We start from the raw sequence: 113182 nt of genomic DNA, 5'->3' as shown, positions 1-113182 counted from the left end.
GCTGAATGTCCGTGAAAACGTCAAGCTGGGCGTGGCGGAGAAACAGGCGAAACTCGACCGCTATAACGAAGTGGCGATGAACTATTCCGACGAGACCGCCGAGGAAATGGCGCGCCTCCAGGACGAGATTGACGCGGAAAACCTCTGGGATCTGGAAAGCAAGATCGACATAGCGATGGAAGCCCTGCGCTGCCCGCCCGATGAGGCCGACGTCTCAAGCCTGTCCGGGGGTGAACGTCGCCGCGTGGCCCTGTGCAAACTCCTGCTCGAAGAGCCGGACATGCTGCTTCTTGACGAACCGACCAACCACCTTGATGCCGAGACCATCGCCTGGCTGCAAAAGCACCTGATCGAGTACAAAGGCACCATCCTGACGGTCACCCACGACCGTTACTTCCTTGACGACATCACCACCTGGATTCTTGAACTCGAGCGTGGCCGCGGCCTGCCGCATGAGGGCAACTACTCCTCCTGGCTGGAAGCCAAGGCCAAGCGCATGGCGCAGGAGGCCCGCGAGGACAAGGCCAAGCAAAAGGTCATGGAGAAGGAACTCGAATGGATCCGGCAGGGTGCGAAAGCCCGCCAGACCAAGTCGAAAGCCCGTATCCAGGCCTATGACAAGCTGGTCGATGAGGCATCGCTTAAAGACCGCGTCGGCAAGGCCCAGATCGTCATCCCGAACGGCCCGCGTCTTGGCGGCAAGGTGATCGAGGTCGAGGGCCTGAAAAAGGCGATGGGCGACAAGCTCCTGATCGAGGATCTGAGCTTCTCGCTGCCGCCGGGCGGTATCATCGGCGTGATCGGCCCGAACGGCGCCGGCAAATCGACGCTGTTCAAAATGCTGGTCGGCCAGGAACAGCCCGATGCCGGCACGGTGAAGCTGGGCGAGACGGTGCAACTGTCTTATGTCGACCAGTCGCGCGACGCGCTGGATTCCGACAAGAACGTCTGGGAGGAAATCTCGGGCGGGGCAGAGATCATCCATCTCGGCGATGCGCAGATTTCGTCGCGCAACTATGTGGGTGCCTTCAACTTCAAAGGCACCGATCAGCAGAAGAAAGTCGGCCTCCTGTCGGGGGGGGAGCGCAACCGCGTCCACCTCGCGAAACTGCTGAAATCGGGCGGCAACCTGCTGCTCCTCGACGAGCCGACCAACGATCTCGACGTCGAAACCCTGCAGGCGCTGGAAGCGGCAATCGAGGATTTCGCGGGTTGCGCGGTGATCATCAGCCACGACCGCTTCTTCCTTGACCGTCTCTGCACCCATATCCTGGCTTTCGAGGGCGACGCGCATGTCGAATTCTTCGAGGGCAATTTCGACGCCTATGAGGCCGACAAGATCCGTCGTCTGGGCGTCGATGCCGCTGCACCGAAACGGGTGAAATACAAGAAATTCACCCGCTGACCCAGGCACGCCCTGCCCAGAGCCGAATGAGCGGACCGAATGACCGCCCCCTGTCGCGGGGCGGCGCTCGGGGCGGGAGCAATGTCGCATCCTGCAAGCCCGGGATGCCGGGCCTGCAGACACCAGCCTGGTTGCGCCGACCGCTACGGGTCCGCCATGGGCTGGCACTGCCATGCTGCGGGCTGAGCCCCCCGTAGACAGTGCCCCGGAGCCTGAAAGCCAAACCGACACCGCCTCCAGGTCAGGGTTGGCCGCATCTGTGTGCGGGCCGATGGCCGACAAGGCAAAACCTCTCCAAACCGCAGGCGTCTTCGCCCAGGAGGCAATAGCTATCCCGACCGGCGAACCCGCGCTCTCGCCCCGCCCCGCCCCGCCCGACCGGAAGATCGGGGCACCTGTCGCTACGCAAGCGCCCCCTGGGCTGGCCATCATCCGCGGAACAGAGCTCCGTGCAATCTCCCCCCGCTCCGCCTGCCTGAGCTGTTCGGGTGACGGAGCCTGACTGGCGACAGTGAGGCATCAGGCGGCTTGTTTACCCCTGGCACCTTGTGGCCACAGTGACCCCACGCGCTCTGTCAGCGGTATCTGCTCAATCGCGGACAGATCAGCGGCGCCTTTGATCCCTGGGCTGGCACGGACATTTTCAGCCTCACCCCGACCGAGACCTGGATCATCAACGGCGACGACCGGGCCGACTTGCTCGCCGTCGCAATGCCGGGGCGGTGATCTCGCGCGGGATTCCATCCGCGCCAATACCGGCGCGGCGGTGCGCGATCGGTATTTCGGCATGTCTGCGGCTCGCGGCCGAAAACAATGTCCTGACCAGAGAGGGCGGCGATGACCGGCTCGCCCATTGGCTCAGGAATATGGTGGAGGCCTGCGAAAAACCGGAGGCCTGGCACCCAGACCCCAACCAGATCCGCCGCCAGGGCGCGACCGGTCACAACAGGCTGATCACCCCACATAGTCCCGCTGGCACGACCAGCCCGCCGCGTATCAGAGCCGGGGAGCAGAACATGATCCCCAAAGGCTTCCGTTGTGACCGAGGGACGACCGGCGGGCAGATCGCAACAGATGCCCCATCGCCTTGCAGTCAGCCTTTACCGGCCTGACCGGCTGAAAAGGCGAATGAGGCCGGAGCCTGATTTTGCGCCGGCATTCTCCCATATCGTTGCGCAATTGTCGCAATTTGTCTGGCTTTTGGGAGGACTGCCGCCACGACATGTTGACCATTTTCGTCAGGTGTTGAAACCGGAAAACAGCTCATAGTTGTCGCGCCTTGTCGCGCCAGCCGCTCAGCCCCCAGCAAGCCAGATCCCGAGCCAGCTGTGTCAACCTCCCTGTGCCGGCAGTCCCGCAGGCGCAGCGCCTAATTTGGGAACCTCCATTTAATGACACTGAAAAAAACCGCGACCAACCAGTCGCATATGATGCCAACGCTGGGCTTGTTGCCGGTGCTTGCCATTTCCGCAGCCGTTGCCGGTGAGGCCAATGCGCAGACCACGGCTGAAGGCGAAAACCTCGGCACGGTTGTTCTCCATGCCGGTGGCGAGCAGGGCGAGGCGGCCAACAGCTATACGGTGACCGAAGCCTCTTCTGACAAGTTCACCGGCCCGCTGGTCGACACGCCCAAGACCATCACCGTCGTCACCCAGCGGCAGATGGAAGAGCGCAATGCGACCTCGGTGCTCGAAGTGCTGCGCACCACGCCGGGCGTCACGCTCGGTTCGGGCGAAGGCGGCACGCCGATGGGCGACCGCTTCTTCATCCGGGGCTACCAGGCTGCGACCGATATGATGATCGACGGCGTGCGCAATCTGGGCCGCACCTCAAGCGAATCCTTCAATGTGGAATCGGTCGAGGTCGTCAAAGGCCCCGGCGGCGCCTATTCCGGCCGTGGTGCGACCGGTGGTTCGGTCAATCTCGTGACCAAGCAGGCGCATCTGGGCGAGAGCTTCAACCATGTCTCGGCCACCATCGGCAATGGCAAGCACAAGCGCCTGACCTATGACGGCAATTTCGATCTTGGCCAGGATATGGCGCTGCGTCTCAACCTGATGGCGCAGGATTCCGGCGTTCCGGGCCGCGACGTGATCGAGGATGACCGCAAGGGTATCGCGCTCTCGTTCACCAAAGGCTTCGGCGCCAGCAAACTCTCGCTGAGCCTTTCGCATGACGAGACGAGCGGCATCCCGGATCTGGGCGTGCCGATGGATACCGCCGCATGGCGCGGCAGCCCCCTGACAACCACCAATCCGGGCCGCCCGATCGAGGTGATGGATGCCAGCGCGTTCTTCGGCTCGGCCTATCGCGATTTCCGCGATGTGAAGAACCAGGCTGCCTCGCTGAAATTCGAACATGAATTCAGCGACAGTCTCAGCTGGAACACGACGCTGGCATGGATCGGTTCGGAACAGTATTACGCGGTGACCCGTCCGACCGTGAACGCGGCCGGCAATGTGGTGCGCGATCTGCGGTCGGGTGGCAAGAAGAACCGTGCGGCGGCCTTCCAGACCGGGCTGAACGGCTCGTTCGAGACCGGTTCGCTGAAGCATGATTTCGCAATCGGCTTCGAATATTCGAAAGAAAAGATCGCTTCGGCGACCTCAACCGGTGCACCTTCGGTGACGACGACCCCGATCATCAATCCGAATCCCTATGGTCCGGTGACCGGTTCCATCGTCTGGACGGGCTGGGGCGCACCTATCGAAACTACGACCAAAGCGCTTTATGTCTTTGATACCATCCAGTTCGACCCGCAATGGTCGCTGGATCTGGGGCTGCGCTACGACAAATATGAAGTCGCAGATGCCAGCCGGACACGCAAAGACAACATGCTGAACTACTCGGCGGCACTGGTCTATAAGCCTGCCGAGAACGGCACCGTCTATTTCGCCATCGGCACCTCGTCGAACCCCTCGGGCGAATGTGCGGGCATGGCGGGTGGCGCTGACGGCGCCGGCGCCTGCACGCTGACTGCCGCGAACGTCAATCTGGAGCCGGAAAAGAGCAAGAGCTTCGAGCTCGGCACCAAATGGGAGCTGTTCGAAAACCGTCTGCTGTTCTCTGCCTCGATCTTCCGGACCGAGAAGAAAAACGCCCGTGTGACCGATCCGATCTCGGGCGTCGGTGTGGCCCTTGCAGGTGAAAGCCTTGCCCAGGGGATCGAGATCGGCGTCGCCGGTCAGATCAATGACCAGTGGGGCGTCTCGTTCGGCTATGCCTATACCGATGCCGAAGTCGTCAAGGGTGGCGGTCGTCCCGCCACCCTTGATAACAAGGAGATGCAGTTCAATGCCAAGAACAGTTTCAGCCTGTGGTCGACCTATGCGGTCAATGACAAGCTGACCGTCGGCGGCGGCGCGACCTTTACCGATAAGCGCTGGCTGGATGCGGCGAACACGCTGATCCTGCCGTCGCAATGGCGCTTTGATGCGATGGTCTCTTACGAGGTGGCCGAAAACACCCTGCTGCAGGTCAATGTGAACAACCTGTTTGACGAGCGCCTCTATGACGCCTCGCATGTCGGGCTTTTCGCCAACCGCGCGCCGGGCCGGTCGGTCACCGCCAAGATCGACTACCGGTTCTGAGGCTCAGATTCTGAGGCTCGGACCATCTGACGCGAAGGGGCGGCGAAATGCCGCCCTTTTTTCATGCCGCATCCGGATATTTCCCGACGGAAATTCTTAACTTTTCCCGGTCGCCGGGTTATCCTCACCAGGTTCAGGACGGAGCCGCAAATGCTTGTCACCATTCCAGATCTTCTGACGCCGGAAGAAGTCGCCTATATCCGCCAGGTCCTGGAGGGCACGGACTGGGTCGATGGCCGCAGCACCGCCGGCGATCAGGCCGCCCAGGTGAAAAAAAACCTCCAGGTCCCCCCCGACAGCCAGGTCGGCCGCGAGCTGGCGCAGATCGTCGCGCGGGCGCTTGGCCGCAACCCGATCTATTCCTCGGCCGCACTGCCGCTGCATCTGCTGCCGCCAATGTTCAACCGCTATGATGAGGGGATGACCTTCGGCGCCCATGTCGATGGCTCGATCCGGGTGATCCCCGGCACCGGCCAGCGCATCCGCACCGATGTTTCGACCACGATCTTCCTGACCCCCCCCGAGGAGTATGACGGCGGCGAGCTGGTCGTTCACGACACCTATGGTGAGCATAAGGTGAAGCTGCCGGCGGGCCATGCTGTGGTCTATCCCGCCACCTCGCTGCATTCGGTGACACCGGTGACGCGCGGCTCCCGCTGGGCGTCGTTCTTCTGGGCGCAGTCAATGGTTCGCGACGACTGGCAGCGCCATATGCTCTATGATCTCGACCAGTCGATCATGCGTATCCGCACGCTCCTGCCCGATGATGATCCGGCAGTGACGGGGCTGACGGCGCATTACCACAATATGATCCGCCACTGGGCGGAGATCTGAGCGTTGTCAGAGGCTTATGAGATCCCCTCCGATGTGGTGGCGCTGTGCGATTACGAACGGGTGGCGCGGGATCGCCTGCCGCAAATGGTCTCGGCCTGGCTGGATGGCGGCGCGGCAGATGGCATCACCCATGCGGATAACCTTGCCGCCTGGTCCCGCATCCGTCTGCAAGGCAGGGTCCTGGCGGATATGCGTGGCGCCTCGACCGGGCTGAGTTTGTTCGGTCAGGCGCTGGCGCATCCGCTGATCCTCGCCCCCGTCGCCTATCACCATCTCGCCCATCCGCGCGGCGAGGCCGAGACCGCGCTTGGCGCGGCGGCGACCGGCACGGTGATGACGGTCTCGACGCTCGCCTCGACGCGGATCGAAGAGGTGGCCGGGGGCGCGCAAGGGGCGCTGTGGTTCCAGCTCTATATGCAGGCGCGGCGCGAAGACAGTGCGGCCCTGGCTGATCGTGCCGAGGCCGCAGGCTTCCGCGCCATCATGGTCACCGTCGATGCGCCGGTAAAGCTGCGCAATACCGAGGCGCGGATCGGCTTTCGCCTGCCCGAGGACGTCTCCGCCATCAACACCGCCGGCATGGCCGGGCCAGAGATCCGGGCAGAGCCGGGCCGCAGCCCTGCGTTTCTTGGCCTTCTCGACAGCCAGCCCCGCTGGGAAGACATCGCCTGGCTGCGCGCCCGCACGAGGCTGCCGCTGATCGTGAAGGGCATTTCCACCCCTGGCGACGCGCTTCTTGCGCTGGAGCACGGGGTGGACGGCCTTGTCGTCTCGAACCATGGCGGCCGCGCGCTTGACACGATGCCCGCCAGCGCAGACCTGCTGCCGCGCATCGCGGAGGCGCTTGCAGGCCGGTTGCCGATCCTTTGTGACGGCGGCATCCGCCGGGGCAGCGATGTTCTGAAAGCCCTTGCGCTTGGCGCGGATGCGGTGATGCTCGGTCGCCCGCAACTCCATGCGCTGGCCACCGGCGGCGCACGGGGCGTCGCGCATATGCTGACCATCCTGCGCGCCGAGCTGGAGGTCGCGATGGCCCTGACCGGCTGCAAAAACCTTGCGGCAATCGACGATACGATCATATGGAAAGAGTGATCGGGGTTCCTCCATTCATGCTCGCGGTGACAGGCCCCCTGATGCCGGTTGACTGTGAGACCACGCCGCAAAAGCCCCGCCCGCTGGTGTTTTGAAGACCAAAGGGATCCCCGGAGGAATAGCTCGGCCTTGCCCTTACTGCGCAGTTCTATGTGGTCAACCAGACCGAATGCCTCAGGCGTAACGTTGATGTGCAGCGCGATACCGCGCCATGTGATGCTGTGGGTTTCCATGCGCCTTGCCCTCCCTCGGGGGATGTGCCGCTGACGCGGCAGACCCTTCCCGTAGGGAGTTGGCCTGAACCGCTCGGGCTTTGCAGGCCGTGCAGGCAATAGGCGGCGCGTCGGGCGTGGGCGGCTGCGGCTGCGGCTGCGGCTGCGGCTGCGGTGAAAATCGCCCGTTTGTCGCCCATCAACGCGGTAAGCCAGCCTTGGATACAGGTGGAGTGGTCTGCGCTCGGCTCCGGCGTCAAAGCCAGATCGGCGCGCAGAAACGCCGCGCCAGGCTCGGCTGTCTTGGCGGCGGTGGTGATCTCTGCCCTTGCCGGAGGGCATCCTGCCGCCGCAGGGGTAACCGGTCCTATGAGGTCGCAGGCGTTGAGACGGATGACATGCTCAAGATGCGTGCCGGCCCGGGTATCGGCTCAAGATCATTCGCGGCCTGCCGAATGGGTCCCAACTGCGCGTTCACAGCTGTGAGCAAAGCGGCGGGATACGCTGGTGCAAGGTCTCGCTCAGGAACGCCGGTCTGTTCGCGGCTTCGTCTCATGGGCTTACCTTCGGAAGCTTTGATTGCTCCCGCCGTTCCGGAGGAAAAACCCCGAAATCGGTGCCTGGTCGGGGGTTGATCCAAATCCGGATCCCCCGGGACGCAAAACCCCGGGCAAATGCCAGGGGTCATGTGGCCGACTTCAGGAGACCAGCCCTTCCTGACGGAAGCCCGCCGACCTCACAGCCGCGAGGAAGGCCCGACGAGCGGCACCGATGCTGCCGAGACAGTCCATGGCTGCCTCGATGCGGTCGAGTGCTATCACTCGCGCAGGGTCATCCACTGGCCACTTCCGTCGCAGCCAGTAACGCGCCTGTTCGATTGTCGTGAATTTCTGAATGTCACCCTCCGAGGTGACGGCGATATGCAGGGGTTTGCCCCAGTCTGTTTCTATCATGCGCCCCATATGGTCACTGGTCCGCCTGTTTGCAAGCAAAGGTTGGCCTACCTAATTTGCTATTCCCTGCGATACCTGCTATCAGTGTATGGCATCCTCGCTTTTCGACCCTGATCCTTTCGGCGCAGTTTTCGATTATCGCTTGTGCCGGGCCGTCACCTTCTGTGGGCGGCATTTCCAGAAAAGGATCTCACGATGGCTAATGGCACCGTGAAATGGTTTAACGCAACCAAGGGCTTCGGCTTCATCGCGCCCGAAGGTGGCCGCAAGGACGTGTTCGTTCACGTCACGGCGCTTGAGCGCGCGGGCATCCGTGGTCTTGATGATGGCCAGGCTGTCACCTTCGATATCGAAGCAGGCCGCGATGGCCGCGAATCGGCTATCAACATCAAGCTGGCCTGATCACCTTCTGATCTGCGAAACATGCGCAGATCGAAACGGACGAACCACGGCCCATCCTGAAACGGCAAGCTGAACAGCCGAGATCACCGATCCTGCGCTCTCACAGGCGTTTACCGCTCGGGCCGGATCGCATCGCGATTAAAATGGTGGAAGGTCGGAAGACAGATTGGCGCCCGGGGGAGAGATCCTTCCGGGCGCTTCTGCATTTGGCAGAACTTTCCGACGGTACTGTGACGGGGTGGAACTGCGGCCCCTCGCCGCCCGGAGGCGACCCTGACGCATTTCTCGCAGAAGACCCGCTTTAACCTCGCAGAGCATCTGAGCCAACCACCGGAGACCACGACCGGGGCCTGCTGGTTACCGAAGCTCTGAACATAGCCCATGGCCTCGGCGCCCTATTACCCGGTGCTGGAGCCCTGCCTGATCGAAGGGCGCTTTGTGGTATCGCACTGGACGCCGGAGGGTCTGGTGTAGAGTGTGATCATGGCGGTATCCATGCAGGGTGGATGACAGCGTGGCGCGCTTGCCCGCATCCCCCCCAGGCGCAGGGCGAAAGCGGGAGGATCGGCTGCAAGAACTGAGCGCGCCTGACGGATTTCCGCCAGGCGCAGACGGCACAAGGAACCATCCAGATCAAAGCGCGTTTTCTCAATGACAACCATCAAGGAGCCCCGCCATGAAGACCGTAGTGATCCTTCTTACCCTGACCGCCCTGACTGCCTGCGAGACGGTCAAAGGCGCGGGGCGCGACATGCAGGGCGCAGGCCATGCGATCACCAAGGAAGCCGATAAGGTCCAGCAGGATCTTTGATCTGGACAAGCGGCCGGACGAAATGGGCCTCGCTTCGGCGGGGCCTTTCCCATTCCACTTGCCCGAACCCCGGCCAGAGCGCAGGTTGCCGGCAGGAGGATCGGGCGATGACACCCACATCCGCCGGGTACATTATGGGCAGGCTCAAGACCGTGGCTGCCCTGCCGCTGCCTGATCCCTTTGCGTCGTGGCTGGACGTGCCCCTCTGGGCCACTGGCGCGTGGGCAAGGCTGTCTCGCTGGCCGTGCCCTTCATGCTCAAGGATGCCGACAAACGCGAAAACCTGCTGCAAGCTGCACCGCAACTGGGTTTCTTCGCCGCCTGCCCGGAACGCTTCGCGGAGGCATATGTCCGGCTGCAGCATGGCGAAGGCTACCGCCGTGACGAGGCTGACGACGCAGAGGCCGCATAGCGCACGCACAGGTGCTGGATGGACCGGGAGGCGGGATATTTCGGTATCGCTGCCATTGGTCAGGCTGCGATGGTCCAGCCCCCTATCCGAGCAGAAAGTGATCAACCTCGGCGTGCCGTTGCGCCGTGCGAGCCTTGTGGCCAGCGAGGTCGAACTTTCTCCCGCGATGGGCGGCACCGGCAGGGGCAAGGACTGCAATGCCGAAAACGTCGTTCGTCCTCCCGTTTGATAGACCTGCGGGTGTCGATGCGGTGATCATCATCGACAACGAAGGGGTTGAATGCATCGGCACAGGAGCTGCGCACCGCATATGCCAGTTTGAAATGCCGCCATTCCAGATGATCCCCACACTCCAGCAGAGCTATTTCTAACGCTCCAATGATGATCTCGATGACCAGACCAAACTGGAACGCTGCAGCGTGGATCAGGCGCTCTGACAGCGCTATTTCCAATGTATCCGGTGCCAGACCCAATTCCGCGCGCCGTGCATAACTCTCGATAAGCCCCACCACATCCGGCGCATGGCTGACCGGCGAACCCTGCTATCGGCCGACGGATCCTCGTGTGTCGACAAAAGGGGCGAGAAGCTGTCTGACGGCACTGCGGCCTGACAGCCGCAGCAGTATTCGCAGAGCCGTCCTTCGTGCGGCACGCAATAATACGGGTCCGCATGCTATGTCTGGCCGCACCCCTGGAGGCGATCCGCTCGCCAATGGTCAGTGTGAGGAGAAAATCGAAGTTACGGTTGGCGTGACTGAAATCGGTGCGCGTATATCAGATCAGAGATGGCTGTCCGGGAGCATCCTGCATGTCTGCGCTTGGCAGCATCAGGCACAGAAGGCGGTATTCCATCATGCTTTCGCACGGGATGCCGCAGACGCTTACAGACTGACAATCTGTCGATCGTGATGCCATGCAGGATCAGGCCGTATGGACGAAATGAGCGTCTTAAAGCGTCTGAACTATGGGCGCGGAGTTCATCATAGACGACGTCCGAAATGAAATAAATTTCAACATAAGGGATAAGTCCCATTTCATTTTGACGGAGCAACGAATCTCCGCCAGTGTCTGGCAGCGCCACAAAAATCGCATACTGAAATTTCTTGCAGGACGGGGAGGAGCCGGCCTGCAAGGGGAAATGGGCTGCGGCAGACCGCAGGATGGGAGGAAATATGAAACAGAAGAATTGGGCCGGGCGCATCGCTCCGGCAGCGGTTGCGGCTTGCCTTCTGCAGGGAACCGCTGTCCAGGCACAGGATACCCTGCGCTGCGAACCTGGCGAAACCTATATTATGAATGTGATGGTCTCATCACATCCCTATTGGGTTCCAGTCTATCAGGGCTTCAAACAGGCGGCGGAAGCCTTCGGTTGCGAGACTGTCTTCTCCGGCACCCCTGATTATGACATCACGAAGCAGATCGCGTCGTTCGACCAGGATCTGGTGAAGCAACCAGCGGGCATCCTGTTGCACCCGATGCAATCCGATCCTTTCATTGAACCGATCAACCGCGCCATCGACAGCGGTATTCAGGTCGCCACCTTTGCCGCCGACAGCCCGATGTCGAAACGCACGGCCTATATCACCTCAGACAATCTGGCTGAGGCGAAGTTCGCCGCCGAAGAGATCGTGAAACAGGTGGGGGACAGCGCAGAATATGCGGTGCTGGAAAACCCGGGCCAGTCCAACCATGACCTGCGTGTCACTGCACTGATCAGCTATTTTGAGCAGCACTATCCGAATATGAAGCTGGTGGGACGTCAGGCCACCAACCAGGACACCACTGCGGCCTATCGGGCCACAGCGGCGATCCTGCAGGCCAATCCGAACCTGAAGGCGATCTGGATCCCCGAAGCGGGCTCGGCCGAAGGGGCGGTGACGGCAGTGCTGGAGGCGAAGGCAGATGTGCTGATCATGCAGGCGGACATCACCCCCGCTACGCTGGAGCATATCAAGGCCGGCAATATCCACATGGCGCTCAACCCCAATCAGGGGATGCAGGGGTTCATGGGATTCATGGCAGTGTTCCTGGCCAAGCATTCCGAAGTCTTCGACCCGTTCAACGACTACAAGGTCTCGGGATTCAACCCGGTGCAGATCCCCTATCTCGACAATGGCTTTTCGGTCATCACCAAGGAGAATGCCGACAGCTTTGATCTGAATGTCTATATGGAAGGGCGCGATCCCACCTGATCTGACACGGACCTGCCCCAGCCCCTCCAGGGGGGTGGGGCACCCCATCTCCCTGTATTTCCGGATCCCCCATGACACAGAACGAACCCATTCTTGAGGTCAGGAACGTGACCAGGGCCTTCGGTCCGGTTCGCGCGCTGCAGGGCGTCAACCTCTCCCTGCGCCGGGGCGAGATTCACGCGCTCGCCGGCGAGAACGGGGCCGGAAAATCAACATTGATGAACATAATCAATGGCATCCTGCAACCAGACAGCGGCGAAATCCTGTGGGAGGGGTGCCCTGTTCGCATCCCCTCGCCCCTCGCGGCACAAAGGCTGGGGATCGGGCTCGTGCATCAGGAGATTGCGCTTTGCCCCGATATCTCGGTGGCCGAAAACATCTTCATGATGGCCACGAATGCCAGCCAATCCATGTTTATGAATTATCGCGCGCTGGAGACGCGGGCGCGGCAGGTGCTGGGCCAGATGAGCGATATTGATCCCGCGACCCTTGCCGGGGATCTGCCGATCTCGGCACAGCAGCTGGTCGAGATTGCCAAGGCGCTGACGCTTGATTGCAAAGTGCTGATCCTGGACGAGCCGACCGCCGCCCTGACCAGTCGCGAGGCCGAGGTGCTGTTCGGCATCATGCGTGGTCTCGCGGCCCGTGGGATTGCCATCATCTATATCTCGCACCGGATGGCGGAGATTTTCGGAAATTGCGACCGGGTGACCGTGTTTCGCGATGGCCAGTACATCACCACTTTCGAGACGCGCGAAATCACGCCCGATGACGTGATCAATGCGATGGTCGGGCGGGTCATGGATCAGCTTTATCCACCCAAGGCCACCGCAGGAACCCTGGCAGGCGCGCCCGTGCTGGAGGTCAGCGGCCTCGGAGACGGGCGCCGGTTCCACGATATCAGCCTCACCTTGCGCCGGGGCGAGATTTTGGGGATCGGCGGGCTGATTGGCGCCGGGCGCAGCGAGATCGCGCGCGGCATCTGCCGTCTGCAACCGGTCGTCACCGGCGAGATACGGCTCAATGGTGAGCAGCTTACCCCGCGCGATTATCAGGACAGCATCGCCGCCGGGATCGTCTATCTGTCCGAGGACAGGAAGGGCGACGGCGTTTTTCTTGATATGTCCATCGCCGCGAATGTCTCGGCACTGGATATCCGCCGCGTTGCAGGGCCTGCCGGGCTGATCAGCGACGCACGTGAGATGCGCCAGGCCGCCGATCTGGGGCAAAGGCTCAATCTGAAATGCGGTCAGCTGGTGGACCCGGTCTCGTCGCTTTCGGGGGGCAATCAGCAGAAAGTGGCGATCGCCAAAATGCTGTCGGTCAATCCCCGGGTGATCATTCTGGATGAGCCCACACGCGGGGTGGATGTCGGCGCAAAGGCTGAAATCCACCGTATTCTGCGCGACCTGGCCAATGATGGCGTGGGGATCATCGTCATCTCGTCGGAAATGCCGGAACTGATCGGGCTTTGCGACCGGGCGGTGGTGATCCGCGAGGGCAGGCTCAGCGGCGAGGTCGAAGGCACCGCCATGACCGAAGAAAACATCATGCGGCTCGCCTCGGTTGGGGACGAACGCGGGCAGGTCGCTTGAGGAGGAGACAGGCTTGGAACAGACACTGGCAAATAATGCGAATGACGGCAAAGCCACACCTGGGCGTATCGCCCGGCTGTTCAGGATGCGCGAAGCGGGGCTGATCGCGATCATTCTCGTGCTTTGCGTGGTGATGACCTTTGCCTCTCCCTATTTTCTCACCTGGGTGAATATTCGCGCCATGGTGATGGCCTTCGCGGTTGAGGGCATCGTTGTGGTCGGCATGACCATCCTCCTGATCTCTGGCGGGATCGACCTTTCAGTGGGCTCTGTCACCGCGCTTGCCATGGTGATCGGGGGATGGCTGTTTCTGAACGGGGTCGATCCCTGGCTCGCATCATTGATCGCGATTGCGGCCTGCACCGGGGTCGGGGCGATCATGGGCTTTTTCGTCACCCGGGTGGGCCTGCATCATTTCATCGTGTCGCTGGCGGTGATGGTCATCGCGCGCGGGATCTGCCTGCTGGCGACAGGCGGGAGGCCGCTTGGCCTTTTTGCTCTGCCGGAAAGCTTCAAATTCATCGGTCAGGGATCTGTCGGCCCGATCCCGGTGGTGATCATCATCTTCCTCGTCGTTGTGGTCATCGCGGATTTCCTGCTCCGCCGCTCCACCCTGTTCCGCCGCGTCTTCTATACCGGCTCGAACGAGCGCGCTGCCGCCTATTCCGGCATCCGCACCGGCAAGGTGATCTTCCTGACCACGACGCTGTGCTCGGCGTTGGCCGGGGTGGCCGGGGTGATCTACATGGCGCGGTTCGGTTCCGCCCAGCCGACATTCGGTCTGGGGATGGAGCTGAACGTGATCGCCGCCGCCGTGATCGGCGGAGCCAGCCTGAAGGGCGGATCAGGCACCATCTTCGGGGCGATCCTCGGCTGTGTCCTGCTGTCGCTTGTGTCCAGCTCGCTCGCGTTGATGGATGTCTCGGTTTACTGGCAGGACATTATCCGTGGTTCTATCCTGCTGACTGCGGTGACGGTCGATCACTACCTGAACAAAAAGCGCAAGTAGAGGGGGGGAATATGGCAGATATTTCAATGGATTTCGCGCTCGCGCGTCAGATCCAGATCGTCCTTCTCCTGCATTTCATCGAAGGGTTGCGTCAGTCTGAAATCGCGGACCGGCTGAATCTCTCGACCTCGAAAGTGAACCGGCTGATTGCCCAGGGACGGCGGGCGGGGATGCTGCAGATCACCATCAGCAGCCCCTTTCAGCGGCTGGCTGAGCTTGAGACCCGGCTGGTCGGGGCGACCACCCTGCGCTCTGCCATTGTCACCCCTACCCTGTCTGAGAAATCCGACACTCAGTTGCAGCAGGTGGGAAGTGCTGCGGCAAATCTGCTGGTGGAATCACTGCGCGACGGCGATGTGATCGCCATCACCGGCGGCAAGGCGATCAGCGCGGTTGTCGACAACCTCTCGGTTGACCGGCCAATGAATGTGACGGTGGTGCCGCTGACTGGCGGTGTACAGGGAAAATACTATACGGATGTCAACCACCTGGTGACCCGGATGGCAGAGCGGCTGGGCGGCAGGGCGATGCTGATCCATGCGCCGCTGATGGCCGAGAACCGCGCACAGCGTGACATGCTGCGCGAAATGACTCCGATCCGCGATGTCTTTGAAATCGCACGCCATGCGAATGTGGTGATGGCCGGCATCGGATCAATCGAGCCGCGCGGATCAAGCTATTACGACCTCGCACCGCTGACCGAGGCGGATGGCAAGTTGCTGGTCAATCTGGGGATCGCCGCGGAGTTCATGGCTTTTCTGATCGGGCAGAATGGCCGGGTGGCCGATTTCCCGCTGAACGGACGGCTGGTGGCATTGCAACCCGACGAGCTGGCCGCATGCCGCAATGTGATCGGGGTGGCCTCCGGGCTCCATAAGGCAGACCCGATCCGTGCTGTTTTGCGCGGTGGTTTTCTGAATTCGCTGGTAACGGATGAACGCACAGTGGAAGCGGTAATCTCAGGACTGGAAGGTGCGCGACATGTCGCATGAAATGCTGCAACGAAATATCGGGCGATCAGAAATCCAGGCCTCGGCCATCGGTCTGGGCACCTGGGCCATCGGTGGCTGGATGTGGGGCGGAACCGACCGCGCACAGTCTATCGCCGCCATCCAGGCCTCGATAGATGAGGGTGTCAGCCTGATCGACACCGCCCCGGCCTATGGCCAGGGCCTGGCCGAGGAAATCGTCGGCGAGGCGATCCGGGGCCGCCGCGACAAGGTGGTGCTGGCCACCAAATGCGGGCTGGTCTGGCATGTGCAGAAGGGCAATCATTTCTTTGACTATGACGGAACGCCCGTACACCGCTATCTGGGACGTGACGCTGTTTTCTACGAGATCGACGAAAGCCTGCGCCGTCTGCAGACCGATTACATCGACCATTACATCACCCACTGGCAGGATCCGACGACCCCCATCGGCGAGACGATGGCAGCGCTGGAAGATCTGAAGCGGATGGGCAAGATCCGCTCGATCGGGGCCAGCAATACTTCGGTGGCCGATGTCAGGGCCTATGTCACGGCGGGTCAGCTGGATGCCGTCCAGGAGGAGTACAGCATGGTCCGGCGCGATATTGAGGCATCGCTGCTGCCTGAATGCCGCGAGGAAGGGGTCTCGGTGCTGAGCTATTCTTCGCTGGCGCTCGGGCTTCTGGGGGGGCGGATCGGGCCGGACCGGGTGTTCTCCGGCGATGATCAGAGAAAGGACAATCCGCGTTTCTCGCAGGAAAATCGCCGCAAAGTAGCGGCTCTCATGGCAGAGCTCGGCCCGGTTGCCGCAGCGCATGAGGCCAGTCTTGCCCAGGTGGTGATCGCCTGGACGCTGCAACAGCCTGGCATCACCTTCTCGCTTTGCGGCGCGCGCAATCCCGATCAGGCGCGCGAGAATGCGGCTGCCGGCCGGCTGCGCCTGACCGCTGACGAGATTGCCCTGATGAACCGCGCAGCCGCCCTGCACCTGACCGACCTCGACGGCTGAGCCAAACACCCCTTCCACCGAACCAACGCCGGGGCATGTCCCCGGTGAACGGAAACGTCATGTCCTCACTTCGCGCAGAACAGTTCGACAGCATCAAAGCCGACAGCCATTTCGATGTGATCGTCATCGGGGGCGGGATCAACGGCATCGGCGTTTATCGCGAGCTTGCACTCCAGGGCCTGCGGGTTCTGCTGGTGGAGCGTGATGATTTTTGCTCGGGCTGCAGTGCGGCGCCGTCGCGGATGATCCATGGCGGCCTGCGCTATCTGGAAAATGGCGAGTTCAGCCTGGTGAAGGAGTCGCTCCGGGAGCGGGACAATCTTTTACGCAATGCGCCGCATCTGGTGCGTCCATTGCCGACCACAGTGCCGATTGCCTCGCGTTTCAACGGCATTTTCAATGCTGCTTTCAGCTTTCTGGGCCTGAAACGGCAACCCAGGCCGCGCGGCATCGTTCCCATCCGCATTGGCCTGATGCTTTACGATCTGATCACCCGCAAGGGGCGGCTGCTGCCCGTTCACAGCTTTCATTCCCAACAAGAAACCCGGCAGCGCTGGCCCGCACTTTCGCCCCGGGCGCGCTGGACGGCGACTTATCACGACGCCTGGATTTCGCATCCCGAGCGGCTGGCGATTGAGCTGATCGCCGACACAAAGGCGGCAAGCCCGGCCTCTGTGGCGCTGAATTACGCAGAGCTTCGCCCCGAGGACCGCGCCTTCCACCTATGCGACCGCGAGCATGGCCGGACAGCGCTGGTCACAGCGGATCTGCTGGTGAATGCGACCGGTGCCTGGCTTGACGAAACCATCTCACAGCTTTCCGGGCAGGAAAGCAGCAAACGCCTCGTCTCGGGCACCAAGGGCTCGCATCTCATCCTCGACAATCCCGCGCTTTTTCAGGCGCTGGACGGGCATATGGTGTTTTTCGAGAATACCGATGGGCGCGTCTGCGTCACCTTTCCCTATCTGGGCTGTGTGCTGGCGGGATCCACCGATATCCGTGTCGATCACGCCGGTCGCACCCGCTGCGAGACAGAGGAAATGGATTATATTCTGCAATCGCTGCGCCTGACCTTTCCAGGGCTTGAGGTGACGCCCGAACAGGTCCTGTTCAGCTATAGTGGTATTCGCCCGCTGCCTGCAAGCGATCAGGATTTCACCGGTCGCATATCGCGCGGGCATTTCCAGCACCGGATTGACGGGCCGGTGCCGCAGATATGCATGGTCGGCGGAAAATGGACCACCTTCCGCGCCTTCGCCGAACAGGTCTGCGATGCGGCTCTTATCGAGCTTGGCCGTCAAAGGCTCTGCTCAACCCAAAATCTGGCTATCGGTGGCGGGCGCGATTTTCCCGGTGCAGGCCCGCTGGCACAGCAGTTGCGCGATGAGTTTGGCATTCCGGCTGAACGCGCCTCGCGCCTCGCCACAATCTATGGCAGCACGGCCCGCGCGTTTCTGCACTTTGCCGGTACGCGCAGCGACGACCTTCCGCTCACCCCAGGCTGCCCCCTGACCGGAGCAGAGATCGCCTGGATCGCCGCGCGGGAGCAAGTTGAGCATCTGACCGATCTGATCCTGCGCCGCAGTGATCTCGCGATCACCGGACGCCTCAATGCCGCGACCATTACCGCTGCCGCCGAAAGCATCGCCCGCGTTTTGTCCTGGGATGCCGCTCGCATCCAGGCCGAAACTGACGCGCTGACCAGTGAGCTTGCCCTTTGGCACGGCGTTTCCCCCGAAACCCTTGAAAACCGAAATGAAGAAGGAAATCACCATGCGGCTTAGCCCCAAGGCCCGGATGAACCGGATGTTTACCAACGGCAAATGCCTTGACGTGGCTCTGGACCACGGCGTTTGCAACGAGCCGGGTTTTCTGGTCGGGCTGGAGAATATGCCCCGCGTGGTCGACACGCTGATCGGTGCCCGGCCCGATGCGATCCAGATGGCTTATGGTCAGGCCGATCTGCTGCAATCCAGACCCGAGAAGGACAAGCCCGCGCTGGTGATGCGCATCGACATGGGCAATCCCTATAATGCCATCCGTCACCGGGTCATGTGGTCAATGCTGCAAAATGCCGATGAGCCGATCATCGGCGCGCTGGAAATGGATGCGGCCTGCGTGGTCGTGAACCTTTTCATGCTGCCGGATGAACCGGAGCTGTTCCGGCAATGTGTGGAAAATATCAGCCGCGTCCGCGCCGCCTGTTCGCGCTATGGCATGCCGCTGATGATCGAGCCGCTGGTCATGCTGCCCAATTCGGTGCGCGGTGGCTATCAGGTCGACGGTGACGCAGAAAAGATCATCACGCTGGTGCGGCTTGCCTCGGAAATGGGGGCGGATATCATCAAGGCTGATCCGACCGACGATCCCGAGGATTTCCACAAGGTTGTTGAGACCGCCCGTGTGCCGGTTCTGGTGCGCGGCGGCGGCAAGGAGGATCTGAGGATCGTTCTGGAAAAATCCGCCCGGCTGATCGCTCAGGGCGCGCATGGCATGGTCTACGGTCGCAACATCTATCAGCATGCCAATCCGAAAGCCGTGGTCTCGGCGCTGATGGCGATCATCCATCAGGGCGCCGATGGTCAGGCAGCATGGGACGTTTACAACAATGGCTGATGCGCCGGTTTATCTTCTTGGCCTTGATGCGGGCAATACCGTCATCAAGGCTGTGCTCTTCGATCTGACAGGGCGTCAGATTGCCATGAGCGCGATGGACGGCCAGTCCTCGCAGCCTGCCCCCGGTTTTGTCGAGCGCGATCTGGACGAGTTGTGGTCCAATGCCCGGCAGGTGATCCGCGACTGCCTGAAACAGTCCGGGACAGACCCGCGCCAGATTGCCGCCATCGGCTGCGCCGGGCATGGGAATGGCCTTTATCTGACGGATGCCGCCGGGGCGCCACTGCTGGGCATCCAGTCGCTCGACACCCGGGCGGCAGCGATGGCGGCCGAATTTGCGCCACAGGACGATGCCCTGCATGCCCTGTGCCTGCAAAAGCCCTGGCCGGCACAGACACCGATGCTGCTGGCCTGGGTAAAGCGGCACCGACCGGAGATTTATGCCCGCGCCGCGACACTTTGCATGAGCAAGGATTTCATCAATTTCCGCCTGACCGGCGAGAGGACGGGCGATATATCCGACATGTCCGGCGCGGGGCTCCTGCGGATGCCCGATTGTGTCTATGATCGCGGGCTGATGGCACTTTACGGGCTGGAGGACGCCTTCGCGAAGTTGCCACGTCTGGTGGATCCGGCAGAGATCGCGGGCCATGTCACCGGGACAGCGGCAGAGCAAACCGGCCTCGCGGCAGGAACACCGGTGATCGGTGGCTATTTCGACGTGATCGCCAGTGCGATGGGATCGGGCAGCGTGGCGCCTGGCTCAGCCTCGATCATCGCGGGCACCTGGGGGATCAATCAGGTCTTCTCCGAAGCCCCGGCCACTCACCCGGATGTATTCATGGTCTCCGGCTTTGGCCCGGAGCGTTTCGTGAACATCGAATCCAGTGCCACCTCCGCCGCCAATCTCGAATGGTATGTGCGCGGATTTGTCGAGCGCGGCGGCCATCACGAAGATCCTTTCGGCTTTTGCAATGACAGGGTCGCATCCGTGAACCCCGCCTGGGATGATCCATTCTTCCACCCCTATCTTTATGGTTCGGGCCAGGGCGCAGAATTTCGCGCGGGCTTTTATGGTGTGGCCGGCTGGCATGGTGAAGGCCATCTCCTGCGCGCCCTCTTTGAGGGGGTGATGTTCGAGCATCGTCGCCATATCGGCGTGCTGCGCGCAGCGGGTCTGCCGCTGGAAAACGCGACACTGTCAGGTGGGGGATCGCGCAGCCCGGTCTGGCCGCAGATGTTTGCCGATGGGCTGAATTTGCCGATAAGCGTTGCGACGGCGCGCGAAACCGGCGCCCTTGGGGCAGCAATTGGCGCGGCTGTGGGTGTCGGGCTCTTTGCCGATTACGAGGCCGGTCGTATGGCGATGACATCGGTGGCCCGAACCTATCTGCCAGACCCCAAACAGGTGGAATTCTACAATGAAAGATACGCCCGTTTTCTGGATCTGAGCGAACGGATGCATGGCTTCTGGCAGGCCACCCCACCAGCCCGGGGCCAGCTGTCGGGAGACGCACCATGAGCAATCCCGCAACTGTGCAGATCGACGGGGATTACGATTACATCATCGTTGGCGCAGGGACGGCGGGCTGCGTTCTGGCCAATCGGTTGAGTGTGAACCCACGAACCCGCGTCTTGCTGATCGAGGCGGGCGGCTCAGACAATTACCATTGGGTGCGCATCCCGGTGGGCTATCTTTACTGCATCGGCAATCCCCGCACCGACTGGATGATGAAAACCGAACCGGAACCAGGGCTGAATGGCCGGGCGCTGACCTATCCGCGCGGCAAGGTGCTGGGGGGATGCAGCTCGGTCAATGGCATGATCTACATGCGCGGACAGGCGGCTGATTACGATCACTGGCGCCAGCTCGGCAATATCGGCTGGGGATGGGACGACGTGCTGCCGCTGTTTCTGAAATCCGAGGGGCACTATGCCGGGGCCAGCGAGATGCATGGTGCTGGTGGTGAATGGCGGGTTGCCAGACAGCGCCTGCACTGGCCGATCCTGAAAGCCGTGCAGGCCGGTGCACAGGAGTTCGGCATAGAGCCCCGCGCCGATTTCAACGATGGCAACAACGAGGGGTCCGGCTTTTTCGAAGTCAATCAGAGCGGTGGCCTGCGCTGGAACACAGCACGGGGGTTCTTGCGCCCTGCCCTTGGGCGCGCAAACCTGCGGGTGATCCGCAATGCCTATGTCGAGCGGCTGGTCCTTGATGGCCGCCGTGTCACCGGGGTCCGGTTCTCCCGCGGCGGCCAGAGCTGGGAGGCGCAGGCCCGCAGCGAAGTCATTCTTTCGGCCGGGGCAATCAATTCGCCGCGACTGCTGGAATTATCCGGCATTGGTGATCCCGATGTGCTGCATCCCCTTGGCCTGCCGGTGCATCTGGAACGGCGCGGCGTCGGGGCCAATTTGCAGGATCACCTGCAGATCCGCACTGTTTACCGCGTCAGCAATGCACAGACCCTGAACACCCTCGCGAACAGCGTGACGGGCAAGATGCGGATCGGTTTGCAATACCTGCTGCAACGCAAAGGTCCGATGTCGATGGCACCCAGTCAGTTTGGCATGTTCACCCGCTCGGACCCGGCGCTCGACATGCCGGATCTTGAATATCATGTGCAGCCATTGTCGACCGACCGGCTGGGGGATCCGCTGCATCCCTTCCCGGCGATCACCGTATCGGTCTGCAACCTTCGTCCCGAAAGCACCGGGACCGTGCATCTTACCGATCCGGCCCGGGCGCCGGCAATCCGGCCAAACTATCTTTCGACCGAAGGCGACCGCCGGGTGGCGCTGAAATCGGTGCGGCAGGCGCGCAGAATCATGACCGCAGAAGCGCTGCGTCCTTTCACCCCGACCGAAATCCTCCCCGGCCCCGCGATCGGGAGCGACGCCGACCTGATGGCAGCAATCGGAGATATCGCCACGACCATCTTCCATCCGGTCGGAACCTGCCGCATGGGGACAGATCCTGAGGCAGTCGTAGATCCGCGCCTGCGGTTCAACGGACTCGCCGGACTGCGGATCGTGGATGCTTCTGTCATGCCGAAAATCGTCTCGGGCAATACTGCCTCACCGACAGTTATGATCGCAGAGAAAGCCGCCGGCATGATCCTCGCAGATGCGCACAGCGCGGAAGTAAGCTGATCTTGATCCAGAGGGGTATCGTCGCAGGAACCGCATAGATACCAGGCCCCAGACCCAGGTAGAACCCCACGCTGGAAAGCATCCCGCAGCGTGACCTTGCTGAAATTATGCGCCAAGGGATCGACCTTGCGGTGTTCCAGGGCACGGTCACGGGTGAACAGCCTGCGGGCTTGTTGTGACAACCCTTCGCCTTCCTCGCGCACTGATCACCGAGGCAAAAATTCAGGCGATCCGCGCCGGGCGGACATTCAACGCTCATCTCACTGAGGTGCTGAAAGAGGCAACGGGGGTCCAGTTTGGCGACCACGCCCCCGCTGCCGAGAAGGCTCAACGGATGAACCATTCGGAGTCCGGCGATGCTTGAGGCGCAGTTCACGGCAGGCTTGGCCCGTGCTCAACGTGCGCAGCGTAAGGGCGAAGCTCGGCTTCGGCGCGTTTCGCCAGTACGACCGCGCTGCGCTGCTGGCACTCTGCGCGGCGGAGAATGTCAAGCAACAGCCCGCCGTTTGGATCGCCGGCGGCCATCCCAGCTGGGAGCAGTTGCTGCGGACCATCTACCAGGTTCGATGCAATCTCTTCCACGGCGAAAAGTCGCCCCAGAGCTTCCGTGACCGTTATCTCGTGTTCGCCTCTGATCTTACGTCTGCTCTCGTGCCGATGGATGCGAAGTTGCCTAAACGCATGAGTACGACGTGCAGGGCCTGATCCAGCCTTGCGACCTTCTGGACGACCGCGCGACGACAGTTTCTGCGCAACTTGCGCAGAAACGTCATCATACTTCCTCTGGGTGATATCGACCCACTTCGCCATAAGCTCGGCGCGCTCGATCTCTCCAAGCTCGCGGCGGTGCAGGTTCTCGACGAGGGCGTCGGCCTGTGCTCGGCGGACATAGGCAATCAGGCTGTCATGCGCGGCATTGGCCCGGCACCTATGAGCGCCCCTATCGTCCATTTGGAGACGACACTATGTGTCCTTGGAGGTCCAACGGCACAAATTTGCTTTTTCATGCGGAGAGGCTAATGGCTCAGGAAACGGCCAACGACCAAACGCGCGTCGTCAAAACTCTTGGGAGGCGCCTCGATGATTGCCGCTGAGAGGCGGATGGCCGCTGCTAGGTTTGGGCCTATAACGTTGCTTGTTCCGCTTGAGCCGGCACTCCCTTGTGCCCCCGTCGCACCTGGCCTTCCATCGTTTTCATTCTCTTGTGATCCACCCAGCCCAGTACAGCCACCGCCACCTCGACCTTGCGATCCGCCTGCACCGCCTGCGCCCGGGCTTCCTGCTGCGGTAGCTAGCTGATCGCGGCTAACGAGCCCCACGCCAAAAAGTAGGTCTATTGCGCCTCCGCTGCCTGCGTTGCCCCCGGCTCCCCCATTTCCGCCATCACCACCTGTATGTGCCCCTCGATAGCTCCCGGCGCCACATCTGCCATCGCGGCCGTCCGCGCCGGCAGGTCCTTGGCTCCCGGGCGTACCGTCACCGCCGCCCAGTTCAAACCGGATTGTTGAGGACACCGTGCCGAAGGCAGACAAGACAACCCCACCGTTCACGCCGTCGCCGCCATCTTTCGGCCCTATAGAACGTGACGGGGGCGGTGTAGTGACGCGAACCTGTCCATTTCGGATTTCACGCGCAAAGATGGCTAAGGGACTATCGGCCCGCAAGACGCGCCCCCCTAGATCAATCTCATTCGCTATGATAACGGTCCCGGTCGGCAGCGTGATGTCGTCACCTAGAGTGAGCCGGTTTGCAGTCACGACAGCAGCACTCGGAGCCTTACTTAACAGTACGTCGCCGCAACGGTCCTGATCTTTGACGCGGCAGAAGACGACATCTTCTAGTTTTGGCTTTAAGAGCCCTGATATTGCGGGAATGACACCCGGGATGCCAAAAAATGTCATTAGGCCGGAGAGGAAAACCAGTCCGCCCAGCAGCGCGACAATACGCTTTTTCGTCATCATTCCCCCCGTAAGATACAAGGCTGGCTTCAACTCAAATGTCCAGAGGATTGTATTGTCGCCGTAAGTGGCGATCAAGCACAGCGCACCGAATTAGAATAGCGCAGCCCGCGCCTCAGGGGGTGATGGGTTCGATCAGGGCCCAGCCCTCGTCGGCTATGCCGAAAGACTGCACCGGATAGTGCCGTAGCCGCGCCCCGGCCCCGAGGCCCAGATCCTCGGACCCGCCCAGCCATGCGTCTCGCTCCTCGGCGTTGAGGACCACCGGCATCCGGTCATGCAGATCTGAGACGCAGCCATTGGCGGTGCGCGTCAGGCTGGCGAACCAGCGGCTCGCCAGCCCAGAAAAGAAGGGCGTCTCCTTGTTTCCCGCCGGCAGGATCAAGTTGGGCTGCCTGTCGCTCTTTGGGACGGTCCATTCCTATAGCCCGCCTGCCGGGATCAGGCACCGCCCGCGCCGCCATACGGCGCGGAAGGCGGGCTTGTCCCGCGCTTCCCCGATCCGGGCGTTGAAGGTGGCGGCGTTCCGGTCCTTGACCTCGGCACCATCAAACCATGACGGGATCAGCCACCAGCGGGCGGTGATCGCCGCAAGCGGCTGCCTCGCGAGAACCAGCACCGGGTCGGTCGGCCTGACAGTGAAGCGGCGCGGATCGGGTTGATTTTGAACCGGCTGGTATCCAGCCCCTCGCTCCGCAGATTGGGATCGACAAACCGCCCGCACATGGCCGTCTCTCCGCCACCGGTGTTTCAGGCGCATCATGGCGCGTCAGGCCCGTCGCGCCAGAAGCGCGGGGGAATCTCTGCGGCAATCGGGAGCCTGCTGAATGAAGCCCCCGCTAGGCAGCGCGGGATCAAGGGTAGCGCTACCCCGCGTCGTTGTTACCCGTGTCGTTACCCGGAAACAACGACGCCCCGCTTATGGCGAGGTGTTTGTCGTTTAAGTCTTTGTTTTAATTGGTGGAGCCAAGGAGGATCGAACTCCTGACCTCTTGAATGCCATTCAAGCGCTCTCCCAGCTGAGCTATGGCCCCACCCTGAGGTATCTCAGGCTATCACCTGCGATGCGGCGTTATTTAGTCTGGGCTGCGGGGAGGTGCAAGAGGAAAAAGGCGGCCGGATCCTGAATCGAAATAACCGGGCGTGGCGGCTCTGCACGATGTTATGTGGATCGCATAATGCATGTGTTTCAACTGGTTGATCGGCAGTCCAGTTTCGGCATCACAGGCTGGACCCTCTCGAGAACACAGAAGAACGGCTGGGCCATGTCGCCATGCTGTGCTGGCGGCGATCTTTATCAGGACGCCCATGACCACCGCAGCATCCGGACCCTTTCATGGATAAGTTGACCGCCCGCCGCGAAAGCAGATCAAGAAGCCGGTCGAGGGGAGCGTCACTTGTCCCGGAGACCAAAGCGCCGCGCCACACACAACCAGATCCGGATGCAGACGAAATCGACCGACGGTGGCGCTTTGGGCCTCCGCGTTCCCATTTGTGGCTCCCATGGCCCCAGACAGAAATCCGCTTCCCCTTTGGAATGCCCCGCAGCAAGCCGGGAAGCAAGGGGGTGGATTGCGGAGGAGCTGATGCATACCGGAACCCGCCCGGTCGTCGTTTGGCTGGCGGCGCCTGGCGACCCGGGTTGGGCGTCCACATATTTGAGTCTCACGAAAAGCCGGTGCCCCCGGTGTTGGTTGGCAGCTGCTATGCCGCCCCCCCTGGTCTGGCGGGCGCTGGCAGGATTTCTGCGCCGCGCGATGTAACCATCTTCCAAAGCCGTTGATGAATGAAATATGAACCTCGGCATGAGACATGGTTTTCCCTTCGCGACGCGCGGCATGATTGTGGGGCTGCTCGGCGGGTCATTCGATCCGGCGCATGAGGGGCATGTCCATATCACGCGCGAAGCGATGAAGCGGATGGGGCTGGATCAGGTCTGGTGGCTGGTCTCGCCGGGGAACCCGCTGAAAGCGCGCCAGCCAGCGCCGCTGGAGGTGCGTATGGCGCAGGCGCGCCGTGTGATGCGACATCCGAGGGTGCGGATCACTGATCTGGAGGCGCGGCTGGGCACGCGTTTCACCGCCGATACGATTGCGCGGTTGCAGACGATCTATCCCGGGGTCACCTTCGTCTGGCTGATGGGGGCGGATAACCTGGCCGGGTTCCATCGCTGGGACCGTTGGCGCGGCATCATGGAAGCGGTGCCCGTCGGCGTGCTGGCGCGACCCGGGGCGGGACTGCGGGCGCGGCTGTCTCCGGCGGCGCAGATCTATGGCGGCAACCGGATCGGGCGTGGCGAAAACCTGGCCAGGGCCAGGCCACCGGCCTGGGTCTTCGTAAACCTGCCGATGAATGACGCCTCTTCGAGCGAGATCCGCGCGAAGGGCGGCTGGCATGTGCGGGATGGGGGCGCTGCCCCCGGCTCCTGACGGAGCCTCCCCCGGGATATTTCAGGACAGATGAAAAAAGCCCGGAAGGGTCACGGCACCAGGATATAGCGCGGCTGGTGATCCACCGGAAAGCTGACCGAGCGGGCGATGAAACACACCTCTTTGATGCGGTGATGCAACTGATCGGCGAGCGCCAGATCGGCCCCTTCGCGAAGCGTGATCACCGGTTGCAGCACGGCGCGGATGAACCGCCCTGCCCCGCCTTTGGTGATCTCAGCCTCGCCCAGCGGCTCGTCCTCATAGCCGGTGACCGTAAGGCTGTTTTCCGAGGCATAATGCAGAAACCAGAGCATATGGCAGGCAGAGAGCGCCGAGAGGAGCAGGTCTTCGGGGTTCATCTTTGCCGGATCACCGCCAAGAAGCGGGTCGTTCGAGCAATGGATCGGGGCCTTGCCGGCCACCGCTACATCCCAGGTGCGGGCATAGGCTTTGTAATGCACCGTGCCCTCGCCGGTATTGCCGGTCCAGACCACGCGGGAGGTGTAGGTATGGGGCATGATGAGCCTTTCGTGTCAGAGAAGATCCGGGCTCGCCGGGCGCCGCCGGATCCGGGCGTCAGTCGGGAAATCCCTCGGCGCCCCGGCGCTTATCGTATGAGTTCCGTCGCTCCTGGTCCTGCTCCCGAAGCCGGCGACCTTCGGCGGCGACCTGGTCCTGGATGGCACGCAGCGCGCCGCCTTCATCCAGAAACTCGGAAAGAATTTCCAGCTCCTGTTCCTGGTCACGGTCGGTGGTCAGCGCCTGACGCAGGGCAAGAGCGCGCAAATCGGTCATCCTTAACAGAAAGGGGGGCTGCAGGGGAAACTCATCAGCTCGTAATCCGGCAGCCCCTGGCTTTGTGCGCTGGCACCATTCCCGGCCTTTTGCCCCCTGACGATCAGGGCGTCCATAAATTTCTCTCCGGTCATGCCGGACAGTTCTGACGGCATCCCCATATTTTGCTGTGCCCAATAGACATGCAGCGGGGCGCCCGGCGCTATCGGGATGCCGGGCCGGACGAAAAGAACATCCGATGCAGTCTCAGGCTCTACAGAAAACAGGGCCACGGGACGGCGGGATTTCTCGCGCGGGACGAGACGGTAATCCTTCAGCTCCCCCATAACCACCGCATCGGCATCGAGGATCAGCGGCAGGTTGCTCGGGAAATATCCGGTCGGTGGTGGCATGCAACTCCAGGCCGGGACCGGCATCAGCAAGAGCAGAGCGCCAAGCGCCACTGAACGCGTCTTCATCATCGCGTTCGCCCCTCCTCCCAAATGGTTTCCAGAGGATAGGGAGCCGTGCGGATCAGGACAATCCCGCCCCTCAGCGCCCCTTCCAGACCGGGTCGCGTTTCTCGGCAAAGGCTTTCGCACCTTCCAGCTGGTCTTCCGATGAGTAAAGCCTGTCCACCGTCGGCATCAGCCGTTTGGTGATGCGGTTCAGCGCGTCCTGGAAGCGCATATTCTCGGCCTCCCGCACCACTTCCTTGATCGCGGCATAGACCAGCGGCGGGCCGGATTCCAGCAGCCGCGCCAGATCCCAGGCTTTGGGCAAAAGCTCATCCGGCTCGCAGATCTCCTTGATCAGACCCCAGCGGAAGGCCTCTTCGGCGTCGAACCAGCGGCCCGTCAGCAAAAGGTCCATCGCGACATGGTAAGGGATGCGTTTCGGCAGCTTGATCGAGGCCGCATCCGCCACCGTGCCCGAGCGGATCTCGGGCAGCGCGAAGGTCGCCTTTGTCGAGCACAGGATCAGATCTGCCGAGAGCGCCAGCTCCAGCCCGCCGCCGCAGCAGATACCCTGAACGGCGACGATCACCGGCTTGTTGAGGTTCGGCAGTTCCTGGAGACCGCCAAAACCGCCGACGCCGTAATCGCCATCGACCGCATCGCCTTCGGCCGCCGCCTTCAGATCCCAGCCGGGGCAGAAGAATTTCTCACCTTCGGAGCGCAGGATGCAGATGCGCAAACTGTCATCATCGCGGAAATCGCGGAAGACCAGCCCCATGACGCGGCTTGTCTTCAGGCTGATCGCATTGGCCTTGGGGACGTCCAGCGTCACCTCAAGGATCGCGCCCTCGCGCCGGGTTTTCACCGGGCCTTCTACCCGCATCTGCATCTCGGCCATCATTCCCTCCGCACCAGAGCATCCACCGCCACCGCGCCCGTTTCGCGCAAAAGCACCGGATTGATTTCGATTTCTTCCAGACTGTCATCCGCCGCCATCAGCGCACCCAGCCGCGCGGCAATCGCGGCCAGCGTCGCCACATCCGCGCGCGGCCGCCCGCGATATCCGTCGAGCAGTGGCCAAAGGCGCAACCGGCGCAATGCCGCGAGAATCTCGGCCTCGCCCGCCGGCCAGACCAGCGTGACGGTATCGGCCAGCAATTCCGCCGTGACCCCCCCCATGCCCAGCGTCAGCGTCACCCCGTAAACAGGGTCACGCCTGAGCCCGAGCAGCATTTCCGCGACAATGCCGGTCACCATCTCTTCGGCCAGATAGCCGGTCGCGCCCGGCATCTCTGCCTGGCCGTCCAGCGAGGCAAGGCCAAGACGCACCGCCCCGGCCTCGGTCTTATGCGCGAAACCAAGGCCTTTCAGCGCGATGGGCGCCGTCAGGTCTACGGCTTTCGCCTGCACCTCGGCGAGCGTTGCGCCGTTCACCGCGCGCGGCACCGCGACGCCGGCGCCCGCAAGCAGCGCCTTGCCCTCGGCCTCGCTCAGCAACCGGGTCTCGCGCGGGGGCAGCGCCGCCACCGGTGCCCATCCCGGCGCACCGGCAGGGGTCTGCGCCGCGCGGATCGCCGCCAGCGCGGTCTCGAAACCAAGAAGCGTGCAGACGCCCTGCTCCATCAGCCCCTGCACCCGCGCCTCGCCGAAATTCTCGGAGATCGAGACAACGGGGAAGGCCGGTTTCCCGGTCGCCGCCTGCGCCGCGACGATGGACCCAAGTGCCGGAAAATAGCTCGACGGATCGCAACGGTCGTCACGGGGCATGTCGATCACATAAATGCCGGCATCATAGGGCTCCAGCATGGCGGTAAAGACTTCGGTGGTCTTTACCAGATCGCCCCAGATGAATGTATTGTAATCCAGTGGGTTGGCGATGGTGACAATCGGGCCAAGCGTCGCGGCGAGCCGCGCGCGGCTGGCCTCTGGCACCGGCGGAAAGTCAAGCCCGTAAGGCTCGGCAAGATCCGCCGCCATCCCGGCCTCGCCCCCCGAACAGGAAAGCGAACAGAGCTTTGTCCCAAGGCGCGGCCCGTGCAGATGGAAGATCTTCAGCGTCTCGATCAGCTCGGACGGGCTGTTGACCTCGGCAATGCCAAGCCGGGCAAGGAAGGCAGAAGAGGCCGCCCCCCCCCCCGCCAGCGAGGCGGTATGCGAGGCGGCGGCCGTGCGCGAGGCCTCGGTCTTGCCGGATTTGATCGCGACAACGCCCTTGCCCATCAAGACCGCCCGGTCGGCAAGACGCGCAAAGGCCGGCGCGTCGTCGATCCCCTCGATATAGAGACCGATTGCGGTGACGCGCGGATCCTCCAGCAAGGCGCCGGCCAGCTCCGCCAGCCCGACAACGGCGGCGTTGCCCAGACAGGCGACATAGGCGATCGGCAATCCCCGCTGCTGCATGCCCAGATTGACCACAATATTCGAGGACTGGCTGAGAAGCGCTACCCCCTTGTCGACCCGAACCCCGCCATGCTGATCGGGCCAGAGGAGCGCGCCGTCGAGGTAATTGATCACCCCGTAGCAATTCGGGCCGAGGATCGGCATATCGCCTGCGGCATCGACCAGTTTCCGCTGCAATTCCGGCTCGCCCGCTTCGGTCCAGCCGGCGGCGAAACAGATGGCGCCGCCCGCCCCGCGCGCCCGGAGGTCGCGGGTGACATCAATCGTCGCGAACCGGTTCACGCCGATAAAGGTCGCATCGGGGGCTTCGGGAAGATCCGCTATCGAAGCATAGGCCTTAAGGCCACCGATCTCCGGCTTGCTGGGATGGATCGGCCAGACCGGACCGTCAAAACCCATCTTGCGGGTCTGATCGATCACATTAACCGCCCAACCCGCGCCGAGCACCGCGATATGACGGGGGCGTAACAACCGGTCGAGGCGGTTCATATCGCGCATTCCGGCGACTGCCCGGCAAGGGGGGCTGTCTGCCCCCCACGGCGCCGCAAAGCGGCGCCTCCCCCCGAGGATATTTTCAGACAGATGAAAGGGGCGCGGCGGTCCCCTGCCCCGACAATGCAGAGCAGGGTTTCACCTGTCGCGGTCATCGGCGTCCCCGCCTGTACCGCTGGATCAGCATTGCGAAGAGTGATTAACATTTGGTTTTCATCTGTCTCTAAATATCCCGGAGGTCCGGAGGCAGCGCCTCCGGGAGCGGCCAGAGGCGGCTCAGTCTGTATTGGTCGCGGCGACACGATCCACATGGCCCAGATCGCGATCCGGCCAGACATGATCCCGCACCAGCTTTTTCAGCTGTTTCGAATCCGGGAAGCCGCCCTGTTCCTTGCGGTCCCAGACCAGCGCGCCGTCGAGCTCAACACGGAACACGCCGCCCGTCGCCGGAACCAGCGTCACCTCGCCGAGGTCCTGTCCGAAGGTGGACAGCAGTTCCTGCGCCATCCAGGCCGTGCGCAGCATCCAGTTGCATTGCGTGCAATAGGTGAAGCGGATTTTCGGGCCTGGTGCCTTTTCCACTGGGCTTTCCATTCAGCCGCCCACCGCGCGCAGCAGCTCGCGCGAGATGATGTGGCGCTGGATCTCCGAGGTGCCTTCCCAGATCCGCTCGACCCGGGCATCGCGCCAGATCCGTTCCAGCGGCAGCTCATCCATCAGCCCCATGCCGCCATGGATCTGGATCGCCTCATCCGCCACCATCGCCAGCACTTCGGTCGCCTTCAGCTTGGCCATCGACATATCGGCCTCGGTGACCGTGCCCTGGTCATATTTCCAGGCGGCCTCGCGCGTCAGCAGTTCCGCCGCCTTCAGCTCCATCGCCATATCGGCGAGCTTAAAGCTCACGCCCTGGAATTTGCCGATCTGCTGGCCGAACTGTTTGCGTTCGGCCGAATAGGAGAGCGCATGATCCAGCGCCCGCTCCGCCCGACCGAGGCAGGTAGAGGCCACCTGGAGACGCGTCGCGCCAAGCCATGAATTCGCGACCTCAAAGCCCTTATGCGCCTCGCCGAGCACCTGGCGCTTGTTCACCCGGCAATCGTCGAATTCCAGCACCGCATTGGTGTAGCCGCGGTGGCTCACGTTGCGGTAGCCCTCGCGCACATTGAACCCGGGCGTGCCTTTATCGACGAAAAACGCGGTGATCCGCTTTTTCGGGCCGCGTGACGTCTCCTCTTCACCGGTCGCCATGAAGACAATCGTGAACCCCGCCAGATCGGCGTGAGAGATGAAATGCTTGGTCCCGTTCAGGATCCAGTCATCGCCATCCTCGCGCGCCGAAGCCTTCATACCGCGCAGATCAGAGCCCGCGCCGGGCTCGGTCATGGCAAGGCAATCCCAGGTCTCACCCCGGATACAGGGCATCAGATATTGCTCGCGCTGCTCGGCATTCCCGGCGAGCAGAATATTCGAGGGCCGCGCCACGCAGGTCCAGTGCAGCGCGTAATTGGCGCGCCCGAGCTCTTTCTCGTAAAGCAGCCAGGACAGGGTATCGAGGCCCGCACCGCCAACCTCCACCGGCATATTCGCCGCATAAAGCCCGGCCTCAATCGCCTTCTTCTGGATCTCGCGGATCAGCTCCAGCGGCAAGACGCCCGAGCGCTCCACCTCCGCCTCATGCGGGTAAAGCTCGTTCTCGACGAAGGCGCGCGTCGTCTCGACGATCATCTGCTGTTCTTCGCTCAGCCCGAAATCCATCGCCTCAACCCTTCTTCTGGCCAATGGCGCGGCCGGCGCCTTCGGGCAAAGGCAGCCCGGCCTGGGCATCCATCACCGCTTTCAGCTTCGCCCAGACCTCAGGCGCCGCTGGCACAGTCTTGCCGGCCTTCATATCGACATGGAGGCAAAGCTGCTCGACGGTCGCCACCAGCTCATCGCCCTTCATGATCCGCACGAAGGACCGGAAGCGCTTCTCATCGGCCGAGATGATCTGCATCGTGCCCGTCAGCCGGTCGCCGAGCTTCGCCTCGCCCAGATGCCGGATATGGGTCTCGGCGGAGTAATAGCTGTGGCCCGCCTCGACATAATCCATCCCCGCCCCAATCAGCCGCAGGAAGGCGTCCGCCACTTCCGAATTGCAGAAGTAATAGCGGCTCTCGGTCATATGGCCGTTATAGTCGATCCAGCCCGGCAGAACCTGCATATGTGACAGCACAAGCGGCGCGGCTTTCGGAGCCTGATCGGTATCGGCGTGAAAGGCCGCCGCGCGGCGCTCATCGTGTTCACGCAAGACCTTGCCCGCGCCCCAGTTGCGTTCTTTCAGCGCGCGCAGGAAGCCGACGAGATTCTGGTCGCGGATCCGCTCCAGTTCGCGGATGCCATACATCCCCGATTGCGCATCGGATTGCGACGAGACCAGTTCCACCAGCTCATCATTGAATTCCGGCACATCCATCAGCTTGGTCCAGGGCCATTTCAGGGCCGGGCCGAATTGCGCCATGAAATGCTTCATGCCCGCCTCTCCGCCCGCGATGCGATAGGTCTCGAAAAGCCCCATCTGCCCCCAACGCAGGCCAAAGCCCATGCGGATCGCCTCGTCGATCTCCTCGGTGGTGGCAACACCGTCTTTCAGCATCCAGAGCGCCTCGCGCCACACCGCCTCCAGGAAGCGGTTGCCGAGGAAGGCGTCGATCTCCTTGCGGATCACCAGCGGGAACATCCCGATGTCTTTCATAATCTGCACGGTCTTCTCAATCGTCTCGGGCGTGTTCTTCCCTGACCCCGAGACCTCCGACAAAGGCAGCAAATACACAGGGTTGAACGGATGGGCGACGATGATGTTTTCCGGTGCCGGGCTGCCGATCTGCAGATCAGACGCCTTGAAGCCCGAGGTCGAAGACCCGATCAGCACGCCCGGATTGGCCTGTTGCAGCTGCGCATAGACCTTGTGCTTCAGCTCGATGCGCTCAGAGACCGACTCCTGCACATATTCCGCGCCTTCCACGGCTTCCGCCATGGTCCCCGCGAAGCTCAGGCGTCCCTCCGGCGGCATCGGCACATCGGAAAGCGCAGGCAAAGCCAGCCGCGCATTCGACAGCACCGCATTGATCTTGCGCTCCGCCTCCGGATCGGGGTCGAACACCGCCACATCCCAGCCATTCAGCAGGAACCGCGCGGCCCAGCCGCCGCCGATCACGCCGCCACCGATAATCGCCGCCTTACGCGTCATGCCGCGCATCCTTCCCTGGTCCCGGCCCATTCATCTGAGATGAGCCTTTTCATCTGTCTCTAAATATCCCCGCCGGAGGCTTCTGCCGCCGGCCAGCGGCTCCTCACTTCGGCAAAGGCGCCCGCTTCTCCAGCTTCAGCCGCGTCCGCACTTCGGCAGGCGTGATCACCCGCGCACCGAGGTTTTCAATGATGGTCACCGCGCGGTCCACCAGCTGCGCATTGGTCGCCAGCACGCCCTTGTCGAGCCAGAGATTATCCTCAAGCCCGACCCGCACATTGCCCCCCGCCAGCACCGAGGCCGCGACATAGGCCATCTGGTTGCGCCCAAGCGCGAAAGCCGACCAGTGCCAGGACTTCGGCACATTGTTCACCATCGCGAGGAAGGTGTTCAGATCATCCGGCGCGCCCCACGGCACGCCCATGCACAGCTGCACCAGCACCGGATCAGGGATAATCCCCTCATCCGCCAGAGACTTGGCAAGCCACAGATGGCCGGTGTCAAACGCCTCGATCTCGATCCGCGTGCCAGACGCCACCATGCGTTTCGCCATATCGCGCAGCATGCCGGGCGTATTGACCATCACATAATCGGCCTCATTGAAATTCATCGTGCCGCAATCCAGCGTGCAGATCTCGGGCCGGCATTCGACCACATGCGCCACCCGCTCGGCCGCGCCCGCCATATCGGAATGTGCCGCCATCCGGCCCATATTCTCGGTGCCGTCGAACATCAGATCGCCGCCCATGCCGGCGGTCAGGTTCAGCACCACATCGGTGCCGGAATCGCGGATGCGCTCGGTCACTTCGCGATACAGCGCCGGGTCGCGCGCCGGTTTGCCGGTTTCCGGATCCCTCACATGGCAATGAACCACCGCAGCCCCGGCCTTTGCCGCATCAATCGCCGACGTCGCGATCTGCTCGGGCGAGCGCGGCACATGAGGGCTACGGTCCTGGGTGCCTCCCGATCCGGTCACGGCACAGGTGATGAAAACCTCGCGATTCATGGTCAGCGGCATGGGGGACTCTTTCATTTAGCATTGGGCCTGTCGGGCCTGAGATTATCTGGCTTGTTTGATCGCGCTTTGCAATTTACGAAATTTCCATGACGGAAAACGCAATCTTCGCACCGGCCCGTGGCCCGCTGACCATCGCGCTCCTCGTGCTGCCCCAGGCATCGATCCTCGAAGTCGCCTCGGCGCTGGACCCATTGCGCAATGCAAATCGCCAGCTCGGGCATGAGGCGTTTCACTGGCGCGTCGTCTCGCCCGATGGCCAGCCGGTGCCGCTGACCTGCGGCATCCTGCTGCCCTCGGACGGGCCGCCCGGCCATGCGGTCGGCGCGGATCTGCTGATCGTGATTTCGGGCTACCGGCTGGACGAGGTCGCCACCCGCCCGCTGATCCGCGAGCTGACCCGCATCGCGCCGCGCTTTCAGCTGGTCGGCGGCGTTGACTCGGCTCCCTGGGTGCTGGCCCGGGCGGGGCTGTTGAACGGCTACCGCGCCACCGTGCATTGGGAGGAACTGGAAGACCTCGCCACCCGCCACCCACAGGTCGAAGTGGTGCCGGACCGTTTCGTAATCGACCGCAACCGCGTTACGATCGGCGGCGCGGCTCCGGCGCAGGATTTCATGCTGCATCTGATCCGGGCGCGACACGGCGCCGGTCTCGCGCGGCAGGTGGCGAATTCCTTCCTCACCGATGCCCGCCCCGGCCATGAGCCGCAAATCGCGCCGCCGCGCCGTGACCCCTTGCTGGATCCCCGCGTCACGGCCGCCGTGCGGCGGATGGAAGAGCGTATCGACCAGCCCGAATCCACCGCCGAGACCGCCCGCGCTGTCGGTCTCTCGCCCCGCCGGCTGGAGATGCTGTTTCGCGAGAGCCTCGGCACCACCCCCGCCGCCTGGGCGCTGACCCTGCGCCTCCAGGCCGCACGCCGGATATTGACCGATACCAGCCATCCCCTCGCGGAAGTCGCTGAGCGCACAGGGTTTTCCGGACCCGCCACGCTGTCGCGCGCCTTCCGCCGCGCCTGGGGAGAGCCGCCGGGCGCCCTGCGGAAACCACGCAAAACGACTGGATAAAGGTCTGAAAACGGCATTTCAGATTTCTCTTGCGTCACGCCTTTGACCGGCGTATCTCCGGCGGTGGGACACCTCTCCCCAACGAGGGACAGGGTTCATGAGGATTTTTTCCTTTCTTTTCCTGCAGTTGATTTTTTGATCTTCGGATTTTGTGCGGATTTTGTGCGGAATATCGCATCCGTCACCGTCAGGTCCGAAATCGCATGGGCATAGGTCCGCAGGACCACCGTGGCATCCTTCCAACCGCCGCGCGCCGCCACCGTCTTCACATCGACACCGGCCCGCAGGAGCAGCGTGGCGAAGCCATGACGGCAGCAATGCGGGCTGCGGTATGGCAGCTCGGCCCGCTCCACAGCCTTCTTCCACGGCTGCCAGACACTGTCCCGGCGCTCATAGCCGAAAACCAGTTCATCGGGCTTCCGGTTGCTCGGGATCGCCTCCAGCGCGGCAACCACCGCAGCGGCCAGATGGACCACATGCTCTTCATTGTTCTTCCGTGACAGCGGGACATTCGCCTCGCGGGCGGTCAGATCCACCCCGCCCCAGGTCAGCGCCACCGCCTGCCCTGCCCGCGCCCCGGTGCCCAGCATGAAGGTGCAGAGCGCGCCCAGATGAGGCGAGGCATGAGCGCTGAACGCCTCGGCCCATTCGGGGTCTACGATTTCCTTGACCTTCACCTCGACCGGGAAGCGCTTGACCCTGACCGGCTGGCACCAGTTCAGGCCCGCTGCGTGGTTGATGATCGCCTGTGTCGGCACAATCACCTGACGATTGCGGGTGGCACCCTTGGCGGTCGGATAGAGCTTGAATGCCGACTGCCTGATGCCCTCACCGGTAATCTCTCGCAGCAGGGTATCCTTCCAATGCGCCGCGATCTGGGCAATGAACCGGTCCGGCTTCTCAGCCTCCAGATAGGCCAGCGCCGCCTGGGCAAAGGTTACGTGGGCGTGCGGCCCGTCGAGGTGGCGCTTCCATTCCGCCGCTTCGAGCTCTGCGGCGATCCTTTGGGCAATCCCTTTGTCAGTCGCTTTTGTAGTTCCTCGTAATTCCCGGCCGGCGACTGTGCCCCGGTAATGCCAGATCCGACCCCGCTTGTAGGTTGTGAGCGACATTCCAGCGCCTCCATAAAGGCTGCGACATGATGGGGCAGCATTACTTTAGTTTTTCCGAGCTTGCAGTAAGTCCCGAGTTCTTTGATCTTGTCGTCAACCGCCCGCTCCGACATACGCAAATGCGCCGCCAATTCGGCGGGAAGCACATGCGCAGGAAGGAGCGGGTTCGGCAGCATCAGTCAGGCATTCATCATCTTGTTTCGGTTTGCATTTTTCTAAAAATACGGAATTTCGCATTTCCAGATATAGAAACTCACAGGGATATAATCGGCTGTCTTAGTGAAAATCCAAAGCACCTGATTTTGGTTTTCCACATGAATCAGGCAGCGGCATCCTTTTCTGGCCAGTAGCGCTTGGGCGGATATTCAAAAACACCCGCGCGCTCGACATGAAGCTCACCTTGCTTGATGAGCGTCATGCCAGTCGGAGTCGCATCATCTGCGAGATAGAGATCCCGGCGCCAGATACGTTCCTCTTTGGTTTCCTTGACGGTCACATCAATAGTGATGAAATCCACATGGCCAACAGGGATCGGGAATTTGACCGATTTTATGATCATGGCTCAGGTGCCTTCCGTGGAGGCCGCCGGGTTCGGCAGGGGCAGACGATCCTTTGCCGCCATCTCGGCCTTAATCTGCACTTCCAGCATGCGGATCAAAGCCTTCTTCAGGATCGTGGCGAGGTTCACCGTCGTGAAAATGGGCGTCTCTGAGTAGCTCTCAACGATCCGACCGTTCACCATCGCCTCGATCTCGCCAACCGTTGCGGCGATCTCACCAGTCCATTCACCCGCATCGTCGCGCCAGAAGAACAGGAAGCGCTCACGCTTAAAGGTTTCCTCGTCGAAGTAAGGCGTCCCCTCCTCATCCTTGATCCACTCATCCATGATGGCTTTGCCAGCCAACGCACATCCGATCTGCGCAAGGTCATCGTCTTTCACTGCGCGCTTGAGTGCGGCATGAACGGCGATCACCAGCGTCTCGAAGTCAGTGTAGCGCTTCCACCCTCCGGCCCGTTCGAAGCCATAGACGCCCAGCTTTTCGCGGGTTCGGATGGTTTCACGCTGTTCGCCTGCCACTTCCGCGACCTGACTGACCAGCATGGGACGAAAGCGCATTCCGGGCTTAGACATAGGAGAATCCATAAATGGTCTTATTCAACCATTTACCCTATAATCGCATAAATGGTCTCAATCAACCATTTTATTGGGTCGTGACCATCGCCAGCGCCTCTGCCACCAGGTCAGGCGCAGACACCCAGTCGTCGAGCAGGTCCCCGTTACAGGTCCGCATCAGCATCTTGGCGGCGAAGTCAGCCGGAACGTGACACGGCAGGCTCATTGCCCTGTTGGAAAGCTTATCCATCGGGGCGAAGATATTAGCCTCCAGCCATTGATCGTCGGTTATCCCGTCAACGATGGTCGGGCGATCAACCTCCGCCAGCTCGCGCAGGGCAAGCCACTCCCGGTAGATTATCAGAACAGGCGTTTCACTGGCTGTTTGTCCGGACATAGGGAACGGAAGGACGGTGGCCACAACACCTGCAAGTATGAGAGTGCGGCGGTTCATGCTCGCCCCGCATGCCGGTGGTTAAGCCGATCAATGACATCGGCGAGGTCATACCACGCCGGGGTGCAATCCGGCATGCCACGCATATAGGCGACAAGGTCAGCGCGTCCGCGATCTCCGAGACAGCAGACATGGTTTGCAAAATCCTGCGCATCACGTTCACTGACTTCTTCCTCACCTGCGACAGCCGGAAGATAAGCAACCATGGGAGCTGCAACGGCAGCGATAAGAACCTCGCGGCGGTTCATTGCGGCACCCCTTCCGCCCAGGTCAGGATCTTCGCAAGCCGTTCCGGAACGAGCTCAACACACCGCGACTCTTCCATGAGATTACGGCAATACGCAGCCAGCCCATCCGCGCTCCTGATCGGGGCGGCGTCGATCTGATCACTCAGAATGTCAATTTCACTCATGATAGCGACGCATTCCGGGCTGTCGAAATTACCGGTCGGATCGGGAGCGATCTGAAACGCGTCGCGCAGCACTTCCATTCTGGCGATCATGGCAACCAGAGGGTCTTGAGGGGCAAAACTCATCTGGGCCGAGGCGATTGCCGCGACAGGCGTAAAGGCAACTGCGGGAGCGGCGGTCAGGAATTCGCGGCGCATCATTGAACACCCCCCATCAGACGCTCGGTCTGGCGCAGGGCGCGGCGGCAGTAGCTGCGGGCCTCGCGGATGTGTTGGGGGTAGCCGGAGGCGCTTTCGGTCGCGTCCAGCGCGAGCGTCAGCATGTCGGCGATTTCGTGCAGGCTTGCCACAGGCATGGCGGGGCCGTTATGGCTGGTGATAGCCATTCGCGTTCTCCTTACAGAACGAGTTTCGGTTAGGGCGGCAGGGTGTTGGTAGCACCTTGCTCGCCCGCCCTATTCCTGACATCATCAATCAGGGCCTGTCAACGGATTTCTAATGTCGGAAATAGAAAAGCGAAAAGTTGGCCGCCCGGCAGTCAACGCCACACCGATAACCCTGCGCCTGCCGCCGGAGCTTCTGGCATGGGTCGACACCGAGCGCGCCAAACAGACCCCCGAACCCACCCGCCCGGAATTCATCCGCCAGGTGCTGGAAGAGCGGAGAGGGGACTGAAGCATGGGGCTGTTAACAGATATCCAGGTGGCGATCCTTGATGATAACGCTTCGCTTTCCAATACGCTGCTAAAGCTGCGCTTTCTTTCTACCAAGCTTGGGAGCCACGCACTGGATGGTTGGGTTTCTCATGAGCTTGAAGGTTATTCATCACAATCGGATTTACCTACATATCGAGAGCTGCCGGTTGCCTATCTTGCCACGCTAGGCAATGGATATCAGGCAATAAAAAACATACCGATCCCGCAAGCGGCTGTTGTTACCGCCGCAGGGGAAAGATTCAAGAATTTCCGCCTAACTCAATCACTGTCCGCAATAGAAAGAATGATCAGGAACTCCGACAACGGCTCGATTTATTTTGATATGTCTAACATCGGAGTTATGCTGCAAGATCAAGCTTTTGACGATGGCGTTGAGGTAATGTCATTTAAAGGGATTGTTAGCACCTCTGCTTTGGCAACAGTCCAGACTTCCGTTAAGCTACGCGTCCTCACCCTTTTATCTGAAATTGAGAAACACATTCCAGAAGCGAGAGATATAGCCCCCGTGTCAAGCCCTTCAGACAATCAAAAAATTTCCGGACAAGTTGGTCAGATCATCAATCAAGTGATTCATGGGAACGCGACAACCGTGAATAGCTCAGGTGAAAACGCACAGATTTCATTGAACGTGATTCAGGGCAGCGATCAATCGGTTCGGGATTTTCTTCGGAACTCCGGAGTTCCAGATGCTGCTGCCGCCGAGTTTTCGGAGATCCTTGCAGCAGAGCAGCCGGATGCCGATAGCAGGCCCTTCGGCAAGCGAGCCACAGAATGGATCGGCGACAAGATGGGGCTCATCCTAAAGGGCGGCTGGAAGATCAGCGCACCTGCGGCAACCACCGTGCTGACCGAGGCCGCCAAGAAATACTATGGTCTCTGAATGAAGAAGGCGGATTGTGAGAGCGCAGTTCGGTCCCTTTGCCATGACTGGCTCAGGGATACCGGGCAGGACAGTTCTGCGCCCGGGTTCCACCCCAGCGTTTACGCTTTCATGAACTGGATGCGTGACAATGGCTATGGTGGCTATCTGACCTTCCGCTCGAGGATGGGGGCCGCTTACGATGTCGAGATGTGGTTCGATGATGAGTTCAAGCAGAACTGGCGCCGATAGCCTCGTTCAGGGCTTGTGGTGATCAATGCTGCAAGCGCGAAAGATCCGACAATATAGGGTTAGCGGCAAAATCGGCCCCAGAAACCATATTATCGAGCCTCAGCGCTCAAGGCTCGATAATAAAATGTCGCCCTCGCCAAGGCTCGATAATACGGGGTGAGTGGCTCACATCACCCCAAAATCAGATCGGCCAGCGTTGCAGTCAGGGGCTGGTCTGATCGTTGTGGCAGGGTCTTCACTCCATCGGCAGCCTGCCGTTGCTGAGTATATGCCAGGTCAAGCCAGACACGATCCATAGCCATCAGGATTTCGATATGTTCAGGATGAAGCGGCAACCGCATCATCCTGCAATAGGCCTCGACCTCACCGAACTGGAGCGCATTGGGACCAAGAGAGCTATAGGTCCGGGTCCGCGACAATGTTGAGAACACCCTCCAGAGAGGTCGGGCAACTTCAGGAACCTCAACCCTTGCGCCAAGTGGCCGCCCTTTCATTGCCTCGCAAATAATTCGCTCAAGACGCTTCATTATCCCGTTCCTGAAGATAGGGCGGCAAGATCGCACCACGTGACGCATCCACCGGCATGCCCAGCACATCCTCAGGCCACCGGTGCGCCACCCAACTCCTCATGACTCCTTCCTGCAACATGGCAAGCTGGACATAGCCACCAATATTCACATCTTTTACCCTTGGGTCAGACTGATCGCCGGTCAAACGCCCGGCACAAACCATGCGGGTCAGATAATCAACTGCACTTTGCGGCTTCTCATCCTGAAGGCCCACGCGCTCCAGAGCGAAACTGGATGGTGCTGTTGACGCCCAAAGGTTTGTAATTTGATGGTTCACCCATGGCTTAAGAGTTTTATTCTCTCCAGTATCCTGATCTACGCTGCCCTTCTCATATGTGACGAGCCTGAATGCCTGATGACACTTATTGCTTTCAGACCAACCAGCAACGACAATACTCGAAAGGGTTTCCCCTCCAATCGCCATGCCGACCTCGAGCATCTCATCATGAACGCCTTGGGCCAATTCCGGCAAATCATCAACAAAATCATCAAAGCTGTTCACCCACGGCGCTTTGCGCAGCAAAAGCATCTGCCCAAATCCGCCAGCCCCCGTGACGCCAATCATGGTCGAAATTTCCGGCAGGAGGTGCAATTTCGAAACAAAGGCGGAGACCCTGCCAGTCCTGGGGTCTGTAGCAACGCCATCACACGCCATTACCACAGCTTCATCTTCTACATAGATTGCAACAATGCTCATTCAAATCACCTTGAGTTTAATAGACATTTCGAGTTCGGGCCCGGCCTCGCCACCAGGAACCAGCCCACCCTTGTAAAACTCAGGAATACCCGTGTGAAGCCGGTGAAGAAACGACAGCCCGAGGCGCCTGACAGCCTTTTTCGAAAAGACGAACTCGCCACCGTGACCTGTTCCAGCGTCGGCTCTTTCACCCAGACGTGCAGGGTATGAAAAACACGGACATGTAGGCGGGCAAGGCTGGTGCCCTCATCCACGACCTGACTTTCGCCAAGAGCAATCGTCGGGAAGTCTTTCGGGCGGATACCAACATCCCGGATCTTCGCCGCAGGCACCAGCGACACAACGGCAGGCATTGCCACCAGTCGATCACGGATTGCCACTTGCACAGCGCGCTCCATCATCGGGACTTTCTGATCGCGGCGCCAATGCCGCGCTTGATCGCAGCCACAGCCTTCTTGCGCCCGAGGCGGAAGGCTGGCCAGAAGAACGGCTGCGCAGGATGGCGCGTGGTGCCGTATTCCTGAAGGTGCGGATACCGGACGTCGCCGTTGCCAGCTGTGATCGCCACCGCATTCTCTGGCACCACGGCGGCACCGCCGGGCTGAGAATAAGGTGGCGTGGTTTGACCGGGGCCGGTGACCACAATGGAAGATTTCAGGTCAGGAGCTGGGGTCGCAGGATCATCGGGCGCAAGCGCGCGCATCGTATCCGCGATCTTTTCCGCTTCACGCTCCAGCACCGGCTTTACCGCATCGCGCGCTGCTTTCGGGATCGCGCGCATGCGGCGCTGAAAACTGGACAGGCCACCATCATTTGCCATCAGAAGCTCCAGTCCCGGAAGTCGTCGATGATCATTGAGACGCCGAAAGGCACCTCGCGGGAATTGTCGCCAGCGGTTTCGCGGGTGTCATACCACCATGCCGCCAGCATCAGGACGGCTTCGATCAGCGCGGGCGGAACACCATCAGTGAAGTGCTCAACGATCTTGAAGCCCAAGCGGTGCTCGATCATATCCTGCGCAGCCTCGCCCTTGCGGGTCAGCAAGGCGTCATCAATATCGCCCATGTCAGGCGTGAAACCGATCTGCCCTTTAAGCTGGTCAAGCGTGACGATCATGGCGCGGCCTCCGATTTCCTGATCTTCGAATTGATTTGGAGGTCAACGAGTAGCCTGACCACGCTGTTTGCCGCGTCAAAGGCTTCACCGATCCCGATGATCAGCGCCTCCCATTCCCGCCAGGCGGCACCATCGGAAAGCACGAGCCTGAACCCAGCAATTCCAGAACCATGCGCCGCCTGCCAAAGTGCAGCCTGTCCCGGATCATCAGAATCAACAGCCAGCACGATCTGCATGCTGCGCGGGGCCATTGGCCCCCTAATCATTTCCACATGTTCGGATCCGACATAGGTCACATCCACAGTGGCCCATGAGACCCCCGGCGATCCGAGGCTTTCTGCCGACCGGATCAACAACCAATCACTCGGCTGACCGATATAGAGCTGAGATCCGGCTACGGCATAAAGCATGAATCAGCCGCCGCCCGGCGCGGCATTGATCTTAACAGAATTGCTATTGACCCAGAGACTGATATTCAGCTTCAGAACATTGTTCGCCGCATCTGTTGCCTCAACAGCCGATGCCACTTTGGCAATAAACATGCGCTCAGACGGCGTTCCGCCGACCGGAGCATCATTGAAGACGAGACGGAAAGCATAATCATGCAGCGTCTTTTCCGCTGCGAGACATGCGAGCTGACCCGCATCGGAGTAATCAAGGCCGCAGATGACTTCCATCGTGCCCGCATTCCGGGTGCCCTTGAGGCGCTTGGTGCGGTTTGCATCGATACCGTCGAAGGTGATTTCAGCGGCGGTATCACCAACCGTGCCAAGGTTTTCGGTCTCGCCAACCTTGACCCATTCCGGGTCATCAAAGTCACCGGCAAGCACATCCCTGCCCGGATCGGCAATCACGCGACCGATATAGAATTTCGTGCCATTAGACGCGAATAGCATCAGAAAGATCCTTTGTGTTGTCGCCGCTCCTCGCGTTGCTTCAGGCGGGAATGGCAGGGTTTACAGAGCGTTTGCAGGTTTGTCGGATCGAGCCGCCGCTCTGGTGCGACCCGCCGGGGAGTGATGTGATCCACCTCGCGCGGGGCTTTGTCCTCGCCGCAGATGCGGCAGTTCGGGTGCCGGTCGAGGTGAGCATCGCGGACCTTGCGCCAGTCGGCACCAAGCCCGCGTTGCGAGGCGGAAGGCCTGTCTTTGTCGAAACGGGCCTTCCGTTCAGCCGCCCGCTTCGCCTCGCAGGGGCAAAGGATCTTCGGCGCGACCCTATGGCCGCAGCGACAGATCCGGGGCGGCTTCGATGGCATCAGGGCACCGGGCGCTCATCAGGCGACAGGATCGCCACCGCGCCCGCTGCAAGGCTGGTGCCGCCGGTCTTCGTCAGCACAAGGCGGATAAACCGCTTCCAGCCGAGGTAGCCGAGCCGGTAAGCCGAGGCCGCAGCCAGGACGGCAGGCGCATTGTTCTGCACCTGATCCGCCGCAACATCGGCCCAGCCGCTGGTGCCCGTGTCACTTTCCTGAAGCTTGACGCCGAAAGCACCGGCGGCTTCGATGGCCCCCGTATTCACGGCGAAGGCAACGCGCTGGTTGCCCAGCAGGTCGATGGCGACGCCATTGGCGTTTGCGGCAAGAACCGCAGGCGCGAGGGCTGGCACCACTTTGATATCGGAATAGAGATCACGCATGTGACAGTTCCTTACGAGGTGGACATTTTCAGCTTGCGGAACCGCGCGGCCTGCAAGACGCCGCCGCCCACGCGCCGGTTGGCGTGGATGCGGGTCAGGCCATTGGTGCGGCGGGTGTAGGGATCGACCAGAATGTCGAGGCCCAGGCGGTCGAGGATGCGGTAAGCCGAGAAATCCCCGTAGATGATCGGGAAGGCATCAGCAGCGATATCCGGCATGTCGATCATTTCGACCACCGGACGCCCGAGGATCGTGGCGGGCTGGCCTGCCTGATAGGAGCGCTGCCAGAGGTAATTGGCCTGACCATCCTTCAGCTTCATGACCGCCGCCAGCGTGGTGCCGTTCATGGCCCAGACACCCGCATTGCGATAGCTGGCGGGCATCGCATACATCAGCGAGATCAGCGCATCAGGATCGACACCGCCCGCGCTGCCGTTGACGGTGTGAGCGATACCGGCATGGCGCATGAAGCCCTCCGGCTCTTTGACACCCTCACCCCAGACAAAGGCAGTCGCTTCGGTCTTGCCGAAGTCCTCGGCCAAGGCACTGCGCACCTCGGCCTCGGCCTGCGGCGCGTCTGACAGCAGCCGGTTGGAGATATCGACGAACGTCGCAAGTTCCTTCACCGCCAGTTCCTTCTGGCCGAAGGTGATGGCCGATTCCTCGCGCTCCTCCGTCTCTCCCACCCATTTCGCATTGGTCAGGTCGCCGCGCGTTGGGTAGATCGTCGAGGGTGCCGTGGTGCCGCGCACCGATGCAACAGACCGAATGGGCGAGAACTCGACCAGATCGCGTATGATTTCCGAGGACAGTTCCGGCGGCGCGAGATAGCCGCCGTCAGGATTACTGGCGACAGTCAGCGCCTTCTTGTCCTCTTCCGAGATCGCATCTCCCCGGCTGAGATAGGCGGCAAAGGCCTTGCGCTCGACCGATGGCTCATCTTCGGTTTTCTGCTTGCCGGGATCCGGGCGGTTTGTCTTGGCCTCGACCTTATCCATCCGGCCGCCAAGTTCGGTCATCTTGGTTTCGACAAGCTTGGTGAGGTCACCAATGGCCTTGGTCACCATGTCGTTCGGATCATCTTCCTCGCCCTTCAGGGTAAGCAGGGTGCTGCCGAGCTGCATGGTCTTTGTCAGGTGTCGCATGGATTACCTCGCTGAGAGCTGCGCCGTGGCGCGTTGGAGTGCGGCGGTCAGGCGCAATGCGCCCACCGCGTCTTTCGCGCTGGTGACCCGCGCGCCGGGGTGGCAAGGAATGGTCACAAGTGACACTTCCATGAGTTTCAGATCGGTGATGTTGCGGCCCCGAGGCTGGCGGCGCTGGCCAGTCGCGCCCGTGAAGCCGATGGAAATGCCGCGCACCGCACCGGCTTTGATAAGCGCGTGAACCTCATCGGCGCGCTTGACCGCGCCCACCAGCAGACGGCCTTTGACATAGAAGCCATCGGCGCGCTCTTCGGCATGATCCCAGACGCCAATCGGTTCGCCCTGATCGTGGCCGAACAGCATGGGCATCGGAAGCTGGACGCCCGCAAAGGCACCCTTCTGGATCATGTCGCCCACACGGTCAGCCGTGGCGAAAGGCCAGGCAAGCGCCTCGATGGCACCAGCATCACCGGCAACGAACTTGGTTTCGATCTGGAGGCGATCCATCAGACAGCCCCCTTTGAGAAGGCGCGGCGCGACCCCGCGAAATCATCAACTTGCTCCTGCACCCACCGGCCCGCTTTCAGGAGGCGCAGGGCGGCATCAAAGCTGAAGGGCACAGGCTGGCCGTCCTCGCTGGCCTCCCAGCTCAGGATGCAGCGGGCGAGGCTGCGCAGGCGGCAGGTTTCTGCGTTATCGGCAGAGATCCGGCCTTCGTCATCGGCCATGTCGGCGCGATCATCCATCATCTTGACCCGAGCACGGGCCTGAACCGAGCTATCAGGACCAGCGATCAGCAGACGGATGCCGACCGGCTTGCCGTCATAGGGGCCGAGCAGATCGAGCCAGCGCCCCCGGTCCTGATCCTCGGCGATATTTGCAACTTCAGACAGGTTCATCAGGGTTCTCGTTCTTTGGTGAGGGAATTTCTTTTTCTGAAGGATCAGGAATTTCTTTTTCCGGATCACGCATGCCTTGCGTGATGTTCGGATTCAGGAACTCATCGCCGCCCTCGCGAGGCGGCAGGCCCAACCAGTTGCGCCCCTCGTTCGGGTTAATGGTGCGCGAGGCGATCAGGCTGTTGATTACCGTGGCGCGGGTGGCGAGATCGGCGCGGGTCAGGTCATCGCGATCAAAGCGGATCGCGTGACTGGGCCGGTCTTCAGGCAGGAACAGGGCGCGGCGCAATGCGCCCTCAAGACCCTTGAGCCATGCTTCGAGGGTGTAACCAAGAAACTCGCGCCCCTTCTGTTCGCTGTTCGACCATGTGGCGCGGGACAGATCGCCCACCATCGGGGCCGGGATGTTGAAGATCCGAGCCAGTTCCTCGATCTGGAAGCGGCGATTTTCGAGGAACTGCGCATCGGTCGAGTTGAACGTGAAGGGCGTAAATTCTGCGCCATCGGCCAGCACGGCTGTCTTGCCGGTCGCATTCTCGCCCTCATGCGTGGCCCGCCAGGCAGCGATGATCTTCTTGACCGAATCCTCGCCAAGGCCTTTCGGGAATTTCAGGGCACCAGACGGGCGGGCACCGCGCGAGAACAGGCGGGCGGCGTGACGCTCCAGGGCGATTGCAACACTGATGGCCTCGCGGGCCAGCGTAAGCGGAGCGCGCCCGAGCGGCGGCAGAAGGTGGATTACATCCTGCGGATTAAGCGTTGCGGCGTTCAGCTTGTAGGCCCGTTCGCCCGTGGTCTGGTCGATATCGACCACCATGATGCCGGGCATGTAGCGGATGATTTCCAGCGGACGCCCGTCGCTGGCGCGGACCACAACCGCCATGCCGCCCTGATCGAGCGTCAGGGCATCGATCACGATCTGGCGGAAAAACTCAAAGCTGGAGGTCCAGCCGTTCACCTCGTCCCGCAGCAGCGGCAGGAGCTGGTGCGAATTATCATTGGTCTCGGTGCCGCCCGCAATGCTCTTCACGAACACGTCGAGCGAGGCGACAGCCTCCGAGATAAGCTGGATTGCGTTCGCAACAACCGGGACTCGCATCGCTTCGGCGGCAGTGACCGCGATCCCGGCGGCGCTCGGAGAAGCGCCCGTGATCAATTCCCACCAGCTTGCAGCGCTGGAGAGCGACTTAGCTTCGACCGGAACGGCCTTCTTGGAGGATCGACGTTTGCTCATCTTTCAGTTTATGCCGCATCCAGACCAGGGCTGTGCAGGTGGCAAACCGTAGAAAGTCGTTGGTTTTCGTTGGTCCTCTTCGATTTCAGCCAGTCCAGAAGCTCAGATCGGAAAGCGAAATAGCTCCCGGCTCCCTCCGGCTGATAGATCGGGACGCCCGGCATTTTGGCCAATTTCCGCACGGTGTCGCGCGACAGTCCGAGAACACGGGCGATGTTGTCGAGGCCCCAGATCGGGCGGTTTGGTTCCAGAATTTCATCCACTCGCCAGCGGTCAAGCAGCGGTTGGTCTGAGATTTCCGCAACGTTCTCGACAGATTTCCCAAGTTCCTTCATGGTTCTCACCTCTCATTCCAGAAATTCTTCAACGAAAAAGCCTATTTAGCCGCCCTCTAGCGCTTGCCTCCCCGCGCCGGTCCCCGCCTTAGGCCCAAAGTCGAGGACCACCCCCGGGGTCAGGCCCTACCGGCGACCGACGCGGCGGCGAGGTCGACACCCGCGACCGGATGGCCGCGCTGCACCCGACCGATGGCCCGCCGCGCCCCGGCCAGCACCGCGCCGAGCGACATGCCGTGCTTCCCGACCATCTCGGCCAGCAGCGACATGACCTCGCGCGCCGCCGCGTCTTCCTCGCTGACCACTGGCGGCATCCGCATTGCCTTGGCTGTCATCGCGCCTTCCTCCTTTCCTCGATCCATCGCTGCACAATCCCTTCCTCGATCCTGTCACCGGCCCTCGGCGGGCTGCGGATCGGCAAGAGCCAAACCGCCTCACCGGCATGCTCTGCCCGCTGAGCCAGCTCATCGATTGGGGGGTGCTCGAAACGCTTCAGCCAGGCGCTCCAATTCTCAGCACCTGAGCCGCTGACCGGGATCGGATGCATCGAACGTTTGGGCGCAGCGTTTGAACCCGCGTTTCTTTGGTTCAAATTTGGTTCAGCCTTATAGGGGGGTCTGGGGGGGAATGCAGAACTGCACCCTTTTACACGCAGATCTGCACCCTTTTTGGCTGCGGAAAGGGGTGCAGGATTGCACCCTTTCTCTGGATAAAATGGTGCAGCGCTGCCCCCTTTTTCTTCACCCGGGAACAGGAAGGAAATCGACAGCTTGTTGCCCCTGCCCCGGCCTGCGCTGCGCTCGATCCAGCCGCCAGCTTCGAGGCTGGAGAGGCCACGCTTGACCGTATCGACCGACACCGAAAGCGCGTCCGCAAGCGCGGGCAATCCAGGCCTGCACTCGGCACTTTCGTGATGGGCAAACTGTGAGACGAGGACGCAGGCGAGCAGCTTGGAGCGGTCAGGCAGATCCGGGTCAGCGAGGATCGCCTTCTGCCAGTCCCACCGCAGCCGGTTCCACGAGCGCGGCTTCCGGGCCTCGCTGATCGAGGTCACGTTAGCCATGCATCACCGCCTTCAAGCGACGAATCAGAGCAGAAATCTGAGGTCCGTCCGGAATATTGCTGCCTAAAATACGGAGAACATTCCGGGCCGTATCAGGAACACGGCTGGAACATTTTGTGCGGATTTTGTGCGGATTTTTTTGTGTAGTATTTGGTTTGTTCTGTCTTTTCTCTCCGGTTCCTGCAAATGGAGCCAGGTAAGTTTCTTTTTTTCTTGCAGTATTTTCAGGGTGCGAGTAATCCCGGCGGCGGGACACCTCTCCCCAACGAGAGGCATCTATCTGTAAGGATATCAGATATGGCACTCACCGCCCCGGCCGCGCGCCCGGTCAATCCGCGTTTTTCTTCGGGCCCCTGCGCGAAGATCCCTGGCTTCTCCCTCGACATGCTTGCTGATGCGCCGCTGGGCCGCTCGCACCGTGCCGCTGTTGGCAAGGCAAAGCTGAAAGAGGCGATTGACCTTACCCGTGACATTCTTGGCGTCCCTGCAGATTACCGCATCGGGATCGTTCCTGCCTCTGATACCGGCGCTGTTGAGATGGCGCTCTGGTCGCTGCTGGGCGAGCGCCCGGTCGAGATGCTGGCCTGGGAGTCGTTTGGCGAGGGCTGGGTGACCGATGTGGTCAAGCAGCTGAAACTCGACGCGACCGTGCGCAAGGCGCCTTATGGCGAGATTGTTGATTTTACTCAGGTCGATTTCAACAAGGATGTGGTCTTCACCTGGAACGGCACCACCTCGGGCGTGCGCCTGCCGAACGCGGATGTGATCCCGGCGACCCGCCAGGGCCTGACCATTTGCGACGCCACCTCGGCGGCTTTCGCGATGGATCTGGACTGGACGAAGCTCGACGTCACCACTTTCTCCTGGCAGAAGGTGCTGGGCGGTGAAGGTGGCCATGGGGTGCTGATCCTGTCGCCCCGCGCCGTTGAGCGGCTGGAGACCTATACCCCCGCCTGGCCGCTGCCGAAGATTTTCCGCCTGACATCAAAAGGCAAGATCTCGGAAGGGATCTTTGTCGGCGAGACCATCAACACGCCGTCGATGCTTTGTGTGGAAGACTATCTGGTCGCGCTGAAATGGGCGAAGACCATCGGCGGGCTGAAAGGCCTGATCGGGCGCTCCGAGGCCAATGCGGCTGAGGTGAAAACCTTCATCGAAGACAAAGCCTGGATCGCCAATCTGGCGGTGGATCCGGCAACGGCCTCCTGCACCTCGGTCTGTGTGAAATTCACCGATCCGCGCATCACCGATGGCGCTGCTTTCGCCAAGGCTGTCGCGAAACGGCTGGAAAAAGAAGGCGTGGCGCTGGATGCCGGCGCGTATCGCGATGCGCCTCCGGGCCTTCGCATCTGGTGCGGCGCCACGGTCGAACAGGCCGATGTGCGGGCGCTGATGCCCTGGATCGAATATGCCTTCAACGCCGAGATTGCGGCGCTGACTGTCGCTGCCTGATCCCTTTCGGGGGCGTTCGCGCCCCCATCTCCCCCTGAGCCCCCCCATTCAAGGAGCCCCGCAATGGCCCCCCGCGTTCTCGTATCCGACGAACTGAGTGAAACCGCCGTCCAGATCTTCCGCGACCGTGGCGTCGAGGTCGATTACATGCCGAAACTCGGCAAGGACAAGGAAAAGCTGGCCGAGATCATCGGTCAATATGATGGCCTCGCGATCCGTTCGGCCACCAAAGTGACCGAGAAACTGCTGGCCGAGGCGACCAGGCTGAAGGTCGTGGGCCGCGCCGGGATCGGTGTCGACAATGTCGATATTCCGGCGGCGTCGAAAAAGGGCGTGATCGTGATGAACACGCCGTTCGGGAACTCGGTGACGACCGCAGAACATGCGATTGCGATGATGTTCGCGGTGGCGCGCCAGCTGCCGGAGGCCTCCGTTTCGACCCATGCCGGCAAATGGGAAAAGTCGAAATTCATGGGGGTTGAGCTGTTCAACAAGACCCTCGGCGTGATCGGGGCCGGCAATATCGGCGGCATCGTCTGCGACCGCGCGGTGGGTCTGAAGATGAAGGTCGTGGCCTTTGACCCCTTCCTCTCGGAAGAGCGCGCGAAACAGCTTGGCGTCACCAAGGTCGAGCTGGATGAGCTGCTGGCCCGCGCCGATTTCATCACACTGCATGTGCCGCTGACCGACAAGACCCGCAGCATTCTGAATGCCGAAAACATCGCCAAGACGAAGCCGGGCGTGCGGATCATCAACTGCGCACGCGGCGGGCTGGTCGATGAGGCGGCCCTGGCCGAGGCGCTGAAATCCGGCCATGTCGCCGGTGCGGCTTTTGACGTGTTCGAGACCGAACCGGCCACCGAGAGTCCGCTTTTTAACCTGCCGAATGTGGTGGTGACGCCGCATCTGGGGGCCTCGACCACCGAGGCACAGGAGAATGTTGCCCTTCAGGTGGCCGAGCAGATGTCGGATTACCTGCTGACCGGCGCGGTCTCGAATGCGCTGAACATGCCGAATGTGACCGCCGAAGAAGCTGCCGTGATGGGGCCGTGGATCAAGCTCGCCTCGCATATCGGCTCGTTCATCGGGCAGATGACGGATGAGCCGGTCAAGGCGGTGAACATCCTTTATGATGGTCGCGTGGCGGATATGAACCTGCCGGCGCTGAACCAGGCGGTGATCGCGGGTGTGCTGAAGGCGCATAATCCGGATGTGAACCTGGTCTCGGCTCCGGTCGTGGCCAAGGATAAGGGCATCCAGATCTCGACCACGCGCCAGGACAAAACCGGCTCGTTCGATGCCTATATCAAGGTGACGATGGTGACCGATAAGCGCGAGCGTTCGGTCGCGGGGACTGTATTCTCGGACGGGAAGCCGCGTTTCATCCAGATCAAGGGCATCAATATCGATGCAGAGATCGGGGCGCATATGCTGTACACCACCAATGACGATGTGCCGGGGATCATCGGCCTTCTGGGCATGACCATGGGCAAGAACAACGTCAATATCGCGAACTTCACGCTGGGTCGTTCGGCGGTGGGCGAGGATGCGATTGCGCTCTTGTATCTCGACAATGCGATTGACCAGAAAGTGGTCGAGACGCTGGAGGCGACGGGCATGTTCCAGCAGGTCAAGCCGCTGGTGTTCGACGTCGCGTGATCTGGCAGGTTCCGGAATGCGGGGGCCAGCCCCCGCAGCCCCCGGGATATTTTCAGACAGATGAAATGAAAAAGGGAGCCTTTCGGGCTCCCTTTCTTTTATGCGTGGCTGCCCCAGGGGCCGTGATGGATGGGTTTGCCGTCGAGGCGGTCAAAGCCATGGGCACCGAAGAAGTCGCGTTGAGCCTGGAGCATATTGGCGGTGCCGCGCGCCGTACGCATCAGGTCGAACCAGGCGAGGCCGGCCGAAAGCGCGGGCAGGCTGTGGCCTTTCAGCGCGGCGGTGGCGACCACGCGGCGCAGCGCCTCGTGATGCTGTTTCAGGAGATCGGTGAAGGCCGGCGCGAGGATCAGGTTGCGCGCGGGGTCTTCGGTCAGCGCCTGGGCCATATGGTCGAGCATGGCCGAGCGGATGATGCAGCCCTCGCGCCAGACCTTGGCGCATTCCGGCAGTGGCACACCCCAGTTCCAGGTTTTCGAGGCACTATCGAGCATGGTGAACCCCTGGGCATAGCACAGGATCTTGCCCGCGATCAGCGCCCCTTCGAGGTCTTTCAGCGTGAGCGCCCCGGCAAGCGGCTGCGGGCCGGGGCCGAACACCGTCTCGCCGGCGCGGCGCTCAGAAAGGCGCGAAGAGACATTGCGCGCCATCACCGCCGCCTCGATCACCGGCACCGGGGCGGCGAGGTGCTGCGCCTCGATCGCGGTCCAGCGGCCGGTGCCTTTCTGGCCGGCGGCATCAAGGATCACATCAAGCATCGCGCTTCCGGTTTCCGGGTCAACCGCGCGGGCGACATGCCCCGAAATCTCGATCAGGTAAGAGCGCAGCGCACCCTCATTCCAGGCCTCGAACACGCCGGCAATGCCGGGCGCCGCCATGTCGAGCCCGTCGCGCATCAGGCCGTAAACCTCGGCGATCATCTGCATATCGGCATATTCGATGCCGTTATGGACGGTTTTCACGAAATGGCCGGCGCCGCCCGGCCCCATCCATGTGGCGCAGGGCGTGCCCTCATGTTTCGCGGCAATCGCCTCCATGATCGGGGCGATACGATCCCAGGCCGCCTTCGGGCCGCCCCCCATGATCGCCGGACCGTGACGCGCGCCCTCTTCGCCGCCCGAGACGCCCATGCCGATATAGGGAACGCCCTGTGCGACCGCATCGGCAGCCCGTCTTTCGGTATCGTGGAAATTTGCGTTTCCGGCGTCGATGATCAGATCATCCGGCCCGAGAAGCGGCCTGAGCGCCGCGATCATCTGATCGACCGGATCCCCCGCCGGCACCATCAGGATGATCGCGCGCGGCACGGCAATCGCCGCCACCAGATCCGCCAGGTCCCTTGCCGGGGTGATGCGCGTGGCCAGTTCCCCCGCCCCGGCATGGAACGTCCCGGTCACATCATGACTGCGGTTCCACACCGCGATCCGGTGCCCCTTTTCCGCGATATTGAGCGCGAGCGCCGCGCCCATCACCCCAAGCCCGACCAGACCGATTTCCGCCAGCGCCATCTGAGTCTCCTGAATTGATGTCGCCCCCGTTTAGCCGCTGCGCTGTGTTAGCGCAAACACTCCCTGCGAATGTTTGCGCCTCCGGAAACTGACTGACTTGCGGCCAGGGGGCTCACGGCCTAAGCCTTGCCCGATCACGCCGCCCGGAGCAATCCCGGCCGGGTCGTGCAGATGCAGGAGCCTCCCATGCGCAGCTATGCAATCGGCGATATTCACGGCCATCTCGATCTGCTGAAACGCGCGCATGACCGGATCGCGGCGGATATCGCGCTCTGTGGCGCGGCGCCGGTGGTGCATCTGGGGGATCTGGAAGATCGCGGGCCGGACAGTCGCGGCGTGATCGACTGGCTGATGACCGGTATGAAAAGCGGCGAGGACTGGGTGGTGCTGAAGGGCAATCACGACCGGCTCTTCACGCAGTTCATCCAGGATCCCTGGTGGGCCGATCCCTGCCTGTCGAACCCCTATAACTGGCTGCATCCGGCGGTTGGCGGCGCCGAGACGCTGCGCTCTTACGGGATCCGCGCCGCCGGTGATCGCCCCGTTGATCCGGTTCACCGTGAAGCGGTGGAGAAGGTCGACCCTGAACATCTGGCCTTTCTGCAAAGCCGCCCGACCAGTCTGCACCGCGGCGATGTCTTCTTTGCCCATGCCGGTATCCGGCCCGGCGTTGCCCTGGAAGATCAGGCCGAGGATGATCTCGTCTGGATCCGCAAGGGCTTTCTCGACGACCCACGCGACCATGGGCCGCTGATCGTGCATGGCCATACGGCGCTGGACCACGCAACGCATTACGGCAACCGGGTGAATATCGACAGCTCTGCCGCCTATGGCGGGCCGCTGACCGCCATTGCCATCGACGGGCGCGAGGTGTTTTTGCTGACCGATCAGGGCCGGGTGCCGCTGCGTCGGGGCGCGCTCTGACACGGCTTTGGACTTTCCCTGCCCGGGCTTTCGCGCCATCCTCGGCTGGCAATGAGGATTGGGGCGGGATCACATGACCGGGATCTATATTCTGTCTGCCGCGCGGACGGCGATTGGCGGCTTTGGCGGCTCGCTTGCCGGGTTCGCGCCGCATGCGCTGGCGGTGGAGGTGGCGCGTGAAGCGGTGACCCGGGCCGGTGTGGCGCCAGAGCGGATCGAGACCACCGTTTTCGGCCATGTGATCCATACCGAACCGAAGGATATGTATCTCTCGCGGCTGGCCTCGATTGGTGCCGGGGCGCCGGAAGCCTCGGTTGCGATGAATGTGAACCGGCTTTGTGGCTCGGGGCTGCAGGCGGTGGTTTCGGTGGCGCAGAGCCTGATGCTGGGCGAGGCGCGGGTGGGGCTCGCGGGCGGGGCCGAAGTGATGAGCCGCTCGCCCTATGCGATGACGACGGCCCGCTGGGGGCAAAAGATGGGCGATACGGCCGTGCTGGATATGATGACCGGCGCGCTGACCTGCCCGTTTGGGACCGGCCATATGGGGGTGACGGCCGAGAATGTCGCGACCGGGGCCGGAATCAGCCGCGAGGACCAGGACGCCTTCGCGCTGGAAAGCCAGAGTCGTGCGGCAGAGGCGATTGCGGCGGGGCGCTTCGACAGCCAGATCCTGCCGGTGGAGATCGCGTCGCGCAAAGGCGTGGTGCAATTTGCCCGGGATGAGCATCCCAAGCCCACCACCATCGAAGCGCTGGCGGGCCTGCGCCCGGCCTTTCGCAAAGACGGCACCGTCACGGCAGGCAATGCCAGCGGGCTGAATGACGGCGCCGCGGCACTGGTTCTGGCGCGGGAGGATGCACTGGACGGCGCCGTGCCGCGCGCCCGGATCCTCGGCTGGGCGATTGCCGGGGTTGTCCCGAAGGTGATGGGGCTGGGCCCGGTGCCGGCGGTACAAAAGCTCTGCGCGAGGCTGGGCCGGACGCCGCAAAGCTTTGATCTGGTCGAATCGAATGAAGCCTTTGCGGCCCAGGCCATCGCGGTTAACCGGGCGCTGGATCTGGATCCGGCACAGGTCAACCCAAATGGAGGTGCAATCGCCCTGGGCCATCCGGTGGGCGCGACCGGCGCGATCATTCTGACCAAGGCGCTTTATGAGCTGGAGCGCACCGGCGATGGCACCGCCCTGGTGACCATGTGCATCGGCGGCGGTCAGGGCATCGCACTGGCGGTGGAACGCGTGTGACGCCCGGTTTCCGAACCGGAAACCGGACCGGAATTTTTCTGAAAAATTCCGGCGCGGGCGCTGCGGCTTACCAGAGCCGCACCCGCGAGCGGGCGGATCTGCCCTCGGCATCGATCACGCTGAGGGTGACAAAACCGGTACCGGAAAGGGCCAGGATGGTCTCCCGCTCCGACGATCCCACCGCCATCGGCGCACCGTCGATCAGCCAGGTGAAGGGGGCTGTGCCACCCGAGACCTTCACTTTCAGGCCGGACCGCAGCAGTTCGACCTCGGCCCCGTCGGGGGGGAAATCAACCTTCGGTGCATTGATCCCGGCAAAGGCAGCATTGCGTGGCCGGAAGCGTTGCAAAGGCGGTGGCAACTGGCGGTTCGAAACCAGCAGCGTTGCAGGCGGCGCCGGGGGTTGCGGCACCAGCGCCGGTTGCAGCCGGGAAAAGGCCTGAAACAGCACCGGAGCCGCGACATCGGCACCAAAAGCGCCCGGCACCGGCGTGCCATCGGCGCGGCCCATCCAGACCCCGATCACATATTGCCCGTCATAGCCGATCGCCCAGGCATCCCGATACCCGTAAGAGGTGCCGGTCTTATAGGCCAGCCGGTTCGACGGCGCCCCGGGCGGCGGCGCCAGACCGGCAAGGATATCCCCCACCTGCCAGGCGGCCACTTCCGAAACCACACGCGCGCCCTCGCTCCGCGCGCCATCCCGGCGCCAGATCAGCGGCAGCGACACGCCACCCCGCGCCAGCGCAGCATAGAGCTGCACCATATCCTGCAGGCTCACCCCCACGCCGCCCAGGCTGACCGCCAGCCCCGGCTGATCGCCCGGAATGCGGTAACCCATGCCCGCCTTCCCCATGGCCGAGATCAGCTTTGCCGGGCCAAGCGCGTCGGTCAGCGCCACAACCGGGATGTTCAGCGAAAGCTGCAAGGCCTCGCGCAGCCGGATCTCGCCGCGATACTGGCGGTCGAAATTCTGCGGCGCGTAATTGCCAAAACTCATCGGCTTGTCGTCGATCACCGTCTCGGGATGCGCGAGGCCCTCGTCAAAGGCCAGCGCATAGACAAGCGGCTTCAGCGTCGACCCCGGCGAGCGCAGCGCCTGGGTCATATCGACAAAGCCCTGGCGTTTCTCATCCTGAAACCCCGAGGATCCCACCGAAGCAAGGATCTCGCCTGACCGGTGATCGGCCACCACTATCGCGATCTGCAGCTGGCTGCCCCGCGCCCCGACCACCGCCGCCGCCAGGGTCTCAAGCCGCTGCTGCAGATCTTTGTCGATGGTCAGGAGATGCTCCTGCGCCGTCGGATCGGCCTTGCGGGCGCGGTCGGCCAGATGCGGCGCCACCGCCGGGAAGGATTTGCGCAGGCCCGGCACGGTCTCCGTCAGCGCGGCGCGGGCCTCTTCCTTGTCGATCAGGCCAAAACGCACCGCGCGGTCAAGCACGCGGTCGCGCGCGGCCTCGGCGCGGTCTGCCGCGCGGTCAGGGCGGCGGCTTTCCGGGCTTTGCGGGATGGCGACCAGCAGCGCCGCCTCGGCCGGGGTCAGCCGGGCCGGCTCTTTGCCGAAATAGGAAAGAGACGCCGCCCGCACCCCTTCGAGATTGCCACCAAAAGGCGCAAGCAGCAGATAAAGCGACAGGATCTCGTCTTTCGTAAGCTCCCGCTCCAGCTTCAGCGCGACCCGCATCTGCCGCAGCTTGCCGCCCATCTCGCCGGTGGTGCCCTCTTCCAGCAGCCGCGCCACCTGCATCGTCAGCGTCGATCCCCCCGAAACCACCCGGCCCGAGCGCGCCGCCTGCAACAGCGCCCGCGCCATCGCCCTGAGATCGACGCCGACATGGTCGCGAAAGCGGCGATCCTCGTAATTCAGGAGCATGTCGATATAGCGCGGATCAACCGCCGCCAGATCGACCTTGAGCCGCCAGCGCCCGTCCGAGACCGTATAGGCCCGGAGGAGCTCGCCATCGCGGTCCCTGACCTCGACCGAGGTGGTCAGTGCCAGCGGCGGCAGCACGGTCGCGTCGATCCAGCCATCAAAGGCATCGCGGGCGCTTGCGGCGAGCCAGAGACCCGCCGCAAGCGTCAGTAACCAGCGCGCGCGCATCTTACTCGGCGCTGACCGTCAGCCGGCCGCCGGCAGTGCGGGCGCGGAAGTCAGGCCGGTACATATCCTCGACCGAGGCCGCCGGGTGGTGGTAATTGCCGGGGCTGATCGCCCGGACGATATAGGCCACACGGAAGCTGTCTTTCGACGACCAGTCCACCTGGGTGATGAAACGGTCCTGGCGGAATTCGGAATGTGCGGTTTGACCCAGCACATTCAGCCAGCCCAGTTGCGCGGTATCGCCGCCCGAGATCAGGTTCGGGTTGTCGATCTCGAACCCGGCGGGCAGCGGATCGGCAAGGATCAGACGGCCCTCCGAGTAATCCCAGGGGGTCACTTCCAGCTCGACCACATAGCGGTTGCCGGTCACAACCTTGTCCAGCTCCACCGGCTCGCCATCCAGCGTAAAGTAGCTGCGGGTGATGGTATAGCCATTGCCGCCTGCCGGTTCAGGTTCGGCAGGGACGCCGAAAGTGGTGACGGTGAGATAGGTGTCACTGCCTTCATTCTTCACCACCACCGGCGCCGCGCCGTCCTGGATCACCCTGACCAGCGGACCATCGGCGGGCTTGCCGTCAATGGTGACGCCCGAAACATCCGGCGCGTCGATCAGCGCATTGGTCGCCATCAGCGCCCAGGTCGCTTCCTGGGTCGACAGCCAGCGCGGCGCGATGGCGATGCGGTTCACCAGTTCCTCGCGGTCAATCGCCGTGCTGCCGGCCTCGACCGCAAGGGTCAGGATCGCGGCTGTATCGCGGTAATTGGTGCCGTAATCGGCGCGCAGGATCTGCTCTTTGTCATCCGAAGGCAGCGCCAGTATCCGCGCGCCTGCCTTGCGGAACATCGCATCGGCGCGGGTCTGGTCGCCGTAAGAGGCCAGTGCCGCACCCAGCTGCGCCTGGGCCAGCGGGGTCGCGAAATCATCGCCTTTCACATCGGCAAAGTAACGCAGATCGCCGATTGCCGCCGCGCCTTCGCGCGCCAGAACCATCAGCGCATAGGCCAGATCGGTGCCGCCACCCCGGGTATTTGCGTCGAAATTCGACGCGTAGTTGACCCGATTGCGCAGGTTCGACAGCGCATTGCGGAAGGCCAGATCCGGTACCGCATAGCCCTGGGCCCGCGCCCGGCTGAGGAAGTCGGTCACATAGCTGTCCAGCCACAGATCACCCGAGGACGGACCCCAGAGGCCAAAACCACCGCCCGAGCCCTGGTTCATCAGGATCTCTGCCACCGCCTCGTCAATCCGTTTCTGGATGTCATCGGCATGTTTCAGATCCATCACCCGCGCCACCTGATCGAAATACAGAAGCGGCAGTGCGCGCGAGGTCATCTGCTCGGTGCAGCCATAGGGATAGCGGTCCAGCGAGGCGAGCAGCCCCGGCGCGTTCAGCCGCGCCAGCGGGCCGATGGCCATCACCGATTTGCCGGTGCCGCGCACCATATCCGTGAACACCGCCTCGTCGAAGGTGAAGGTCTCGCCCGCTTTCAGATCAAAGCGCGAGATTTTCGCGATTTCCGGGTCATTGACCTGGACCGGCAGTTTCAGATCCTTGACCAGCTCCTTGCCATCCGGCGTGGTCAGCGCAACCCGGATCTCCGAGACACCGACGCCCCCCGCGATCACATCGACGCCAAACTCGGCCTTGCCTTTATCCGACAGCGTCAGGACCGCCGGAACCTCGCCCAAAGTCAGGTCGTCAGAGGTGACGGCCAGCTTCATCTCGCCCGAGGGGCCGGTGGCATGGACGATCTCAAGGAGCAGCCGGCTCTGGTCGCCAGGCGCCATAAAGCGCGGCAGCGAGGCGGTCACCACCACAGGGTCGCGCACCAGGACATTCTTGTCGGCCTGGCCCACGCCGGTCTTCGACCAGGCAATCGCCATCACCTTCACCGAACCGTTGAAAGACGGCAGGGTAAAGGTCGTGCGGGCATAGCCATCGGCGCCCACCTCGACCGGGCCGGTGAAATAGGCCACCAGCTCTTCGGTCGGAGGCGGCGTTTGCAGCCGCGCCTGTGCCCCGGCATCACCGCCCGAACGCACCTCGCCCTCGGCCCCGTTCAGTCCGTCGATCAGACGGCCGTAAACGTCGCGGATGCCGATGCCCAGCTTGCGCTGGCCGAAATAATAGCCCTGCGGATCGGGGGCCTTGAAACCGGTCAGGTTCAGGATGCCCTCATCCACGGCCGCGATGGTGACATAAGCCGTCTCGCCGGCCTGAATGCCATCGACCTTGACCGCCACATCCAGCGGGCCACGCGGATCGGCCTCGTCGGCCATCTCGATGGTGGTGGAAAGGGCGCGTTTTCCGGGATCAACCTTTGCATAAGACAGGCCAAGCGCGCGCGACGGCACCCGTCCCGCCGCCACATCCATCGGGCGCAGCACCGAGGCGGTCACATAGACGCCCGCGCCCCATTCATCGGTGACGGTCAGCGGGATCACGTTCTCGCCTTCCTTCACCTCGACCGCTTCCATATAGACAAGGCGATTCGAAAGCACGGTGATCAGCGCGGTGCCACCGGCACGCGGCACTACCCTCAGCTGCGCGGTCTCGCCCGATTTATAAGCGGGCTTGTCCAGCGACAGTTCCAGCGTATCCGGCGTTGCCGAAACATCGGCGGGCGCATACCAGCCCGACCAGAAGCTGGTCGAGGTCACGGCGGTTTCCCCGTCGATCCGCTCGACCTTCAGCTCATACTCACCCCAGCCGACCGGCGCCGAGATCCGCACCGGATCGGCTCCGCCAAGCGTCGCGGTGCCATCGGCGACCTGGGTACGGGTGCTCACCGGCTCCCAATACCAGCTGCCATAGCTCTGATACCACTGCCAGTCATTCTCCAGCCGGGTCAGGGTCCATTTGACCTCCATCGGCGCGGGTTTCTGATCCGGGCCAATGCCTTGCAGCAGGAAGAGCGCATCAGACCCCTCGGCCACCACGCCATCGAATTCCGGTTTGACGCCGATCATCGCATTGGCAGGGGTGACGTTCTTTTCGATGCGGCGTTCAACCGGACGCCCCGAGCCTTCGGCAACCCGCACCACGGCGGTTGCGGTCAGCGGGCGATCGGCTTCGAGACCATCCGCGCCGGGAAGCGCAAGATCGAGCCGCGCCTTGCCCGCGTCATCGGTCGCGCCGCCCTGAAAGCTGTCCATCCGCGACTCGAAGGGCTGATCATAGCGGCCGAAGACATAGCCCGGCCAGGCTTTCAGCCCCTGGGCCGCGCGCAGATAGGTCTCGCCCTCGATCTCCATCGCCGCAGCCGGCGCCCCGAAGAGATATTTTGCGGTCAGGTCTATATTCATCCAGGGATCGGCCAGCGACAGGTCGCTCTCTCCGCCATCAAGTGCAAAGTCGATGCGCTCGGGCAGGAAATCCTCGACAAGGAACGTATACGAGGCCAGCGCCGCCGCTTCGGTATCGGCATAGACCGACAGAGACCAGGTGCCGCGCGGCGCGGCGCCGGCAACCGGCATCTCAAAGACATAGCCGCCTGCGCCCTGATCCGCGATCAGGCTGCGGGAATATTCAACACCGTCCGGACGCGTCAGGATCGCGGTCAGCGGCAGGCCGGCCACGGCCTCGGCTTTCGGATCGCGCGCGATGGCGGTGGCATAGACGGTCTCGCCCGCCCGATAGGCACCGCGATCGGTGGTCAGGAAGACATCGACCGGCGGCGCAGCCTCGCGCCCCTCGACCCCCCGGTCGGAGAGGTCGAATTCCGGATCGGTCAGCGACAGGAACGAGATATCCTTCTCGCCATCCGTTACCACCAGCAGTGCCGGGGCCGAGCTCGCAGTGCCGCGCAAGAGACCCGGTTCGAACCGGGCATAGCCCTGGGCATCGGTGGTCACCTCGGCCAGCGGCGTATTCGCCCGGTTCAGCAGCTGAACAGTGACGCCCTCTTTCGCGCCGGCAGTCCCAAGGCTGCGCACGAAGACATGCAGCCCGTCGACACCCGACATGCTGGTGACGCCCAGATCCGAGACCACGAACCACTGCCAGGCCGGTGGGAAGTCGTAATTGTCCTTGCCCGGAATCGCCGCCCGCAGCGCATAGATGCCGGCATCGCGGCCCTGCAGCGCCTCGGCCAGCGGCAGGCGGGTGGTGACATCCTTGTTCACCTCGACCTTCATCGAGGCCGAACCCTCCCAGACCTTCTCACCGATCTCGTCGGTGAAATAATATTCCGAGTAATAGTTGATAGGCGAGCCGAAATAGTCGTTCTGGATGGCGCGCAACATATTGCGGTCGCTGACCTTGAAAAGCTGCAGATCCAGCTTGTCCAGGTTGACGGTCTCGACCGGCAGCGCGGCATCGCCGGATTTCGGCAGCACATAGCCGCGGCCCGGGAAGCGCACCGCAGCGGTGCGGTCACCGACATAGACCGAGATTTCGATATCCTTTGCAAGCGTCTGGCCATCGGCGGCCGGCAGCCCCTCGCGGAAGGTCAGGGTATAGCGCTCGCCATGGACCAGGCCGGTGACGCAAAGCTTGCGCTTATCCGCCATCTCGACCGCCGTGCCGCCCGAGGGCAGCCGGACATAATCGCCGTAATCGACATCGGCGGGTTTCAGATCCTCGGTAAAGGTGGCGCAGACGCGCGGACGGGCCAGATCGGATTCGACCTGGTGCTCTTCGATGCGGAAGCCGTATTTGCTCATCGCATCATCGAGCATCGCGGCGGTATCGTCGCGTGGTTGCAGCGATTGCGCGAGGCGCAGCGCCTGGACCATCTCGCGGCCCATGCCCCGCTCTTCCATCAGCACTGCTGCAAAAACCAGGATCGAATGGCGCTGTGCCTTGCTGTCCGCGCGCAGATAGGCGTTCAGCGCGCCATACCAGGCCCGGGATTTGTACCAGCCCTTGTCCGACGACGACGGCCCATCGCCGACGATATTGGCGCGGCGGGCATATTCTGCCCAGGTATCGGCATCATCGAGAATCGCCAGCGCGGCGCCGGTCCGGTTCACGGCATTGACGAAGTTGAACTCGGCCTCGGCGGTGGCGGCCTGGCGCAGCAGGTCATCCGCACTCTGATCGCCGGTCGCATGGGTGCGGCCCAGCGCCGTTGCGACATCAAGCGCCGCTGAGAATTCCCCGTCGTAAAGGAAACTCAGCTCGGCGCGACGGTCTTTCGCGCGGGCCTCGGCGCCCGGGGCCGCGGCGACAACCCAGCCCGATTGCGCGCCAACAAAGCTTTCCGGAGCGCCGGGATCGGATTTCAGGAAACAGCTGCCATTGCGGTTGTTGAAGGTCCAGGCATCGCATTGGGTATTGGTGACACAGGCGCGTTCGCAGGCCTCGATGGTGGTGTCGAATACCGATCCGATATCGCCGCCCGGCAAATCCGAATCGCGCATGATGACCGAACGCCGCTCGGGGATAAGATCCTGCGCCGGCACCATTGAAGGCAGGGCGATTGCGGTCGCCATCACAAGAATTCTGACGAAATTGCGCATCACAAATACTCCCGTAGGCCGGCCATGGCACTCTTCCCAGCTTCGCACGCGCCCGCCCACCGGGCAAGGGCCGGGCGGGCTGCGCATGGGCGAAAGCAGATAGGGGTGAACCGAATTCTCCCCCGTTAACTCCTGCTTCATTTTGAACGGCGAAGGTGGTCCGGAAAACCGGACTTCCGCGCATAAATCGGGGTCCGGCGCGTGGAAACCCTGGTCCTGGATAAAGGCGGGAATGGAACTGTCAGAACGACTGGCCCTGGAAAGGCGCGCCAGGCTTGCGGCAGAACGCCTGCTGGCCCTGCGAACCCGCGAACTCGCCACCGCCGAAGAGCGGCTGGCGCGGCACAGCCGCAGCCTCGTCTGGCCACAACGTCAGGCGATGCCGCCATCGGCGCAACCGGATGCCCCGACATCCGCCGGGCCGGCCCGCGCACCGGCAGCCGCTGCGCCAGCATCCGCCTCCCGCCCGCCCGTCCCCGCTCCACCAGATGCCGGGGTGCCGGATACAGGGGTGCCAGTTCCGGAGGCGACAGATCCGGGGGCGACAGATCCCGGGGTGCCGGTTTCCGCTGCTCCGGCTCAGCCTGCACCCGTCTCCGCTGGCCCCATCACCGAGGCACCAATCTCTGCGGCGCCAACCCCTTCGGCACCGGCATCACCCGGATCGGCACCGCTTATACCCGACCCGACCCGTTCTGTTTCAGCGGATCCGGTCTCCGCCGCGCCCACCACATCAGAGCCCACCGCCCCCTTACCCACCGCCCCCATGCCTGCCAGCCCCGCGCCCGCCTCCCCTGCGCCGGGCGCATCAGTGTCTGATCTGTCCGGCTCACCCGAACCTGCCCGTCCTGGAGCCTATGCTGCCTTTGCCGAAGCTCTCCCGACAGACGCTTCCATTGCAACCGATCCCTCAGCCGCCTCCCCTGCGCCTCGCGCCGCCGTGCCCGGAGGCCCGCCTCCCATCCTGCCCGACAGGGCAGCCCCGGCCCATCCCGATCCGCTGCAGCCCATCCCGGCGGTGGCGACAGCCGCTGCCCATCCCGAGCCCGCCACAGTGGAATCGTCCCAGGACAGCCTGCCCCTCTCCGCCGCTGCCCCCGCCACTGCCACGCAATTCTCACATCGCGGGACCGGTCAGCCACATTCCGACGCGGAGCTTCCTGCCACTGCACCATCCGCCCTTGTTCAGGCCGTCGCAGCGGAGCCTGCGGCGCCGGTCACGGCTCCCGTCGACACCCCCGCTCCGGATCCGGCAAGCCTGAACGCACCCCCGCCGCAGAGGAACACTGCGCCAGGCAGCGAGGATCCATCCGCGCCCGTCGCTTTCATGCGCCATCCGACCAGACGCCCCCCCCCCACCGCGCGAGAGGTTCCGCCTGCCGCAACCGCACCAGCCGGGCACCCCCTCGCAACCGCCCCGCGCCTGCGGACGGATGTGGAACCATCCCCGGTCGCGGCAGCAAGAGAGCCCATCGCCCCCCCGGCCTTCCTCCGCGCCCGTCACAGCCGCGCGGGCTCTGCGCCCACCGCACCAGCGGATCAGCCGGAAAGACCGGTCACCGCCCCCCATGGCCGCGCGGCGGCCCCTGCGCCCATGAATACCGGCGCGACCACCGAACGGCGCAGACATCCCCCTGCCCCTGATCGGGCGGAATCCAGTGTGTCCCCGGGTCTGCCCCCGGGGCTGCCGGTCGCCTGTGCCGAGGCCTGGCCGGCGCTGGATGCTCTGCCCGACGGGCTCGCCCTGTTCGACCCGGCACACTGTCTGCTGGCCGCGAACCGCTCTTTCCGCATCACCTTCGGCATCGGCATCGGGACCGGAGCAACGGGGCTAAGCCTCGCCGAGATCCTCGACCATGCAACCGGCCATGGCCTCCTGCGCTCCGGCGACCAGCCCCTGGCGGACTGGCCGCCGGCGCAACCGATGCCGCAACCGCCGCCCGACCTTCTGCTGCAACTGGGTGATGGTGGCTGGGTCCGGCTTGCTGCCCGCTTTACCCGCGATGACGGGATGCTGTGCCAGGTCGTCGACATCACCCAACAAATGCGGATCTGGACCGCAATCGAGGCAATTCCCGATGGTTTCGTGCTTTTTGACAGCGAGGACAAAATGGTGATCTGCAACCAGAGTTACCGCGACATCTACAAGACCTCGGCCCCGATGATGTCCCCCGGCGTCACCTTCGAGGAGATCCTGCGTTACGGCCTCTCGCTGGGAGAATACCCCGAAGCCCGCGGGCGCGAGGAGGAATGGGTCCGCGCGCGAATGCTGGAACATCGCGGTCCCGCTGCCGAAGGCGAGCATCAGCTGAAAGACGGGCGCTGGCTGCGCTCGATCGACAAGGAAACCCCCGATGGCGGCCGAGTCGGGCTGCGGGTCGACATCACCCAGCTGCGCGAGCAGGCGGCGGCGCTCGAGGCCGCGCGCCTTGCGGCCGAGGCCGCCAGCCGGGCGAAATCCGCCTTCCTTGCCAATATGAGCCATGAGATCCGCACCCCGATGAACGGCGTGGTCGGCATGGCGGATCTGCTTTGCGACACAACGCTATCCGACGAACAGCGCCTCTTTGCCGAGACGATCCGCTCATCGGGCGAGGCGCTGCTGGTGATCATCAACGACATTCTCGATTACTCGAAAATCGAGGCCGAGCGGCTGACGCTGCATCCCGAGGATTTCGATTTCGAGCGCACCATCCATGAGGTGGTGATGCTTTTGCAGCCGCGCGCCCGGGAAAAAGGCATTGATCTGATGATCGATTACGATGTCTTCCTGCCCACACGCTTCACCGGTGATCCCGGGCGGCTGCGGCAGGTGCTGACCAATCTGATCGGCAATGCGGTCAAATTCACTGCCAGCGGCCATGTCCTTACCCGCGTTGTGGGGATGGAGGTGGAGGACGGTCGCCATCAGCTGCATGTCACGGTCGAGGATACCGGGATCGGCATTCCGACAAATCTGCTCGATCATGTTTTCGGCGAATTCTACCAGGTCGACGATGAAAGGAACCGCAAATTCGAAGGCACCGGTCTTGGCCTTGCCATCACGCGGCGCCTGATCGAACGGATGGATGGCGCGGTCTGGGTCGACAGTGAATATGGCAAGGGCTCGGTCTTCGGCTTCCGCCTCGCGCTGCCGCTGGCCGAGGATACCGGGCCGGAACGGCTGCCGGTCTCGATCGGGACCGCCCTGGTGGTCGATGACCAGTTCATCAACCGCACCATCCTTGAGCGCCAGCTGACGCCCTGCGGCACCGAGGTGGTGCTCAGCCGATCGGGCCAGGATGCGCTGGAGCGGATCGCCGCCGGGCTGATGCCGGATGTGGTGCTGGCCGATCACGAAATGCCGGGGATGGACGGGGTGGTTCTGGCGAAAAAGCTGCGGAAGGCGGGCTATGACAAGCCCCTGGTGCTGCTTTCCTCCAGCCCGCTTGCGGCGCGCGAGGCCGGAGGCGACGCGATCAATGCGATCTTGCAAAAACCGGTGCTCCGGGCCGAGCTGTATCGGCTGTTGACCAGCCTGACCCTGCCGGCCGAGCCGAAACCGGCCTTGCCCGAGGCCCAGCCCCCCGTCGCACAAAGCCTGCGCGCCATGCGGATCCTTGCAGCCGAGGATAACCGGACCAATCAGCTGGTGCTGCAAAAAATGCTGCGCTCTCTGGATATCGAGCTGCGTTTCGCCGGCAATGGGCATGAGGCGCTGGCAGAATGGGAAAGCTATCAGCCCGACCTGATCTTCATGGATGTCTCGATGCCAGGAATGGACGGGCGCGAAGCCACGCGGGCGATCCGCGCCAGCGAGGCGGCGCGCGGACTGAAACCGGTGCCGATCATCGCGCTCACCGCCCATGCGATGGAGGGCGATGAAGAGGGTATTCTTGCCTCGGGCATGGACCGCTACCTGACCAAACCGCTGCGCAAATCAGAGATCAGTGCCGTGGTGATGGAGTTTGCCGCCGAAGGCTGCCGCCCGCCGGAGACCGGCAGCCCGTTCTGACCGCTGGCCGGTTCTGATTACTGGCCCGTTCTGATCGCTGTCCGGTGACGGGCGCGCAGAGTGGAACACGCCCCATTCTCGCCCGGCCAGACCAGGTCGGGGAAAGACCGCGCGAGAGCTGACCACGCGCTCCGGGCCAGCATAGGGGCCGGCATCCGGGACAAGCGCGCGCGCCATCACCCTGCCTCCGAAACGCCCCGGGCAGCCGTCAGTGGCATCGCAATCCCCTCCAAACGGGCCGGCAGCGGCAAAGCCCTGCCGGTGCCCCCTCCGTGACGCGACGTTTTCTTGACGCGAAGGTAAACCTGATTGCATCACAGCACCGCAGAGCACATGTCTGAAACAACGAGTCAGGAAACACGACCATGCCCAACGAAGAGCAGATGACCATCCGCGAGATGTGTGACGCTTTTGACGTCACCCCGAGGACGCTGCGCTTTTACGAGGCGAAGGAGCTGCTTTCCCCGATCCGCAAAGGCGCACAACGGCTTTATACAAAGCGCGAAAGGGCGCGGCTGACCATCATCCTGCGCGGCAAACGCTTTGGCTTTTCGCTGGAAGACATCCGCCAGGTGCTGAATCTCTATGCCCGCGACGGATCCAACCTCGCGCAGATGGAACATACATGGGCGCTGGCCCAGGATCGGCTGCGCGCCATGGAACAGCAGCGCGACGAGCTGACGCTGGCAATCGCCGATCTGAAAGCCGAGCTGGAGGCCGGCGCGGGCCTGATCGCTGCCACCCGCAGCCAGGGCCCGGGCAAGGATGCGGGCAAGCCCTGACAATAACCGCCGGATAATAACCGCCGGGATGATTGCCGCAGGGTCGGGAGAGCCCGCGCGACAGTCCTGGATCAGACCTGAAGGGAGAGAGCAATGACAGGCTATAACGCACCGGTGAAGGATATGCAGTTCCTGTTGCATGATGTCTTTGCAATCTCTGTCCTTGATATCCCGGGCTACAGCGACCTTGACCGCGCCTTTACCGGCGCCGTGCTGGAAGAGGCCGGCAAGGTCGCCTCCGCCGTGCTGGCCCCCCTGAACGCGACCGGCGACCGCCAGGGTTGCGTGCTGGAAAACGGCAATGTCCGTACGCCTGACGGGTTCAAAGCCGCCTTTGCAGCGATGAAAGAGGGTGGCTGGACCGCACTTGACTGCGATCCGGAATATGGCGGCCAGGGGCTGCCCTATCTGGTGAATTGCGCCGTGGGCGAGATTTTCGTCTCGGCCAATATGGCCTTCAACATGTATCAGGGCCTGACCCATGGTGCGGTTTCGGCCATCCACACCCATGGCACGGACGCGCAAAAGGCGATGTATCTGCCGAAGATGATCGCCTGCGACTGGACCGGCACCATGAACCTGACCGAGCCGCATTGCGGCACCGATCTGGGCCTCTTGCGCACGAAAGCCGAGCCGCAGGAGGATGGCTCTTACCTGATCACCGGTCAGAAGATCTTCATCTCGGCCGGCGACCATGATCTGGCGGAAAACATCATCCATCTGGTATTGGCCCGCGCGCCCGGCGGCGGCGAGGGCACCAAAGGCATCTCGCTCTTCATCGTGCCGAAGTTTCTGGTGGGTGAGGATGGCAATCCCGGGGCGAGAAACGGCGTCTCAACCGGCAAGATCGAAGAGAAAATGGGCATCCATGGCAATGCCACCTGCGTGCTGAATTACGATGGCGCGAAGGGCTGGCTGCTGGGCGATCTCCACAAGGGGATGCGGGCCATGTTCACCATGATGAACGAGGCGCGTCTGGGGGTGGGCCTCCAGGGCTATGCGGTGGCAGAGGCTGCTTATCAGAACGCCGTTACTTACGCGAAAGACCGGCTCCAGGGCCGGGCGGTGACCGGGGTGCAGAACCCGGGTGGCGCCGCCGATCCGCTGATCGTGCACCCCGATATCCGCCGGATGCTGATGGATCAGAAGAGCTTTGTCGAAGGCGCCCGCGCGCTGACCTTCTGGGGCGCATCGCTGATCGACCGTGCGCATCGCTCGGATGATGCGGCGGCAGATGGGCTGATCGGGCTCCTGACCCCGGTGATCAAGGGCTTCCAGACCGATAAGGGCTTCGAGGCTGCGGTGCAGGCACAGCAGATTTTCGGCGGCCATGGCTATATCGAAGAACAGGGGATGAGCCAGTTCGTCCGTGATGCACGGATCGCCATGATCTATGAGGGCGCGAATGGCGTCCAGGCGCTGGATCTGGTCGGGCGCAAGCTGGCAGCGGATGGCGGCAGGCATGTGATGGCGTTTCTTGACCTGATCAAAGCCGAATGCCGCGCCCATGACGGGGATAAGCGGATGCAGCCTTTTGCCGGGGCGCTGAAATCCGCGTCGAAACAGCTGCAGGCGGCGGCACTGTATTTCATGCAAAACGGCATGAAAAACCCGGATGCGGCGCTGGCAGGATCGTCGGATTTCCTGCATCTGACAGGCCATGTCTGCCTTGGTCTGATGTGGGTGAAAATGGCCAAAGCCGCCTTTACCGCGCTGGATGCGGGAGCAGGAGACAAAGACTACCTTGAGGCAAAGATCGCCACTGGCCGCTATTACATGGCCCGCCAGCTGCCGGCCTGTACGATGCATCTGGCAAAGATCGAAAGCGGCGCCGATCCGGTCATGGCATTGGCAGCAGAGGCGTTCTAGACTGCGGCCAGACCATCCCGGAGAGAATGATGCCGAAACGCTTCCGCCTGACCCGCCGCTTTCCCGTCGCAATGACCGAGGACGGCTACCGCCGGCTGAAACGTTTCGCCTTTGATGCCGGCCTCGATGAGGGCGAGGCGCTGTCTTTCCTCTTCGAGAATTTCGACTCGGTGACCGATACGGAAAAACTCACCCACCGGCTGAGACTGTTCAATTCGGAACTCGACGCGCGGAAAAGGTGAGGCTGTGCCGTTTGCGGCCGGGGAACGCCTCCGGCGGGGGAGTATTTGGGTCAAGAGGAAATGGAACAGATAAATCCTTGATAGGTCATCCCGCCCCGGACCCTTAACGCTTTGGCTATGCGTATCACCGGAGCGGGACTTCCCCTTGAGCGGTCATCGGCTCTCCAGCCTGTACCGCAGCGAAAGAATAGCAGGAGGAAGGTTAATAATTCCTCTTCCTCTTGACTTAAATACTCCACGGGGGCGCGGGGTGTGAAACCCCCGCCTCCGTCCGCAGTCAGAGGAGACGAGGCATGACAGCTCAACTCTGGTGTTTCGGCGAAAGCGGCAATGCCTATAAGGTTGCGCTGATGCTCAGCCTGACCGGCACCCGCTGGCAACCGGTCTTCGTCGACTTCTTCCACGGCGAGGCACGCGGCGAGGCATTTCGCGAGATCAACCCGATGGGCGAAGTGCCGGTCCTTCGCCTCGGCTCCAGGCTCTTTACCCAGTCCGGCGTCATGCTCACCCATCTGGCACAAGTCACCGGGCAAATGGGCGGCACCAGCCCGGATGAGGCCGACGAAATCCTCCGCTGGCTGTTCTGGGACAATCACAAATTTTCGGGCCAGATCGGCACCACACGGTTTCTGATAAACTTTCTGAAACCCGAGAAACGCCCCCAGGAGGTGATTGCCTTCCAGCAGGCGCGGCTGAAATCAGCCTGTTCTGTGCTGAACGACCATCTCGTCACACGCGACTGGATGGTTGGCGCAGCCCCCACCATCGCGGATCTCTCACTCTGCTCGTACCTCTACTACCCCGAGCCCTTTGGATTTTCACGCGACGACTGGCCCGATATTGCCCGCTGGCTGGACCGTATCGCAGGTTTGCCGGGCTGGAAGCACCCTTATGACCTTATGCCCGGCAACCCATCAGACCGGGGCTGAGCCATGCTGTCGCGGCTGGTGCTCTGGCTGATCGGGCTGTATCAGCGCCATCTCTCGCCGCGCAAAGGGTATGCCTGTGCTTATCGCGTGCTGCATGGCGGCACCGGCTGTTCGGGCTATGCGAAAGAGGTGATCGGAACCCATGGTGCGATCGCCGCCATCCCTCTGATCCGCACACGCTTTGCCGGTTGTCGTGACGCAGCGGTATCGTTGCGTATTTCCCGCAAGCCCAGGAAAGTCACGGGCAGGAACGAGCTGAAGAACAGCAAACTGGACTGGTGCGGCGATCCCTGTACGCCTTGTTGCGACTGTGGCAGCTCACATGGCTGTAGCCTCATCGGCAGGAAATCGGCGCCGGATTGCGACCTGCCCTGTGAGTGTGGCGGCCCGTGACAGATGGAGGAGAGAAGATGACAGAGGCCTATATTTACGACGCTTTGCGCAGCCCGCGTGGGCGTGGGCGCCCGGATGGCGCATTACACGAGGTCACCTCGGTCGCGCTCTCGGCGCAGATGCTGAATGCGGTCAAAACCCGCAACGGGTTGCAGGGGCATGCGGTCGAGGATGTGATCTGGGGCAATGTCACCCAGGTCGGCGAACAGGGGGGATGTCTCGCACGCTCGGCGGTGCTGCTTTCCGATCTGGATGAGCGGATCCCGGGCCTTTCGATCAACCGCTTCTGCGCCTCCGGGATGGAGGCGGTGAACCTCGCCGCCAATCAGGTGAAGGCGGGGGCGGGAGAGGCCTATATCGCCGGCGGCGTCGAGATGATGAGCCGTGTCGCCATGGGCTCGGACGGGGCGGCGATTGCGGTCGACCCGGCGCTGACCTTTAAGACCCATTTCGTGCCGCAAGGGATTTCGGCGGATATCATCGCCACGAAATTCGGATTCTCGCGCGATGAGGCGGATCGGCTGGCGGCGGAAAGCCAGGCACGGGCGGCGGCGGCCTGGGCGGATAAGCGTTTCGCGAAATCCATCGTGCCTGTGCGTGACATCAACGGGCTGATGATCCTCGACCATGACGAATATATGCGCCCCGGCACCACCGCCGAGGCTCTGGGCCAGCTGAAAGCCAGCTTCAGGGATATGGGCGAGGCGATGCCCGGCTTCGACAAACTCGCCATGATGAAATATCCCGAGCTGGAGCGGGTGAACCATATCCACCATGCCGGGAACTCTTCGGGCATTGTGGACGGCGCCGCAGCGGTGCTGATCGGCACTGCAGAATTCGGCCGCGCGCATGGGCTGAAGCCCCGCGCCCGCATCCGCGCCACCGCCAAGATCGGCACCGATCCGACGATCATGCTGACAGGGCCGGTGCCGGTGACCGAAAAGATCCTGAAGGATTCTGGCCTGAAGATCGGTGACATTGACCTTTTCGAGGTGAATGAGGCCTTTGCCGCCGTGGTGCTGCGCTTCATGCAGGCGTTCAAAGTCTCGTCTGATCGCGTCAACGTCAATGGCGGTGCCATCGCAATGGGTCACCCGCTGGGGGCCTCGGGCGCGATCATCATCGGCACGCTGCTTGATGAGATGGAGCGGCGCGACCTCAACCTCGGCCTCGCCACGCTCTGCATCGCATCAGGCATGGGCGCCGCGACCATCATCGAGAGGGTCTGATGAAGAAGCTCGACCTGGCAAAGGTGCCGGTCAAGACCGGTTCCATCTACCCCTCGCCCTATGCGGAGATGGTGGAGGGGCGCTCATCGCTCCGGCTTGGCCAGGCGGCCGGGCTGACGCAGTTCGGCGTAAATCTGGTGACGCTGAAGCCGGGGGCGCTGTCCTCATTGCGCCACTGGCACAGGGCCGAGGATGAATTCGTGATGATCGTCGCCGGCGAATGCGTGATGGTCACCGATGACGGTGAAGAGATCATGCGCATCGGCGACTGCGCGGGCTTTCCGGCGGCTGCGCCGGATGGTCACCACTTCATCAACCGGGGCGATACGCCGGCGGTGTTCCTCGTGGTCGGCTCGAAAGCCCGCGAGGAAGTGGTGACCTATTCAGATGTCGACATGGTGCTGACCGTCACGGATGGCACCGCAGTTTACACCCATAAAGACGGGCGCCCCTGGACGCCCGAGGGAGAGGAAAATGGCTGATTTCATCTGGGATCTCGACACGGACGGCGTGGCGACCATCACCTGGAATGTTGCGGCGAAGTCGATGAATGTGATGTCGATGGCCGGCTTTGCGGAACTCGATGTGCTGATCGACCGGGCGCTGGCCGATGCGGACGTGAAGGGCGTAGTGATCACCTCTGGCAAAAAGGATTTTGCCGGGGGGATGGATCTGAATGTGCTGGCGAATATGCGGGCGGGCGGCGCCCAGGCGATCTTTGACGGCGTGATGCAGATGCATGGCGTTTTACGCAAGATCGAACTCGCCGGCATGGATTTCAGGACGAAGAAAGGCGGGAAGCCCATCGTCGCGGCGCTGCCCGGCACCGCTCTGGGGATCGGGCTGGAGCTGCCGCTGGCCACCCATCGCATCTTTGCCGCCGACAATCCGAAGGCGAAGATCGGGCTGCCGGAGATCATGGTCGGCATCTTCCCGGGCGGCGGTGGCACCACGCGGGTATCCAGAAAGCTCGGCGCGATGATGGCGGCGCCCATCCTGCTGGAGGGCAAGCTCTCGGATCCGAAATCCGCGAAAGCGGCGGGGCTGATTGACGAGGTGGTCGCGCCGGACACCTTGATCGCGACGGCGAAAGCCTGGGTTCTGGCCGCGAAAGACGCCGATCTGGTCAAGCCCTGGGATGACAAAGGCTATAAATTCCCCGGCGGCGCGCCCTATCATCCGGCAGGGTTTATGACCTTTGTGGGCGCCTCGGCCATGGTGAACGGGAAGACGCAGGGCGTGTTCCCGGCGGCGAAGGCGCTGCTCTCTGCGGTGTATGAAGGCTCGCTGGTGCCCTTCGACCAGGCGCTGAAGATCGAGGCGCGGCAGTTCACCTCGGTGCTCCTGAACCCGTCTTCCTCGGCGATGATCCGGTCCTTGTTCATCAACAAAGAGGCGCTTGAGAAAGGCGCGAACCGGCCGCAGGTGGCGGATCAGACGGTGAAAAAGCTCGGTGTGCTGGGTGCGGGCATGATGGGCGCCGGGATCGCCTGGGTCGCCGCCAATGCCGGCATCGAGGTCGTGCTGATCGACGCCACGCAAGAAGCGGCGGATCGCGGTCGCGCCCATTCGGAAGGCCTGCTCGACAAGGGCATGAAACGCGGCAAGGTCACGGCGGAGAAGAAGGCCGAAGTGCTGGGTCGCATCACCGCCACCACCGATTACGCGCAGCTGAAAGGCGTCGATCTGATCGTCGAGGCGGTGTTTGAGGACCCGAAAGTCAAGGCTGGCGTGACGAAACTGGCCGAAGAGGCCGCCGGGCCGGAGGTGATCTTCGCCACCAATACCTCGACCCTGCCGATCACCGGCCTCGCCGCGGCCTCGTCGCAGCCAGAGAATTACATCGGCATCCACTTCTTCAGCCCCGTCGACAAGATGATGCTGGTCGAGATCATTCGCGGCAAACAGACCGGTGACCGCGCGGTGGCGAAGGCGCTCGATTTCGTGCGCCAGATCCGCAAGACGCCGATTGTGGTGAATGATGCGCGCTTCTTCTACGCCAATCGCTGCATCATTCCCTATATCAACGAGGGCATCCGCATGGTCGCGGAAGGCGTCGAGCCGGCGTTGATCGAGAATGCCGCAAAGCTGCTCGGGATGCCGCTCGGGCCGCTGCAGCTGGTCGATGAGACCTCGATCGAGCTGGGCGTCAAGATCGCGAAAGCCACCAAAGCCGCGATGGGGGCCGACTATCCTGATGAGGCGGTCGATAAGGTGATCTTCTGGATGGCCGACCAGGGCCGTCTGGGTCGCAAGAACAATGCCGGCTTCTACGACTATAGCGACAAGGGCGAGCGGCTTGGACTCTGGGAGGGGCTCGCGCAGAAATATCCGCTCGACAAGGTGCAGCTTTCGCTCGCCGATGTGCAGCACCGGCTGTTGATGGCCCAGGTGCTGGAGGCGGTGCGCGCGCTGGAGGAAGGCGTGCTGACCGATATCCGTGAGGGCGATGTCGGCGCGATCCTTGGCTGGGGCTTTGCGCCCTGGTCGGGCGGGCCTTTCGGCTGGCTCGACATCATCGGGGCAGAGCGCGCCGTCCATATCTGCCGCGAGCTGACCGCGCAATTCGGGCGGCGGTTCGAGGCGCCTGCCCTGCTGCGCGACATGGCGGCAAAAGGCACGAGTTTCTACGGCCAGCCGGGCGCGACCAAAGCGGCCTGAAGCGCCTCGGACACCACCCGGACCCGCCCTCGCGGGCCCGGGCTTTCCTCTGCCGCGATGCAGCGCTACTCTCTGCCCGTGGCGCAGGCAGCTTACGGGGACGGGCGTTATGATCAGAGGCTTCCAGAGCCAGGGCATGCGGCTGGCCTCCATACCGCCCGAGAAATTCATCCCCGCGAGTTTTGGCAGGCTCAGCCCGGAAACACCGGTTCTGAGCGCTGACAAAACGGCCGCGACCGCAGCCCTGCGCGACATGGTCTGGATCGACATCGAGGCACCGACCCATGCCGAGGAAGACCTGATCGAGACCGCGCTCGGCTTTGGCATTCCGACCCGCGAGGATATGCAGGAGATCGAACCCTCTTCGCGGATCTATCTCGAGGACGGGGTTCTGTATCTGACCGCCCAGGTGCTGGCCTCGCCCGATATGAAAGCACTGATGATCGGCCCCGTCACCTTCATGGTGCAGCCCGGCCGGCTGGTGACGGTGCATTACCACCGCCCCGGATCATTCGCGTTTTTCGCCGATTGGGCGGCGCGCCATGACACGCCCTGTTCGACCGGGATCGCGACCTTTCTCGGGCTGATGGAGGCGATGGTCGACCGTCTGGCCGATATTCTGGAAAACGAGGCCCGCCAGCTGGATGATCTGTCAAAGACGATCTTTGACAGCCGCCAGGCCGCGAGTGACGCGCTTTCCGGCGTGGTGACCCGGATCGGCACCGCCGAAGACCGCAACGGCAAGATCAATGAAAGCCTCGCGACCATTCAGCGGGTGCTGGGCTTCCTTTCCGTCCCCGGGGCCATGGGGGCGAAAGAGGCGCTGAAGGGGATCGACCGCGACCAGCTGAAAAGCCTGATCCATGACGTGCGCTCCTTGCGCGAGGTGGCGGCGGTCCAGGCGGAAAAGGTGCGCTTCCAGCTGGATGCGACACTGGGCGTGATCAATATCCGCCAGTCCGACATCATCAAGGTCTTCTCGGTCGTGGCCTTCGTCTTCCTGCCGCCGACCCTGATCGCCAGCATCTACGGCATGAATTTCGAATATATGCCGGAGCTTGCGGTGAAATGGGGTTATCCGGCGGCTTTGGTGATGATGGTGACCTCGGCGGTGGCGCCCTGGCTGTTCTTCCGCTGGAAGAAATGGCTGTGACCCCGGGCCCGTCTGTCTGGTCTGCCTGAACCTTCACCCCCCTGTTGCATTCGCGCCTTAGGTAACGGGTTGAATCGACCTGAGGTGATGATATGACCCCCCGCCTGCTTTCTGCCGCTTCCGTTTTCGCCCTGCTGGCCAGCCCGGCTTTGTCCGAGAGCTTTAACCGCATCGCGACTTTCCCGGTGATCGCCAATATGGCGGATGGTGAGGACAAAGCGCGCAAATCCTCGGCCGAGATCATCTCGGTGTCGGAGGACGGCAACACGCTGATCTATACCGACAGCCCGCTGGGCGTCGTGGGCCTGATCGACATCACCGATGCCAAAGCCCCGAAACCCCTGGGGAATATCGACCTGAATGGCGAGCCGACCACCGCCCATATCATCGCAGGCAAGGCTTTTGTCGGCGTCAACACCTCTGAAAGCTACACCAATCCTTCGGGCCGCCTGTCGGTGATTGACCTCGCCACGGCGAAGGAAGTCGCCTCCTGTGATCTGGGCGGCCAGCCCGATTCGGTGGCGGTGGCCCCCGATGGCAGCTTCCTCGCCGTCGCGATCGAGAATGAGCGCGACGAGAATGCCGGCGATGGCGGCCTGCCGCAGATGCCGGCGGGCTATGTGGTCAAACTGCCGCTGAACGGTGGCGAAGCCGATTGCACCGGCCTGCAAAAGATTGACGTGACCGGGCTGGCTGCGGTCGGCGGCGAGGATCCGGAGCCGGAATTTCTTGACATCAACGCGGCCGGCGAGATCGTCGTCACGCTGCAGGAAAACAACCATATCGTGGTGATCGGTGCCGATGGCAAAGTGGCGTCGCATTTCTCTGCCGGCGAGGTCGTGCTGGAAAATGTCGATGTCAAAACCGACGGCAAGCTGGATTTCACCACCACCACCGATCCGATCCCGCGCGAACCCGATGCGGTGAAATGGATCGACGCCGAGCATTTCGCCACCTCGAACGAGGGCGACTGGAAGGGCGGCTCGCGCGGCTTCACCATCTGGAAGAAAGACGGCACCGTCGTCTATGACAGCGGCAATACGCTGGAACATGCGATTGTCGGGATCGGCCATTACCCCGAGAAGCGCTCGAAAGCCAAAGGCGTCGAGATAGAGGGCATGGAATTCGCCCGTTTCGGCGATGTGCCCTATCTCTTCGTGCTGTCCGAGCGCGGCTCGGTCGTGGCGGTCTATGACGTGACCGATCTGGCGGCGCCGAAGCTGGTGCAGCTCCTGCCCTCGGGCATCTCGCCCGAAGGTGCGGTGGCGATCCCGGCGCGCAACCTGCTGGTCACCGCCAATGAGGCCGATCTGGGCGAAGACGGCGCCGCCCGCGCCCATGTGATGATCTACGAGCTTTCCGATGCCGCGCCAGCCTATCCGATGCTGACCTCGGCAGGGATGGAGACACTGACCGGCTGGGGCGCGCTTGGTGCGCTGGCCTCGGTCGAGGGCAAGGATGGCCGTCTCTTTGCGGCCTCGGACAGCGTTTATGCCGCGATGCCCTCGATCTATGAAATCGACATCACGCAAAGCCCTGCGAAGATCATCGGCCAGACCATCGTAACCCGCGGCGGGCAGCCGGCGCAAAAGCTGGATATCGAGGGGCTGACCCCGGATGGCGAAGGCGGTTTCTGGCTGGCCAATGAAGGCAATGCCGAGAAATTGGTGCCGCATGCCATCCTGCAGGTGAACGACAAGGGCCAGATCACGGAAGAAATCTCGCTGCCGGTCGAATTGCTGGCGCATCAGACCCGCTTTGGCGCCGAAGGCATCGCGAAGGTCGGCAATGTGCTCTGGGTCGCGATGCAGCGCGAATGGGGGGATGATCCGAAAGGCCAGGTCAAGCTGTTGGCCTATGATCTTGATACCAAAGAATGGGGCGCCGTCGCCTATAAGCCGGAGCCGAAGGGCGAAGGCTGGCTGGGTCTGTCGGAGCTGACCGTGCAGGGCGACTATGCTTATATCATCGAGCGCGACAACCTGATCGGCGACGCGGCACTGGTGAAAAAGATCTTCCGCGTAAAGCTCGCGGACCTCAAGCCGGTGAAGCTGGGCGAGACCCTGCCGGTTGTCGCCAAGGAAGAGGTCCTCGACCTGATCCCCGCGCTGAAATCGCTGACCAATGGCTATGTGGTCGACAAGGTCGAAGGTCTCGCCTTCGACAATGAGGGCAATGCCTGGATCGTGACCGATAATGACGGCGTGGATGACAGTTCGGGCGAGACCCTGTTCTGGAACGCAGGCAAATTCTGATCCGGCCCGCCGAATAAAATCCTGGGCTGACCGCCTCCGGGGCCGTGCCGCAGCGATGCGGCGCGGCCTTTCCTTTGGCCAGGCGGCAAATCCCCACTTGCAGCGGGCAGGCCTGTGAGGGAGTCTCACCCGTCCCGTCCTTTCGTCTCAGGTAGCAATGTTGCCCCACCGCCAGACCACCCGCAGCCTGGAACGCCGCATGGGCGCAAGGGTGCGCGGCGCGCTGCCCTTCGGTCTCGCCGAGCTGGTGATGTTCGTGCTGAAACAGGGCTGGGCCTGCCTGTTCGGCGGCCTTTTGCTGGCGGCGATCCTGATCAGCCGCGCGGTCTGGCAAACCGACTGGCCGGTCGCGCGCTATGATTTCCTGTTTCTCTTCGCCATCGCCATCCAGGTCCTGTTCCTGTGGCTCAGGCTGGAAACCTGGGAGGAGGCCCGCGTCATCCTCCTTTTCCACCTGACCGGCACCGCGATGGAATGGTTCAAGGTCGGCGCCGGATCATGGGTCTATCCCGAGGCCGGACTGCTGAAACTGATGGGCGTGCCGCTGTTCTCGGGCTTCATGTATGCGGCGGTGGGCAGCTATATGGTCCGGGTGATCCGCATTTTCGGGATGCGGTTTAGCCCCTATCCGCGCCTCTGGCTGACCTGGATTCTCGCGGGCGCGATCTATGTGAATTTCTTCGCGCATCATTTCCTGCCCGATATCCGCATTCTCCTGTTCCTCGCCACCGTGATCCTGTTCGGTCGCACCCGGATCTGGTTCCGCATCTCGGACCATGACTGGTGGATGCCGCTGCCGGTTGCCGCGTTCCTGTCATCGCTGGCGCTGTGGATCGCCGAGAATATCGGCACGCTGACCGGGACATGGCTCTATGCCGGGCAGCGGCCCGAACACCTGGTCGGCTTTGGCAAGATAGGATCCTGGTATCTGCTGCTTTATGTGGCCTTTGTGACCGTCAGTCTCGTCAGTCGCGAGGCCCTGTACCCGCCGGGGCGCCCGGCCCCCGCGCCCGACCGGCCTGGCCGTATCAGATCAGCCCGCGCCACATGAGAAAACCAATGCAGCCCGCCGCGACCACCACCAGCGAAAAGGCGATCGACATCAGCACCGAACCGCCGGCCCTGCGCTTTTCTCCCCGGCCAAGCGGCGAGAGATAGCGCAGGCAGATGTCGTAATCGCGGGCGATGGCGCCCTCATCCAGCTGCGCGTGAAGCCGGGGATTTTGCGCCATCCCCGCCGCCTGGGCCAGCGCCCCGGCGGATTTGCGGACCCGGCGCGGCAGCCTGCGCCCGACATGACGCAACTTCTGGTCGAAATCGCGCCCGCGCGCGCCGACCCGCTCGACCAGCAGTTCTTCGACCCTACCGGCCATCTGGCGGATGGTGACCGCGCTCATCAGCTATCCTCACAATCTGCGGGAATTATCGGTTTTGGGCACGGTTTTCGCAACAGCTCTGGTTCGGGACAATTCGTTTCGATATGGAAACGTTCATGCTTGCAACAGTCCGACACCCCGCTTCTGCTCCTGATGGCGCGCTGCCCTTGCTGATCGTGCATGGCCTGTTCGGCTCGGCGCGCAATTGGGGGGCGATTGCGCGCCGCCTTGCCGACCGGCGCGAGGTGGTGGCGGTGGATATGCGCAACCACGGCGAAAGCCCGCGGGCCGAGATCCAGGATTACCCCGCCATGGCCGCCGATCTGGCCGGGGTGATCGAAAGCCTTGGCGGCAGGGTCGATCTGATGGGCCATTCGATGGGCGGCAAGGCGGCGATGCAGCTGGCGCTGACCCGTGGCGATCTGATCCGCCGCCTGATCGTCGCCGATATCGCGCCGGTGGCCTATAATCACGATCAAAGCCAGCATATCCACGCGATGCGGGCGCTGGATCTGACCGGGCTGACCACGCGGGGCGAGGCGGACCGCCGGCTTTCGGCCCTGGTCGAAGACCCTTCGCTCAGGGCGTTTTTCCTGCAATCGCTCGACCTCAAACCGGCCGGTGGACCGGAATGGCGGCTTAATCTCGACGTGCTGGAACGCGATATGGCAAAGATCACCGGCTGGCCGGGCACGGCGGGACATTTCGACGGGCCAACGCTTTTCCTGACCGGCGGCAACAGCCATTACGTCCGCCCCGAACATCGCGAGACGATCCGGGTCCTGTTCCCGCATGCGCGTTTTGCGAAACTTGCCGGGGCGGGTCATTGGCTGCATGCCGAGAAACCGCGCGAATTCGAGGAAACCCTGCGCGTCTTTCTGAACGCCTGAGCCCTCAGTCCTCGCCGCCCGGTTCCGCCGGGACTGCGGCCGGAGATGCCCAGAAAGGCGGCATCGCGCGCAACCCCGACCAGAGCTGGCCTGCGCGTTTCAGCGCCGCTTGTTCCGCCGGGCTTTCCCCCGCACGCCCCTTGAGCCGCGCATTGGCAAGGTCGTTCAACAGGCCCAGCTGGTCCTGCAATTCCTCCATCCGGGCGCGGAACAGCGGCCAGCCCTCACCCGGCCAGAACTCCTGGAAGAACTCGGCCAGATAGCGCAGGGTCTTCATATCCTTGCGGAAATCATGCCGCGCCACCTCGCCCATCGCGGCCGGATCATCGCCATGGCTTTGCGCCAGGCGCCAGGCATCATCCATCACCAGCCCGGCCAAAAGCCGCACCGGCGCGCCGCGCACGATCTGGCTGCGGCGGTTCTGTTTCAGGATCTCTCCTGATCCATAGAGTTTCAACAACCCCGGCGCAAAAGCGACCGCCTTGCTGTCGCGCAGCGCTTTGCGGGTCTTGCGCCGGATCTCCAGAGTCCGCCGCTCCAGCCCCTCTCTGTCGCCGGAATGCGAGGCGAGAAAGACATCGGCATCGCGCACCTCGCCAAGCGCGCGAAACAGCCGCTTGGCAGCCGAGCGCACCTGCCCCGCCTGCTTGCGCCTCAGGATCGGCGCGAAAGCGTCCAGCGCCGTTGTCAGCCGGCGCAGCGCGACCCGCGCCTTATGGGGGCCACTTTCATCTTCGGTTTCCAGAAAGACCGCGAGCTGGCGGTCGATCACCGCACAGCAGCCGATGATCAGCTGGCCAAGCGCATCCTCACAGCTGGTCTCTGGCGAGAGAACGGGCACAGCCACAGAAAGGGGCGCAGGAACGGGCGTCACGGCTTCGGTCAATTTCTTCCCCCGGGGCATACCCACCCTCTATATCCCGGCCATGTGAAACAATTGGGTGAAGTTTTTGTAACATCGCCCGAAAATTCCGCATAACGCGGCGGGCTTGACAGCTGATTTAGAACGTTCCATTTCTATTGGAACGGTCCAAGTCGATTCCTCCGGGAGTTGGCCGCAAAACGGACCGGCAATCCGGAGGGGAGGCTGGTATGCGCTGGATAGTGGCAGGGGCAAGCACGATTGCCGCCGAATATATGATCCCCGCTTTCCGCGCCCAGGCGGGGTCCCAGACCGGGGGTGAGGCCGGGGGCGATGTCCGGTGCGTGGTCAGCGCGTCGGTCGAACGCGGGCGCGATTATGCCGCGCGCCATGGCATCCCCCATGCCGATACCGATCTGGCCACTGCGCTGGCTGATCCGGAGACCGATGCGGTCTATATTTCGACCACCAATGAAAAACACCGCGACCAGGCCCTGGCGGCGATTGCAGCCGGCAAGCATGTGCTGTGCGAAAAGCCGATCGCCATGACGGTCGCTGACGCGGCGGGGATGGTTCTGGCGGCGCGCAAGGCCGGTGTCACCTTTGCCACCAACCATCACCTGCGCTGCTCCGCCAGCCACCGCGCCATCCGCGCGCTGGTGGCATCGGGCCGGATCGGGCGGGTGCTCTCGATGCGGATTTTCCATGCCGTGCATCTGCCGCCGCATCTCCAGGGCTGGCGGATCGACAACCCGGCGGCAGGGGGCGGCGTGATTCCGGATATCACCGTGCATGACGCCGATACGGTGCGGTTTCTGTTGGGCGAAGAGCCGGTTTCGGTGGTCGGCGCCATGTCCGCCTCGGGCATGGGCCAGGGGGTCGAGGATTCCGCGATGTCGGTCTGGCAGATGGCCTCCGGTGCCATGGTGCAAAGCCATGAGAGCTTTACCCATCCCTTTGCCGGCTCCGGGCTTGAGATCCATGGCAGCGAAGGCTCCATCTTCGCCACCGGCGTGATGACGCAAAAGCCCCTGGGCCGGGTTGAGCTGGTCACCGCCCGGGGCCGCGAGGATATCCCCTTCGCCGCCACCGATCTCTACACCACCGGCGTCGCCGAATTCATCGCGGCGACAAAGGGCGCGGGCCGCCCCGCCGCGACCGGCGAGGATGGGGTGAAATCCCTCGCCATCGCGCTTGCCGTCCGCGAGGCCGCCGCCAGCGGTCAGCGCCAGACCATCCACTATCCGGACCTCTGATCATGTCGAAACTCACCACCGCTGCCGAGGCCGTTGCCCGTATCAAAGACGGCGCGGTCGTTACCGTCTCCTCCTCCTCGGCGCTTGGCTGTCCGGATTTCGTGCTGAAAGCGCTTGGCGAGCGGTTCGGGAGTGAGGGGCATCCGCGTGGCCTCACCATGCTGCATCCGATTGCCGCGGGCGATATGTACGGCGTCAAAGGCATCGACTGGATCGCGCAGGACGGGCTGATCGCACGGGTGCTGGCGGGGTCTTACCCTTCGGGCAGTTCGAACCTGCCGATGCCGGAAATCTGGAAGATGATCACCGAGGACCGGGTGGCGGCCTGGAATATCCCCTCGGGCATCCTGTTCGACATGCATCGTGAGGCCGCCGCGCGCCGCCCCGGCGTGCTGACCAAAGTGGGACTTGGCACTTTCGTTGATCCGATCCGCGAGGGTTGTGCGATGAATGAGAGCGCCGCCGCCCAGCCGATTGTCAGCCGCACCGAGTTCGCCGGTGAGACCTGGTTGCACTTTCCGAACATTTACCCCGATATCTGCGTGCTGCGGGCCACCACTGCCGACACAAATGGCAACCTGACCTATGAACATGAGGGCGCCTATCTGGGCGGGCTGGAACAGGCGATTGCCACCCGCAACAATGGCGGCCTGGTGATCGCCCAGGTCTCGCGCATGACCACGGCAGGATCGCTGCGCCCGCATGATGTAAGGGTGCCGGGGCATCTGGTGGATCTGGTCGTTCTTGACCCGTATCAGCGCCAGACGACCGAGACCGATTACGACCCGGCCATCTCGGGCCAGATCCTGCGGCCATGGGAAAGCTTTACCCTGGCCGAACACGGCGTCGAAAAGGTGATCGCGCGGCGCGCTGCAATGGAGCTGAAGGGCGGCCAGACCGCCAATCTGGGCTTTGGGATTTCGGCCATGGTGCCGCGCATCCTGCTGGAAGAGGGCCATCCCCAGGCCGTCACCTGGGCGATTGAACAAGGCGCTGTCGGGGGGATGCCTCTGACCGGCTTCGCCTTTGGCTGCGCGTCAAACGCCTTTGGATATGTGCCCTCGCCGCAGCAATTCATCTACTTCCAGGGCGGCGGCTTCGACATGTCGTTCCTCTCGTTCATGGAGGTCGATGTCGAGGGGAATGTGAACGTCTCGAAGCTGGGGAAAAAACCCTATCTCACCGCAGGCTGCGGCGGCTTTGTCGACATAACCGCCCATGCGAGAAAGCTCGTCTTTTCGGGCTGGTTCGAGGCCGGTGCGCAGGTCGAGTTGACAGAATCCGGCATTTCCATCGCGAAACCAGGTAAATTCACCAAAATGGTTGAAAGAGTCGAACATGTGACCTTTTCCGGCGCCCGCGCCCGCGAACAGGGGCAGGAGGTGCTGTATATCACCGAGCGCTGCGTGATCCGGCTGACCGATCAGGGCCTTGAGGCCACCGAGATCATGCCCGGCATCGACCCGGATCGCGATATCTCTGCCGCCAGCCAGGGCCGCGTCCGCATCGCGGAAAACGCGAAACGGATGCCGCTGTCGCTCCTTGGCACCGGCCCGATGGGGTGGCAACCATGAGCGCGGTTCACCTGACATTCGACGGGGCGGTGGCGGAAATCCGGCTGGACAACCCGGCAAAGCTGAACTGCTTCACCGCCGATATGCTGACGCAATTCGCCGCCCATCTCGATGCGGTTGAGGACAGCGATGCCCGTCTGGTGCTGGTCACCGCGACGGAAGCGAAATGCTTTTGCTCAGGCGCCGATATCACCGGCTGGGGCGCGCTGAGCCCCCGCGATTTCGCCCGCCATTGGGTGCGGGGGGGCCATCGCCTCTTTGACCGGCTGGCGAGGCTGGCACAGCCGAGCATCGCGGTGATGCAGGGCCATGCCTTTGGCGGTGGGCTGGAACTCGCCGCAGCCTGCGATATCCGCGTGATGGCGCCGGGTGCCATGATCGCGCTGCCGGAATCCGGCATCGGCATCGTGCCGGGCTGGTCGGGAACGCAGCGGCTGGCCAGGCTTTTGCCAGAGCCCGTTCTGCGCGAAATGGCCCTGTTCGGGCGGCGGATTCCGGCGGAACGCGCCCATAGCCTCGGGTTTATTGCGGAAATCGCCGAAGATCCGCGCGCGGCGGCCCTCACCATCGCCGAACGCGCCGTGACGTTATCCCCCCGCGCGACCGAGATCACCAAGCAGATGATCCTTGCCGGGCGCGGCGAAGACCAGGCGGCGCTGATCGAAGCGCTCGGCGCCGCAGCCATCGCCGCCAGCGAGGATCGCGACGAAGGCGTCGCCTCCTTCCGCGAAAAACGCAAAGCCCTGTTCAGCGGGAAATGACATGCAAGACCTGACCCTGATCCCCGCCGTCAAGGCCGATCTCTCTGCCCTGCCCTTCCAGGGCCGCCATCTGATCAATGGCGAATGGCGGGACAGTGCTGACCATTTCGAGCGCCATTCTCCCGCACATGGGCTGCTTGTCAGCCGCCACGCCAAAGCCGGCACCGCCGAGACCGAGGCGGCGATCCAGGCCGCCCGCACCGCCTTTGACGATGGCCGCTGGTCGCGGCTTTCCGGCAAAGAGCGCGCCGCCGTCCTGACCCGGGTGGCCGATCTGGTTGGAACCCGGGTCGAGGAAATGACGCTGCTGGAATGCCTGGAAACCGGTAAGCCCATCGCCCAGGCGCGGGGTGAAATCGCCGGCGCCGCTGATCTGTGGCGCTACGCGGCGGCGCTGGCACGCACGCTGCATGGCGACAGCCATAACAGCCTTGGCCCCGATATGCTGGCCATGGTGCTGAAAGAGCCGATCGGTGTGGTTTCGATCATCACGCCGTGGAATTTCCCCTTCTGGATCCTTGGACAAAAGCTGCCATTTGCTCTGGCCGCTGGCTGTACCTGCGTGGTCAAACCGTCCGAGATCACCCCTTCGACCACGGTGATCCTTGGCGAGATCCTGGTGGAGGCCGGGCTGCCGCCGGGAGTGGTCAATATCGTGCTGGGCCATGGTCAGCCGGTCGGCAGCCTGATGGCCTCGCATCCGGAGGTGAACATGGTCAGCTTCACCGGCTCGACCCTTGTGGGGCGGTCGATCCAGGCCGCAGCCTCGGCCACGCTGAAAAAGGTGGCGCTGGAGCTGGGCGGCAAGAACCCGCAGGTGATCTTTCCCGATGCCGATCTCGACCAGGCCGCCGATGCGGTGACCTTTGGCGTTTATTTCAACGCCGGTGAATGCTGCAATTCCGGCAGCCGCATCATCGTGCATGAGGACATCGCCGAAGCCTTCACCGCCAAAGTCACCGCACTCTCGCGCCGCGTCGCCTTTGGCGACCCGCTGGATGAGGCAACCCAGGTCGGCGCCATCGTCTCGCCCGCCCATCTGGGCAGGATCGACGGCTTTGTGAAAGACGCCGTCAAAGCCGGCGCGCAGATTGCCCTGGGGGGCGAAGCCATCTCTATCCCCGGCCTTTCAGGGGATTTCTACGGCCCCACCATCGTCACCGGCGTCACCCCCGACATGGCAATTGCCCGCGAAGAGGTGTTCGGCCCGGTGCTCTCGGTCCTGACCTTCCGCACGCTGGACGAGGCCATCGCTCTGGCCAATGACGGCAGCTACGGCCTTTCCGCCGGGGTCTGGAGCGAGAATGTCCATACCTGTCTCGCATTCGCCCGCCGCGTCGAGGCCGGCACGATCTGGACCAATACCTGGATGGATGGCTTTCCCGAAGTCACCTTTGGCGGCATGAAACAATCGGGTCTCGGGCGCGAAAACGGTCGCTACGGGCTGGAGGAATATCTGGAGCCGAAATCCGTCGTGATGCGCATCGGCCGCAGCCGGAGCAACTGGGTGCGCTGATGGCGTCAGAACTCGACCAGCGGCTGGTGCAGGACCTGAAGGCGCGAGGCATCCTCGCCCTCCATGGCGCGAAGGAGCATCTCGCCCATCGTGCGGCCCGCAAGGCGCAGGTCTTCGACCATGGTGTCGATCCGGGGCCGCATCAGATCGAAGATCGCCGAGGCGCGTTTGGCCACCACGTCGATCTCACGCCCCGGGGTCAGGCCCGAATCGCTGATCGCGGCCAGAGCGGCCATGGCAGAAACCTCCCCCACGCCGATAATACCGTCGGGGCGATCGGGTTGCGACAGCCGCTGTCGCAGCCAGGCCATGGTCTCGGCCTCGGAACTGTCGAGATTGATCGCATCCGGGATCTCGCAAGTGACGCCCGCAGCCTTTGCCGCCGCCACCGCACCCCAGCGAAGATGCTGCGCGAAAGAGAAATTCGCGGGCGGCAGCACGATCAGCAGGCGTTTGCGGCCCTTTGCGATCAGCCGCTCGACCGCGATACGGGCAAAGGCCTCATTGTCGTAATCGACCGAAGGGTGCGGGGTGGAAAACTCGGTGCGGCCATGGCTGACAAAGGGGAATTCCTGTTCCAGCAGATAGCGCACGCGCGGATCAAAGGGCTCGGTACGGTTGAAGATGACGCCATCCCCCAGCCGCGCCTCGACAATGCGCCGCACCGAGGACAGCCGGTCAGAGCCCAGAATATCGGGGAAAATCGTCACCGAATAGCCGGTGCCGGTCAGCGCCTCGGTCAGCCCGCCGATCAGCTCATGGGTGAAGCCGAGGAATTCATGGTCAAGGTTCAGCACCAGTTGCACGACACGGGTACGCCCGGTCCTGAGCCTTTGCGCCGCGCGGTCGGGCACATAGCCCAGCCGGTCGGCGGCGGCGCGGACCAGCGCGCGCGTCGAGGCCTTGATCTGTGGATCCAGCGCCAGCGCCCTGGACACGGTCGTCACCGCCAGCCCGGTCTCGGCCGCGATGGTGCGCAGCGTCGGGCGGGACTTCGCCCTGCCCCCCGCGCGGCGCGGCAGCTGATCGGCAGAGGTGGAAAGTCGGTCGGTCAGGGTCTTCACTCCGGCTTGGGCCTGATCGGCGGTCTTGCTGGGACGTGGCTCCGGAGTATGACAAAAAAATGCAACGATACAACCAGAGAACTGCTGCGGGGAAAGAGCGGGATTTTTCCGCAGTATAGCGACAATTATCCTGTTTTTCTGCAATGCAGCAGGAACAGGGTGGATGAAAGAATCGGGTTGACGGAAGGCCATATTGTAACGTTTCAATAATTCGTTCCCGCACGGGACATAACATCTGGGAGGATGAGATGAGGAAGATGACAAAGGGAATGGTCTCGGCGCTGGCGCTGACCTTCGGCCTGGCATCGGTGGCGGCGGCCGAAGATGTCGAGGTGCTGCACTGGTGGACTGCGGGCGGTGAGGCTGCGGCGCTGAACGTGCTGAAAGAGGATCTGGCGAAGCAAGGCATCGGCTGGGTCGATATGCCGGTGGCCGGTGGCGGCGGTGAGGCCGCGATGACCGCGCTTTCCGCCCGCGTGACCGCAGGCGACCCGCCGACCGCTGTGCAGATGCTGGGCTTTGACATCACCGACTGGGCCGAACAGGGCGTGCTCGGCAATCTCGACGCAGTGGCTGGCCCCGAGGGCTGGGACAATGTGATCCCTGCAGCGCTGCAGGCATTTTCCAAATATGACGGCCACTGGATCGCGGCCCCGGTCAATGTCCATTCGACCAACTGGGTCTGGATCTCGAAAGCCGCGCTGGACAAGACCGGTCTGGCCGCACCGACCACCTGGGACGAGCTGATCGCCGTTCTCGACAAGATGAAGGAAAACGGCATCACGCCTCTGGCCCATGGCGGCCAGCCCTGGCAGGATGCGACCGTGTTTGACAGCCTCGTGCTGGCGCAGGGCACCGATTTCTACAAGGCGGCCTTTATCGACCTCGACCCCGAGGCACTGGGCGGCGAGAAGATGGCGGCGGCCTTTGACCAGCTGCTGAAGCTGCGCAGCTATGTCGATGACAATTTCTCGGGCCGCGACTGGAACCTGGCCTCGGCCATGGTGATCAATGGCGAGGCGGGCATGCAGGTCATGGGCGACTGGGCCAAGGGTGAATTCCTGAAGGCCGGGCAGAAGCCTGGCGAAGGCTTCATCTGCATCCGCTTCCCCGGCACGCAAGGGGCCGTGACCTTCAACGCCGACCAGTTCGCGATGTTCAATGTGAAGGGCGAGGAGAAGGTAAAGGCGCAGCTCGCGATGGCTTCGGCGATCGAGAGCCCCTCGTTCCAGTCTGCCTTCAATGTGGTCAAGGGCTCGGTCCCGGCCCGCACCGATGTGCCGGATACCGATTTCGACGATTGCGGCAAGAAGGGCATCAAGGACCTGGCCGAGGCCAACACCAATGGCACGCTTTTCGGCTCGATGGCCCATGGTTACGGCGCCCCGGCTGCGGTGAAAAACGCCACCTATGACGTGATCACCGCCGCTTTCAACGGCGAATATACCGACGGCGCCTCGGCAGCGGCAGCGCTGAAAGACGCTGTGGCGGCAGCGCAATAAACAGACCCGGCGCGGGCGGCTGACGCCCGCGCCACAAATTCCTTCAAAGGAATTTTCCTAAAATTTTCAAAAATTTTAGTCGCGCCCTGGCGCGACCGCCCCGCAAAGGGGAAAGGGAGGGGAAATGGCATCTGCATCCGAGGCCGATTTCCGCACAAGGCTACAGGACTGGCTGCCGAAACTGGTGCTGGCCCCGTCTGTCGCGGTTACGTTGTTCTTCGTCTATGGCTTCATCCTCTTCACGGTGGTGTTGTCCTTTACCAGTTCCAAAATGCTGCCAAGCTGGGACTTCATCGGCTTTTCGAATTATGTCCGGCTGTTCTCGCTGCCGCACTGGCATGTCGCGCTGAAAAACATCGCGATCTTTGCCACGCTTTACATCGTGATCTGCACCGCAATCGGCCTCATGCTGGCGATCTTTCTCGACCAGAAGATCCGCGGCGAAGGTGTGCTTCGTCCGATCTACCTTTACCCGATGGCGCTTTCCTTCATCGTCACCGGCACCGCCTGGAAATGGTTCCTCGACCCCGGCATCGGGCTGGAAAACGTCATGCAGCAATGGGGGTGGGAGAGCTTTTCCTTCACCTGGATCAAGTCGAACACCATGGCGATCTACACAATCGTGATCGCTGCTGTCTGGCAGAGCTCGGGCTTCGTGATGGCGATGTTCCTTGCGGGGCTGCGTGGCATCGACAATGAGATCCTGAAAGCCGCGCAGATCGACGGCGCCTCCAACTGGCAGCTCTACCGCCGCATCGTGATCCCGCTTTTGCGCCCGGCGTTTCTGTCGGCCTTCGTCATCCTCGCCCATCTGGCGATCAAGTCTTACGACCTCGTCATCGCACTGACCGGCGGCGGCCCCGGCCGCGCCACCGAGATGCCTGCGACCTTCATGTATTCCTATACCTTCACCCGCAAAGAGATGGGCGTCGGCGCGTCCTCTGCCGTGATCATGCTGATGACCATCGCCGCGATTATGATCCCCTACCTTTACTCCGAACTGAAGGAGAAGAAGGAATGAGCGTCGCAAGCCAGGATACCGCCGTCTCGACCGGCCGCATCACCCGCATGCTGATCTATCTGATCCTGCTGCTTTTTGCGCTGTTCTACCTGCTGCCGCTCTATGTGATGGGGGTGAATTCGGTCAAACCGCTGTCAGAGATCACCGGCGGCAATATGATGGCACTGCCCCAGGAATGGACTCTGGATCCCTGGCGCTCGGCCTGGTCCACCGCGCAGATCGGCGTTCAGGCCACGGGGCTGAAGCCTTACTTCCTGACCTCGATCCTGATGGTGGTGCCGGCAGTCGTGATCTCGACCATGATTGGCGCGATCAACGGCTATATCCTGACCAAATGGCGCTTCAAAGGCGATACGATCATCTTCGGGCTTATGCTGTTTTCCTGCTTCATCCCGTTCCAGATCGTGCTGATCCCGATGGCGCGGGTGCTCGGCATCCTCGGTCTTGCCGGCTCGGTTCCGGGGCTGATCCTCGTGCATGTGGTCTACGGTCTCGGTTTCTCGACGCTCTATTTCCGCAACTATTACGCCGCCTTCCCGACCGAGCTGGTGCGGGCGGCCCAGATCGACGGCGCCGGCTTTTTCCGCATCTTCTGGCGCATCATGCTGCCGGTTTCCGGCCCGATCACGGTGGTCTGCGTGATCTGGCAATTCACCAATATCTGGAATGACTTCCTGTTCGGAGCCTCATTCGGCGGCACCACCCAGCCGATGACCGTCGCGCTGAACAACCTTGTGCAAAGCTCGACCGGGGTTAAGGAATACAACGTCCATTTCGCCGCCGCGATCCTTGCCGCCATCCCCACCCTGATCGTCTATATCGTCGCCGGCCGCTATTTCGTGCGCGGTCTGATGGCGGGGAGCGTGAAAGGATGAGCGCCACATCCGCCGCCTCGCGACAAATTCCTTCAAAGGAATTTGTCCGGACTTTTCAAAAAGTCCGGTGCGGAGTTTTGCAAAACTCCGCGACCCGGTCCACCACAGTTACAGGAGGCTGATATGGGTTTTCTCGACATCCGAAATGTCACCAAATCCTATGGCGCCGTCGAGGTGCTGCACCGCGTCGATATCGCGGTCGATGAGGGCGAATTCCTGGTGCTTGTCGGCCCTTCGGGTTGCGGCAAATCCACGCTCCTGAACATGATCGCCGGCCTGGAAAGTATCTCGGGCGGAGAAATCGCAATCAAAGACCGGGTCGTCAACGGCGTTCATCCGTCAAAGCGCAATATCGCCATGGTTTTCCAGAGCTATGCGCTTTACCCCAATATGACGGTCGGCCAGAACATCACCTTCGGGCTGGAGATGCACGGCACGCCCAGGCCCGAGCGTGACCGGGCTCTGGCCGAGGTGGCAAAGCTCCTCCAGATCGACCATCTCCTGGACCGCAAGCCCGGTCAGCTTTCCGGCGGCCAGCGGCAGCGTGTTGCCATGGGGCGTGCTCTGGTCCGTGACCCGGATGTCTTCCTGTTTGACGAGCCGCTCTCGAATCTCGATGCGAAACTGCGCGTCGATATGCGGACCGAGATCAAAAAGCTGCATCACAAGCTGAAACGCACCATCGTCTATGTCACCCATGACCAGATCGAGGCCATGACGCTGTCGACCAGGATCGCGGTGATGAACAAGGGCTATGTGCAGCAGCTTGGCACGCCGAAAGAGATCTATGACAGCCCCGCGAACCTGTTTGTTGCGACCTTCATGGGCAGCCCGGCGATGAACATCATCCCTGCGAAGCTGGTCGTCGAGAATGGCCGCGCGCTGGCCGAGATCACCGATGCCGGCGGCAAACCGCTGCGGCTTGGCTTTGGCGCCGGGAATTACTCTGCCTGGGAGGGGCGCGAGATTCTGCTCGGCATCCGTCCCGAGGCGATCACCGATCCCGAAGGCGCCGACCGCAATTCGCATAACGTTCAGCCGTTGCACAATATGGTCACCGTCACCGAGCCGGCGGGAGCCGATACATTCGTTACCATGGTGCTTTCCGGCAAGGATGTCATCGCGCGGATGCGGGCAGACGCGGCGGTGCATCCGCATCAGCCTTTTGATTTCGCGGTGAATATGGAGAAGGCCGTCGCCTTTGACCCCAAAACGGGCGACCGGATTCAGGCATGACGCCCGATATCATCATCATCGGTGCGGGGATCGGGGGGGCTACTCTTGCCGCTGCCCTGGCGCCTTCGGGGCGGCAGGTGCTGATCCTTGAACGCGGCGAACCGCTGCGGGACAGCCCTGCGGCGCGCGACCCCGAAGCGATCTTTCGCCGCGGGCATTACCGCCCCGATGAGATGTGGGTCGATGCCGCCGGAGGCACGTTCAATCCGGGCAATTACTATCACCCGGGCGGCAATTCTAAATTCTACGGCGCGGTGCTGATGCGCTATCGCGAGGCGGATTTCACGCCTCTCCGGCACTCGGAGGGGGTCACCCCTGGCTGGCCTTTTTTCTATACGGATTTGGAACGTTACTATTCCCTGGCCGAAGCGCTTTACCAGGTGCGGGGCGATGCTTCGCAGGACCCGACCGAGCCTCCGCGCAGCGCCCGTCTCCCCTTCCCGCCAGTGCCCGATGAACCGACCATCGCGGCCCTGCGTCAGGCGTTTCACGCCCAGGGGCTGCACCCCGCAGCCCTGCCTCTGGGCGTCGATATCGAGACCTGGCTCAAGGGCGGCGCCACCACCTGGGATGCCTTTCCCAATACGCGTGGCGGCAAGATGGATGCCGAGACCTGCGCACTGGCTGCGGCGCTGAAACACTCCAATGTCACGCTGCTGACCGGCGCCAGGGTCACGCGGCTGCTGGCCGGGGGGGGCCGGATCACCGGGGTCGAACTCAGCCATCAGGGGCGGAACCAGACCCTCTCCGCGCCGCTGATCTGCCTTTGCGCCGGAGCGGTGGTTACGGCAGCGCTGTTGCTGGCCTCGGCGGACAGCGCCCATCCGACCGGCCTCGCCAACAGCTCGGACCAGGTCGGGCGCAATTTTATGAACCACAACCTCTCGGCGGTGATCGGCTTCAACCCTTTGCGCCGCAATACAACGGTCTATGAAAAAACCATCCAGCTGAATGACTGGTATCTGACCGGCGGCCCGGGGGGCGAGCCCTTGGGGAATATCCAGATGCTTGGCCGGGTCACCGGCCCGATCCTGGCGGCGGAAAGCGGGCTGCCGCGCCCTGTCGCCCGATTCATCGCGGATCACTCGGTGCATATGATGACCATGTCGGAGGACCTGCCGAAACCGGAGTCGCGGGTGATGTGGCGGGAGGGACGCATTGTGCTGCAATGGGAGCGCTCGAATATGGCGGCGCATCATCTGCTGAACAAACGGCTGAAAACCGCGCTGAAACGGGCGGGCTGGCCGCTGGTTTTCATCAAAGGCTTCGAGAAACGCACGCCGAGCCATCAATGTGGCACCTGCCGGATGGGGGCTGATCACGGCAGTTCGGTGGTCGATCCCGATCTGAAAGCGCATGATTTCGACAATCTCTATATCTCTGACGCCTCGGTGCTGCCGACCTCTGCAGCGGTGAACCCGTCACTGACCATCGCCGCGCTCGCCCTTCGGCTGGGCGCACATCTGACCGAAAGGCAGGGGGCATGAGCTATCACGCGCTGATCACCGGCGGGCAGCAGGGCATCGGGCTTGGCATCGCTGCCGCGCTTGGCGCGGCCGGGTTCCGCCTGACGCTGGCCGCCGAGGCCCCGCCGCAAAGCACCGCTGTGCAGGAGGCGCTGGCGGGCCTCCCCCCGGGCACCCGCTATCTGCGACACGACCTGCGCGACATTGCCAGCATCCCGGCGCTGATGGGTCAGGTCGAGGCGGAGGCGCCGCTGACCACCTTTGTCTCGAATGCCGGCGTGCCGGCGATGACGCGCGGCGACCTGCTGGAGATGCGGCCCGAAAGCTTTGACCGCTGCCATGAGGTCAATCTGCGCGGCGCCTTCTTCCTTGCCCAGGAGGTGGCGCGGCGAATGCTGAAACGGCGCACCAGGACCTGGCGCTGTCTGTGTTTCATCACCTCGGTCTCGGCGGAAATGGCCAGCCCGGAGCGCGCGGAATATTGTATCTCGAAGGCCGGCGCCTCGATGATGGCACGGAACTTTGCGCTGCGCCTCGCCCCTGAAGACATCGGCGTCTATGAGCTGCGCCCCGGCATCATCGCCACGCCGATGACCGAGGGCGTGCGCGACAAATACTCCGCCCGCATCAGCGCAGGCCTCGTCCCCGCCGCCCGCTGGGGCGAGCCCGCGGACATTGGCGCCACCCTGGTGCCCCTTGCCACCGGCCAGCTGCGCTTTGCCACCGGATCGGTGATCCCGGTCGATGGCGGCCTGTCCCTGCCCCGCCTGTAAGCTGCCCGTCCACAGAGGTCTGATATGGCTGAAGAATTCGATTTCATCATTATTGGCGGCGGCTCTGCCGGCGCGGTGCTGGCGGCGCGGCTTTCCGAGGATCCGGCGGCGCGGGTGCTGTTGCTGGAGGCCGGGCCGCGCGACCGGCATCCCTTCTATCACCTGCCGGCGGGCTTTGCGAAGATGACCAAAGGTATCGGGTCATGGGGCTGGCAGACCGTACCGCAGCGCCACATGAATGATATGCAGATCCGGTTTACCCAGGCGCGGGTGCTGGGGGGCGGATCATCCATCAACGCCCAGATCTACACGCGCGGCAATGCGCTGGATTATGACGAATGGCGGCAACTGGGCTGTGAGGGCTGGTCCTATGAGGATGTGCTGCCCTATTTCCGTCGTACCGAGGACAACGACACATACGACAATCGCTGGCATGGCAAAGGCGGCCCGCTGGGCGTGTCGAAACCGGCAGCTCCCTTGCCGATCTGCGAGGCCTGGTTCCGTGCCTGCGGCGAGATGGGCATCCCCTTCAACCCTGATATGACCGGCGAGACCCAGGACGGGGTTGGCTTTTACCAGCTGACGCAGCGCAATGTGCGCCGCTCCTCGACCTCGACCGCCTATCTGCGCCCGGCGCGGGGGCGGGGCAATCTGGAGGTCAGGACCGGGGTACAGGTGCTGCGCATCCTGGTGGACCGGGGGCGCGCGGTGGGTGTCGGGACGGACACTGGCCCGATCCGGGCCGGGACCGAGGTGATCCTGTCTTCGGGCGCCATCGGCTCGCCCCGGCTGTTGCAGCTTTCGGGGATCGGGCCGGCGGATCATCTGCAGGCGCTTGGCATTCCGGTGGTGTTGGACCAGCCCGGGGTGGGTTCGGATCTGCAGGACCATCTCGATCTTTTCGTGATCGCCGAATGCACCGGCCCCCATACCTATGACCGCTACGCCAAGCCGCTCTGGTCGGCTTTGGCCGGGCTGCAATACCTCCTGACGAAAAGCGGGCCGGTGGCCTCTTCGCTGTTTGAGACCGGCGGCTTCTGGTATGCCGATCCGGCGGCGCGTTCGCCCGATATCCAGTTCCATCTGGGGCTGGGATCGGGGATCGAGGCCGGCGTTGCTGCCATGCCCCAGGGCGGCGTGACACTGAATTCGGCCTTCCTGCGCCCGCGCTCGCGCGGGACGGTGCGGCTGGCCTCGGCCGATCCGCTGGCCGCGCCGCTGATCGACCCGAATTACTGGGCCGACCCCTATGACCGCCAGATGTCGATCGAGGGGCTGAAACTTGCCCGCGAGATGATGTCCCAGGCCGCGCTGAAACCCTTTATCCTGGCCGAGCGCCTGCCTGGCCCGGGCGTGGTCTCCGATCAGGATTATGTCGATTATGCCTGTCGCAACGCCAAAACCGATCACCATCCCGCCGGCACCTGCCGGATGGGGTCGGATCCTGGCGCCGTGACCGATCCGCAACTGCGGCTGAACGGGATCGAGGCGCTCAGGGTGGTCGATGCCTCGATCATGCCGCGCGTTGTGTCGTCGAACACCAATGCCGCCACCATTATGATCGCCGAGAAAGCCGCCGATATGATCCGAAGCGCCCATGGGCTGAAAGGAGCCACCGCATGATCCGCCATATCGTATTGATCCGTTTCCGCGAGGATGTGTCCGAGCCCGCCATCGCCGCGCTTTTCGCCGGTCTGCACCCGATCCGCGACCAGGTCGCCGGTATCGGCGCCATCCATGCCGGCCGCTCGGAAAGCCCCGAGCAGATCGAGCGTGGCTATATGCATGGCTTCACCGTCGATTTCACCGGCTGGGAGGCACTTGCCGCCTATCAGAGCCATCCCGACCACCAGGCTCTCGGCGCCCGCCTGGTCGCGGCGGCTCAGGGCGGGCTGGATGGGATCCTCGTCTTCGATCTCGATTGTGGAGAGCCGGCATGATCACGCTACCGACCCAATCCGGCCAGCTGGAGCGCTACCGCCTCACCGGCACGCCGCTGCTGCCCCGCGCGCCACGCGGGCCGCTGGCCCGCACCGCTTTTGCCGCCGCGCATGTCGTCACCGACACCATCGCCGAACGCGATCCCTGGCAGGGAAGCCCGGCGGTCGACTGGGACAGCACGCTGAAATTCCGCCATTTCCTCTGGGATCAGGGGCTTGGCCTTGCCGAGGCGATGGATACCGCGCAGCGCGGTATGGGCGTGGACTGGCTGACCGCGAAAGAGCTGATCACCCGCACCATGCGCGAGGCGAAAGCCCATCCGATGCACCCGCGTGTGGCCTCGGGCGCCGGCACCGATCACAAGGCGCCGGATCAGCTGACCAGCGAAGCCGCGATCCTTGCCGCCTATTGCGATCAGTTTGAGGCGCTGGAGGCGGCGGGCTCTCAGGCGATCCTGATGGCGACAAGGGCGCTGCCCGCTTTGGGTGCAAGACCCGAGATCTATCACCGCATTTACCGCCGGCTGATCGACCAGGCGGCAGAGCCGGTGATCCTGCACTGGCTGGGCGAGATGTTCGATCCCGCGCTTGCCGGTTACTGGGGCTGTGCCAGCGTGGCGGAGGCCTCGGATTTCGTGATCAGCCTGATCGCCGAGAATCCCGGCAAGGTTGATGGGATCAAGATTTCCCTGCTGGATCAGGCCCATGAAGAGGCGTTCCGCGCCCGTCTTCCGGCGGGGGTGCGCCTCTATACCGGCGATGATTTCAACTATGCCCGCCTGATCGAGGGCGACGGCACCCACCATTCCCACGCGCTTTTGGGGATCTTCGCCGCCATCGCCCCCGCCGCCGCCCAGGGGCTGGAGGCGCTGGCCGGGGGCGACCGTGCGGGATTTCACCGCCTGCTCGCCCCGACCGAACCGCTTTCCCGCGAGATTTTCCGCGCGCCGACCCGCTTCTACAAGGCCGGTATCGCGTTTCTGGCATGGCTGAACGGCCATCAGCCGGCTTTTGTCATGCCCGCCGGCTTCCAGTCCTCGCGCAGCATCAGCCATTACGCCCAGGTCTTCCGGCTTGCGGACCAGGCCGGTCTTCTGGCAGAGCCGGATCTGGCGGCGGAGCGGATGGCGCTTTTGTGCCGCATGCACGGGATTGAACAGGGCTGAGCGATGGAGAAGAGGCCGACGATCATTGATGTCGCGCGCGAGGCCCGCGTGTCGAAATCGACCGTCAGCCTTGTGTTGCAAAACAGCCCGCTGGTGCGCGACCAGACCCGCGAAGAGGTCCGCCGCGCCATGGCCGATCTGGGTTACGTCTATAACCGCTCGGCCGCGATGCTGCGCCAGGCCAATGCCGGGCTGGTGGGCCTCGTGATCAATGATCTGAGGAACCCGTTCTTCACCGAATTCGCCACCTCGGCGCAGATGGCGCTTTCGGCCCGGGGCTATGCGACGGTGCTCGCGAATACCGATGAAGACCCCGGCCTTCAGGCCCAGGTGGTGGCGGCCATGCTGGAACACGGTGTCTCGGCCCTGATCATCTCGCCGGCTTACGGGCAGGAAGAGGCGACATTCGGCGCCATTGCCCGCGCGGGGATCCCGGCCTTGCAGGTGCTGCGCAAGGCGCATCCCGATACCGCGACCTTCCCCTTTGCCGCACCGGATTACGAGCGCGGCAGCCGGCTCGCGACCGAACATCTGCTGGCAGCGGGCGCGCGGCGCATCGCTTTCGCCGGCGGGATCGAGGGGCGGCAGGTGACGCATGAGCGGATGTCGGGCTATCTGCGGGTGATGGAAGAGGCGGGGATCCCTCCGCTGATCCTGCCCGGCCGCCCGTCACGCGCACAAGGCCGCGAGCTGGCGCTGCGCCTGCATCAGACCGGCGGCGTCGATGCGGCCTTGTGTTTCAACGACCTGGTGGCGCTTGGGCTGATGAGCGGCATGGCGGCGCTCGGACGCCGCGTCGGGCCGGGATTCCGCCTGGTGGGATTTGACGATATCGAGGAATGCCGCGACGCCTTTCCGCCGCTCAGTTCGGTGCGCTGCGATATTGCGGGCTTTGGCCGACGGATGGCGGCGGAGCTGATTGCCTGGCTTGAGGATAAATCCGCGCCGCCGCCCGAGACCCTCTCGCCGGTCGAGCTGGTGATCCGCACCTCCAGCGAGGCCTGAACCGCCCCTGTCGGCCTCCGCAAGTTCGCCCCCCGCAAGTTCGCCCCCCTTGCCCCTGCCCGGCCCGCATGCTGCTATCGCTCTCCCGAGACCCGCCCCTGAGATCCACCCCCCAGGACCCGAGAGCCAGCAGGACCAGTGCCATGACCCAGCCCCTTCCGCCCCTGACCGGAGATATCTCCGCCTTTGCCGCCCTGATCGGGCTGACGGTGATCTCAGCCACCACCACAAGGGTCGAGGCGGAGCTGGCGGTGCGCCCGGACCTCCTGAACCGCAACGGCGTGCTGCATGGCGGCGCCATCATGGCGCTGGCCGATATCCTGGGCGGCCTTGGCACCTTTACCGCGATCCGCCCCGATCAGGTCACCACCACGGTCGAGAGCAAGACGAATTTCTTCCGCCCGCTGCTGCTGGGAGAACGCGTCCGCGCCATATCCGAGCCGCTGCATCAGGGTCGCAAAACCCAGGTCTGGCAAACCTCGGTATTGCGCGAAGATGGCAAACTGGCGGCCCAGGTCACCCAGACCCAGATGGTGCTGGAGCGCTGAACGCAAAACACCCGGGCCTTGCGGCGCCGGGTGTGTGTCTGCGGGGACCGCCGCAACAGATCACTTCACTTCGATATTCACATTCATGGTGCGCTTCGCGCCAGCCGGTGGCGGCGGAAACGGCGCCGCGCGGCGGACGTGATCCACTGCAATCGCATCAAGCTCGGCCGAGCCAGAGCTTCTGGCGATGCTCGCTCCGGCAAGCCCGCCACTATCCGTAACCGTCAGGGTCACAACGGCCTTACCTCTCTGCCCTCTCGGCGGAGATTTTTTCTTGGTGCGCTGAATCTTCTTCATCACCGAGGCGCCGTAATTCTTGGCGGAAGCACTGCCCGACCCGGCAGAGCTTCCGCCGCTTGCTTTCTGTTTCGAAGCCTTCGCCTCGGCCTGCGACTCGGACGCCTTTTTCTTCGGCTTTTCCTCGGCCTTCTCGACCGGCTCCTTCGGCTTCTCGACCTTCTTTACCTCTTTCGGCTTTTCTTTCTTCCTGGGTTTTTCCTGCTTTTTCTTCACCTCGACCACCGGCTTCGGCGGCGGCGCCTGATCGGGTTCGGGCAGGATATCCTCGACGATTTCCTCGACCTCGGGCGCCTCATCGGGCGTATCGGGGGCCTCGGTCAGTTCGGGCGTGTCGGGCGTATCCTCGACATCGGGGGATTTCATCTCTTCCGCAGCGACCTGGTCCATCACATCCGGGGTCGGCTCGGTGATCGCCTCGATCGCCTCTGACGGCGGCAGCATGACCAGAACCGCCTGCTCTTCCGCCCCCATCGACATGCCCGCGCTTTCCCAGGTCATCGCCCAGGCACCAAGCGCCGAAACCAGCAGCGCGGTGATCGAGGTCGAGGCCAGCCAGCCCAAAGTCCGGCTTTTCCCTGCACCGACATGCGAGGGCAAAACGGGGCAGCGGGCACGGCTGAAAGAGGGCAATTCCCGGGTCATGGCTGTGATCCTTCTGCAGGAGCGGCACCGGCAGCGGGCGCACCTTCCAGCCCCACCAGCGCGACTTTCAGGTAACCGGCATTCCGGAGTTCATCCAGAATTTCCATGGTCGCGCCATAAGGCAGATCCTTATCGGCACGGAAAAAGATCGTGGTTTCACGATTGCCGCCCGTTGCGGCATCCAGTGCCGCCCGCAGACCGCCGCCCGGCACCGGATCATTGCCCAAAGACAGCACCCGGTCCAGCCCCAGCGACAGCCAGAGCGGCTCGTCCGGGCGTTCAGCCGGGGTCGAGGTGCTGCCCGGCAGGTTGATCGGCACATCGACGGTCGACAGGGGCGCCGCCACCATGAAGACGATCAGCAGAACCAGCATGACGTCGATAAAAGGCGTGACGTTGATTTCCGAAACTTCGGTATCTTCGTCTTCCGATCCGCCACCAACTGAGGCTCCCATGGCTCAGACCCTCGCCGCGAGGCGGTCGAGCGACCGGCTTTGCAGGCGGGCCGCAGCCGCCGCCACATCATTCAGTTGCAACCGGTATTTCGCGAGCTTTCTGGACAGGACGTTATAGATCAGAACCGCCGGGATAGCCGCCGCCAGGCCGATGGCCGTCGCCAGCAGCGCCTCGGCGATACCCGGGGCCACGACCGCGAGGTTCGTCGTGTTCGACTGCGCGATGGCGAGGAAGCTGTTCATAATACCGAACACGGTGCCGAACAGGCCGACAAAAGGCGAGAGCGAGCCGATAGAGGCAAGGATCCCGGTCCCCGAACGCAGTCGGGCGGCGGCGCCGGCCTCGATCCGGGCCATGGCGGTATCGGTGCGGTCACGGGTGCCGGGGATCAGCTCGGGCTCGGCCTCGGCAAGGCGCAGCTCCTCATCGGCGGCACGGATCATATCAACCGAGGGGCCTTTGCGGCCGGCCACCGCTTCGGCGACCGAGTGCAGGTTCGAGGCGCTGGCCAGCAGGCGCGCGGTCTTGCGCATCGAGGCAAAGGCAAAGCCGAATTCGAACAGTTTGTGGATCAGGATCACCAGCGCCACGAAAGCCGCAATCGCAAGACCAACCATCACCGCCTGCACGATGATATGCGCATCCCAGAACAGCGATTCGAGTTCGACCGTATGCACCGGCAGCGGCGCAGCGGCGGGTTCTGCGGCGGGGGTGGCAGTGGCGGCGGCCTCTGCGGTGGCGGTTCCACCGGTCTCGCCCGTCGCGGCATCGGCTGCGGCGCCGGGCGCCGCATCAGCGGGCGCATCGGTGGCAGGCGCATCGGTGGCAGCAGCACCCGTCGCGGGAATATCGGCAGCCGGAACATCGGCAGTGGCTGCGGGCGCGTTGATCGCGCCGGTCTCTTCGACCGCCGGGGCGGCGGGGCTTTCGGGGGTGGCAGCCGGCACGACCGGCGGTGCCCCGGCGCCCTCGGTAGCGGGTGCTGCGGATTGCTCCGGCGCGGCATCGGGCACCACCGGAGGCGTATTGTCCTGCGCTGCGGCCATACCGCCCGCAAGGATCAGAAGGGAAAGAATTGCCGCGCGCATCGGTTCAACCACTTGAAGTCTCATTTCGTGCAAAGGGGGACGGGTGAAGACAGCCGCACCGGCACCGGTTCGGCGCGCAGACCGCCCCGAAACTCCCGCGCCACAACTGCCCTGGCCGTGGAAATCAGAACCCGGTCAATCTGGTTTCGCCCTGGGAAGATCATCCGAGAAATCCGTTCCACAATCGCCCTGACGGGCCCATGCCGTGCAAGTCCCGCAACCGCAGACCCGTGCCCCAAAGGGAAACCCGAACCATCCGGTTGCCTTGCCCCACCCGGGCCGCCACCTGAATTCCACCTGTTCAGCCCGCTACCGATTGGCTGGCGCTCCGAGACGGGGGGCACTTGCGAGGCAGCAGATTCCGACCTGATCGGTCAGGAATGGCTTTAGGAATACCAGGTGGAATTGTCAAGTATAACCGCCCCCAGGCCGCTGCTGTGCAGCACGGGGGCTTCACAGCCCGAAATCTCAGGCAAATCAGCCGATTGTAACCATGTGATTATCCCAGGAAATGGCGCTGTGGCGCAGCGGACGGGCGGGCTCTTCCGCACCGGCAAGCGTCCAGAGACCGCCGCCGCCATCCGAGGCGACGAATCCCTTTTCCAGCGGGGCCAGGCCACAGATATCGGCGCGGTAATGGGTGGCAAGCGGGGTGCCATCCTCGCCAAATACCATCACGGCGCCGCCCCGGGGCGAGGAAATCGCGATCATCCCCTGATTGGCCGCGATCGAGCCGGCATAGCCTTTCATGGTGAAGATCTCTTCCGGCGCGGCCTCGAACAGTCTGATTGCGCGGCCAGGCTCCCAGCGGGCCAGCAGCGGCACCGGCTCGGCCGGGTCGCCCTGCCATTGCAGCGCGACGCCGACCCCCTCGCCCACCAGCGCCAGATGCCGCATCGAGTTCTGATGCAGCTCCGGCTCCAGTTCCGCGATTTCAAGGATCTCACCCTCGGGCGACAGCAGCGCGAGGTTCGAACGCATCGTGTCGAGGTTCAGCGTGGTGCGGTCGGTCGGATCGGTCTGTATGCCGCCATTGGCGACGATCAGCCGCCCATCGGCGAGGCGCTTCATATCATGCGGGCCGATGCCGCCGGTCTCCCATTCCCCAATCCGGCGGTAGCCCCCGGTCTCCCACAATCCGATCCGTCCTTCCGACCCTTCCGCCACCACTTCCGAGGTCATCAAAAGCGCCCCATCGGCGGAAAAGGCGCCATGTCCGTTGAACTGGCGGCCCTCGGGCGGGGTCAGGCGGTGGCGCACCGCGCCGGTGAAACAGTCAAGCACGATGGCAAAGACGCCGGGGCGGCGGGCGAAAGCCACCGCTTCGGGGCGCAAAGGATGCGCCGCCGCCGCATGGCCGCGCGCCGGCAGGGCGATGGAGAACAGGCTCTCGCCATCCTCACGCAGCCCGTGCAGCACATACTCCTCGCCCATCTTGCCGGCGGCAAGCCAGGCGGGGCTGCCGACATCGGCCCAGCCGGGAACCGGCAGAGAAAGCGAGGCCAGCCCCGCCAGGAAACCGCGTCGCGTCGCCATATCGTCAATCCCCGTCCTGCGAGTTGAACCCCAGCCCGACCCCCAGCACCGGCGCCATCTCGGCCAGCGCCGTGGCGCGCGCGGCCCGCACATAGCGTTGCAGCAGCAGGATCTTTTCGCGCTGCACCGGGTCTGACACGCCGGCCATCTCCGGCTGGTCCAGCTTGCCGGCCTCGGCAATGGCGCGGTCCAGCGCGGCGAGTGTGCCCGCCGCATCCGGCTCCAGCGCGGCGGTCAGCCGGCGGATCGCCTGCAATTCCAGCAGGATATTGCGGGTGGCGCGGCCCGAAGCCCGCGCCTCGGCGCGTTCGGGGCGCGGCTTGCCCTCTTCGCCAAGCGGACGGCCAAGCCGCTGATCGGCAATGAATTCCAGCCCGCCCATCAGCTGGGTAAAGACCGATTGCAGCGCCTCGGTACGGCTCAGATAGCGTGGATTGCCGTCTTTGCCGGCGGTCAGCAGCGTCCGGGCAAAGCCCTGATCGCCCGTCCAGCCCCCCTCCATCTCAAGCGCCAGCCGCGCCAGATCCTTCACCGTGGCACGCAAGAGCGGGCAGGGATCGGCCTCGGGGGGATCGGCCGGGTATAACAGCCTCTCCAACCCGCTCAGACCGCGCGCGGCAACCGATTGTCTGGCGAACAGCTCCGGCTCCAGACTGGCCTTGTCCCCCAGCAAGAGGCCGCGCTGCGCTTTGGCGCCCAGCCCTTTCGGGTCGGGCCAGAAGCGGATCGCCAGCGTCCTGCCCTCCTCCTCGGAGGGGCCGAAACGCAGCCAGGACACCGCCATCCAGGCATCGAAGGTCTTGTTGAAACCGGGGCGCAAAGCGGTCGGGTCACATTTGCCGCCGGTCTCCCGGAAATGGCTCTCGGCCTCGGCCTCGAACGCGGCAGCGCTTTCGGCGAAATGCGCAAAGCCGGGCAGCATCACGGTATCGACCGCCTGTTTCAGATCGGCAAAGGCGGGGCCGGCGGCGCAGATCAGGGCCAAGGCCATATGGACGGGGCGGAAACGCGGCATCACAGGCTCTCCAGGAAAGCGATCAGGGCTTCACGGTCTTTGGTGGGCAGGGCAATCACGGCATCGCGGCTCGCCCCGGCCTCACCGCCATGCCAGAGCACGGCCTCCAGCAGCGAGCGCGCGCGGCCATCATGCAGGAAATAGGTGTGGCCGGAAACCTGTTCGGTCAACCCGATCCCCCAAAGCGGCGCGGTGCGCCATTCGCGGCCCGTCGCACGGCCTTCGGGGCGGTTGTCGGCCAGCCCCTCGCCCATGTCATGCAGCAAAAGGTCGGTATAGGGCCAGATCAGCTGAAAGCTCTGCTCGGGCTGATCCTTCAGCCGGTTGGTAACGAATTTCGGGTTGTGGCAACCGGTGCAGTTCAGGGTGTAGAACACTTCTTTGCCGCGCAAGACCTGGGGATCGTCGATATTGCGCCGTTCAGGCACGGCAAGATTGCGCGAGTAAAACGCCACAAGATCAAGACTTTGCGCATCAACCTCCAGCCCGTCGCGCACACCTTTTTCCTGGCCATGCTCCGCCTCGCGGCAGGCGGTTTGCGCCTCGGTGCATTCGCCCCAGGGGTCGGGCAGCACCGGCGTCGAAAGGCCCATATCGCCGGAAAACGCATCGGCGGATTGCTGGCGCACGGTCGGGGTTCCGGCCTTGAGGCCAAAGCGCCCCAGCATCGGCACCCCGAATTCCTGCGAGGGAACGATCGAGATCCGCCCCGAAATCCCGTCGCCATCGGCATCATCGGGGTCGGCCAGGGCAATGATATCGGCGGCCGGAATCGCCTCCAGCAGCCCCAGTCCGATCATCTGCGGCGCGACGCGGGGCGAGATCAGCAACCCTTCGTCAAAGGGGCCGAAACCCGGGTTGGAAATCGTGTAATCGGGCTTGCGCAGCGAGACCACCGTGCCATCGGCCAGGGTCACCGGCACTTCGGTCCAGGCGATATCCATCCGCCCCTCGGCCGGCAGGCCCGGCACCGCGAAATCCTGCAACTGGCCGCCATAGACCGGATCGGGGATGGTCGCGATCCAGTCTTCGATCCCCATCGGCACCTCGCCCCCCGGAACCGAAAGCCTGAGAAACATCGAGACCCGTGCCTCGTCGGATGTCTCGGGCGGATGGCCGCGCCCGTCCTTCAGATGGCAATTCTGACAGCCCCGCGCATTGTAAAGCGGCCCCAGGCCGTCGGAGGCTTTGGTCGAGGAAGGCGCCGCCACCCAGGTCTTGCGGAAAAGCGCATTGCCGAGCTTGAAATCCATCTCGCGGTCAAAGGGCATATTGCCGGAGAGGATCGAGAAGGCATCGGCATTGGGCCGGACCCGCACGGTGGCGCCACCGCCCTGCATCAGCTCAAAAGGCTCGGATTTGCTGAAATCGGTGACCGGGGTGAGGACGCGGCTGATCCGCCCGATCTCGGGCTTGGTGCGCGCGATCACCGCGAGATGGCGGTCGTCCAGAGGGGGGGCAGGCGGCAGCGGGTCGGTTGCTGTCCGGGCGGGCTGCTCCTGCGCGGCGGCAGTAAGAGCGGCGAGCGACAGGAGGAGCGCAAGGGCAGAGGCGGACCGGAGACGAAACATGACGACCTTCCTTAGGCCCCCTCTGACTGATCCTTTTCTCCGAGTCTTTCAATCGGAAAACGTGGGGCAGGCTGGCGGCGCGACCGCCTGTCGCGCCCTCGCCGACGCTCAGCCGCCGGCCTCTTCTGCGAGGGACAGCGCCTCCTGCCACAGCGCGGCGGGAACCGGAACCGCATCGGCCAGCCCCCAGGTCGCGCCGGGCAGCCGGACCCCGGCCCCGGCAAGCGCCTCGGCAAGGTCTTCAATCCGGGCAGCGTGATCAGGCGAGAAGCGGGCCGGATCCAGCGCCAGCAGGAATTGCCCGACGCGCGGTGGTCCGCCCTGGGGCGCGTCCAGCGGCGTCTGGCCGATGCTGAGAGCGCCGCCCGACAGCGCTGCGGAAAGAATCTCGATCAGCAGCGCGATATTGGCCCCCCTCTGCCCGCCCGCCGGCAGGATCGCGCCGGCCAGCGCCGCCTGCGCATCGAGCGTCGGCTGCCCCGCCCGGTCCTGCGCCCAGCCCGGCTCCAGCGCGCGCCCCGCCGCCGCGCGGCGCAGCACTTCGGTCCGGGTCACCGCGCTCATGCTCTGATCCGCAACGATCGGGGTCTGCCCGGCACGCGGCACCGCCCAGGCCAGCGGATTGGTGCCGTAAAGCGGGCGCATTGCCCCCGGAGGCGCCACAGTGGCGGGCGAGTTCGAGACCGCGATACCGATCAGCCCCTGCCCGGCCAGCGCCCGCACATAGTGGCCGATTGCCAGCGAGTTATAGGAATTGGCGATGCTCATGGCGCCGAGACCCGTCGCTGCCACCGCCGCCAGCAGCGCCGGCAGCCCCGCCGCAAAGGCCGGATGCACGAAACCGTAAGCCGCATCGACCCGCACCACCGCCCCGTCACGCGACACCTGCGGCACCGCCTGGCCGTCCAGCTTGCCGCTTTGCAGATGGGCGCAGAAATGCGGCAGGTAGAAGAGGCCGCAAATGCTGTTCCCCTCGGCCTCGGCCTGCGCCAGGGCGGCGGCGGTCGGGCCGGCCTGGTCCGGTGAGGCGCCATGGCGGGCCAGCGCCGCCTCGCAGACCTCCCGGATCCGGCTCACTGCAATCTGCCGGGTTTCCATTGCCCGATCCTCCCATATCCCAGGATGCCATAGTCTTTCGGGGAAGCGGGGGTCCGGCAAGCCCTGTCAGCCAAAACACCGGTGGCGCAGAGGGGCAAGGCGTGGCAGCCTGCCGGAAGGCGCAGGCACAGAGGCAGGACCATGACGACAGCCCGCGATCCCGACTGGATCAATGACCCGGTGGCAAAGCTGAGGGCCTGGCGCGATGCGCGACCAGAGGTGGTTGCGCCTGTTTTGCCGGAAGGGGTGAGCATGACGGCCCTGGCTCCGGATGGCGGTTGCCCCGGCGGGCTGGTCTTTGCGCCTCCGGCCGCCGGCGACGCCTCCGGCGGGAGTATTTCTGTCAGGGGAAATGCGAAAGCGGACAGGCTGCCGGTGGTCTATTTCCATGGCGGCGGTTTTATCGTCGGCTCCCCCTGGACCCATCGCATCGTTACCGCCTGGATTGCCGGGGAGACCGGAGCGAAGGTTATCTCTGCTGCCTATAGCCTTGCACCCGAACAGCCTTTCCCGGCCCCTGCCCGGGATGCGGTGGCGGCGGTGCGCAGGCAACTGGCCGGGGCCGACCGGCTGAGGCTGATGGGGGACAGCGCGGGCGGGCTGGTCGCGCTCTGGGCCTTTGCCGGGCTGAGCCCGGAGGAACGGGCCCGGATCGACAGCGTCACGCTTTTCTATCCCGGCGCCGGGCCCGGCATGGCGCCCGCGCCCGGGAACCCGGGACATGAGGCCGATGGGCTGGGGCCGAAATCGCTGGCGGCCTATCACCGCCAACTCGATCCTCACGGGCTGATTGCCGGAGATCCGCGCTTTGACCCGCTGACGGCGGGCTTTCCGCTCCCACCCCGGCTGGTCATTCTCGGTGCCGGTGCCGACCCGATGCTGCGCGATAGCGAGGCCCTGGCGCATAGGCTGCAGGGCAGGCTGATCCTCGCGCCCGGGCAGGAGCATGGCTTCCTTGGTGCATTGCCGGCCGGGCCAGCGCTCGGGCTGCTGCGCGCGGCGCTTGGCCTTTGCTGAAGGCCGGCAGCTGCCCCCGTCAGTCTTCGGCGCCGTCGTCCAGCCGCGCCATCTCATCGGCGGCGGTTTCACGCAGGGCACGCAGATCCGCGATGGTGCGGTCCAGCTCGTCGCGCTGCCGGCCCAGCTCTACCAGCTGGCGATCCGCCATGCCGAGCCAGGTCTCAAGCTGCGGCCGCTCGCCCTTTTTGCCATAGATCAGCAGCCATTGCCGGATCTCCTCCAGCGAGAAACCGAACCGCCGCCCGCGCAGGATCAGCTTCATCCGCGCCACCTCGCGCGAGCCGTAATAGCGCGCGCGCCCCTCGCGTTCCGGGGCCAGCAATTCGATATATTCGTAATACCGGAGCGTGCGCGGCGTGACCTCGAATTTCGCGCACATCTCTTTGAAGCTGATCCGAAGCTGATCCGTCATAACACCCTCCGCCGGGGTGATGGTAGGGCGAGGCGGGCCGGAATGGCAAGCGCCCTGGCGGCCCTGACACAACGGCCTGACACAACGGCACCACGAAAGGCGCTGACCCTGCGTCACCGCAGGGCTGTGCTGTGGCGCCGCCCCTTGCAACCGCACGGCCCAGGCGGTTTGATGCCGCCCATGCAGGATAGCGGCCCACAGACTCAACCGCCCGATACGCTGACCATCGCCCGCGCCTTTATCGCGGCGCTGCCCCATGCGCGGGCGCTGCGCCTGTATATGGAGGAGATCGGGCCTGGGCTGGCGGTGATTTCCATGCCCTGGGATGCGCGGCTGATCGGCGACCCGGCAACCGGCGTGATCCATGGCGGCGCGGTTTCCGCGCTGATGGACACGGCCTCGGGTGCGGCGGTGATGGCGCATCCGATGGGGGCGGTCTCGACCGCAACACTGGATCTCCGGATCGACTATATGCGCCCGGCCAGCCCCGGCCAGACCATCCGCGCCCGCGCCGAATGCCATCACGTCACCCGCTCGGTCGCCTTCGTGCGCGTGACCGCGACCGATGACGACACCGCCCGCCCGGTCGCCATGGCCAGCGGAGCTTTTACCTTTGAACTGCCGGGCACCGCCGCCGCAGGAGACCCGCGATGACCCCCGGCTATGATGCTCTGCTGGAGGCGCTGGTGGCGCGCATCCCATATTTAGGCTTTCTCGGCATCCGCTTCGACACGGCCGGGGCCGAGCTGACCGCCGTTCTGCCCTACAGCGACGATCTGATCGGCAATCCGCTGATTCCTGCGCTGCATGGCGGGGTGACGGCGGCGTTTCTGGAGGTGACCGCGATCACCGGCCTTGTCTGGACCGGGCTGCATCAGGGGCGCATCCCGCCCTCGGCGCTCACGGTGGAAAACCTGCCCGCCTTGCCGAAAACCATCGACATAACCGTGGATTACCTGCGGCCCGGCCAGGCCGAAGACGCCTTTGCCCGCGCAAGGATCAACCGCTCGGGGCGGCGCTATGCCTCGGTTCATGTCGAGGCCTGGCAAGAGGATCCACAGCGGCTTTTCGCCCAGGGCACCGGCCACTTCCTGATGCGCGAAGGCTGATGCCGGACCGGCATTATCGGGGATTACCCGATAATCACGACAGAGACGCTTGCCATTTCCCCCGCCGCCGTTCCAGAATTGGCGCATTCAGGCAGGAGACTATCGGATGCGTAAATTCCTGGTTGTGCTGGATGACAGCCGCGAATGCCTCAATGCCATGCGCTATGCCGCGCTGCGCGCCGCCCATACCGGCGCCGGGGTGACGATCCTGTCGATCATCCCGCCCGAGGAATTCCAGCACTGGATGGGCGTGGCCGATCTGATGCGGGCCGAGGCACGCGAGCGGATCGAGGCCCATTTCGAGGTCTTTGCCAAATGGATGCGCGACAAGCAGGGCGTTAATCCGGAACTGGTGATCCGCGAAGGCGATGCGGTGACCGAGATCCTCGCCCAGATGCGCGAAGACCCGGAAACCGGTGTGCTGGTACTGGGCGCCGGCACCGACAAGGCCGGACCCGGCCCCCTGGTCACCGCGATGAGCCGCAATTCCGGCAGCCTGCCGACCCCCATCACCATCGTGCCGGGCGATATGTCGAAAGAAACGCTGGAAAAGATCACCTGAGCAAGGCGCCCCGCCTTGCCGCCCTGCCCGGGACGGCGGCGCGATCGCATCCGGACTTCCCGACCCTGAACCCCGCCGAAACACCTTTGCTTTGCGCCGGTTTCAGGGCAGCATGGCGTGAAATCATCCTTCTTGCCCGTTGCCGGAGTGCCTTTGCCATGCGCTTTTTCCTGATGCCGGTCCGGTTCCTGTTTGTAGCCCTGGTTCTGCCGCTCCTTGTCCTTTTGCACCTGCCGGGGGCGGCGCGCGCGCAGTCCTGGCTGGAGCAGCCCTTCAACGCCAGCAGCCTCAGCCGCGAGGATGCCGCGACCATCCAGGCAGCCCTGGCCTGGACCGGCGATTTCTACGGCGTGGTCGACGGCATCTGGACCGACGAGTCGCAGCAGGCCTTCGTGAAATACATGACCCGGGTAGAGGGCCGCGAGGCCCAGCCGGTTTTCGGCGATATCAAAGACCTCGTGATGTTTCTTGAGGATGAACGGGTCAGGAACAACTGGCAGCTGAATTACTCGTCGATTGCGAACACCTCCTACCTCTTCCCCTTCGGCCTGATCGAAGAGGTCGAGGGCGCAAAAGAGATGGAATATCTCGCCAGGGATAAAAGCATCTCGCTGATCATCCGCGAGGGGAAGCTCGCAGATGCCAAAGCCGATCACGAATGGTTCGTGGGCAAGGCGCGGGCCGATACCAAGCCCTATCAGTTCTCGAATGACCGGACGATGATCAGCTGGGTCGATCTGGACAATAAGATGACTGCCTATATCCGGTCGGATCTGCATGACGGGCTCTGGTCCACGATGAATTTCGTGACCACCGAGGAAGGCTATTTCCGCGTCAATCTGCTGGCAGGCACCACGGTGACCGGCAATGCCAGCGCCGCTTCGCTGATCTGGACCCCGGGCGGCGTGATCGACCAGGTGATCAACGGCACCGCCAGCGCAGCGCCGCCGACCGCTGCCGCAGCCGCCGCGCCCAGGGCAGAGGATCAGGTGGATCGCCCCGGCAAATCCGCCGTGACCTCACCGACCGCGCCCGATCCGATCCCGTCGCTGCCGCCTTCGGACCCGCCGGCCGCCTCTGACCCGACGCCCCCCGGCGAGCTGGTCGAGGATCTGCCCCCCGCAAGCAACGCGCCGGCGAATGGCATCCTTGGCACCCCGGCGCCGGGAACCGCCACAGCGGATGCCGGAGCAGCAGATGCAGGTACGGGCGGCCTCGGCACCCCCTCGCCCGACCTGCCCGAGGCCCCCGATCCTGGCGCCGCAATCGCCGCTGGCCCGGCCGAGCTGGGCACCTCCCCCGGCGGGCCCGCACCGATCCGCGCGCCCGAGGGTCAGCCCGACAGCGCACCCGGTCTGCCCAAGGTCGCCGCGATTGCGGAAACCCCGCGTCCCAGGGTTTCGGGCACGCTGAAAAGCTCTGGCACCGGCTTCTATATCGCGCCGACCACGCTCGTCACCGCCGCCCATGTGATCGAAGGCTGCTCGGCCATCGGCATGGCGGATGGCTCGGCGCTGGAAGTGCTGGCCGCCGATACCACGCTGGATGTCGCCGTGCTGGGCGGTGCGGTCGATACCGGCGCCTGGCTGAAACTCTCGGCACTGGAAGTGCCGAAACTCGGAGAATCCGTCACCACTCTGGGCTACCCCTATTCGACCAGTCTCGACCAGGGGCTGACCGTCACCTCGGGCAATGTCTCGGCTTTGCGCGGCGCGGATGGCTCGTCTAATCGGGTGATGATCACGGCGCCGGTGCAGCCGGGGAATTCCGGCGGCCCGCTTCTGAACAAGAAGGGCGCGGTGATCGGCGTGGTCGTCAGCCGCGTCGACGACATCGCCATGCTGGAAGAAACCGGCACCCTGCCGCAAAACATGAACTTCGCGGTGCCCTCGGGTCCGCTGCTGACCTTCCTCGCCAAAGAGCGCATCTCGCGGCCCCAGGGCGAAGGCGTGCGCGGCGATCTCTCGGGCGAGCTGCCCGAAGCCTTCGCCGCT

109 protein-coding genes, 1 tRNA gene and 1 pseudogene (2 of these 111 cut by a window edge) are annotated in these 113182 nt (G+C 63.4%); 59 read left to right on the top strand and 52 right to left on the bottom strand.

Annotation, left to right across the window (positions count from 1 at the left end; all coding sequences use genetic code 11):
* The 4 genes from ettA to DRF71_RS17800 all read left to right on the top strand — a co-directional run.
* Positions 1-1405: the 3' portion of an energy-dependent translational throttle protein EttA gene (gene ettA / locus DRF71_RS17820; RefSeq protein WP_112311869.1), read on the top strand. It extends 254 nt beyond the left edge of the window; only the last 1405 of its 1659 coding nucleotides appear in the window; its start codon lies beyond the left edge, outside the window; it ends in the stop codon at positions 1403-1405.
* Positions 1406-2796: 1391 nt separating this feature from the next.
* Complete coding sequence (locus DRF71_RS17810; RefSeq protein WP_112311867.1) at positions 2797-4995, top strand: TonB-dependent receptor; 2199 nt, start codon at positions 2797-2799, stop codon at positions 4993-4995.
* Between the two features lie 150 nt (positions 4996-5145).
* Positions 5146-5829 (top strand): Fe2+-dependent dioxygenase, encoded by a 684-nt coding sequence (locus DRF71_RS17805; RefSeq protein WP_112311866.1) that lies wholly within the window; start codon positions 5146-5148, stop codon positions 5827-5829.
* A gap of 3 nt (positions 5830-5832) precedes the next feature.
* Complete coding sequence (locus DRF71_RS17800; RefSeq protein WP_112311865.1) at positions 5833-6921, top strand: alpha-hydroxy acid oxidase; 1089 nt, start codon at positions 5833-5835, stop codon at positions 6919-6921.
* Positions 6922-7069: 148 nt separating this feature from the next.
* Here the strand turns inward: DRF71_RS17800 and DRF71_RS27540 are convergent, their stop codons facing one another.
* The gene (locus DRF71_RS27540) at positions 7070-7393 is read right to left on the bottom strand and encodes a hypothetical protein (protein WP_232831566.1); all 324 of its coding nucleotides are present in this window, start codon (positions 7391-7393) and stop codon (positions 7070-7072) included.
* Positions 7394-7831: 438 nt separating this feature from the next.
* Positions 7832-8086, bottom strand: coding sequence for a DUF982 domain-containing protein (locus tag DRF71_RS17785; RefSeq protein ID WP_112312145.1), 255 nt, complete (start codon positions 8084-8086; stop codon positions 7832-7834).
* Positions 8087-8281: 195 nt separating this feature from the next.
* Here DRF71_RS17785 and DRF71_RS17780 point away from each other — a divergent pair, with 195 nt between their 5' ends.
* The 3 genes from DRF71_RS17780 to DRF71_RS17770 all read left to right on the top strand — a co-directional run bounded on the left by DRF71_RS17780 (position 8282) and on the right by DRF71_RS17770 (position 9711).
* Complete coding sequence (locus DRF71_RS17780; RefSeq protein WP_092898656.1) at positions 8282-8488, top strand: cold-shock protein; 207 nt, start codon at positions 8282-8284, stop codon at positions 8486-8488.
* 676 nt (positions 8489-9164) lie between these two features.
* Entirely contained in the window at positions 9165-9299 is a 135-nt protein-coding gene (locus DRF71_RS17775) for an entericidin A/B family lipoprotein (protein WP_112311864.1), read from the top strand.
* Between the two features lie 220 nt (positions 9300-9519).
* A complete protein-coding gene (locus DRF71_RS17770) occupies positions 9520-9711 on the top strand; it encodes a hypothetical protein (RefSeq protein WP_112311863.1) in 192 nt (63 codons plus the stop codon).
* A gap of 101 nt (positions 9712-9812) precedes the next feature.
* On the opposite strand, the gene DRF71_RS28720 is transcribed toward DRF71_RS17770, so the two are convergent.
* Positions 9813-10220 carry a hypothetical protein gene (locus DRF71_RS28720; RefSeq protein ID WP_157971146.1) on the bottom strand — a complete coding sequence of 136 codons (408 nt, stop codon included), beginning with the start codon at positions 10218-10220 and terminating at the stop codon, positions 9813-9815.
* A gap of 663 nt (positions 10221-10883) precedes the next feature.
* On the opposite strand from DRF71_RS28720, the gene DRF71_RS17765 reads away from it, so the two are divergent.
* The 10 genes from DRF71_RS17765 (at position 10884) to DRF71_RS17715 (ending at position 22955) form a co-directional block, all read left to right on the top strand.
* Complete coding sequence (locus DRF71_RS17765) at positions 10884-11903, top strand: substrate-binding domain-containing protein (RefSeq protein ID WP_112312144.1); 1020 nt, start codon at positions 10884-10886, stop codon at positions 11901-11903.
* A gap of 71 nt (positions 11904-11974) precedes the next feature.
* Complete coding sequence (locus tag DRF71_RS17760) at positions 11975-13498, top strand: sugar ABC transporter ATP-binding protein (RefSeq protein WP_112311862.1); 1524 nt, start codon at positions 11975-11977, stop codon at positions 13496-13498.
* A 13-nt stretch (positions 13499-13511) separates the two neighbouring features.
* On the top strand, positions 13512-14507 hold the full coding sequence (locus tag DRF71_RS17755; protein WP_232831565.1) for an ABC transporter permease: 996 nt from the start codon (positions 13512-13514) through the stop codon (positions 14505-14507).
* A gap of 11 nt (positions 14508-14518) precedes the next feature.
* On the top strand, positions 14519-15499 hold the full coding sequence (locus tag DRF71_RS17750) for a sugar-binding transcriptional regulator (protein ID WP_112311861.1): 981 nt from the start codon (positions 14519-14521) through the stop codon (positions 15497-15499).
* Positions 15489-16484 (top strand): aldo/keto reductase, encoded by a 996-nt coding sequence (locus DRF71_RS17745; RefSeq protein WP_112311860.1) that lies wholly within the window; start codon positions 15489-15491, stop codon positions 16482-16484. The genes DRF71_RS17750 and DRF71_RS17745 overlap by 11 nt, the downstream gene beginning before the upstream one ends.
* A 59-nt stretch (positions 16485-16543) precedes the next feature.
* Positions 16544-18268 carry a glycerol-3-phosphate dehydrogenase/oxidase gene (locus DRF71_RS17740; protein ID WP_112311859.1) on the top strand — a complete coding sequence of 575 codons (1725 nt, stop codon included), beginning with the start codon at positions 16544-16546 and terminating at the stop codon, positions 18266-18268.
* A complete protein-coding gene (locus DRF71_RS17735) occupies positions 18258-19100 on the top strand; it encodes a class I fructose-bisphosphate aldolase (protein WP_112312142.1) in 843 nt (280 codons plus the stop codon). Before DRF71_RS17740 ends, DRF71_RS17735 begins: the two co-directional genes overlap by 11 nt.
* Positions 19093-20622 (top strand): FGGY-family carbohydrate kinase, encoded by a 1530-nt coding sequence (locus DRF71_RS17730; protein ID WP_112311858.1) that lies wholly within the window; start codon positions 19093-19095, stop codon positions 20620-20622. The genes DRF71_RS17735 and DRF71_RS17730 overlap by 8 nt, the downstream gene beginning before the upstream one ends.
* A complete protein-coding gene (locus DRF71_RS17725; protein WP_112311857.1) occupies positions 20619-22250 on the top strand; it encodes a GMC family oxidoreductase in 1632 nt (543 codons plus the stop codon). The genes DRF71_RS17730 and DRF71_RS17725 overlap by 4 nt, the downstream gene beginning before the upstream one ends.
* 390 nt (positions 22251-22640) lie before the next feature.
* Positions 22641-22955, top strand: coding sequence for a hypothetical protein (locus tag DRF71_RS17715; RefSeq protein ID WP_112311855.1), 315 nt, complete (start codon positions 22641-22643; stop codon positions 22953-22955).
* 1368 nt (positions 22956-24323) lie between these two features.
* Here the strand turns inward: DRF71_RS17715 and DRF71_RS17705 are convergent.
* Together DRF71_RS17705 and DRF71_RS17700 are read right to left on the bottom strand one after the other, a co-directional pair.
* Positions 24324-24968 (bottom strand): annotated as a pseudogene (locus DRF71_RS17705) (SOS response-associated peptidase).
* A 198-nt stretch (positions 24969-25166) separates the two neighbouring features.
* Positions 25167-25242, bottom strand: a tRNA-Ala gene (locus tag DRF71_RS17700).
* 771 nt (positions 25243-26013) lie between these two features.
* Between DRF71_RS17700 and DRF71_RS17695 the strand changes: the two genes are divergently transcribed.
* Positions 26014-26637: a nicotinate-nucleotide adenylyltransferase gene (locus DRF71_RS17695; protein WP_112312141.1), complete on the top strand. Its 624-nt coding sequence runs from the start codon at positions 26014-26016 to the stop codon at positions 26635-26637.
* Positions 26638-26687: 50 nt separating this feature from the next.
* On the opposite strand, the gene DRF71_RS17690 is transcribed toward DRF71_RS17695, so the two are convergent.
* The 9 genes from DRF71_RS17690 to DRF71_RS17650 form a co-directional block, all read right to left on the bottom strand.
* Positions 26688-27155, bottom strand: a complete 468-nt coding sequence (locus DRF71_RS17690) for an OsmC family protein (RefSeq protein ID WP_112311853.1) — start codon at positions 27153-27155, stop codon at positions 26688-26690.
* 58 nt (positions 27156-27213) lie between these two features.
* Entirely contained in the window at positions 27214-27423 is a 210-nt protein-coding gene (locus DRF71_RS17685; RefSeq protein WP_157971145.1) for a hypothetical protein, read from the bottom strand.
* Positions 27424-27434: 11 nt separating this feature from the next.
* Positions 27435-27890 (bottom strand): hypothetical protein, encoded by a 456-nt coding sequence (locus DRF71_RS17680; RefSeq protein WP_157971144.1) that lies wholly within the window; start codon positions 27888-27890, stop codon positions 27435-27437.
* Between the two features lie 73 nt (positions 27891-27963).
* Positions 27964-28767, bottom strand: coding sequence for a carnitinyl-CoA dehydratase (locus DRF71_RS17675; protein WP_198672252.1), 804 nt, complete (start codon positions 28765-28767; stop codon positions 27964-27966).
* Entirely contained in the window at positions 28767-30758 is a 1992-nt protein-coding gene (locus DRF71_RS17670) for an acetate--CoA ligase family protein (protein ID WP_112312139.1), read from the bottom strand. The genes DRF71_RS17675 and DRF71_RS17670 overlap by 1 nt, the downstream gene beginning before the upstream one ends.
* 279 nt (positions 30759-31037) lie before the next feature.
* Positions 31038-31355, bottom strand: coding sequence for a SelT/SelW/SelH family protein (locus tag DRF71_RS17665; RefSeq protein WP_112311850.1), 318 nt, complete (start codon positions 31353-31355; stop codon positions 31038-31040).
* Positions 31356-32519 (bottom strand): acyl-CoA dehydrogenase family protein, encoded by a 1164-nt coding sequence (locus tag DRF71_RS17660; RefSeq protein WP_112311849.1) that lies wholly within the window; start codon positions 32517-32519, stop codon positions 31356-31358.
* Between the two features lie 4 nt (positions 32520-32523).
* A complete protein-coding gene (locus DRF71_RS17655; RefSeq protein ID WP_112312138.1) occupies positions 32524-33990 on the bottom strand; it encodes a carnitine 3-dehydrogenase in 1467 nt (488 codons plus the stop codon).
* Between the two features lie 103 nt (positions 33991-34093).
* Positions 34094-35008 (bottom strand): BKACE family enzyme, encoded by a 915-nt coding sequence (locus tag DRF71_RS17650; RefSeq protein ID WP_112311848.1) that lies wholly within the window; start codon positions 35006-35008, stop codon positions 34094-34096.
* Between the two features lie 86 nt (positions 35009-35094).
* Here DRF71_RS17650 and DRF71_RS17645 point away from each other — a divergent pair, with 86 nt between their 5' ends.
* Positions 35095-36075: a GlxA family transcriptional regulator gene (locus tag DRF71_RS17645; RefSeq protein WP_112311847.1), complete on the top strand. Its 981-nt coding sequence runs from the start codon at positions 35095-35097 to the stop codon at positions 36073-36075.
* Between the two features lie 95 nt (positions 36076-36170).
* Here DRF71_RS17645 and DRF71_RS17640 read toward each other — a convergent pair whose 3' ends face one another.
* The 7 genes from DRF71_RS17640 to DRF71_RS17610 all read right to left on the bottom strand — a co-directional run bounded on the left by DRF71_RS17640 (position 36171) and on the right by DRF71_RS17610 (position 39550).
* A complete protein-coding gene (locus DRF71_RS17640) occupies positions 36171-37187 on the bottom strand; it encodes a site-specific integrase (protein ID WP_112311846.1) in 1017 nt (338 codons plus the stop codon).
* A gap of 319 nt (positions 37188-37506) precedes the next feature.
* Positions 37507-37746, bottom strand: a complete 240-nt coding sequence (locus DRF71_RS17635; RefSeq protein ID WP_112311845.1) for a hypothetical protein — start codon at positions 37744-37746, stop codon at positions 37507-37509.
* 3 nt (positions 37747-37749) lie between these two features.
* Complete coding sequence (locus DRF71_RS17630; RefSeq protein ID WP_112311844.1) at positions 37750-38289, bottom strand: hypothetical protein; 540 nt, start codon at positions 38287-38289, stop codon at positions 37750-37752.
* Between the two features lie 100 nt (positions 38290-38389).
* Positions 38390-38755: a hypothetical protein gene (locus DRF71_RS17625; protein WP_112311843.1), complete on the bottom strand. Its 366-nt coding sequence runs from the start codon at positions 38753-38755 to the stop codon at positions 38390-38392.
* Positions 38752-39003 carry a hypothetical protein gene (locus tag DRF71_RS17620; RefSeq protein ID WP_112311842.1) on the bottom strand — a complete coding sequence of 84 codons (252 nt, stop codon included), beginning with the start codon at positions 39001-39003 and terminating at the stop codon, positions 38752-38754. The genes DRF71_RS17625 and DRF71_RS17620 overlap by 4 nt, the downstream gene beginning before the upstream one ends.
* On the bottom strand, positions 39000-39365 hold the full coding sequence (locus tag DRF71_RS17615) for a hypothetical protein (protein ID WP_112311841.1): 366 nt from the start codon (positions 39363-39365) through the stop codon (positions 39000-39002). The genes DRF71_RS17620 and DRF71_RS17615 overlap by 4 nt, the downstream gene beginning before the upstream one ends.
* Positions 39362-39550, bottom strand: a complete 189-nt coding sequence (locus tag DRF71_RS17610) for a hypothetical protein (RefSeq protein WP_112311840.1) — start codon at positions 39548-39550, stop codon at positions 39362-39364. Before DRF71_RS17610 ends, DRF71_RS17615 begins: the two co-directional genes overlap by 4 nt.
* Before the next feature lie 112 nt (positions 39551-39662).
* On the opposite strand from DRF71_RS17610, the gene DRF71_RS27530 reads away from it, so the two are divergent.
* The 3 genes from DRF71_RS27530 to DRF71_RS27525 are packed head-to-tail and all read left to right on the top strand — an operon-like array spanning position 39663 to position 40991.
* A complete protein-coding gene (locus DRF71_RS27530) occupies positions 39663-39839 on the top strand; it encodes a ribbon-helix-helix domain-containing protein (protein WP_157971143.1) in 177 nt (58 codons plus the stop codon).
* A 3-nt stretch (positions 39840-39842) separates the two neighbouring features.
* Positions 39843-40760 carry an AbiTii domain-containing protein gene (locus tag DRF71_RS17605; protein WP_157971142.1) on the top strand — a complete coding sequence of 306 codons (918 nt, stop codon included), beginning with the start codon at positions 39843-39845 and terminating at the stop codon, positions 40758-40760.
* Positions 40761-40991, top strand: a complete 231-nt coding sequence (locus DRF71_RS27525; protein ID WP_157971141.1) for a hypothetical protein — start codon at positions 40761-40763, stop codon at positions 40989-40991.
* Positions 40992-41161: 170 nt separating this feature from the next.
* Here DRF71_RS27525 and DRF71_RS17600 read toward each other — a convergent pair whose 3' ends face one another.
* The 17 genes from DRF71_RS17600 to DRF71_RS27515 form a co-directional block, all read right to left on the bottom strand.
* Positions 41162-41518: a phage tail assembly chaperone gene (locus tag DRF71_RS17600; RefSeq protein WP_157971140.1), complete on the bottom strand. Its 357-nt coding sequence runs from the start codon at positions 41516-41518 to the stop codon at positions 41162-41164.
* Complete coding sequence (locus DRF71_RS17595; protein WP_112311837.1) at positions 41505-42257, bottom strand: hypothetical protein; 753 nt, start codon at positions 42255-42257, stop codon at positions 41505-41507. Before DRF71_RS17595 ends, DRF71_RS17600 begins: the two co-directional genes overlap by 14 nt.
* A 5-nt stretch (positions 42258-42262) precedes the next feature.
* A complete protein-coding gene (gene gp17, locus DRF71_RS17590) occupies positions 42263-42658 on the bottom strand; it encodes a tail completion protein gp17 (RefSeq protein ID WP_112311836.1) in 396 nt (131 codons plus the stop codon).
* The gene (locus DRF71_RS17585) at positions 42655-43077 is read right to left on the bottom strand and encodes an HK97-gp10 family putative phage morphogenesis protein (RefSeq protein WP_112311835.1); all 423 of its coding nucleotides are present in this window, start codon (positions 43075-43077) and stop codon (positions 42655-42657) included. The genes gp17 and DRF71_RS17585 overlap by 4 nt, the downstream gene beginning before the upstream one ends.
* Positions 43077-43373 (bottom strand): head-tail connector protein, encoded by a 297-nt coding sequence (locus DRF71_RS17580; RefSeq protein ID WP_112311834.1) that lies wholly within the window; start codon positions 43371-43373, stop codon positions 43077-43079. Before DRF71_RS17580 ends, DRF71_RS17585 begins: the two co-directional genes overlap by 1 nt.
* Positions 43370-43783 carry a hypothetical protein gene (locus DRF71_RS27520; RefSeq protein ID WP_157971139.1) on the bottom strand — a complete coding sequence of 138 codons (414 nt, stop codon included), beginning with the start codon at positions 43781-43783 and terminating at the stop codon, positions 43370-43372. Before DRF71_RS27520 ends, DRF71_RS17580 begins: the two co-directional genes overlap by 4 nt.
* Positions 43784-43786: 3 nt before the next feature.
* On the bottom strand, positions 43787-44227 hold the full coding sequence (locus DRF71_RS17570; RefSeq protein ID WP_332872068.1) for a hypothetical protein: 441 nt from the start codon (positions 44225-44227) through the stop codon (positions 43787-43789).
* Positions 44228-44268: 41 nt separating this feature from the next.
* Positions 44269-44631, bottom strand: a complete 363-nt coding sequence (locus DRF71_RS17565) for an HNH endonuclease (protein ID WP_112311831.1) — start codon at positions 44629-44631, stop codon at positions 44269-44271.
* The gene (locus tag DRF71_RS17560) at positions 44631-45011 is read right to left on the bottom strand and encodes a hypothetical protein (RefSeq protein ID WP_112311830.1); all 381 of its coding nucleotides are present in this window, start codon (positions 45009-45011) and stop codon (positions 44631-44633) included. The genes DRF71_RS17565 and DRF71_RS17560 overlap by 1 nt, the downstream gene beginning before the upstream one ends.
* Positions 45012-45022: 11 nt before the next feature.
* On the bottom strand, positions 45023-46156 hold the full coding sequence (locus DRF71_RS17555; RefSeq protein WP_112311829.1) for a phage major capsid protein: 1134 nt from the start codon (positions 46154-46156) through the stop codon (positions 45023-45025).
* 3 nt (positions 46157-46159) lie between these two features.
* Positions 46160-46663 carry an HK97 family phage prohead protease gene (locus DRF71_RS17550; RefSeq protein WP_112311828.1) on the bottom strand — a complete coding sequence of 168 codons (504 nt, stop codon included), beginning with the start codon at positions 46661-46663 and terminating at the stop codon, positions 46160-46162.
* Complete coding sequence (locus tag DRF71_RS17545; RefSeq protein ID WP_112311827.1) at positions 46663-47055, bottom strand: hypothetical protein; 393 nt, start codon at positions 47053-47055, stop codon at positions 46663-46665. Before DRF71_RS17545 ends, DRF71_RS17550 begins: the two co-directional genes overlap by 1 nt.
* On the bottom strand, positions 47042-48289 hold the full coding sequence (locus DRF71_RS17540; RefSeq protein WP_112311826.1) for a phage portal protein: 1248 nt from the start codon (positions 48287-48289) through the stop codon (positions 47042-47044). Before DRF71_RS17540 ends, DRF71_RS17545 begins: the two co-directional genes overlap by 14 nt.
* Positions 48290-48297: 8 nt before the next feature.
* Positions 48298-48624, bottom strand: a complete 327-nt coding sequence (locus tag DRF71_RS17535) for a helix-turn-helix transcriptional regulator (protein ID WP_198672250.1) — start codon at positions 48622-48624, stop codon at positions 48298-48300.
* Positions 48625-48743: 119 nt separating this feature from the next.
* Positions 48744-48959: a hypothetical protein gene (locus DRF71_RS17530; protein ID WP_112311825.1), complete on the bottom strand. Its 216-nt coding sequence runs from the start codon at positions 48957-48959 to the stop codon at positions 48744-48746.
* On the bottom strand, positions 48956-49687 hold the full coding sequence (locus tag DRF71_RS17525) for a hypothetical protein (protein WP_112311824.1): 732 nt from the start codon (positions 49685-49687) through the stop codon (positions 48956-48958). Before DRF71_RS17525 ends, DRF71_RS17530 begins: the two co-directional genes overlap by 4 nt.
* Entirely contained in the window at positions 49680-49991 is a 312-nt protein-coding gene (locus DRF71_RS27515) for a hypothetical protein (protein ID WP_157971138.1), read from the bottom strand. Before DRF71_RS27515 ends, DRF71_RS17525 begins: the two co-directional genes overlap by 8 nt.
* On the opposite strand from DRF71_RS27515, the gene DRF71_RS17520 reads away from it, so the two are divergent.
* Together DRF71_RS17520 and serA are read left to right on the top strand one after the other, a co-directional pair.
* On the top strand, positions 49985-51139 hold the full coding sequence (locus DRF71_RS17520; protein WP_112311823.1) for a phosphoserine transaminase: 1155 nt from the start codon (positions 49985-49987) through the stop codon (positions 51137-51139). The genes DRF71_RS27515 and DRF71_RS17520 overlap by 7 nt on opposite strands.
* Positions 51140-51202: 63 nt before the next feature.
* On the top strand, positions 51203-52798 hold the full coding sequence (gene serA, locus DRF71_RS17515; protein ID WP_112311822.1) for a phosphoglycerate dehydrogenase: 1596 nt from the start codon (positions 51203-51205) through the stop codon (positions 52796-52798).
* Positions 52799-52896: 98 nt separating this feature from the next.
* Here serA and gndA read toward each other — a convergent pair whose 3' ends face one another.
* Entirely contained in the window at positions 52897-54306 is a 1410-nt protein-coding gene (gene gndA / locus DRF71_RS17510) for an NADP-dependent phosphogluconate dehydrogenase (protein WP_112311821.1), read from the bottom strand.
* Positions 54307-54492: 186 nt separating this feature from the next.
* Here gndA and DRF71_RS17505 point away from each other — a divergent pair, with 186 nt between their 5' ends.
* A complete protein-coding gene (locus DRF71_RS17505; protein ID WP_112311820.1) occupies positions 54493-55230 on the top strand; it encodes a metallophosphoesterase in 738 nt (245 codons plus the stop codon).
* Between the two features lie 73 nt (positions 55231-55303).
* Positions 55304-56473 (top strand): beta-ketothiolase BktB, encoded by a 1170-nt coding sequence (gene bktB, locus DRF71_RS17500; RefSeq protein ID WP_112311819.1) that lies wholly within the window; start codon positions 55304-55306, stop codon positions 56471-56473.
* A gap of 67 nt (positions 56474-56540) precedes the next feature.
* Here the strand turns inward: bktB and pbpC are convergent, their stop codons facing one another.
* Both pbpC and DRF71_RS17490 read right to left on the bottom strand, forming a co-directional pair.
* Entirely contained in the window at positions 56541-58577 is a 2037-nt protein-coding gene (gene pbpC / locus DRF71_RS17495; protein ID WP_112311818.1) for a penicillin-binding protein 1C, read from the bottom strand.
* A gap of 1 nt (position 58578) precedes the next feature.
* The gene (locus DRF71_RS17490) at positions 58579-64041 is read right to left on the bottom strand and encodes an alpha-2-macroglobulin family protein (RefSeq protein WP_112311817.1); all 5463 of its coding nucleotides are present in this window, start codon (positions 64039-64041) and stop codon (positions 58579-58581) included.
* 1660 nt (positions 64042-65701) lie between these two features.
* Here DRF71_RS17490 and DRF71_RS17480 point away from each other — a divergent pair.
* The 12 genes from DRF71_RS17480 (at position 65702) to DRF71_RS17425 (ending at position 80599) form a co-directional block, all read left to right on the top strand.
* On the top strand, positions 65702-68035 hold the full coding sequence (locus DRF71_RS17480) for a hybrid sensor histidine kinase/response regulator (RefSeq protein ID WP_232831563.1): 2334 nt from the start codon (positions 65702-65704) through the stop codon (positions 68033-68035).
* 365 nt (positions 68036-68400) lie between these two features.
* Positions 68401-68817, top strand: a complete 417-nt coding sequence (locus DRF71_RS17475; RefSeq protein ID WP_112311814.1) for a MerR family transcriptional regulator — start codon at positions 68401-68403, stop codon at positions 68815-68817.
* 93 nt (positions 68818-68910) lie between these two features.
* Positions 68911-70686, top strand: a complete 1776-nt coding sequence (locus DRF71_RS17470; RefSeq protein WP_112311813.1) for an acyl-CoA dehydrogenase C-terminal domain-containing protein — start codon at positions 68911-68913, stop codon at positions 70684-70686.
* Between the two features lie 29 nt (positions 70687-70715).
* The gene (locus DRF71_RS17465) at positions 70716-70928 is read left to right on the top strand and encodes a hypothetical protein (protein ID WP_112312137.1); all 213 of its coding nucleotides are present in this window, start codon (positions 70716-70718) and stop codon (positions 70926-70928) included.
* A gap of 293 nt (positions 70929-71221) precedes the next feature.
* Positions 71222-71857 carry a glutathione S-transferase family protein gene (locus DRF71_RS17460; protein ID WP_112311812.1) on the top strand — a complete coding sequence of 212 codons (636 nt, stop codon included), beginning with the start codon at positions 71222-71224 and terminating at the stop codon, positions 71855-71857.
* A 3-nt stretch (positions 71858-71860) separates the two neighbouring features.
* Entirely contained in the window at positions 71861-72250 is a 390-nt protein-coding gene (gene yidD, locus DRF71_RS17455; RefSeq protein ID WP_198672249.1) for a membrane protein insertion efficiency factor YidD, read from the top strand.
* A gap of 17 nt (positions 72251-72267) precedes the next feature.
* Entirely contained in the window at positions 72268-73479 is a 1212-nt protein-coding gene (locus tag DRF71_RS17450) for an acetyl-CoA C-acetyltransferase (RefSeq protein ID WP_112311811.1), read from the top strand.
* Positions 73479-73961 (top strand): cupin domain-containing protein, encoded by a 483-nt coding sequence (locus DRF71_RS17445; protein ID WP_112311810.1) that lies wholly within the window; start codon positions 73479-73481, stop codon positions 73959-73961. Before DRF71_RS17450 ends, DRF71_RS17445 begins: the two co-directional genes overlap by 1 nt.
* Positions 73954-76140, top strand: coding sequence for a 3-hydroxyacyl-CoA dehydrogenase NAD-binding domain-containing protein (locus tag DRF71_RS17440; RefSeq protein WP_112311809.1), 2187 nt, complete (start codon positions 73954-73956; stop codon positions 76138-76140). Before DRF71_RS17445 ends, DRF71_RS17440 begins: the two co-directional genes overlap by 8 nt.
* A 109-nt stretch (positions 76141-76249) precedes the next feature.
* Positions 76250-77293, top strand: a complete 1044-nt coding sequence (locus DRF71_RS17435; protein WP_112311808.1) for a magnesium transporter CorA family protein — start codon at positions 76250-76252, stop codon at positions 77291-77293.
* Positions 77294-77385: 92 nt separating this feature from the next.
* On the top strand, positions 77386-79548 hold the full coding sequence (locus tag DRF71_RS17430) for an esterase-like activity of phytase family protein (protein ID WP_112311807.1): 2163 nt from the start codon (positions 77386-77388) through the stop codon (positions 79546-79548).
* Between the two features lie 157 nt (positions 79549-79705).
* A complete protein-coding gene (locus tag DRF71_RS17425) occupies positions 79706-80599 on the top strand; it encodes a DUF817 domain-containing protein (protein ID WP_408634548.1) in 894 nt (297 codons plus the stop codon).
* Here DRF71_RS17425 and DRF71_RS17420 read toward each other — a convergent pair.
* Positions 80577-80945: a hypothetical protein gene (locus DRF71_RS17420; protein ID WP_112311806.1), complete on the bottom strand. Its 369-nt coding sequence runs from the start codon at positions 80943-80945 to the stop codon at positions 80577-80579. The genes DRF71_RS17425 and DRF71_RS17420 overlap by 23 nt on opposite strands.
* A 95-nt stretch (positions 80946-81040) precedes the next feature.
* On the opposite strand from DRF71_RS17420, the gene DRF71_RS17415 reads away from it, so the two are divergent.
* Positions 81041-81814: an alpha/beta fold hydrolase gene (locus tag DRF71_RS17415; protein WP_112312134.1), complete on the top strand. Its 774-nt coding sequence runs from the start codon at positions 81041-81043 to the stop codon at positions 81812-81814.
* A gap of 4 nt (positions 81815-81818) precedes the next feature.
* Here the strand turns inward: DRF71_RS17415 and DRF71_RS17410 are convergent, their stop codons facing one another.
* Positions 81819-82661, bottom strand: coding sequence for a CHAD domain-containing protein (locus tag DRF71_RS17410; protein ID WP_157971136.1), 843 nt, complete (start codon positions 82659-82661; stop codon positions 81819-81821).
* Positions 82662-82906: 245 nt separating this feature from the next.
* On the opposite strand from DRF71_RS17410, the gene DRF71_RS17405 reads away from it, so the two are divergent.
* The 4 genes from DRF71_RS17405 to DRF71_RS17390 are packed head-to-tail and all read left to right on the top strand — an operon-like array spanning position 82907 to position 87783.
* Entirely contained in the window at positions 82907-83932 is a 1026-nt protein-coding gene (locus DRF71_RS17405) for a Gfo/Idh/MocA family protein (RefSeq protein ID WP_112311804.1), read from the top strand.
* A 2-nt stretch (positions 83933-83934) separates the two neighbouring features.
* Positions 83935-85506, top strand: a complete 1572-nt coding sequence (locus tag DRF71_RS17400) for an acyl CoA:acetate/3-ketoacid CoA transferase (RefSeq protein WP_112311803.1) — start codon at positions 83935-83937, stop codon at positions 85504-85506.
* The gene (locus DRF71_RS17395) at positions 85503-86267 is read left to right on the top strand and encodes an enoyl-CoA hydratase/isomerase family protein (RefSeq protein WP_112311802.1); all 765 of its coding nucleotides are present in this window, start codon (positions 85503-85505) and stop codon (positions 86265-86267) included. Before DRF71_RS17400 ends, DRF71_RS17395 begins: the two co-directional genes overlap by 4 nt.
* Before the next feature lies 1 nt (position 86268).
* Positions 86269-87783, top strand: a complete 1515-nt coding sequence (locus tag DRF71_RS17390) for an aldehyde dehydrogenase family protein (RefSeq protein ID WP_112311801.1) — start codon at positions 86269-86271, stop codon at positions 87781-87783.
* A 5-nt stretch (positions 87784-87788) separates the two neighbouring features.
* On the opposite strand, the gene DRF71_RS17385 is transcribed toward DRF71_RS17390, so the two are convergent.
* A complete protein-coding gene (locus tag DRF71_RS17385) occupies positions 87789-88847 on the bottom strand; it encodes a LacI family transcriptional regulator (RefSeq protein WP_232831562.1) in 1059 nt (352 codons plus the stop codon).
* A 248-nt stretch (positions 88848-89095) separates the two neighbouring features.
* On the opposite strand from DRF71_RS17385, the gene DRF71_RS17380 reads away from it, so the two are divergent.
* The 11 genes from DRF71_RS17380 (at position 89096) to DRF71_RS17330 (ending at position 100379) form a co-directional block, all read left to right on the top strand.
* Positions 89096-90349: an ABC transporter substrate-binding protein gene (locus DRF71_RS17380; protein ID WP_112311799.1), complete on the top strand. Its 1254-nt coding sequence runs from the start codon at positions 89096-89098 to the stop codon at positions 90347-90349.
* A 124-nt stretch (positions 90350-90473) separates the two neighbouring features.
* Positions 90474-91370, top strand: coding sequence for a carbohydrate ABC transporter permease (locus DRF71_RS17375; RefSeq protein WP_112311798.1), 897 nt, complete (start codon positions 90474-90476; stop codon positions 91368-91370).
* The gene (locus DRF71_RS17370) at positions 91367-92245 is read left to right on the top strand and encodes a carbohydrate ABC transporter permease (protein WP_112311797.1); all 879 of its coding nucleotides are present in this window, start codon (positions 91367-91369) and stop codon (positions 92243-92245) included. The genes DRF71_RS17375 and DRF71_RS17370 overlap by 4 nt, the downstream gene beginning before the upstream one ends.
* Positions 92246-92368: 123 nt before the next feature.
* A complete protein-coding gene (locus tag DRF71_RS17365) occupies positions 92369-93481 on the top strand; it encodes an ABC transporter ATP-binding protein (RefSeq protein ID WP_112311796.1) in 1113 nt (370 codons plus the stop codon).
* Complete coding sequence (locus DRF71_RS17360) at positions 93478-94968, top strand: FAD-dependent oxidoreductase (protein ID WP_112311795.1); 1491 nt, start codon at positions 93478-93480, stop codon at positions 94966-94968. Before DRF71_RS17365 ends, DRF71_RS17360 begins: the two co-directional genes overlap by 4 nt.
* A complete protein-coding gene (locus DRF71_RS17355; RefSeq protein ID WP_112311794.1) occupies positions 94965-95720 on the top strand; it encodes a 3-ketoacyl-ACP reductase in 756 nt (251 codons plus the stop codon). The genes DRF71_RS17360 and DRF71_RS17355 overlap by 4 nt, the downstream gene beginning before the upstream one ends.
* Before the next feature lie 24 nt (positions 95721-95744).
* Positions 95745-97343 carry a GMC family oxidoreductase gene (locus DRF71_RS17350; RefSeq protein WP_112311793.1) on the top strand — a complete coding sequence of 533 codons (1599 nt, stop codon included), beginning with the start codon at positions 95745-95747 and terminating at the stop codon, positions 97341-97343.
* Complete coding sequence (locus DRF71_RS17345; protein ID WP_112311792.1) at positions 97340-97660, top strand: Dabb family protein; 321 nt, start codon at positions 97340-97342, stop codon at positions 97658-97660. Before DRF71_RS17350 ends, DRF71_RS17345 begins: the two co-directional genes overlap by 4 nt.
* On the top strand, positions 97657-98826 hold the full coding sequence (locus DRF71_RS17340; RefSeq protein WP_112311791.1) for a dihydrodipicolinate synthase family protein: 1170 nt from the start codon (positions 97657-97659) through the stop codon (positions 98824-98826). The genes DRF71_RS17345 and DRF71_RS17340 overlap by 4 nt, the downstream gene beginning before the upstream one ends.
* A gap of 3 nt (positions 98827-98829) precedes the next feature.
* Positions 98830-99831 (top strand): LacI family DNA-binding transcriptional regulator, encoded by a 1002-nt coding sequence (locus DRF71_RS17335; RefSeq protein WP_112311790.1) that lies wholly within the window; start codon positions 98830-98832, stop codon positions 99829-99831.
* Positions 99832-99974: 143 nt separating this feature from the next.
* Positions 99975-100379 carry a PaaI family thioesterase gene (locus DRF71_RS17330; RefSeq protein ID WP_112311789.1) on the top strand — a complete coding sequence of 135 codons (405 nt, stop codon included), beginning with the start codon at positions 99975-99977 and terminating at the stop codon, positions 100377-100379.
* Positions 100380-100439: 60 nt separating this feature from the next.
* On the opposite strand, the gene DRF71_RS17325 is transcribed toward DRF71_RS17330, so the two are convergent.
* The 7 genes from DRF71_RS17325 to DRF71_RS17295 all read right to left on the bottom strand — a co-directional run bounded on the left by DRF71_RS17325 (position 100440) and on the right by DRF71_RS17295 (position 108085).
* Positions 100440-101321, bottom strand: a complete 882-nt coding sequence (locus DRF71_RS17325) for an energy transducer TonB family protein (protein ID WP_112311788.1) — start codon at positions 101319-101321, stop codon at positions 100440-100442.
* Positions 101318-101776, bottom strand: coding sequence for a TonB system transport protein ExbD (gene exbD, locus DRF71_RS17320; protein WP_112311787.1), 459 nt, complete (start codon positions 101774-101776; stop codon positions 101318-101320). Before exbD ends, DRF71_RS17325 begins: the two co-directional genes overlap by 4 nt.
* 3 nt (positions 101777-101779) lie before the next feature.
* Entirely contained in the window at positions 101780-102877 is a 1098-nt protein-coding gene (gene exbB / locus DRF71_RS17315; RefSeq protein ID WP_157971135.1) for a tonB-system energizer ExbB, read from the bottom strand.
* 465 nt (positions 102878-103342) lie between these two features.
* Positions 103343-104401: a DUF1513 domain-containing protein gene (locus tag DRF71_RS17310; protein WP_112311785.1), complete on the bottom strand. Its 1059-nt coding sequence runs from the start codon at positions 104399-104401 to the stop codon at positions 103343-103345.
* Positions 104402-104405: 4 nt separating this feature from the next.
* Positions 104406-105416, bottom strand: a complete 1011-nt coding sequence (locus DRF71_RS17305; RefSeq protein ID WP_112311784.1) for an imelysin family protein — start codon at positions 105414-105416, stop codon at positions 104406-104408.
* Positions 105416-106987: a di-heme oxidoreductase family protein gene (locus DRF71_RS17300; RefSeq protein WP_112311783.1), complete on the bottom strand. Its 1572-nt coding sequence runs from the start codon at positions 106985-106987 to the stop codon at positions 105416-105418. The genes DRF71_RS17305 and DRF71_RS17300 overlap by 1 nt, the downstream gene beginning before the upstream one ends.
* Positions 106988-107095: 108 nt before the next feature.
* Positions 107096-108085, bottom strand: a complete 990-nt coding sequence (locus tag DRF71_RS17295; protein ID WP_112311782.1) for an Ldh family oxidoreductase — start codon at positions 108083-108085, stop codon at positions 107096-107098.
* A gap of 141 nt (positions 108086-108226) precedes the next feature.
* Here DRF71_RS17295 and DRF71_RS17290 point away from each other — a divergent pair, with 141 nt between their 5' ends.
* Positions 108227-109102 (top strand): alpha/beta hydrolase fold domain-containing protein, encoded by an 876-nt coding sequence (locus tag DRF71_RS17290; protein WP_112311781.1) that lies wholly within the window; start codon positions 108227-108229, stop codon positions 109100-109102.
* Between the two features lie 19 nt (positions 109103-109121).
* Here DRF71_RS17290 and DRF71_RS17285 read toward each other — a convergent pair whose 3' ends face one another.
* The gene (locus DRF71_RS17285; RefSeq protein WP_112311780.1) at positions 109122-109517 is read right to left on the bottom strand and encodes a MerR family transcriptional regulator; all 396 of its coding nucleotides are present in this window, start codon (positions 109515-109517) and stop codon (positions 109122-109124) included.
* Between the two features lie 180 nt (positions 109518-109697).
* Here DRF71_RS17285 and DRF71_RS17280 point away from each other — a divergent pair, with 180 nt between their 5' ends.
* From DRF71_RS17280 to DRF71_RS17265, 4 genes are all read left to right on the top strand, one after another.
* Positions 109698-110171, top strand: coding sequence for a PaaI family thioesterase (locus DRF71_RS17280; RefSeq protein ID WP_112311779.1), 474 nt, complete (start codon positions 109698-109700; stop codon positions 110169-110171).
* The gene (locus DRF71_RS17275; RefSeq protein WP_112311778.1) at positions 110168-110626 is read left to right on the top strand and encodes a PaaI family thioesterase; all 459 of its coding nucleotides are present in this window, start codon (positions 110168-110170) and stop codon (positions 110624-110626) included. Before DRF71_RS17280 ends, DRF71_RS17275 begins: the two co-directional genes overlap by 4 nt.
* Positions 110627-110732: 106 nt before the next feature.
* Complete coding sequence (locus tag DRF71_RS17270; protein WP_112311777.1) at positions 110733-111188, top strand: universal stress protein; 456 nt, start codon at positions 110733-110735, stop codon at positions 111186-111188.
* A 158-nt stretch (positions 111189-111346) separates the two neighbouring features.
* Positions 111347-113182, top strand: the 5' portion of a protein-coding gene (locus DRF71_RS17265) for a S1C family serine protease (RefSeq protein ID WP_112311776.1). Its footprint extends 30 nt past the window's final position; only the first 1836 of its 1866 coding nucleotides appear in the window; its start codon is at positions 111347-111349; its stop codon lies off the right edge, out of view.

This window comes from Pseudogemmobacter bohemicus (genome assembly GCF_003290025.1).
GTDB classification, from domain to species: Bacteria; Pseudomonadota; Alphaproteobacteria; order Rhodobacterales; family Rhodobacteraceae; genus Pseudogemmobacter; species Pseudogemmobacter bohemicus.
The sequence above is the reverse complement of the archived record's forward strand: the minus strand, read 5'-3'. Positions and strand labels throughout refer to the sequence as shown.

Excerpts from the sequence above, each read along its gene's own strand:
- DRF71_RS17420 (WP_112311806.1), bottom strand. The coding sequence starts at position 80,945 with ATGAGCGCGGTCACCATCCGCCAGATGGCCGGTAGGGTCGAAGAACTG.
- DRF71_RS17475 (WP_112311814.1), top strand. The coding sequence starts at position 68,401 with ATGCCCAACGAAGAGCAGATGACCATCCGCGAGATGTGTGACGCTTTT.
- DRF71_RS17380 (WP_112311799.1), top strand. The coding sequence starts at position 89,096 with ATGAGGAAGATGACAAAGGGAATGGTCTCGGCGCTGGCGCTGACCTTC.
- DRF71_RS17305 (WP_112311784.1), bottom strand. The coding sequence starts at position 105,416 with ATGCCGCGTTTCCGCCCCGTCCATATGGCCTTGGCCCTGATCTGCGCC.
- DRF71_RS17665 (WP_112311850.1), bottom strand. The coding sequence starts at position 31,355 with ATGGAAAGCCCAGTGGAAAAGGCACCAGGCCCGAAAATCCGCTTCACC.
- DRF71_RS17430 (WP_112311807.1), top strand. The coding sequence starts at position 77,386 with ATGACCCCCCGCCTGCTTTCTGCCGCTTCCGTTTTCGCCCTGCTGGCC.
- DRF71_RS17645 (WP_112311847.1), top strand. The coding sequence starts at position 35,095 with ATGACGGAAAACGCAATCTTCGCACCGGCCCGTGGCCCGCTGACCATC.
- DRF71_RS17300 (WP_112311783.1), bottom strand. The coding sequence starts at position 106,987 with ATGTTTCGTCTCCGGTCCGCCTCTGCCCTTGCGCTCCTCCTGTCGCTC.
- pbpC (WP_112311818.1), bottom strand. The coding sequence starts at position 58,577 with ATGCGCGCGCGCTGGTTACTGACGCTTGCGGCGGGTCTCTGGCTCGCC.
- DRF71_RS17805 (WP_112311866.1), top strand. The coding sequence starts at position 5,146 with ATGCTTGTCACCATTCCAGATCTTCTGACGCCGGAAGAAGTCGCCTAT.
- DRF71_RS27525 (WP_157971141.1), top strand. The coding sequence starts at position 40,761 with ATGAAGAAGGCGGATTGTGAGAGCGCAGTTCGGTCCCTTTGCCATGAC.
- gndA (WP_112311821.1), bottom strand. The coding sequence starts at position 54,306 with ATGGCGCTGGCGGAAATCGGTCTGGTCGGGCTTGGGGTGATGGGCGCG.
- DRF71_RS17545 (WP_112311827.1), bottom strand. The coding sequence starts at position 47,055 with ATGAACCTGTCTGAAGTTGCAAATATCGCCGAGGATCAGGACCGGGGG.
- DRF71_RS17280 (WP_112311779.1), top strand. The coding sequence starts at position 109,698 with ATGCAGGATAGCGGCCCACAGACTCAACCGCCCGATACGCTGACCATC.
- DRF71_RS17560 (WP_112311830.1), bottom strand. The coding sequence starts at position 45,011 with ATGCGTGATCTCTATTCCGATATCAAAGTGGTGCCAGCCCTCGCGCCT.
- exbD (WP_112311787.1), bottom strand. The coding sequence starts at position 101,776 with ATGGGAGCCTCAGTTGGTGGCGGATCGGAAGACGAAGATACCGAAGTT.
- DRF71_RS17535 (WP_198672250.1), bottom strand. The coding sequence starts at position 48,624 with ATGAAGGAACTTGGGAAATCTGTCGAGAACGTTGCGGAAATCTCAGAC.
- DRF71_RS17490 (WP_112311817.1), bottom strand. The coding sequence starts at position 64,041 with ATGCGCAATTTCGTCAGAATTCTTGTGATGGCGACCGCAATCGCCCTG.
- DRF71_RS17310 (WP_112311785.1), bottom strand. The coding sequence starts at position 104,401 with ATGGCGACGCGACGCGGTTTCCTGGCGGGGCTGGCCTCGCTTTCTCTG.
- DRF71_RS17525 (WP_112311824.1), bottom strand. The coding sequence starts at position 49,687 with ATGGCTAACGTGACCTCGATCAGCGAGGCCCGGAAGCCGCGCTCGTGG.
- DRF71_RS17585 (WP_112311835.1), bottom strand. The coding sequence starts at position 43,077 with ATGGCAAATGATGGTGGCCTGTCCAGTTTTCAGCGCCGCATGCGCGCG.
- DRF71_RS17675 (WP_198672252.1), bottom strand. The coding sequence starts at position 28,767 with ATGGCCGAGATGCAGATGCGGGTAGAAGGCCCGGTGAAAACCCGGCGC.
- DRF71_RS17730 (WP_112311858.1), top strand. The coding sequence starts at position 19,093 with ATGGCTGATGCGCCGGTTTATCTTCTTGGCCTTGATGCGGGCAATACC.
- DRF71_RS17670 (WP_112312139.1), bottom strand. The coding sequence starts at position 30,758 with ATGAACCGCCTCGACCGGTTGTTACGCCCCCGTCATATCGCGGTGCTC.
- DRF71_RS17765 (WP_112312144.1), top strand. The coding sequence starts at position 10,884 with ATGAAACAGAAGAATTGGGCCGGGCGCATCGCTCCGGCAGCGGTTGCG.
- DRF71_RS17660 (WP_112311849.1), bottom strand. The coding sequence starts at position 32,519 with ATGGATTTCGGGCTGAGCGAAGAACAGCAGATGATCGTCGAGACGACG.
- DRF71_RS17400 (WP_112311803.1), top strand. The coding sequence starts at position 83,935 with ATGTCGAAACTCACCACCGCTGCCGAGGCCGTTGCCCGTATCAAAGAC.
- DRF71_RS17340 (WP_112311791.1), top strand. The coding sequence starts at position 97,657 with ATGATCACGCTACCGACCCAATCCGGCCAGCTGGAGCGCTACCGCCTC.
- DRF71_RS17435 (WP_112311808.1), top strand. The coding sequence starts at position 76,250 with ATGATCAGAGGCTTCCAGAGCCAGGGCATGCGGCTGGCCTCCATACCG.
- DRF71_RS17395 (WP_112311802.1), top strand. The coding sequence starts at position 85,503 with ATGAGCGCGGTTCACCTGACATTCGACGGGGCGGTGGCGGAAATCCGG.
- DRF71_RS17290 (WP_112311781.1), top strand. The coding sequence starts at position 108,227 with ATGACGACAGCCCGCGATCCCGACTGGATCAATGACCCGGTGGCAAAG.
- DRF71_RS17505 (WP_112311820.1), top strand. The coding sequence starts at position 54,493 with ATGCGCAGCTATGCAATCGGCGATATTCACGGCCATCTCGATCTGCTG.
- DRF71_RS17725 (WP_112311857.1), top strand. The coding sequence starts at position 20,619 with ATGAGCAATCCCGCAACTGTGCAGATCGACGGGGATTACGATTACATC.
- DRF71_RS17375 (WP_112311798.1), top strand. The coding sequence starts at position 90,474 with ATGGCATCTGCATCCGAGGCCGATTTCCGCACAAGGCTACAGGACTGG.
- gp17 (WP_112311836.1), bottom strand. The coding sequence starts at position 42,658 with ATGATGGAGCGCGCTGTGCAAGTGGCAATCCGTGATCGACTGGTGGCA.
- DRF71_RS17550 (WP_112311828.1), bottom strand. The coding sequence starts at position 46,663 with ATGGATCGCCTCCAGATCGAAACCAAGTTCGTTGCCGGTGATGCTGGT.
- DRF71_RS17295 (WP_112311782.1), bottom strand. The coding sequence starts at position 108,085 with ATGGAAACCCGGCAGATTGCAGTGAGCCGGATCCGGGAGGTCTGCGAG.
- DRF71_RS17565 (WP_112311831.1), bottom strand. The coding sequence starts at position 44,631 with ATGCCATCGAAGCCGCCCCGGATCTGTCGCTGCGGCCATAGGGTCGCG.
- DRF71_RS17285 (WP_112311780.1), bottom strand. The coding sequence starts at position 109,517 with ATGACGGATCAGCTTCGGATCAGCTTCAAAGAGATGTGCGCGAAATTC.
- DRF71_RS17775 (WP_112311864.1), top strand. The coding sequence starts at position 9,165 with ATGAAGACCGTAGTGATCCTTCTTACCCTGACCGCCCTGACTGCCTGC.
- DRF71_RS17465 (WP_112312137.1), top strand. The coding sequence starts at position 70,716 with ATGCCGAAACGCTTCCGCCTGACCCGCCGCTTTCCCGTCGCAATGACC.
- DRF71_RS17445 (WP_112311810.1), top strand. The coding sequence starts at position 73,479 with ATGAAGAAGCTCGACCTGGCAAAGGTGCCGGTCAAGACCGGTTCCATC.
- DRF71_RS17450 (WP_112311811.1), top strand. The coding sequence starts at position 72,268 with ATGACAGAGGCCTATATTTACGACGCTTTGCGCAGCCCGCGTGGGCGT.
- DRF71_RS17325 (WP_112311788.1), bottom strand. The coding sequence starts at position 101,321 with ATGACCCGGGAATTGCCCTCTTTCAGCCGTGCCCGCTGCCCCGTTTTG.
- DRF71_RS17460 (WP_112311812.1), top strand. The coding sequence starts at position 71,222 with ATGACAGCTCAACTCTGGTGTTTCGGCGAAAGCGGCAATGCCTATAAG.
- yidD (WP_198672249.1), top strand. The coding sequence starts at position 71,861 with ATGCTGTCGCGGCTGGTGCTCTGGCTGATCGGGCTGTATCAGCGCCAT.
- DRF71_RS17655 (WP_112312138.1), bottom strand. The coding sequence starts at position 33,990 with ATGACGCGTAAGGCGGCGATTATCGGTGGCGGCGTGATCGGCGGCGGC.
- DRF71_RS17600 (WP_157971140.1), bottom strand. The coding sequence starts at position 41,518 with ATGAAGCGTCTTGAGCGAATTATTTGCGAGGCAATGAAAGGGCGGCCA.
- DRF71_RS17605 (WP_157971142.1), top strand. The coding sequence starts at position 39,843 with ATGGGGCTGTTAACAGATATCCAGGTGGCGATCCTTGATGATAACGCT.
- serA (WP_112311822.1), top strand. The coding sequence starts at position 51,203 with ATGGCCCCCCGCGTTCTCGTATCCGACGAACTGAGTGAAACCGCCGTC.
- DRF71_RS17595 (WP_112311837.1), bottom strand. The coding sequence starts at position 42,257 with ATGAGCATTGTTGCAATCTATGTAGAAGATGAAGCTGTGGTAATGGCG.
- DRF71_RS17780 (WP_092898656.1), top strand. The coding sequence starts at position 8,282 with ATGGCTAATGGCACCGTGAAATGGTTTAACGCAACCAAGGGCTTCGGC.
- DRF71_RS17635 (WP_112311845.1), bottom strand. The coding sequence starts at position 37,746 with ATGATCATAAAATCGGTCAAATTCCCGATCCCTGTTGGCCATGTGGAT.
- DRF71_RS17335 (WP_112311790.1), top strand. The coding sequence starts at position 98,830 with ATGGAGAAGAGGCCGACGATCATTGATGTCGCGCGCGAGGCCCGCGTG.
- DRF71_RS17630 (WP_112311844.1), bottom strand. The coding sequence starts at position 38,289 with ATGCTGGTCAGTCAGGTCGCGGAAGTGGCAGGCGAACAGCGTGAAACC.
- DRF71_RS17735 (WP_112312142.1), top strand. The coding sequence starts at position 18,258 with ATGCGGCTTAGCCCCAAGGCCCGGATGAACCGGATGTTTACCAACGGC.
- DRF71_RS17390 (WP_112311801.1), top strand. The coding sequence starts at position 86,269 with ATGCAAGACCTGACCCTGATCCCCGCCGTCAAGGCCGATCTCTCTGCC.
- DRF71_RS17580 (WP_112311834.1), bottom strand. The coding sequence starts at position 43,373 with ATGATCGTCACGCTTGACCAGCTTAAAGGGCAGATCGGTTTCACGCCT.
- DRF71_RS27520 (WP_157971139.1), bottom strand. The coding sequence starts at position 43,783 with ATGCTTTATGCCGTAGCCGGATCTCAGCTCTATATCGGTCAGCCGAGT.
- bktB (WP_112311819.1), top strand. The coding sequence starts at position 55,304 with ATGACCGGGATCTATATTCTGTCTGCCGCGCGGACGGCGATTGGCGGC.
- DRF71_RS17355 (WP_112311794.1), top strand. The coding sequence starts at position 94,965 with ATGAGCTATCACGCGCTGATCACCGGCGGGCAGCAGGGCATCGGGCTT.
- DRF71_RS17440 (WP_112311809.1), top strand. The coding sequence starts at position 73,954 with ATGGCTGATTTCATCTGGGATCTCGACACGGACGGCGTGGCGACCATC.
- DRF71_RS17360 (WP_112311795.1), top strand. The coding sequence starts at position 93,478 with ATGACGCCCGATATCATCATCATCGGTGCGGGGATCGGGGGGGCTACT.
- DRF71_RS17745 (WP_112311860.1), top strand. The coding sequence starts at position 15,489 with ATGTCGCATGAAATGCTGCAACGAAATATCGGGCGATCAGAAATCCAG.
- DRF71_RS17405 (WP_112311804.1), top strand. The coding sequence starts at position 82,907 with ATGCGCTGGATAGTGGCAGGGGCAAGCACGATTGCCGCCGAATATATG.
- DRF71_RS17350 (WP_112311793.1), top strand. The coding sequence starts at position 95,745 with ATGGCTGAAGAATTCGATTTCATCATTATTGGCGGCGGCTCTGCCGGC.
- DRF71_RS17785 (WP_112312145.1), bottom strand. The coding sequence starts at position 8,086 with ATGATAGAAACAGACTGGGGCAAACCCCTGCATATCGCCGTCACCTCG.
- DRF71_RS17620 (WP_112311842.1), bottom strand. The coding sequence starts at position 39,003 with ATGAACCGCCGCGAGGTTCTTATCGCTGCCGTTGCAGCTCCCATGGTT.
- DRF71_RS17330 (WP_112311789.1), top strand. The coding sequence starts at position 99,975 with ATGACCCAGCCCCTTCCGCCCCTGACCGGAGATATCTCCGCCTTTGCC.
- DRF71_RS17750 (WP_112311861.1), top strand. The coding sequence starts at position 14,519 with ATGGCAGATATTTCAATGGATTTCGCGCTCGCGCGTCAGATCCAGATC.
- DRF71_RS17690 (WP_112311853.1), bottom strand. The coding sequence starts at position 27,155 with ATGCCCCATACCTACACCTCCCGCGTGGTCTGGACCGGCAATACCGGC.
- DRF71_RS27530 (WP_157971143.1), top strand. The coding sequence starts at position 39,663 with ATGTCGGAAATAGAAAAGCGAAAAGTTGGCCGCCCGGCAGTCAACGCC.
- DRF71_RS17760 (WP_112311862.1), top strand. The coding sequence starts at position 11,975 with ATGACACAGAACGAACCCATTCTTGAGGTCAGGAACGTGACCAGGGCC.
- DRF71_RS17415 (WP_112312134.1), top strand. The coding sequence starts at position 81,041 with ATGCTTGCAACAGTCCGACACCCCGCTTCTGCTCCTGATGGCGCGCTG.
- DRF71_RS17270 (WP_112311777.1), top strand. The coding sequence starts at position 110,733 with ATGCGTAAATTCCTGGTTGTGCTGGATGACAGCCGCGAATGCCTCAAT.
- DRF71_RS17695 (WP_112312141.1), top strand. The coding sequence starts at position 26,014 with ATGAGACATGGTTTTCCCTTCGCGACGCGCGGCATGATTGTGGGGCTG.
- DRF71_RS17610 (WP_112311840.1), bottom strand. The coding sequence starts at position 39,550 with ATGGCTATCACCAGCCATAACGGCCCCGCCATGCCTGTGGCAAGCCTG.
- DRF71_RS17680 (WP_157971144.1), bottom strand. The coding sequence starts at position 27,890 with ATGAAGACGCGTTCAGTGGCGCTTGGCGCTCTGCTCTTGCTGATGCCG.
- DRF71_RS17275 (WP_112311778.1), top strand. The coding sequence starts at position 110,168 with ATGACCCCCGGCTATGATGCTCTGCTGGAGGCGCTGGTGGCGCGCATC.
- DRF71_RS17650 (WP_112311848.1), bottom strand. The coding sequence starts at position 35,008 with ATGCCGCTGACCATGAATCGCGAGGTTTTCATCACCTGTGCCGTGACC.
- DRF71_RS17520 (WP_112311823.1), top strand. The coding sequence starts at position 49,985 with ATGGCACTCACCGCCCCGGCCGCGCGCCCGGTCAATCCGCGTTTTTCT.
- DRF71_RS17345 (WP_112311792.1), top strand. The coding sequence starts at position 97,340 with ATGATCCGCCATATCGTATTGATCCGTTTCCGCGAGGATGTGTCCGAG.
- DRF71_RS17615 (WP_112311841.1), bottom strand. The coding sequence starts at position 39,365 with ATGATGCGCCGCGAATTCCTGACCGCCGCTCCCGCAGTTGCCTTTACG.
- DRF71_RS17555 (WP_112311829.1), bottom strand. The coding sequence starts at position 46,156 with ATGCGACACCTGACAAAGACCATGCAGCTCGGCAGCACCCTGCTTACC.
- DRF71_RS17370 (WP_112311797.1), top strand. The coding sequence starts at position 91,367 with ATGAGCGTCGCAAGCCAGGATACCGCCGTCTCGACCGGCCGCATCACC.
- DRF71_RS17625 (WP_112311843.1), bottom strand. The coding sequence starts at position 38,755 with ATGAACCGCCGCACTCTCATACTTGCAGGTGTTGTGGCCACCGTCCTT.
- DRF71_RS17640 (WP_112311846.1), bottom strand. The coding sequence starts at position 37,187 with ATGTCGCTCACAACCTACAAGCGGGGTCGGATCTGGCATTACCGGGGC.
- DRF71_RS17810 (WP_112311867.1), top strand. The coding sequence starts at position 2,797 with ATGACACTGAAAAAAACCGCGACCAACCAGTCGCATATGATGCCAACG.
- DRF71_RS17425 (WP_408634548.1), top strand. The coding sequence starts at position 79,706 with ATGTTGCCCCACCGCCAGACCACCCGCAGCCTGGAACGCCGCATGGGC.
- DRF71_RS17470 (WP_112311813.1), top strand. The coding sequence starts at position 68,911 with ATGACAGGCTATAACGCACCGGTGAAGGATATGCAGTTCCTGTTGCAT.
- DRF71_RS17365 (WP_112311796.1), top strand. The coding sequence starts at position 92,369 with ATGGGTTTTCTCGACATCCGAAATGTCACCAAATCCTATGGCGCCGTC.
- DRF71_RS17740 (WP_112311859.1), top strand. The coding sequence starts at position 16,544 with ATGTCCTCACTTCGCGCAGAACAGTTCGACAGCATCAAAGCCGACAGC.
- DRF71_RS17540 (WP_112311826.1), bottom strand. The coding sequence starts at position 48,289 with ATGAGCAAACGTCGATCCTCCAAGAAGGCCGTTCCGGTCGAAGCTAAG.
- DRF71_RS17530 (WP_112311825.1), bottom strand. The coding sequence starts at position 48,959 with ATGACAGCCAAGGCAATGCGGATGCCGCCAGTGGTCAGCGAGGAAGAC.